The following is a 108405-nucleotide window of genomic DNA, read 5'->3' as shown; positions in this document are numbered from 1 at the left end:
AAGAGATTTACAGGCGCCGGCAGGAGACAGTTGAACGCAGCTTCGCTGATGCTAAACAACTACACGGTTATCGATATGCTCGCTACACCAGGCTTAATAGAGTGGCTGGTCAGTGTCTGATGGCTGCAACTGCCCAAAACATCAAGAAAATTGCTCAGATGGCGGCCTGAGCCTCTATTGAGCCCTCTCTACACTCCAAACCCCTTGCTTAGCCTCTGTAAATGCCCCAGTACGGTGTTTGCGAGGCTCAACCTAGATTCGAGAGACTCTCCGGCTTTTGGGTTAGCAATGCCCAGAAACAACAAACCCCAGCAAAAATGCCAGGGTTTGTCAGCGATCTGGGCCCCTGGAAGGGGCTGGATGATGTGGAGCGGGCCACGCTAACCTGGGTGGAATGGTTCAATAACCGGAGGCTGCTACAGCCCATCGGCGATGTGCCGCCCGCTGAATACGAAATGCTGTATTATCAAACCGAGTCGAGCGAAGCTGCATGACTCAAATTAAACTGCCTCCGACAAACCCGGGGCGATTCATGGTGAGTGGGGGCAGCCTTTAACACAGGAGCAATATCTTGCTAGAGCAAAGCAATTTCTCTCTGGTGCGGCAGGTAAAGGTACTCTCCAGTATCAACGGTTTGATGGCTCTATAGTGCGTTACAGTAAGCGCACAGGGGAATATGGGGTGGTAGGGGCTGATGGCATAATTAGCACCCTTTTTAGACCAGCTATGTCGAAACGTGGTGGAGATGGATTGGAGTATTTTTTAAATGACCGCTTGCGAAATGTAGGTTATTAACATGGGGAAATTATATGCATGCCCAGTCTGTGGATGGACAGGCCTGGACGAAAAGCCAAAGTATCCATACAGCTCTCATGAAATATGCTCGTGCTGTGGTACACAATTTGGGCTGGATGTAGTGAGTGATAGTGGTATAAAAAAAGTTAGGGAAGAGTGGCTTGCTGAGGGTGCAAACTGGTTTGATGATGAAACTGTACCCACTGAATGGAATGTGGCTGCTGCTATAAGGCAAATTAAAGAATATTTAGGATCAGAGTAACAACACAAAAAAAACGCCCCGGCAGTTACTCTGCCGGGGCGTTATTTGTTTGGCTGAGTGGGTTACTCCCTGATCTGCTTTAGCTGCTCCCTGAGCCCCAGCTCTCGTTGCCGAATCAAACTGAGAAATTGCCCCAGCCCGACCAGGCTGTGGTGTGGCTGTTCAAGCCGGTCAACCACCTCAGCCATGATGCCCTCAATGGCGTCGTACAGAAACCAGTTGAGGGCGAAGACCTCGTAAAACTCATCGGTGAGCTGGGTGAGTTGGGGTGTTGATAGGTGAATTTTATCCGTAGTGGACTTATCATTGCTTCCAGCCATTGTTGACTCCTGTTTAGTCATCGGTGGTTAGCTGGCCCTGGGTGCTCCAACACTCAGGGCCAGTGCTTTGTGAACTTTATCTTTTAGCGGCTTGTCTCCCGGAATCCCAGCGCCGGGACTGATACTTGATAATCAGGCTCTCCAGAACCTCCCGAATCACCATCTGCTCGTCATCTGGCATCTGGTTGACCGCTTCGAGCTGCAAAGCGAGATCATCACTAGGGACACGTTCGTGTTCATCAAACAGCAAGAAGTCGGTACTGACGTGCAGTGCCAGAGCGATCTTCTTCAAGACATCCAGGGAAGGCTGTGCTTGCCCGGCTTCGTACTTTTTTAGGCTGTTGACGTGAATGCCGATGATATCGGCCATCTTCTGTTGGCTAAGATCCATATCGTTGCGCAAGGCAATCAGGCGTGCTGGTAGGCTCATCATCATGGATATGGCGCATCAATTCTATGCAATTACGCAGATTCCCAGCTTGTGCTAGAATTCGCGCCCCTTGATTTGTGGGCCTGCTTCCATGTCAGCGACTGAACGACTCAAAATTGCCGAGAACACCGAACACCGTGCCGTGGTGCAGGAGTATCTGGAGCACTTGCACGACAAGCCCAAATACAGTGCCGATGAGGTGACCCGCTACAGGGAGCGAATTGTTGAGCTGCTGGCGTCCAAGGATGCAGTGATTGTGGCGCATTACTACACCGACCCTGAGATTCAGTCATTGGCTGAAGAAACTGGCGGCATTGTCTCTGACTCTCTGGAAATGGCCCGCTTTGGCAGCCAGCACAAGGCATCCACACTGCTGGTCGCGGGGGTGAAGTTTATGGGGGAGACCGCCAAGATTCTTACCCCGGAAAAGCGCGTGCTGATGCCCACCCTGGAAGCCACTTGTTCTCTGGATATCGGTTGCCCGGCGGATGATTTCAGCGCTTTTTGCGATCAGCACCCGGATCGCACCGTGGTGGTGTACGCCAATACTTCAGCGGCGGTAAAAGCCCGCGCCGATTGGGTGGTGACGTCCAGTATTGCTCTGGATGTGGTGGATTATCTGGATGGGGAAGGGGAGAAAATACTCTGGGCACCAGATAAACATCTGGGCAGCTACGTTCAGAAGAAAACCGGCGCCGATATGTTGCTGTGGGACGGCAGCTGTATTGTTCACGAGGAATTCAAGGCCCGCGGCCTTCAGGACATAAAAGAAGTCTACCCGGACGCCGCCATTCTGGTGCACCCGGAATCCCCCGACAATGTAGTGCAGATGGCCGACGCCGTAGGCTCTACTTCGCAACTGATCGCCGCCGCCAGGGATTTACCCCACAAGCAGGTGATTGTTGCCACCGATGAGGGCATCTTCTTCAAAATGCAGCAGGCAGCGCCCCATAAAGAGTTGATTATTGCCCCCACGGCGGGCCGTGGTGCTACTTGTCGCAGCTGCGCCAACTGCCCCTGGATGGGCATGAACCACCTGCAGAATATGGTAGAAACCCTGGAACAGGGCAGCAATGAGGTGTTTGTTGATGCCGAGCTAGGGCGCCGCGCCATGCTGCCATTGCAACGGATGCTGGATTTTAAAAATCGGTAATTTCCGCTTTGGGCGGCGAGCTGCTAGCTACGGGCAGATCACGCCAGGCCGTTGTTGCGAAGCCTGAAACCCCTGTATTCCCTCTTTCTCACAATTTTTTCCCGCCAAAGGTAGGAAAAACGTTTTCTGATGCGTGGTCTAACATAGGGAAGTGGTGGAGTTACCTTAATTGCCCATAGCCATGAAAAAAAGCAACGTTGTCGGCTTTAATCGATCTCGAGAAACCAAAGAGCAAGCGCTTGAGCGCCTGTTCCAGGATCATGCGCCTGCGTTGCGCGGGTTTTTGCGCTTGAGAATGGCGGCAGCTAACGCCACTGAACATGAAGATATCCTCCAGGATGTGTTTATGCGCCTGGCAAAGATGGATGGATTGTCCTCCCGTTTGCCTGCTGGGCGCAGCGACAATCAATCGTTTGTGATTAAGGTGGCTAATAACCTGATTCTGGATATTGAAAGACGCCGTAAGGTCCGCAGTAATTACCTGGAAAACCAGGGTGAACAGTTGAAAGAGCAGATTGTGAGCACGATATCCCCGGATGTGGAAGTCCAGAGCCGGCGCGAGCTGGAGCAGACCAAAAAAGTATTGATGGCCATGAAGCCGCGCTGGCGTGACTCGTTTATCCTGCACCGCTTTGGCAACAAAAGTTACCTGGAAATTGCTCAGCACATGGGGGTATCCAGCAGTCAGATCGAAAAATACATTCGCCAGGCCGTCAAGCGTTTGAGAAGCGCCGCCGTGGAAATCAGAGGTGTAAAATGAAGTGGAGTGACATGGACAAGACACGCACAGTTGCCGACCGGGCCAGGGAAGATGCTATCAATCTGCTCTCTGGCACACTAACCGCAGAATCCGAGGGCCAAATAGAGCAGCGCTGTCGGGAAGTGCCCGGCTATCAGGAGGAATTTCTGGAAACAACCCGGCTGATGGCCAGCCTGGAATCTCTGGCGGAAGACTCTGATGTGGAACAGGTGTTGGGCCATTACCAGTCCACACACAGCCAAAAGCGGTCACCTGCAGCCAGCAAGTGGCGCTGGTCGGTTGCTGGCATGGCGGCAGGTTTATTGTTGGCGGTCACGGTTTTTCTGACCTTTGAAACAACTGAGCAAAAACCATTGGTGAAGATCGACCGCTATATCACCCAGATAGGCGAACAGAAAGACGTCACCCTGGATGACGGCTCAGTACTCAGTATGAACACCGGCACATTGATGTTGGTGGAAATGACCGGCACTTCCCGTCGGGTGATTCTGGAACGGGGTGAGGTGTATTTCGATGTAGCCAAAGACCCTGAGCGCCCGTTTACGGTGGCTATGGGGGAGCGTTCCGTCAGCGTGCTGGGCACCGAATTCAATATCCATAAATCTCCGGATCAATTTACCCTTGCGGTTGTGGAAGGCACCGTATCCATACACAAGCCGGAAGCGGTAGTGGATTCCAGTGCGCCATTGCTTGCTCCCCCGCAGGGTGAATCGCTGACGCTGACCTCCAGCGTGCCCCGCAAAGTGAACGCGCAAACCGTTGTGGAATACCAGAACGACGGCGATCGCATGACGGCTTCTGTGGATCACAATGTATCCCGATATCAACAGTGGCGCACGGGCATCCTGAGCTTTCGCAATGAGCCGCTGGGTAAAGTGGTGCAGCAATTAAATCGTTACACCGCCAAGAAAATTCTGGTGGAAAGTGTGGATCTTCTCGATACCAGAATTTACGCCACCATTCGTACCGACCAGATATCCATGGCCCTGGAAGGCCTGGAAAAATCTTTGCCAATCAAAGTGGTGGTGCACTTTGATCGCATTGTTGTCAGTGAAAAGCCCTGATTAGTGCTGTTGCATAACAGTAAAACGCTTTGTTTTAGCGGTTCTCCGTCATCCCCACGCAGGCGCACTACTGTCCGGAATAAACTCCCGGGCCGTCATTGCGAGGAGCGTAGCGACGCGGCAATCTAGCGACTATTAAAAGACGCTGGATCGCCGCGCTGCGCTCGCGATGACGAAATTTTTAAGTCTTACTGCCATCTTGAAAAATCGCCAGAGTCGAATTAACACAAAAAAACCTGCCTTTTTTTAAAAAAAGGTAGGTTTTTTTGTTTCTGAGACGTGGTCGGTATTAGCAGCTGATAGTCCAAGTCAGTAGCAAAGCAACTAGTCAAAGAAGTAATAACGTCAAATACTATATTTACAGCAGAGGTGGGATAAATGAATCAAGGCGGTCACAGTACGCGACGCAAACGCATGGTAGTCAACATGGCATCAGCCATTGCCCTTATGGCAGCCATGTCCGTTCAGGCGGACGACTCCAAATTTGACTTAAACATCAAGGGCCAAACAGCAGGCTCAGCGCTGGTTGAATTGGGCGAAACCTCCGGTGTGCAAATTATTTTCCCAGGTGGTACGGGCAACGGCGTTCAGTTAAACGCCGTGAACGGCAACTATACCGTTGCCGAAGCACTGACCATGATGCTGGAAGGATCTGGCCTGACCTTTGAATTTACCTCGGAAAGTACCGTGGTTGTCAGCGAGAAATCATCCGATGCATCTTCCGAGGAAGAGCCAGATGAAGAACTAGTGATCACTGGCACTCGTTTGAAGAACGGCGTGCAAACCGGCTCCAACGTCATTTCGCTGACCCGTGATGATATTGAACGTCGCGGCTTTGGCAGCGTGGAAGATGTAATCCGCTCTCTGCCGCAGAATTTCAGTAACGTCAATGCAGCAACAACCCTGGACAACAGTCTTTCAGCGACGGGTGATCAGGGTCAGTCCGCGGCCAATTTACGCGGTCTGGGCAGTGGTAATACCCTGATTCTGGTCAATGGCCGCCGCTGGGCCGGCTCCGTTACCTTTGGCGATGGCACAGTCAACCTCAATGGCATTCCATTCAACGCCATTAAGCAGGTAAATATTTTGCTTGACGGCGCTTCCGCGGTATACGGTGCCGATGCCCAGGGCGGTGTGATTGACTTTATTCTGGTGGATGATTACGTCGGTGCCGAAGTGTCGGCGCGCTACGATATGGGCCGCAACGAAGGGGACGAAAACGAAATTTCAGCGCTGTTTGGTTTTGGTTGGGGTTCGGGCAATATGAATGCCAGTATCAGTGCCAAATCCACCGACCCCGTAGACCGATTTAAAGCCGGCGGCACTACCTTTGATTTGAGCCCCTTGGGCGGTACGGATAACCGCATCTCCTCTACTTTTGCAGCTGGCCAACCTGGCCGCGTATTTGATGGCTTTGCTTTTTTGGGCACCTTGCCCGCCGGTGATGATGGTACCAACGGCCTGACGGGGCTGGATCCTGCGAATTTGACTCCCTTCGATCTTGGCGCAGTGCCGGTGGGAGGTAGTACAACAGAGTCAGATGACCTCTCTGTGTTTGTTCGCGCTGAGCAGGAACTGTTCGATGGTTTCCAGGTGTTTGGTGAGCTGTCTTACAGTGACAACGAATCAGAAACGGCACCAGGTATACCTACGCTCTCAGCTTTTCCTTCTTTTGGATCCGATCTTGGCGTTGTACCCACAACCAACCCCTACAATGACACCGGCAATGAACTGGGTGTGTACTATTCATTTGCTGCGGAAGCGGTGGCGGGTTTGCTGGATGGTGTGATTTCGCCAACCGTGAGTGAGCGAGAGAATACAACCCTGGTATTGGGGTTTGATGCACAGCTCAGTGATGATTGGGATATGAACTTTTCCGCCTCCCGTGCCGAGGAAGAGGCGTTGTTTTTATTTTCCCTTGGGTTTGACGACGACTTGTTGGCGCAGCGCCTGGCCGGTGTCGATGCCAATGGCAACCCGTTGCCCATTGAACAGGTGATTAACCCCTTTGGTGACGGCAGCGCCAATACTGCGGCCGCTTTTGAGGGCCTGGGTGGTGGCAATGGTGTTGTTGGTCCCTTAGGTACTGTTCTTCCCGATAGTGTGCCCAGTGTGTCTGAACAGGATAGCTACCTGCTGACGGTAACAGGAAACCTGTTGGAGCTGCCTGCAGGCGATCTGGGTGTTGTGTTTGGCGCCGAATACCGCACTGAAACCTTTAATAATGCTCCCGGTACTACATTGACCATTGTCGAAGATCCTGAGCGGGATGTAACGTCATTCTTTGCGGAAGTGGGTATTCCCCTGGTCGGCGACAACAACCGGGTCCCTGGTATACACGCTTTGGATCTGACCCTGGCGGCTCGTCACGATGACTATTCCCTGGAAGGGCCGTTTGACAGTGCCAACCCCAATGCTATTGAGAGCCGTTCCTTTAGCAGCACCTCCCCGAAAGTGGATCTGGCCTGGTACCCCATTGAGGAACTGAAAATTCGCGCCTCCTGGGGCGAATCCTTTAAAGCGCCTTCATTAAGAAGCATATTTGACGATCAATTGCTGCTTCAGTTCCTTCTTATCACTGACCCCAATAATCCCAGCGCAGGCCCGCAAGAACCAATACTGGTCTTTGGGGGCAACCCTGACCTGGGCCCGGAGCTGTCGGACAATAAGTCTTTTGGTTTTGACTGGACGCCCAGTGGCGCACTGCAAGGGCTAACGGTCAGTGCCACCATCGCTGAAATTGATATTACTGACCGCATCGATGGTCTGTTTAGCGTGGCATCGCGCACCCCGAACTTGCTGTTTGACGTACCCGGTGCGGTTGAATTTGACCCCACCACCGGTTTGATCAGCCGGATTAACGTCAACGATATCAATGTGGCCAACGAGCTGAGTGAATTTGCCGACTTTAATATCAGCTACGACTTTGATACCGACTTTGGCGCCTTTACTGCGGCTCTGGGCGGCACCTATACCAGCCTCAAGCGTCAGCAATTGACGCCGGGCTCCGCACCGGATGCGAATGATGGTCGCCAGGATGGCCCGGAAAGACTCAAGGCCGTGGGATCATTAGGCTGGGCCGGCGAAAACCTGTCCGCCAACTGGTTTGTCAACTACTCCAGCAGCTATACCCAGCAAGAGTCGTTTGGTACTACTTTCAGTAACCCCCTGCGTATTCACCACTACGTTACCCACGACCTCACTATGTCTTACGATATGGATGAATACGACGTGACCATTAAAGGTGGTGTACGCAATGTATTTAATCGCAGCTTTCCGTTCTTTGATGGCTTCGGTGTGCCCTGGGATCCACGCCGCGTTGATGTGCGTGGCCGCATAATTACCTTCGATGTTACCAAGCGGTTTGATATCTAGTGAAATAACATGGTTGTAACTTGTTGGGCGCGCAATTGCGCGCCCCTTTTTTAGGAGGAGAAAATGAAAAAGCTGTTAATTGTTGCGTTGATGGCACTGGGCCTGGCGGCTTGCAGTGACAGCGGTAAGCTGAACGCTGAGGCCCTTCAGGCTAAAAAAGCCCAACCAATAATGACCATACGCGGTCGCTACACCCTGACACCGCAATCCGAACAAGCCGGAGCAACTCCCGGCACACTGGAAGCGATGGTGTGGGTACCCAAGCCCCCTGGCTCAGCCATCAAAGGGCTTGTGAAAGAAGTGCAGAAAGTCGCCATCGTGGACGGCCAGTTTGAACTCAGCTTTCCTGTTACCGAAATACTGACTGGTGGCGTTGTGGTGAGTGCCGATGGCGGCAAGTTGACTGTGGCCAAGCAGAGTATTGTTTTGGAACCTGGTTCGATTAGTGTCGATATGAATGCAGAGACAATGGTTGGTGGCCCTTTGTATGAGCAGGTGTATGGCGTCTGGAAAAACGACCCGGAATATAAGCGGCTGGTGGCGGAGCGTCTGGCGTTGTATGGCAAATACAACGACACGCTGCCGGAATCTGAACTGCAAGCCATTAGCAATGAAATTGGTCAGCTCGGATCAACCATGGGGGCAATGGCTGAGAAGCATCTGATGTCTGTTATCGATAATGCGCCCAACCCGGTTGCCCGCTTTCTGGCGTTGACGGTGTATGAAAATGGTCTGGATGCCAGCCAGCGGCTGCAATACATGCAGGCACTGAAAGCGGAGATGCCCAACTCACTGGCTCTAGAGCACGAAATTGTCAGGCTCAAGGACAGAGTGGCAGCCGCTGAAATCAAAGACAGCATTAAAGTGGGTAGCATTATCAAAGATTTTGAAGCCCAGGATTTGCAGGGCAATAACTTCAAAGTCAGTGAGGTGATGAATAACAATAAATACGTACTGGTGGAATTCTGGGCGTCATGGTGTGCCCCGTGTCGGGCGGAAATTCCCCACATGAAACAAGCCTATAAGCACTTCAACAGTAAAGGCTTTGAAATCGTTTCCTTCTCTCTGGATCACGAACAGGAAAGCTGGGAAGAAGCCTCGGAAGAAGACGGCATACCCTGGGTGGATGTCAGCGATCTGGAGGCCTACGACAGCCCGGTTGTGAAACTGTACGGCGTCAACGGAATACCCGCCAACTACCTGGTAGAAGCTGCCACTGGAAAAATTGTCGGCATCAACTTGCGCAAGGAAAAGCTGGATAACAAACTGGCGGAGTTGTTTGATTAAGTTAAGCCGCGGGCTGTGCGCTGCGGGCTGCGAGCAGGGTGGTGCCAGATATCCGTCATCCCCGCGCAGGCGCACTGCTGTCCGGAATAAACTCCCAGGCCGTCATTGCGAGCGCAGCGAAGCAATCCAGTGTCTTTTAACACGCTGATTTATAAGCAAAGCCACTGGATCGCCGCGCTTCGCTCGCGATGACGAAATTTTTAAGTCTCTCTGCCATCCATTTGGCAATAGAGCTTACGCAACAAGGCTTTACAGTAAGCCTTTAATTTATTCCGGACAGTAGTGCGCGCAGGCGGGGATCCATTTTGACAGTGGCACAAAAGTCTTGAGTTGTAGCGGGACTCAAAAATACGTCATCTCCGCGAAGGCGGAGATCCATGTGAGTATGGCACTAAAGCTGGAAAATACGGTGGTCTATGGATGCCCGCCTTCGCGGGCATGACGGTAGAAAAAGTACCTCGGGCAGTAGTGCGCTTTCGCAGGAATGACGGGTTCGGAGATTTGCCAAACTGGATTGTCGATGTTGCGAGCGGCTCGTAGCCAGTAGCCCGCAGCTTTTTTTACAACTTCTCAATCTGCTTTTCCAACGCCGCCAGCTGAATTAACTTCTCGTTAATAATCGCGCTTTGCTGAAAGTCGTGGCGACTGAGTTTGGCGGCGTGGTTGAGTTGATCGCGAGCCATGTTGAAGGCGCCTACCAAAATAAAATATTCCGCCCTTGCTCGGTGCAGGCCGACGATATCCCCGGCCAGGCCGCGTACTTCCGCCAGTTGATACCACACTTGCGGGTCGGTGGGGCGCTGCCGTGACAGTTGTGTGAGTTGCTGATTGGCCAGCTGAAACTTTTTCGCCTTGGTGTAGGCGGTGGCCAGTTTGATTTTCAGGGCGTGGTTATTGGGGTAGAGCAGCAGCTGTTTCCTCGCCAGGCGAATCACTTCTTCGTTATTGCCCTGGGCAAGCAGCAAATCCAGCTCTGCTAGTTTATAGAGTTGGTTGCTGCCTTGTTTTTGCAGCTTGTTCAGTTCCTGGCGGGCTTCCGTCAGTTTTTCGCCGGCGATCAGTGCCAGTACCAGGCCGTACTGGGCAGCCTGTGGCGGCGTGCCGTCGGTGCCTTTCAATTGGCTGCGAAAGCGCTTGGCGGCGCGACTGGCGTTGCCTTCAAAATGGAGCAAGATTCTGGCGCGAATCAGGTGGTAATCCAGATTGTCCTCATACTCTTTTGGGTCGTAGTCGTTGGCTCGTAACTGGGTATCCGATATGCGTTTTTCGGTAAGCGGGTGGGTGCGCAAAAACTCTGGTACTCGCTGCCCGGAAAAACGGCTGGCGTGTTGCATGCGCTCAAACATACGCGGCGCACCATTAGGATCCAGCCCCGCTTTGTGCAAGGTTTCAATGCCGATGCGGTCGGCTTCCTGTTCGTTCTGGCGGCTGTAGCGCAACTGTTGATCTTGCGACAGCGCCTGTGAAGCGGTGAGTGCGGCAATTCCCGCATCGCCTTTGCTGGTAGCTGCCAGCACCAGCCCCGCCAGTAATCCGGCCATGGCGGTGACTGAATTTTTCTTGCGCTCCTGCAGGCCACGGGCAAAGTGCCGTTGGCTCAGGTGGGCCAGTTCGTGAGCAAGAACCGACGCCAGCTGATGTTCGCTTTCGGCAAAATTGAACAGGCCATTGTGTACACCGACCACGCCACCGGGCACCGCAAAGGCATTCATTGTGGGGTTGTCCACTACAGCGATTTCCAGGCGGCGATCTTTGAGTTCGCTGTGCACCAGCAGGCGGTAGATCAGTTGCTCTACGTATTGCTGCGTTTCCGGATCCGGGTATTCCTGGGTGCGGCTGCGAAAGGCTTTTAACCACAGGCGCCCCAGCTCGTGTTCCTTTTCCAGAGTGGCGCCGGCAGAACTGGCATCGCTGAGTTCAGGCAGGTTTGCGTCCTGAGCCTGAGCAGCAGATACCAGCAGTGTGGCTAGCAAAATTGCGCGTAAACCGTTTAGGGAAAATAAATAATTCAAGATGGCCTCTGTTTGGCTCGCCAGTGGGGTTGAGATGCCATAGACTTCGTTTGTACCTATCCTAATGTACACGGCAACGATTCGACAGCGGAATCTTGCCTGTGTTGCCAGTCAGGAGATTCAATGCCGGCAAAACCACAAAAAAACAGCGTAAAGGGTCGCTTTGACGGCTGGTTGAATCGCTACTTTGGTGACAGCGAAGCCATCCTGTTAACGCTGATGTTAGCGGGTGGTTTAGTCATTATTTTGACAATGGGCAAAGTAGTGGCCCCGGTGCTGGCTGCTCTTATCTTCGCATTCTTGCTGCAGAGCCCAGTGGAGCGATTGCAGAAGTGGCGAGTGCCACCGCTGGCATCGGTCATCACAGTATTTGTGCTGTTTGTCAGCTTGCTGCTGGCAGCACTGATATTTATGGCGCCGCTGGTGGTACGCCAGGCCAGCAATCTGCTGTCAGAAGTGCCGCGTATGCTGTCGCAATTGCACACGGCGCTGATGACTCTGCCGGAAAAGTACCCACAGCTGATTTCTGAGGAACAACTCACTTCCCTGATGGGGCAGCTGTCTGGCCAACTGGCGGTTGGTGCAGAAAATATGTTGGCGGGGCTCTTTAACACCGTGCCCAATCTGGTGGCGGTGATTGTTTACCTGGTGGTAGTGCCCTTTATGGTGTTCTTTATGCTCAAGGATCGCGAGTCGTTGCTGCAGTCGCTCAGCGGCATGCTGCCGGAACACCGCCCGGTGATGAGCCGCATTTGGGCAGAAATGAACGACCAGATGGCCAACTACGTGCGCGGCAAGGCGGTGGAGATTGTTATTGTCGGCGTTGCCACCTATATCGTGTTTTTGGTGTTGGGGGTCAACTACGCGGCTTTGCTCGGCTTGTTGGTGGGCTTTTCGGTGGTGATTCCCTACATCGGCGCGGCACTGGTGACTATCCCGGTGGCCATGGTGGGCTACTTCCAGTGGGGCTGGGGTGGCGAGTTTATGTGGCTGATGCTGGCCTACGGGGTGATACAGTTTCTCGACGGCAATGTGCTGGTGCCACTGTTGTTTTCCGAAGCGGTGAATCTGCATCCGGTGGCGATTATTCTCGCGGTGTTGGTGTTTGGCGGCTTCTGGGGCGTATGGGGTGTATTCTTTGCCATCCCCCTGGCGACTCTGGTGAAAGCGCTCTACAACGCATGGCCCCGCACTGAAGTAACCTCCTCGGGGTAGAATTTGTAACTATATTAGTTGTAGGCAGTTGCTTAAATTTTTATGGAAGTTTATAAAAATCAAGTATTTACCCCTTTCGGGTGAGCGTGCTTGGCACCTTCGGGCAATGGACGCAAAAGGGCAATTTTTGTAGAATGCGGCGGTTTTGTAATTTGGCTACATAATAATCGGCAGGCGTCCGCAGATGGCGCCTGTTTGCTAAATTCAGCTGTGTGGGTGTTGCGGCTGTAATAAAGAGAGGCAGATAAAAATATGCAGAATGATATCGATCCCATCGAAACTCAGGAATGGCTGGACGCCCTTCAGTCAGTCATTGACAACGAAGGCGAGGAACGCGCCGCCTACCTTATCCAACAATTGATGGACCGAGCCAACGACAAAAGCATTCCGCTGCCCGCCGCCATCACCACCCCATTCCGCAATACCATTTCCGTCGTCAACCAAAAGCCCATGCCCGGTGATTTGTTTATGGAACGCAAGCTGCGCTCCATGATTCGCTGGAACGCCATGGCCATGGTGATGCGCGCCAATCAGCGCGAAGACGGCATCGGTGGCCACATCGCTTCATTTGCCTCCTCTGCCACCTTGTACGACGTGGGCTACAACTACTTTTTCCGGGGCCGCAACGACAAGCACCTGGACGATTTGATTTTCTTCCAGGGCCATATTGCGCCGGGCATCTACGCCCGCTCTTATCTGGAAGGCCGCCTCAGCGAAGATCAGATGGACAAATTCCGCTGTGAGGTAGACGGCGATGGTTTGTCTTCCTATCCACACCCCTGGCTGATGCCCAACTACTGGCAGTTCCCCACCGTATCCATGGGTCTGGGGCCGCTGCAGGCTATTTACCAGGCACACATCATGCGCTACATGTCTGCCCGCGGTCTGGTGGAGCGCGGCGATCGTCAGGTGTGGGCCTTCCTCGGTGACGGTGAGTGTGACGAGCCAGAAACCCTGGGCGCCATTTCCCTGGCCGGTCGCGAAGGCCTGGAAAACCTCACCTTTGTGATTAACTGTAACCTGCAGCGTCTGGATGGCCCGGTGCGCGGCAACGGCAAAATCATTCAGGAGCTGGAAGGGGTATTCCGCGGCGCTGGCTGGAACGTGATCAAAGTGATCTGGGGCCGCCACTGGGACGCGCTGCTGGAAAAAGACACCACCGGCCTGCTGCAAAAACGCATGGACGAAGTCTGTGACGGCGAGCTGCAGAACTACAAGTTCAACGGTGGCGCCTATACCCGCGAACACTTCTTCGGTAAATACCCAGAGTTGTTGGAGCTGGTCAAAGACCTCAGCGACGACGACATCATGAAACTCAACCGCGGTGGCCACGACCCCTACAAGGTGTACGCTGCCTATGCTGAAGCCGCTGCTCACAAAGGCCAGCCTTCCGTGATTTTGGCCATGACCGTAAAAGGTTACGGTATGGGTGACGCCGGTGAATCCGCCAACATCACCCACTCGGTGAAGAAGCTGGATATTGAAAGCCTGAAGGGCTTCCGCGACAAGTTCGGCATTCCCATCGGCGACGAAGACTTGCCCAACCTGCCGTACTATCGTCCGGCAGAAGACAGTGCCGAAATGGCCTACCTGAAAAACTGCCGTGACGAATTGGGCGGTGCTGTACCTGCCCGTCAGGCAGATTTTGAAGCGCTCAATGTGCCTGCACTGGATGTGTTCAGCAAGCAACTGGAAAGCACAGGTGAGCGGGAAATTTCCTCCACCATGGCGTTTGTGCGGGTTCTTTCCAATCTGGTGAAAGACAAAGAGATCGGCAAGCGCATCGTGCCCATCGTGCCGGATGAAGCCCGTACCTTTGGTATGGAAGGCATGTTCCGCCAATTGGGTATCTACTCATCGGCGGGCCAGAAATACGTGCCTCAGGATCGCGACCAGATCATGTTCTACAAAGAGGACAAGAAAGGCCAGATTCTGGAAGAAGGTATTAACGAAGCCGGTGCCATGGCCGCCTGGACGGCGTTGGCCACTGCCTACAGCAACTACGATTGCCCCATGGTGCCGTTCTACGTGTACTACTCCATGTTCGGCTTCCAGCGCATTGGCGACCTGGCCTGGGCAGCGGGTGATTCCCAGGCTCGCGGTTTCCTGATTGGCGCCACTGCCGGTCGCACCACCCTGAATGGTGAAGGCTTGCAACACCAGGATGGCCACAGCCACATTCTGGCCAACACCATCCCCAATTGCCGCAGCTACGACCCGGCCTACAGCTATGAGCTGGCGGTGGTCATTCAGGATGGCCTCAAGCGCATGTACGGTGACAAGGAGAACTGCTTCTACTACATCACCACCATGAACGAAAACTACGTTCACCCGGCCATGCCGGAAGGTGCCGAAGAGGGCATCGTCAAAGGTGCCTACCTGTTGGAAGAAGGTGGCAAGGGCAAGCTGAAAGTGCAATTGCTGGGCGGTGGTACCATCCTCAACGAAGTGCGCGAGGCGGCTGCGATTCTCAAGCAGAACTACAAGGTGGATGCGGACATCTGGAGCCTCACCAGCGTCAACGAACTGACCCGCGACGGTCAGGCCTGCGAGCGCTGGAACATGCTCAACCCGGAAGCCGAGCCTCAGGTGCCTTATATCACCAGCCAGCTGACTGGTCGAAGTGGCCCGATCATCGCTGCCACCGATTACATGAAAAACTACGCCGAGCAGCTGCGCCCGTTTATCCCGGCCCGCTACAAAGTGTTGGGTACCGATGGCTACGGCCGCAGCGACAGCCGCGAGGCACTGCGCCACTTCTTTGAAGTGGATCGCAACTACGTGGTAGTGGCTGCACTGAAAACCCTGGCGGATGAAGGGGCCATCAAGATGAGCGTGGTTACTCAGGCCATTAAAGACCTTGGTCTGGATTCAGACAAAGCCAACCCGCTGTATTGTTAATACTGTAGGGTGGATTAGTCGCGAAGCGACGTAATCCACCATTGCCCTTGCGGTGGATTACGCCTGCGGCTAATCCACCCTACAGGAAAAACAGATTTGCCAGATGCCAATAGGCGGAAAAATAAGGTAGAAAAATATGTCCATAGAAAAAGTTCTGGTTCCCGATTTGGGCGGCGCAGACTCTGTTGAAGTGATTGAAATCAGTGTTGCCGTTGGCGACAGCGTTGAGGTGGAACAGTCCCTGGTAGTGTTGGAGTCCGACAAAGCCACCATGGATGTGCCCAGCAGCCACGCCGGGGTGGTGAAAGCCATTCTGGTGAAAGAGGGCGACAACGTCGGCGAAGGTTCTGCCATTGTCGAACTGGAATTGGCCGGTGGCGTTGCTGTGGAGGAGCCTTCAGCGCAACAGGAGCCCTCAGCGCAACAAGAGTCCCCGGCACCCGCTGCAGAACCGGAACCAGTGGCTGCTGAACCTGCGCCAACCCCTGCCGCCGCCAACGCCGAGCCGCAACTGGTGACCGTGCCGGACATCGGTAGCGATGGCCAGGTGGATGTTATCGAAATGAGCGTCGCCGTTGGCGATACGGTGGAAGAAGGCGACACCTTGATGGTGTTGGAATCCGACAAAGCCACCATGGACGTTCCCGCTCCCTTTGGTGGGGAAATTACCGAGCTGAAAGTGGCCGAAGGTGGCAAAGTGGCTACCGGTGACGCCATTGCCATGATGAAACCCAGCGGCGATGCAGCGGCTCCGGCTGAGGCACCTGCCGCAGCCCCGGCACCCGCACCTGCTGAAGCTCCGGCGGCGAAACCTGCGCCTGCGGCCCCTGCTGCAGCACCAACCCCGGAAGTGACCGCAGCGCCAGGTTCATCGGTACATGCCGGCCCGGCAGTGCGTCATCTGGCCAGAGAACTGGGCGTAGACCTGTCCAAGGTGGCGGCTACTGGCCCCCGCGGTCGCATCCTCAAAGACGACGTACACGCCTATGTGAAAACTGCGGTTAAAGCGGCAGAGAGTGGTGCCGGTGCAGGTGGCGGCGCGGCGATACCGCAAGTGCCAGAAATCGACTTCAGCCAGTTTGGTGAAATCGAACTGATTAAGATGGCCAAGATTGCCAAGGTTACTGCCGCCAATATGCAGCGCAGCTGGCTCAATGTACCCCACGTTACCCAGTTCGATGATGCCGACATCACCGAACTGGAAGCCTTCCGCAAATCCATGAAGGCGGAAGCGGAAAAACGTGGCACCAAATTGACACCAGTGCCGTTCCTGCTGAAAGCGGTGGCTGCAGCCATTGAGCAGAACCCGGCGTTCAATCGCTCTCTGCACGCCGATGGCGAACACATTGTGCAGAAGAAATACATTCACGTGGGCATGGCGGTGGATACCCCCCGTGGCCTGGTGGTGCCAGTGATTCGCGATGTGGACAAAAAAGGCATCTGGCAACTCACCGAAGAAGTGCTGGAAATGGCGGGCAAGGCCCGCGACGGCAAACTGAAGCCCGCAGAAATGCAGGGTGGCTGTTTTACCATCTCCAGCCTTGGCGCCATTGGTGGCAAGGGCTTTACCCCCATTGTGAACACTCCGGAAGTGGGTATTCTGGGTATTTCCAAAGCGGAGATGAAACCGGTGTGGAACGGCAGCGAATTCGTACCGCGCAATATGCTGCCCCTGTGCCTGAGCTACGACCACCGCGCCATCAACGGCGGCGATGCGGGGCGTTTTTTAACCACTCTGGTGAGTTTGATCGGCGATATTCGTCGTTTGATTTTGTAGTATCCAGAAGCGGTTTTAGATGTACTCTGAAAACACCCGGTTGCCTGCAGCCGGGTGTTTTTTTATGCTGGTATCTGGCCAAACACTGGAAGTTGCCCATGAACAGTAAAAATTCTGTCTTTCGCAGCGCTTCAAATAACGGCTTTACTCTGATCGAGTTAATTTTGGTCGTGGTTATTATTGGTATTCTTGCGACCGTCGCTGCGTCACGCTATGTGGACTTGCGGGAAGCGGTTTTGCAAACTCATGTGAAAACCGTAATGAGTAGCCTGCAAACAGGGCACCAAATGGCCAGAATACAGTGGATCCTGGCCGGTAGTCCTGGTGCTGGTTCCCCTGGTACCCTCCATGATATCGACGTTGATGGCATTACAGTGCGGTTTCGCAACGGCCAGCCCCACACCATTCGTGGCAATCTGGTGCCAGCGGGAACCCCTGCTCGCAATGCCGCTTCAACCCGCCTGTTTTTTCTCTATCTGTCTGTTCGACCCGGTGACATAGTCGCTCGTAGTGACAGCGACGGTACTGGTTGGGTAATGGATCGCAACGCCAACTGCGCCAATGTGGCTCCTCAAAATCGGCGTCGTTGCTGGCTTTATCAGGATGGTGGTGAGGATTTTGCACGCATCACTTACTCGGTAAACAGTGGCCAGTTTTCAACGGAGTTTTTGTGATTGCCTTTACCAGGGCGTTGCAAAAACTGTCAAAGGTAGCACCAGCGGAGGTCGCCGCAACAAGCGCCTCATTTTTCCTGGGGCTAATCTTGATGGTGTCTTACTATCTGCTGCGGCCGGTTCGCGATGCCATGTCCAGCCAGTGGAGCGATGCTGAACTCAGTACCCTCTGGACCATCAATTTCTTTTTCAGCTTTATTGTTATTGCCGTCTACAGTTTTTTTGCTTCCAGAGCTCCCCTGAAAAAAGTGGCTCCCGGTGTTTATGTGTTTTTTTCGGCCACATTTTTCCTGTTTTACCTAGCCGCTACCCTGTTTCCGGAATCCGGACTTACGGATAAAAGTTTTTATGTGTGGGTCAGTGTTTACAGTCTGTTGCAGATGTCGGTGCTGTGGGCGTTTCTGGCAACCATTTTTACCACTGAGCAATCGAAGCGGCTGTTTGGCGTAATTACCTCTGGCGCCAGTGTTGGGGCAATAGTGGGGCCATCTGTTCCACTGCTTTTTTCCGACATCGGTGTACAACATCTCATGTTGCTGGCAAGCGTCTGCCTGCTGTTTGCCTTGCCTCTGGTTGCCTACTTAAATCGAACCTATGAGAGCACGGCATCAACCAGCAACCCTGCATCGCTGAAAACAATCGTTGGCGGCAATGTGCTCTCTGGTTTCAAGGTTTTTCTGCGCAGTCGTTTTTTGCTGGCTATTGGTTTTTTTCTGTTTCTGTATACCGGCATCAGTTCATTTGTGTACTTTGAGCTGAAAAATTTAATGGTTGATATGGATTTTCAGCGGCGTACTGAAATTTGGGCGTTTATTGATCTGACAACGAATACCCTGACGGTTTTGGCGGGGCTGTTGTTGACCTCCCGTATCGCTACCCGGTTTGGCATAGGCGTGACTCTGGCGATTATTCCTTTGGTAGTGGTGATTGCCCTGTTATCGATTGTGGTGTTTCCAATGCTGGCGGTGGTGGTGGGGCTGCAAGTTGTACGTCGCAGCGGCAATTACGCCATTACCCGGCCAGCGCGGGAAATGCTGTTTACCTGCGTCGACCGGGAAGCCCGCTACAAAGCCAAGCAAGTGGTGGATGTAGTGGTGTACCGGGGAGGTGATGTATTCTGGGCGTGGAGCTTCACTTTGTTAACCGCCGGGTTCGGCCTGGGTGTGGCAGGGGTTGCCGGTGCCGGTGCGGCAATTGCGTTTGTCTGGGCAATACTGGGATTTTATTTGGGTAAAGAAGCGGATAAAAAACGGCAAGTCAGGAGGAGAGATTAATGAATCGTCGGAATTTTTTGAAAAACGCCAGCCTGGTGGCTGCCGCAGGGGCGTTGCCTTTGTCGAGTTTGCTGCGAGCAGGGGATAAAAAGCTCAATATTCTGGTATTGGGGGGCACTGGTTTTTTGGGGCCGCACACGGTGAATGCAGCACTGGCGCAAGGCCATAATGTGACGTTGTTTAATCGCGGCAAAACCAATCCCGAGCTGTTTAAACACCTTGAAACCGTAAAGGGCGATCGCAACACCGATGCCATCAAAAAGCTGGCTGGCAGGAAGTTTGACGCGGTTATTGATACCTCTGCCTATTACCCTCGCTCTGTGGATATGGCGATGGATGTGATGAAAGATAACATTGGCCAATATTTGATTGTGTCCACTATATCGGTCTATGCCAACTGGGCTCAGGTGGGTATGGATGAGTCGGGTGAGGTTGGCAAACTGGACGACCCCACTACAGAGGAGGTCACCGGAGAAACCTATGGCCCATTGAAAGCGCTCTGCGAACAGGCGGCTGAAAAACATATGCCGGGTCGAGTGACGGTTATTCGTCCCGGCCTGATTGTTGGCCCTCGAGATAAAACCGATCGTTTTACCTATTGGCCAATGAGAGTTCACAAAGGTGGCGAAGTGCTGGCGCCGGGGGACGGTAGCGATCACATACAGTACATCGATGTGCGCGACCTGGGAGAGTGGATGATTTACTGCCTGGAAAACAGCGTGCTGGGCACTTACAACGCACAAACCAATGGCAACGATATCACCATCAAACAATTACTCGATACCTGTGTCGAGACTATAAACCCCAGTGCCAAATTGGTGTGGGTGCCCACAGATTTTTTGCAAAAGCACGAGGTTGCCCCTTGGCAGGAAATGCCGGTGTGGATTCCGCCGGAAAGTGATTATGCCGGTGCTGGCAGTATGAGTTCTGAAAAAGCCTACCAAAATGGCTTGAAGGAAAGGCCAATGAAAGCGGTAGTGAAAGACTGCTTCGATTGGTTCACCAGCCTGCCTGAAGAACGCCAGCAAACACTTCGCGCTGGTATCAGTGCTGAAAAAGAAGCTGGGGTATTGGCTGCCTGGAAGGCATCGCAGGCGGGGTAGAAAAGTCTGTAGTCGAGCGTTTAGCCACGAGAATTAAAAAACTGTCATCGCGAGCGACAAATTGGCAGGACAGCCAATTTGGGCGCCGTAGGCGGGCCGAAGGGCAGAGCACCATGGATGGTGCGAGACAATCGCGGCGATCCAGTGGCTTTGCTTATAAATCAGCGTGTTAAAAGACACTGGATTGCCGCGCTGCGCTCGCAATGACGACTTGGGAGTTTATCTTGAACAACAGTGCGCAAAGGCGGGAGTCTATATCCTTTAAAAATCGTCGGTAGAAGTAAACAAGCCCACCCGCAAATCCTTGGCGGTATATATTTCCTTACCATCTACCAGCATGCGGCCATCGGCAATGCCCAGTACCAGTTTGCGCTCAATCACGCGCTTAAAATCAATTTCATAAGTGACTTTTTTGGAACTGGGTAATACCTGGCCAGTAAATTTCAACTCGCCACAGCCCAGTGCGCGACCACTGCCATGATTGCCGCGCCACAACAGGAAGAACCCTGTCAGTTGCCACAAGGCATCCAAACCCAGGCAACCGGGCATAACCGGGTCGTCTTTGAAGTGACAACCGAAAAACCACAGATCCGGATTGATATCCAGTTCGGCTACCAGCCGCCCTTTGCCAAATTCACCCCCGTCTGAGGTGATGCTTGTAATGCGATCCAGCATCAACATATTACCCTGGGGCAGCTTGCCATCTTCCGGGTTAAACAAGCGGCCTTCGCCGCAGGCGATCAATTCTTCTTTGCTGTAACTGTTTTGGCTTTGAGGCTGGAAAGACATAGTCACTCTCTCTGGCTAGGCACAATTGCTGTGGCAACACCAGAGGTGGTTCTATCTGGGGTGGCCGGTTTTGCGATGACCGATTTGGCAACATCGCAAACCAATCCTGAGGTTCAGCAGTCTATACGAAAAACAGGGTGAACAGGAGATTAAACGGTGTTGATGCGTCAGGGATATGTGGCTTGGGAAAAAGCCGTCAGCAGTTGGTCGTACTCACTGGTGACCAGTATCTCCGGGTGTTGGCAGGCAATGCTTTCTGGCGGGCGAAAGAAAAATCCCTGGTCGGCGGCTTGCAACATGGTTAAGTCGTTGTAGGAGTCCCCGGCCGCCAGTACCCGCAAGGCCATCTGCTGGAAGGCTTCCACCGCCACTCGCTTTGGGTCTTTTTGGCGCAGCTGGTAATTGACGATGCGTTGTTGGTCATCTATCACCAAGTGGTGGCAAAACAGGCTAGGCCGCCTCAATTGCGCCATTAATGGCTCAGCAAATTCGTAGAAAGTGTCGGACAGAATGACCACTTGATAGCGCTGTCGCAGTTGGTCGAGAAATTCTCGCGCTCCCGGTAGAGGCTTTAATTTGGCAATAACAGCTTGAATATCCGGCAGGGTCAGCCGATGTTGATTTAACAACTTGATGCGGTGCTGCATAAGGCTGTCGTAATCCGCCAGATCGCGGGTGGTCAGGCCAAAATCCGCGATACCGGTGTGCCGGGCAACACCATGCCATATCTCCGGAACCAGCACTCCTTCCAGGTCGAGGCAAATAACAGTGGCTTTGCGCGGCTTCAAGGGCGGTAACAAGAGTGAAATATTTGCATTGCGCCGATGCTAATGGAGATTTAGAATCCATTCCACTGTAACAGGTGCCTGCTGACTGTTGTGCAAGTTGTCCCCACAGTTGGGCAGGGTAAACGGGAAGTGTGGTGCGTACAGACCGGCGAGCGATCGCCAACAGGGACTCTGTACAAAGCCACCGCTGCCCCCGCAACGGTAATCTGGTCATCTCACGAGACATCGAGAGTGATCGAGTAAGCCCGGAACCGGCCTGAATTTATCCAGTTTGCCTGGGTAAATACGCAGTTTGATAACAATGAAGCGGAGGGCTTTCATTGCCGGTTGTCACCGTGCCCGAATTTTTTCGGGTGCACGCCACCTCGGTTCCCCCTCCCTCATTGCCATTTTTCCATTTTGGAAAACGTGACTTCTAAAAGCGTTTTCAGGCATGAGGTTAGTTATGAATTTTCAAAAACGCATTTTGGCAGCTGCTATTGCGGCACTGCCGGTTTCCTTTGGGGCATTTGCCGACGACACAAGCGACCGCGAAGTCGATAACGAAGTCGTCATTACCGGCAGCCGTATAGAAACACCGTTGCGCCAGGTTGGTACTTCAATTTCAGTGCTCGATGCGCAGGATATTCGAGATCGTGGTCACGCCACCTTGGTGGATGTATTGCGCACTTTGCCCGGTATCAGTGCCACCAGTAATGGAGGCTTGGGTAAAGCGACATCCTTGCGAATTCGCGGTGAAGCCGGTTATCGCACGGTTGTATTGATTGATGGTGTTGATGTATCTGACCCCACCGGCACACAGGTAGGCCCGCAGATTCAGCATATTCTGGCGGCGGACATTCAGCGTGTAGAAGTACTGCGCGGCCCTCAAGGCACCATTTATGGTGCCGATGCCGGTGGTGTAATTAATGTGATTACTCGCCGTGGTGAGCAGGGCATTAGCGCCAATGCCAATGTGGAGTACGGTCGCTTTGGTACTCAACGCGCCAATGCTGGTGTTCACGGAAAGACAGGCAGTTTTGATTACTCGTTATCTGTGGCCGATGTGCAGAGCGATGGCTTTAGCGCACGAGATACTTCTATCGATGCGGCGCAAGAAACTGATGGCTATGACAATACCACCATTAATCTTCAGTTGGGCGCGCAGCTCAACGAGGAATGGCGTGTAGAACTTGCTACACGGGATGTGAGTTCCGAGGCAGGTTTTGATGGTTTTAGCAGTGCCAGCAACCATGACAACATCGCTAACACTGATCAGTCTAATTACAAACTGACCGCCAAATACAGTGGTCAATTTGGCAGCCATCAGCTGTCTTACGGTGCCACTGATGTTGAGCGGGAAAACTTTACCGGAGGCGTATCGAGCTTTGCCACCGATGGCACAATCGATCAGTTTCAATATTTGGGAACGGTTAATGTTAACGACACTGGCACTCTGGTATTCGGCAGTGATTGGGAAGAAGAGGATATTACCTCCAGTGGTGGCCAGCAGCTGGACCGAACTCAACTCGGTGTCTATGCGGAATGGCAGGGCTCTGTCGGTGAGCAATTTTTCTACACGGCCGGTGTGCGCAGTGATGACAACGATGATTTTGGTCGCAATACCAGTATTCGCCTGACGTCTGCTTACCTGATTCCCTTGAGTGAAGGTGAACTGAAACTGAAAGCCAGCTATGGCAATGGATTCCGTGCTCCAGCCCTATCTGAAATTGCTTACAACAATGGCCCATTTGCTTTTGGCGAGGCAGCAGCCACCGAACTGAGACAGGAAGAAAGTGAAGGCTTTGAAGTTGGCGCCGAGTACCGAGCGACCAATGGCTTGTATGCGGAGCTGGTCTATTTTGACCAGGATATTACCGATGAAATATTTTTTGATTTGGTGAACTTTAGCGGCTATTTGCAAGATACAGGTCTGACTCGTTCCAAAGGCATTGAACTGAGCAGTCTTTACCCTCTGACAGACACATTTTCTGCCACTGGCAGCTATACCTACACGGACAGCATCAATGCCGATGGTAACCAACGCCGCCGGGTACCTACCCATTCCTATAACCTGGGTATTACCGGCCAATGGCTTGAGCAGGCGCTTCGGGTATCTGCCAATATCCGCTGGGTGCGCGATGTGGAAGATGGCGCGGTGCAGCTTGAGGATTATCAGGTGCTTGATTTTACCGCTAACTACCAGGTGTCCGACAAACTGAGCTTTTATGTACGCGCTGAAAATGCTCTGGATGAAACCTATCAGGAAATCGCCACGTACAACGCCAGCGGTGCGGCGTACTACGGCGGAGTGCGTTTCAATTTCTAAATTCGTACATAAATGGGGGTGGCGTTTGCTACCCCTTTGCATTTCTGAAGAACTCAATTCGGAGAGTCGGGCATGACTGAAAAAGACGACAAAAAATCCGCTGCTCACAAACGCAAAATGCAAAAGCAAAAGGAAAAGGTGGACGCCCATATTGCTGCCGCCAACGAGGAGCGCGGCTTGGTGTTGTTGCTTACCGGCGATGGCAAAGGCAAAAGCAGTTCCGCGTTTGGCATGGTAATGCGCAGCCTCGGTTATGGCTACAAGGTGGGGATCACGCAATTTATCAAAGGCGTTCAGAAATCCGGTGAGGAGTTGTTTATTCGCGACAAACACCCGGAAGTGGATTTCTACCAAATGGGCACCGGTTTCACCTGGAACACCCAGGATCGCGACGGCGATATCGCTGCCGCTGAAACAACCTGGCAGCAGGCGGCGCGAATGCTCAGCGACGACAGCCTGCATCTGGTAGTGCTGGACGAGCTGACCTATATGCTCGGCTACAAATACCTGGATGAAACCATGGTGCTGGATGCCATCCGCAACCGTCCGCCGGAGCAAACTGTTGTGGTCACCGGCCGCGGCGGCGGCTCCGCATTGCAAGAGCTGGCGGATACGGTGTCGGAAGTTAAGGACACCAAGCATGCCTACGCCTCCGGTTTGAAAGCGCGTAAGGGTGTGGACTTTTAATGGCCGCTACCCTGATGGTACAGGGCACCACCTCTGACGCCGGCAAAAGCGTACTGGTGGCGGGCCTGTGTCGTCTGTTGGCTCGCCAAGGCATTAAAGTCGCACCCTTTAAACCGCAAAATATGGCCCTGAATAGCGCCGTCACCGACGATGGTGGCGAGATCGGTCGCGCTCAGGCTCTGCAGGCGCAAGCCTGTTTTCTTGCCTCTCACACGGATATGAATCCGGTACTGCTCAAGCCATCCAGCGATACTGGCGCCCAGGTAATTATTCACGGCAAAGCGCTCAGCAATATGGACGCGGTTGGCTTTCACGATTACAAAAAAGTCGCCCTCAATGCAGTGCTGGAATCCCATCAACGGTTGAGCGATCAATACCCGGTGATTGTGGTGGAAGGCGCTGGCAGCCCTGCGGAAATCAATTTGCGGGAAGGGGATATCGCCAATATGGGGTTTGCCGAGGCGGTGGATTGCCCGGTTATTCTGGTTGCCGATATCGACCGTGGTGGCGTGTTCGCCCACTTGGTCGGCACCCTGGAATTACTGTCGGAATCCGAGCGCAACCGGGTAGTGGGTTTCGTGATCAACAAATTTCGCGGCGATATTTCCCTGTTGCAATCCGGCCTCGATTGGCTGGAAGAAAAAACCGCTGTACCAGTACTGGGGGTGTTGCCCTACCTGCAGAACTTCCACCTGGACGCGGAAGATGCCATTGCCGCCGAACAAATCATTGACGCCGAAAAACCATTAAAAGTTGTTGTTCCGGTGTTTTCCCGAATCAGCAATCACACTGATTTCGATGCACTGCGGCTGCACCCACAGGTGGATTTGCACTACGTGGGCCCGGGTCAGCCGCTGCCGGCGGCGGACCTGATTATTTTGCCGGGCAGTAAAAACGTGCGCGGCGACTTGCAGTGGTTGCGGGACAATGGCTGGCACCTGGATATCGAACGCCACCTGCGTTACGGCGGCAAAGTGCTGGGCATTTGTGGTGGCTACCAGATGTTGGGGCGACGCATTAACGATCTCTACGGTGTTGAGAGCACCGCCGGGGCCAGCGATGGTTTGGGCTGGCTGGACATTGAAACCGATCTGGCGGAACACAAACAATTGCAGCAGGTCAGCGGCCAATTGAAGCTGGGGGATGCGGCAGTTTGTGGCTATGAAATTCACTGCGGCATTAGCCGTGGAGAGGGCTTGCAAACCCCGCTGGTGCAGCTGGATGATGGCCGTTGCGATGGCGCAGTATCCGCTGATGGGCAGGTCGCCGGTACCTATTTGCACGGTCTGTTCGACCGCCCTGAAGCCACCCAGGGGGTTTTGCAGTGGGCCGGGTTGCACAGTGCCAATGCCGTGGATGTTAGCGCATTGCGGGAACAACAGTTGGAACGTTTGGCGGACACTCTGGATCAGCATCTCGACTTTTCCAAGCTCAATGTCCAAGTGGCAGGACTCAATCAATGACCGCCATTGCCCACGAACAAAAACTGTTTGCCGGCGCTTATTTGCAGCACAGCGAGAACTTTGTTCGCTTGCGGTTTGAACAACCTCGCCAATCACTCAGTTCGGCGGTGCTCAATGGCGGCAGCGTACTGGCGCAGCAGTTTATCAATTTGAAGGTGAGCTCCGAATACGCGCTGCCTGACGAAGACCCTGCAGATACCCTGCAAAAGTTTTGCGCCGCTAACCACTGGCCGGGTACTACCGTGGGCATGATGACCGCGGCCTCCATGAATTCCCTGCGGGTGCGCTGTGAGCACATTGATGATGTGCCACTGGCGATACTGGTAACCACTGGCCTGGGTAACGCCCGCCGCGCCGGTGACCGGGCCGAATATCGGCAGCTGGCCTGCCAGCCGCAAAAAGTGGGCACCATCAATCTGGCCATTTGTTTGGAAGCGCCGCTGCGACCAGAGGCCATGGTGGAATTGATCACCGTAGCAACGGAAGCCAAGGCTGCGGCATTGCAGCAGGCTGAAGTGATCAGCCCGGTATCCAGAGCACTGGCCACTGGCACCGGTACCGACGCGGTGGCGCTGTTTTGCTCACTGCAGTCAGACCAGAGCAATCCAATACGCTTTGCCGGCAAGCACACCTTATTGGGTGAGCGAGTTGGCTGCCTGGTAATCGATGCCATTGTGGATTCGCTGCAATTCACCGACAGCGAAAAGCGGGAGTACTGAGATGCGCCCACTGACCAGCACCCAATTACTGAACGTTTTGGCACTGTTACTGCCCGTTGCAGTTGTCGCCGGCTGCTTGGTGGGGCCCACGGTTATTCCTGCTGCCGCGTTGGGGGAGGGGCTGAGCCATCTGGTTGGCCTGTCCAGCGACCCTCTCAGTCAATCCGGCCTGATCGTTTCTGGCATTCGCCTTCCCAGAGTGCTGCTGTCGGCGCTGACTGGCGCAACCCTGGCCTGTTGTGGCGCGGTGTTACAGGGGCTGTTTCGCAACCCGTTGGCAGACCCCACGGTGATCGGTGTGGCGGCGGGTGCCTCGGCGGGCGCCAGTGCCGCCATTGTGTTTGGCAGTCTTTTTCTGGCGGCAGGTACGGTTGGCCTGCCAGTGGTAGGGCTTGGGGCTTTTGTGGGCGGCCTGCTGGCCTCTATCGTGGTTTACCGGTTGGCGACCTCCAGTACCGGCACCTCTGTGGCCACCATGTTGTTGGCGGGCATTGCTATCAGTTCCCTGGCGGCGGCAATTAGCAACCTGCTCAGCTATCTGGCGGACAACGATATGTTGCGCCGCATCAGCCTGTGGCAAATGGGCAACCTCAATGGTGCCGATTGGGCACGAGTTGCGGTAGGGGCCGGGCTGCTGGCCATGTTGTTGCCGTTGTTTTGCCGCGACAGCCGTGCTCTCAACGCCATGTTGTTGGGAGAGTCGGAAGCCCGCCATTTGGGCATTGGTGTGGAGTGGTTAAAACGGCGGCAGATTTTGCTGTGCTCCATGGGTATTGGTGTTTCCATTTCCATTGCCGGCTTGATTGCCTTTGTGGGGTTGATCATTCCCCATCTGGTGCGCCTGTTGATCGGCCCGGATCATCGCTACTTGCTGCCGGCGGCCGCCATGGCCGGAGCCATTTTACTGGTGCTGGCGGATGTGGTGGCGCGAGTGGTGTTGGCCCCGGCGGAGCTGCCCACCGGTATTCTCACGGCGCTGCTTGGCGTGCCCTTTTTCGTCTCCCTGCTGATTCAGCAGCGGCGTCATACGGTGTGAGGTGGGGCGATGCTAACGGCACATGATTTGAAAATGTCCTTGTCTGGCACGCCGGTATTGGATCAGGTGTCACTGCAATTGGCCGCTGGCCAGGTGATGGTGATATTGGGCCCCAACGGCACCGGCAAAACCACTTTGCTGAAAGTGCTCACTGGCGAACTGACCCCTGACGATGGCGCCGTGCAGTTTCAGCAACAGCCGCTCAAACAATGGTCGGCGGCAGCCCGCGCCCAGAGATTGGCGGTGCTGCCCCAGCACTCCACCTTGAACTTCCCATTTACTGCCCGCGAAGTGGTATTGCTGGGTCGCAGTGCCCACAGCAGCGGGCAGGTGCGCGACCGGGCCATTGTCGACAGTGCTTTGGCGCTGGTGGATGGCAGTTATCTGGCCGAGCGTTTTTACACGCAACTCTCTGGCGGGGAAAAACAGCGGGTGCAACTGGCGCGGGTACTGGCGCAAATCTGGGAACCACCCAGCGATGGGCTGCCGGGAGATGAGCGCTTTCTGGTTCTCGATGAACCCACCTCGTCCTTTGACCTGTCCCACCGCCAACTGATGCTGGACGTGATCAAGCATTTCGCCAAACAGGGCGTCGGTGTGTTGATGGTGTCCCACGATCTGAATTTGGCCGCCCAGTGTGCCGACCAGGTGATGTTGCTCAGCTGTGGCCATGTGGCGGCCTGTGGCGATTGCGATACGGTGTTGCGCGAGCCGCTGTTGCGGGATGTGTTTATGGCGGATATTGAGGTGGTGCCTCATCCGAGCACCGGGCAATCGTTGATTATCTACTGAGGCAACACAAATGCACCAATTGATACTGGGTGGGGCCCGCTCCGGCAAAAGCCGTTTGGCAGAGCAGCGTGCACTGCAATTGGCGGAGCACAGCGGTGGGCCGCTGTTTTACCTGGCCACTGCCACCGCCGGTGATGACGAAATGGCCGAGCGCATCGCTCACCATCGCCAGCGTCGCAGCGATCAGTGGCAGTTGCTGGAAGAGCCGCTGACGCTCATCGACACCCTGCGCGCCAACGATGGCAGCGGCCATGTGATTTTGGTGGATTGCCTGACTCTGTGGCTCAGCAACTGCCTGCACCACCAGTGTTGGCAGGCACAACGGGATAGCCTGTTGCAAGGGCTGGCGAATTTGCGCAGCCAGGTGATTTTTGTCAGCAACGAAGTGGGCTCCGGGGTGGTGCCGTTGGGGCAGTTGTCGCGTCAGTTTGTGGACGAAAGCGGCTTTTTACATCAGGCCCTGGCGCAGCAGTGCCAGCAAGTGACATTGACTGTGGCGGGGCTGCCACTGGAGTTAAAACAGCCATGACACAAGAAAAACCAACTCCTGCCTGGTGGCAAATAGAAATCGCCAAACCCACTGATGCTGCCATGAACAAGGCGCGGCAACGTCAGGAGCAATTGACCAAGCCCCCCGGTTCTCTTGGGCAATTGGAAAATCTGGCGGTGCAATTTGCCGGTTGGCAAAACAGCGAACAGCCCGCTGTCGAGCGGGTGGCGGTGCGAATTTTTGCTGCGGATCATGGTGTTGTCAGCGAAGGCGTATCGGCGTTTCCGCAAGTGGTTACCGCCGAAATGGTACGCAACTTTGCCCGCGGCGGTGCTGCTATTTGTGTACTGTCCCGGCAAATGGACGCGGATTTTGCGGTGCTCAACATGGGCACAGTTACCGAGCTGGAGCCTTTGCCGGGGGTGACCAATGTGCAACTGGCAGCAGGTACCGAGAACTTTTGTCAGACGGCGGCAATGAGTGAATCGGTGGTTGCCGAAGCACTGCAAGCGGGAGCTGACAGTGTGGTTGACGCCGATCTGTTTATCGGCGGTGAAATGGGCATTGGCAACACCACCGCAGCCGCCGCACTGACCAGCCAGTTGCTCGGCTTGCCGCCACTGGTGACGGTAGGGCGTGGCACTGGCGTGGATGACCAGGGCTGGGCGCGTAAGCGCAATGCGGTACAGCGGGCCTTGGACTTGCATAGTGAGCATTTGCATAGTGAACACTGCCAGCAACCGCTTGAAATACTGCGGCGTTTGGGTGGGCTGGAGATCGCCGCTCTTGTGGGAGCCTATATCAGTGCAGCACAACGGAGCATACCCAGTCTGGTAGATGGCTACATCTGCTCTGCTGCGGCACTGGTGGCTTGCCGCCTTAAGCCCGCAGTGCGTGACTGGCTGCTGTTTGCCCATCGTTCTGCAGAGCCGGGCCACCGCCATATTCTCGAACACCTGCAAGCTGAACCACTATTGGACTTTGGTATGCGCTTGGGTGAGGGCAGCGGCGCGGCGGTGGCGGTACCGCTGTTGCGTTCCGCCTGTCAGTTACACAATCAGATGGCCACGTTTGCCGAGGCGAGTGTTAGCGATGGCCAGCAATGAATGCCTGATAACCCGAGTCGATTTGCTGCGCCATGGTCACTGCCGTGATGGCGAGATATTACGCGGTACCACCGACAGCCTGCTTAGCGATAACGGCTGGCAACAAATGCATCAGACAGTGGAACCACACAATGATTGGCAGCAGATTATTTGTTCCCCGCTAAAACGCTGCCATCAATTTGGTCAACAATTGGCACAACAGTTGGATATAGAGTGCAGCCAGGTGAAAGGTTTTCGAGAAATTGATTTCGGTAAATGGGAGGGCCGCCTGATCAGCGATCTGTGGCAGCAGGAAGCGGAATTGGTCGGCCGCTATTTTGCCGAACCGGGGTCAGTGACTCCGCAGGGTGGTGAATCACTGAGTACGGCCAACCAGCGTGTCGCCAATGCCTGGCAGAACATGTTGCAGCAGCACCGAGGCCAGCGGCTTTTGATCGTTACTCACGGCGGCACCATTCGCTTGCTGTTGGCTCAATTGTTATCGATGCCTTTGGCTGCTCTGGCCCGCTTGACCGTGCCTTATGGCAGTTGTACCCGCGTGGAAATCTATCACCAGCCGGATGGTGATTACCCGTCGCTGGTCAGCCATAACCCCGCTGGTTTGGCGACGCCGGGCCAGGATACGTATGGAGTGAGTACAGGGTGAATATTGCTCAGGAATGGCTGGCACTGCGGGTGGCGTTGCAGTTTCTCAGCTGTCTGCCCGTGACCGTCCGTGAGGAAATAACTCCTGCCCTGTGGGCTCGTTCACTGCTGTGGTATCCGGCAGTGGGGCTGATTATCGGGCTGCTGTTGTGGTTGGCTTGTGCTCTGTTGCCAGAACAATTGCCGGCGCTGCTCGGCGCGGCTCTGTTGGTGGCATTGTGGGTCGGGTTAACCGGGGCACTGCATCTGGATGGCTGGGCGGATTGCGTGGATGCCTGGGTAGGCGGTATCGGCGACCGGGAACGCACCCTGGCCATTATGAAAGACCCACGTTGTGGGCCCATGGCGGTGGTGGCACTGGTCTGTCTGCTGTTGCTGAAAGTATCTGCCCTGATGGCGTTGTTGCTGGTCGGGGCAGGGTACTGGTGGTTGATTCCACTGTTGGCGCGGACGTTGATATTACCCGCCTTTTTGCAGCTGCCCTATGTGCGCAGCGAGGGTCTGGGCAGCGCCCTGGCGGAACACTTGCCGCGCCGCGCCGCCGTTATCTCATTGTTGTTATCGCTGGCCCTGTTGTTTCTGCTACTGCCATTTATGGTGTGGCTGAGCTGGTTGTTGGCAGCGGGATTGCTGTTTGTGGGCTGGCGGCAGGTGGTGATGGCGCGCTTGCAGGGGTTTACCGGCGACTGTGTCGGTGCCCTGGTGGCAGTTGCTGAAGTGGCGTTGTTAGTGGTGACGGCATTGGGTGTCTATCAATGACAGCCATCCTGGTTAGCTTTGCATTGTTGCTCGATAGCTGGCTTGGGGAAGTGCGGCGTTTTCATCCACTGGTGGGCTTTGGCCACTGCGCTCGTATGGCTGAAAAGCTATTAATTCGCCAGGGCGGATTGCTGCGGCTGATGGGTTTTATCGGCTGGGCAATATTAGTCATTCCCTTGCCGTTGGTGCTGTGGTGGTTACTGGACCAGTTGCCACTTTGGCTGAACGGATTGTTGCAGGCGGTGGTTTTGTATTTCTGTGTTGGTGGGCGCAGTCTGGTGGAGCATGCCCGTCGGGTCAGCACACCGCTGTTGGCCGGTGACCTGCCCGCAGCGCGGCAGGCGGTGGCGATGATTGTCAGCCGCGATACTCAGAATATGGATCAACCAGCCGTCGTGCGCGCTACCGTCGAGTCAGTGTTGGAAAACGGCAGTGATGCCCAATTGGCGCCGCTGTTCTGGTTTGTACTGGCGGGGGCTCCGGGTGCGTTGCTTTATCGCCTTGCCAACACCCTGGATGCCATGTGGGGTTATCGCAATTCGCGCTACTGGGATTACGGGTTTGCCGCCGCCAAACTTGATGATGGGCTTAACTGGTTGCCAGCTCGCCTGTGTGCTTTCAGCTATGGGTTGATGGGCAACCTGCAGTTGGCGCTGCACTGTTGGCGCCAACAGGCACCGCAGATGGACAGCCCCAATGGTGGCCCGGTAATGGCGGCTGGTGCCGGCGCGTTGGATATTCAGCTCGGTGGCAATGCGGTTTACGGGGATCAGCTCAAACGGCGCCCTCAACTGGGCAGCGACCGTGTTGCCGATGTTAGCGATATCGAGCGCGCCATCCAGTTGTTTATCAACACCTGCCTGCTGTGGTGGGCAGTGGTTGTTGTTGGGGTTGTTATCTGGTGAAAGGTTGAAACAGACGGTGAAGAAACTGAAACACGGTGGTGATCTGGCTCGCGCTGAGGCGGAATTCGGCGTGCCGGCAGCGGATTGGCTGGATTTGTCTACCGGTATCAGCCCCTGGTGCTGGCCGGTGCCGGAACTGCCAGAGTCTGTTTGGCGAACACTGCCAGGGGATGGGGCAGGGTTAAAAACGGCTGCAGCCGAATACTACGGCCTGAGCACAGAGGCTGTGCTGCCAGTGCCTGGTTCGCAATTGGCGATACAGACCATTCCCACTCTGTTTGAACCGGCGGCAGTGGCGATTCCCCGCTGGGGTTACGGGGAGCATCGCCTGGGTTGGCAACGCGCTGGTCACCATATCGTGCATTACCGAAATGCCGCTGAGCTTTGCCAACTGGTGGCCGCCGGACAAGTGCAACACGTGGTAGTGATCAACCCCAATAACCCCAGTGCGGAGCGGTTTTCGACTGAGGATTTACTGGGTTTGCAGCGTCAACTAAAGCACAAAGACGGTTGGCTGGTAGTGGATGAGGCGTTTATAGACAGCAGCCCGGAACACAGTCTGGCTAGCCATTGCCCGTTGCCGGGGCTGGTGGTGTTGCGCTCGCCGGGGAAGTTTTTTGGCTTGGCCGGATTGCGGCTCGGCTTTGCTATTGCCCCAGCCGCGCTGTTGACTCAGTTGGCGCAGTTACTGCCGCCCTGGATAGTCAGCCATCCCGCATTGTGGGTTGGTGAGCGGGCATTGGCTGATTGCCAGTGGCAACAACAACAGCGTGAACGACTGGCACAAGCATCCAGCCAGTGGCTACAGCAATTGCGTCAGGCACTGCCGACGCTGGATTGGGTGGCCACGCCACTGTTTGTTTCTGGCAGTGGCGATGACAACTATTGCCAGCAGATTTATCAGCAGTTGGGCCAGCAAGGAATTTTGGTGCGTATTTTTGATGCGGTGGATGGCGTAAATCGGCTGCGCTTTGGGATACCTGCCAATAAGGCCGAGGGGCAGCGGGCATTAAATGCTTTGAGTGAGGAGGTGAGTGCATGAGTCGGGTATGGATAGCCATGGCTTTTGTTTTGGCAAACACGGTCGCGCAGGCCGAGATTCGCATGAACGACGACCTTGGCCATGAGCTGGTGCTGACCAAACCCGCCCAACGGGTGATCAGCCTGGCCCCCCACATCACCGAGGCGCTGTTTGAAGTTGGTGCCGGGGATCTGATTGTCGGTGCCGTGGATTACAGCGACTACCCGGAGGCTGCCAAACAGATTCCCCGAGTGGGTTCCAATAAAGATGTGAGCTATGAAACAGTGGTCAGCCTGAAGCCGGATCTGGTGCTTGCCTGGAACAGCAACGGCGGTGACAAGATCATCAGGCGGTTAAAAGCGTTGGGTATCCCCGTGTTTGTGGACGACCCAAAAACCCTCGATGACGTGGGCGATATTTTAGGGCAATTTGGCGAGCTCACCGGGCGAAAAACACAGGGTAGAGTGGCCCAACAGCGTTACCGACAGCGCCTGGGCGAACTGCGCAATGCCAACAGTAACAAGCCGCCACTGACAGTGTTTTACCAGGTTTGGCACCAGCCGCTGATGACCTTGAACGGCGATACGCTGATCTCGGACATCATCGAAATGTGTGGCGGGGTAAATTCTTTTGCCGATGCTATTCCCATTGTGCCGCGTTTGAATGTGGAGTCGGTGATCACTGCCGATCCACAGGTGATCGTCGCCAGCGGCATGGGCAAAGCGCGACCGGAGTGGCTCGACGATTGGTTGGAATGGCCCATTATGCAAGCGGTTCAAAACGACCAACTGTATTTTGTCGAGCCAGATATTTTGCACCGCCACTCCCCCCGTATTTTGTTGGGGGCGGCGCAGATGTGTGAGCATTTGGACAAGGCCAGAGCCGCCTTGTTGACGGAGGCTAAATGATGAATTCACCCACAAGCCCACAGGAAGTTCATGAGTGCGACCGCCTGGGGTTTTATAACGTACTCTACAGCCGTCGCGACGTGCGCGCGGAATTTCTGCCCGATAAAATTCCCCATGATGTACTGATGCGAGTACTGGACGCTGCTCATCACGCCCCTTCCGTAGGCTTGTCGCAGCCCTGGAATTTTGTGGTGGTGGACGATCAACTCGTCAAAAAACAGGTTCACCGGGCTTTTCTCGGTGCCAATGCCGAAGCCGCAGAAATGTTTCCTGAAGAGCGCCGCGATCATTACCGGCAGTTGAAGCTTCAGGGCATACTGGAGGCGCCGATTAACCTTGTTATTACCTGTGACCACAGCCGCGGCGGCCAAGTAGTATTGGGCAAAACCCACCAGCCGGAAACGGACCTCTACAGCACCGTTTGTGCGGTGCAAAACCTGTGGTTGGCGGCCCGTGCCGAACAATTGGGGGTGGGCTGGGTGTCGATCATCAAGCCCCAGGCGCTGCGAAGCATATTCGGATTGCCCGACCACATTACTCCGGTGGCTTATCTGTGTATCGGCTATGTCGAATTCTTTCGCGGTGAACCGGAATTGCAGGAAAAAAACTGGGCCAAGAGAGCGCCGCTGGATTCGTTGGTGTTTCGCAATGGCTGGGGGTTGAAAGGCAGTTAATTGACCGGGCAATCAAATACTTCGTCTTGGACTATTTGATTGTCTACGAGCTTTGTGACCACTTTCTGTTGGTCGGTCATTATTTTGTTTGAGGTAACAATAACAATAATCGTCCTACCTACGTGATGCGGTAAATTACACTTGCCGATTGGTAACAGGGATTGCCGGGCCGAATAGGCTGGTAGTCAAATCCAACCAAATCATAGGGTGATAGGACATTGTTGGGCAATCTACTTTGTATTTATGGTGACCTTTCAAGAGTGGGCTTTGTTCAGAGCACACTCGTTCTATCAGATAACATAGTTACATCCTCTTGCTATTACCAAAACACCCCGCAATAGACTTTATTGCGGGGTGTTTTGTATTGGGCGTTCAGGTTTATCGCCCAATTATGAGGTTACAAGGAGTTTATTATGCGTACATTGCTTTCCTTAGTTTTGCTTCTCTGCACAAATATAGTTTGTGCAAGTGGTCTGCAAGTCCAGATTCCAGAAGATTTGAAAGACGAGGCCGCCAAGCAAGCCTATAAAGATGCTGTATTGGATGGTGCACTCGATGCAGTGAATGAGCTTTCCTCGCGAAGACGCTCAAATATCTTGTTTCCGAACGAACAAAGCCCTTTTTACGGCGTTCAGATGAACTACGTAAATGTATCCAAGGGAAATTTAACGTTTCTGACACGTGACAAGGTAGTGGTTGATCGAATGCCGCTTGTAGTGGGGCGGGTTTATGATTCAAGCAAGACCACATCAGAAGACTTCGGGCCGGGGTGGAAGCTCTCATTTGTAGAACAGCTAGAGAAAGTTGGCGAAACGTTTTTCTATCGAGACAGTACAAACTCTGAGTACAAGCTGCTTAAAAATGGCAGGAAATTATATTCTGAATATCCCCACCTGACGGGTATTGAAGGTGGGTTGAAGAATGGCCCATCAATAACTCTAACGGTAAATGGCCTGCAGAAGTTATTTACCAAGTATAAGAGTAAGTTTTTACTGACTAGAGTTTCACACGAAAATGGCTCTTATCTCGAACTCTCGTATAAAAATAGTTTGCTGCATCGAGTTGTAAGTGGTTCTGGTCGAGTGGTTACGATCAAACGCAATGAAAAAGGCCTGATCAAAAAAATCAAAATTGATGGTGGTCAGGAAGTTAAATATAACTACAACGAACAAGGGCTGCTCTCTGAATTAACGGATCTGAGCGGTTCTAAGTGGGTGTTCAAATATAGCGATACAGATATTTTAGCGAAGATCGTCGACCCAAGAAATATAGCAATTCTAAAAGTTTCTTCGAACGGCGATGGAAAAATATCCCGCGTCAAAAGTCAGTCTGACAACTCAGTGTTTGAATATAAGAAGCGATCTACCAAAGTAACTAATAGCCTTTCTCAAACTGCCAAACTTTGGCACCACGAAACCGGCTTAACATCCGCTGCCAGAGATTGGTCAGGTACTGTGAGTCAGCTCAATATCGACAGAGATCTAACAGTTTCCTCGCTTTCTTATAACGAAAAGGCATTTGCCAATCTGCACTACAACAAGGCGGGAAATATTGCCAAGATAGTCTCGCCCAATAATCCGGCTACAAACCAAGTATTTGAATATGACACTAATGGTAATCTGATTGCCACTACTAAAAACGGCGAGGCGTTTAAAAAGTATCAATATGATCACTATGATCGTGTCATCAGCGCTCTGGACGAAAAGGGAGTAAGGGGCTATGGATATAATGAAGATGGCGATTTAAACGCTCTTTCTTTTAACGGAAAAGAGATTGGTTTTAAAACGGATGATATCGGGCAAATTATCAGACTAGAAGCAGATGGTCACACTCTGGCTCTTGGCTATGATAACAATAGCAAAGTCATAGAGATTTCCAATGCAGAAGATGGGGTCAGTTCAAAGGGAGAATTTAATTACAGCCCTAATGGCTTGAGAAGTTATGGTCGCTACGCTTTGGCCAAAGAAGATCAGCAAGTAACCGCTGACTACCATATGAATTATGATGATGCGGCCAACTTTACTGAAATAACGATTGTGGCGGCAGATGGCGGCGAGGGCAGTATCAAGCAAAAACTAAAGATCGGTGCTCGCAATGAACTTTTGAAAGTCACTGGAAGCGATGGGGAAACGCTATTCTCTTATGACAAATTGGGCCGGCCTAAAAGCATCGACACGCCAGGCAGAAATGTACAGTTTCAATACGATACTTTAGGGCGGTTAAGTGATGTCTATATGGATTCTGAGCATATAGTATCGTCCAACTACAAAGCCAATGATCCTGACCCTGCCATAGGCAGTGATGAGCGTACCCCCTACACCTATATAAACTCACCGTTAGCGTCTTACATTTACGGGGACTTGGAATCTATAGCTTATACACGTATTAAAGGTACGCCATACGGCGCTATTCGCTTTGATGCAGATATGGCAAGGTTTCTTATCTCTGATAATGGAGTTCCCAGTCCAGATGCCGTCACTTATGACAGCTTGCGCAGAAGAAACCTGATTTTGAAGGAATCGGCAGAAGCAATGAAGCTGGTGCCGATGCTGGGTTTCGATAAGCCATCGAACGTGTTGTTTATTTCGCCTGAGTACTTTGGCGTTAATTGCTTGTTTGGCTGCCTTGGTTCGGTCTCAGGCTATGTTATCAATCCTATTGCAAATACCACTGTAGGGCAGCCTGTGACCATTACCAGTAGCGCCAGCACCAGTACTTGTGTGGATATTAGCCACCCCATGATTCCTTTTATACCCAGGAATTTTGTCCATAATCTTAGCTTTGGTGATGGACAGTCATCTTTAATACAGTCATCCAATGCCAGTTTTTCGCTTAGCAAAACATACAGTAGTGCTGGGAATTATACGGTTTCAGATGTGGTGAGGTGTACGTGTAATCCACTATTGACTTTAGCGTCAGCTTCAAGAACAGCGAGTGTCGTGACGCCATCAATTTCAATAACAGTTCCTTCTAGCTTGACTTTGCTAGATAATTATTCAGTAAGCACAAATTTGACACCAAGTTCAGTTTCGGCATCTAACTATCATTTCGAAATTAAGAGAAATGGATCTTCTACGTGGTATACGCTTCAAAATGGACAAACAGATACTTTTTCAGACTATGCTAAAGTGGCAGGGAACTTTAAGGTGAGAGCGACAGTTACAATTGACAATGCTACATATACGTCATCTGAAAGTTCATTGACTATGAATTTCCCAGATTTTAATCGAATATCTGCGGATTCATCAGTTGCAAGCGCAGTAAGTAATTCATGGTCAAGTATATTGAATGCTACAACGTCAACAAGTAGGAGAGAGGAGGGGTTCTGGATTCAATTAAACACCAATACTAGAAGCTATGAAATAGGAAGTACCATTCTAGGGGCAGTAGTCCCAAATAACACCACAGCAACATTAACACCAGGCCCTAAGCCATCCGATAGCAATTCTTCACCAACCCCTTTGGATACAGTTACGTACACTGTTGCTTTTTTTCATGGGCATACACCGACTAGATACAGAAATGGCACAAGACCCATAGGGCCTTCTTCAGCCGATAATACTTTCCATTCATCTCCAACTGTTGGTGTTGTCGGGCTTGTCGCTGATTATATTGAGTCTCCTTCTGGTAGTGGGTCTATCCCACCATTTTATAATTTAAATGGGCCATGGATGATTTATCATTCCGGTCCTCAGCGTAGGAGTACTCCGCAATGAAGAAATGGCCGATTTATATTTTGTTATTTTCTGCTTTAGTTTTTTTTATTACTATTTTTGGTTCGAAAATGTATGAGAGTAATGAAGAAAAAAATAAAAATCCAAGTTTTGCGAATGAAAGGGTGATTGATTTGCATAAGTCTGAACAAAAAAATCTAGATTCGGTGAAAGAGTTTAAGAAAGATATAACTGAGTTTTCTTTAAGCTCACTGTTCGTAAAAAATGGAGCTGTTTCTATTGATTCAGATGTAAGTTCTTACGATGATGCTGGTGAAAGAAGGTTGCACCATGCTGATCAGGCCTACAATGCAATAAAGGATCAAATATTTGTCCCTAATGGAGCCAAAATAATTGTAAGGGAAAATGATAATCAGATATTGGTGATGTTTGATAGTCAGCTTCCAGAAGGAAGTTTAGGGTCACATTATGCTGCAAAAGTATTTCTTGATTCTAAAACCGGAGAAGTTATCAATGTGATTTCCGCGCCGTAGCATTGTCCTAAGTAGGCCTATCGAATTGAAATAGAACGGCCTGAATAATCGTGGACGTAGCGCGGTGAATTGCATAGTCAACGCGGCAATCTCCCGGTTTTGACACGTTGTAGATGGAGATAACCGCAGTCACTTTGCTGTTGACTCGCACCATCCATGGCGCTTCGGCCTAAGGCCGCCTGCGGCGTCAAATTGGCTTTCCAGCCAATTTGACGCGATGACGATTAGTTACAGTTGTTATTCGCTACCGTCGGGAAACTCAGACTTGCGCTGTTTTACATAGGCAAGCAGAGCTTCATCGATAGCCGGGTCCAGCTCCGGCATCTGGTATTCCGACAGCATGGTTTTGTACAGCTGGTTGGCCCGTTGGGTGGCGTCGAGTTCGCCTTCTTCATGCCATTGTTCAAAACTGTTGTTATCGGCGATGGACGATCGATAAAACGCCGTTTCAAAGTTCTTCTGGGTGTGTTCACAGCCCAGGAAGTGTTTGCCGGGGCCCACTTCGCGGATGGCATCCAGGGCCTGTCCGTTTTCGGAAAGATCAACGCCCTGGGCAAACTTCTGCAGCATGCCGAGCTGATCAATATCCATCACAAACTTTTCGTAGCCCATGGTCAGGCCGCCTTCCAACCAGCCCGCTGAGTGCAGGGCAAAGTTGACGCCGGCCAGCAGGGTAGGTTGCAAGGTGTTGGCGGTTTCGTAGGCGGCCTGGGCGTCGGAGATTTTCGACGCGGGCAGCGCACCACCGGAACGGAAGGGCAGGCCCAGTCTGCGTGCCAGTTGAGCGGCGCCGTAGAGCACCAGAGCGGGCTCCGGTGAACCAAAGGTCGGGGCGCCGGACTGCATGGAAATAGAGCTGGCAAAGGTGCCGAATACACAAGGTGCACCCGGCGCGTACAGCTGTATGAAGGTAACCCCGGCCAATACCTCGGCGAGAATTTGCGACAGCGTGCCGGCCACGGTTACTGGAGACATGGCGCCGGCAAGAATGAACGGAGACACCACACAGGCCTGGTTGTTGCGCGCGTAAACTTTTGCCGCCCCCAGCATGGTGTCGTCGAAGGTCATGGGGGAGTTGGCGTTGATCAGATTGACGGTCACGGTGTTTTGCTGGACGAATTCCTCGCCGAACAAAATGTTACACATCGCTATCGTATCTTCCGCCCGTGACGGGTGAGTGACAGAGCCCATAAATGGCTTGTCGCTGTAGCGCATGTGGGTATACACCATATCCAGGTGACGCTTGTTAACGGGAACATCCACCGGCTCACAAATGGTGCCGCCAGAGTGATGAAGGTAGGGCGTCATGTAAGCGAGTTTTACAAAATTCTTGAAATCTTCCAGGGTGGCGTAACGGCGGCCATTGTCCAGATCGCGAACAAAGGGAGAACCGTAGCCCGGAACAAACACGGTATTTTTGCCGCCAATAACCACATTTTTTTCAGGGTTACGTGCGCACTGGGTAAATTGCGAAGGGGCGTTTTCTGAAATGATTTTTCGACACATTCCGCGGGGGAAACGCACCAGCTCCCCTTCCACGGTACAGCCCGCTTGTTTTAATACGTCCAGTGCTTCCGGGTCATCGCGAAATTCAATGCCGATTTCTTCCAGAATGGTGTCGGCGTTATTTTCGATAATGCTGATGGCTTCTTCATCCAGCACTTCGAAAGGGGAAATTTTTCGTGTAATGAAAGGGGGTGTGGAAACCGTATTATCCTGCCGTGCTTTCATTCTTGCGGCGCGACCACCGCCTGCGCGTCTACGAGTGCTCATGGGAAGCTGCCTGAAAAGTGAATGTTACTAAGAGTATGGTGGTGCATAAAAAAACTGCTATTTAATATGCGACAAAGGTATATCTCATCACGGCATAAACCGCGATTCAGGGTGTTTTATGCCTCGTTTTTTGGTCAATTGCAAATGCCAATAATTGGCTGACTATTGTGGGTGAATCCGTTTACACTGCGGGTATTTTCTGACCTGAAATTCCGGATTTAATAATGGCTAATCAGTTAACTGAATTGTTAAACGAAAAAGGCTGCCTGCTGGCGGATGGCGCTACAGGAACCAACTATTTTCAGATGGGTTTGCAAACCGGTGATTCGCCTGAATTATGGAACAGGGAACACCGGGACAGAGTGGCCGAGAGCTATAAACGCTTTATTGATGCCGGTTCCGATATTGTTCTGACCAACAGCTTTGGCGGTACTTCCTGCCGCTTGAAATTGCACAAGCTGGATAATGCGGTGGACGAGCTCAACGAGCAGGCTGTGGTTATTGCCAGGGCGGAAGTGGAAAAATCCGGGCGCAAGGTGTTGGTGGCTGGCTCCATGGGGCCAACCGGAGAGATTCTTGAGCCGGTGGGTACCTTTCCCATCGCCGAGGCAGAACAGGCGTTTGCACAACAGGCATTGGCTCTGGAGCGAGGCGGCGCGGACCTTCTGTGGATTGAGACGCTGTCCTCCATGGAAGAAGTGCAAGCGGCCATAGCCGGGGCGTCGAAAACCAATCTGCCCATTGTCTGCACCATGAGCTTTGATACCAATGGCCGAACCATGATGGGTGTAATGCCTTCAGACCTGGCTCGATACGCCAACGAGGCGTCCACCCCGCTGACGGCCTACGGCTCCAACTGCGGTGTGGGCCCGGCGGAATTGGTGGCATCAGTGCTGAATATGAAAGATGCCTCCGGCAGCGAAGATATTATTATCGCCAAGGGCAATTGTGGCATTCCCGAATACGTCGATGGCGCCATTAAATACAATGGCACGCCAGAGTTAATGGCGGACTACGTGCGTCTGGTGGTGGCTGCCGGTGCGCGGATAGTGGGTGGATGCTGCGGCACCACACCGGAGCATATTGCCGTTATGCGCCAGGCGCTGGATTCCATTGACGGCGACGAAGCAGTGACTCTGGAAAATGTTGTGGCCAAGCTGGGTGAAATATCCACCGGCAGTCACGCTCAGAACCGCAAAGAATACGATATGGAAGCGGGGAGTGCTTCGGGGGCACCCAGAGTAAGGCGCAGCCGGCGGAAAGCCTCGAAATAACCGTGATCCCCGCGTGGTTGTCATTGCGAGGAGCCTTTCTCTTTTAAAGTAAAGGCGACGCGGCAATCTAGTGGTTTCGCAGTAGAGGCTCTGGATCGCCGCGCTGCGCTCGCGATGACGTTTTTTAAGTCTCACCGTCCCTGGATTTATGAGCCAATGCCCCCGCATTGGCCTCCCAGTTCTGGCCATCAAATGAATTCTCGGTGACATCCAGTGTTTGCCAATCGTCCAGGCAGCGCCAGGTGACGGCGACGCCATCCGGGTTGGAGCGGGGAATGTAATAGCTTTTTACCCCGCATATTTTGCAGAACAGATGGCGGGCCACACCGGTATTAAAACGATATTCCGTGAGCTGGTTTTCCCCTTTCAACAAGCGGAAACGAGAGGCTGGCACAATCACGTGGACATTGCCGGACATGGCACAGATGGAGCAGTTGCAATCTTCCGCTTCAAGCCTGTTGGGCACATTTACTTCGTACCTGACAGCACCACAGTGGCAGCCGCCAGGGTGCCATTTAAGATCACTCATCCAGTACCTCCGGTAACAATTGTCGCTGCTCGGCAATTCGCTGACGAATGTTGGCGGTCAATTCAGCATATTCCGGCAAGCCGGTTAGTTGCTGTAGTGCCGGGTGGTGCTGCAGTGACCACCAGTCCCTCACCCAGCCCTGGTCAAAGCCTTGTTTGAGTGACTGCAGGGCTTCCTGCTGGCGACCCTTGAGCGCCAAAAGCTGGGCTTCAACCGCCTGCCAGCGCAATAAGGCGGGGTAGGTGTTAATGGTTTCTTCAATGGCAGCGGTCAAGTTGATGGCGGACTTGTCTGCGGCCTGCAACAAATGACTCAGGGCCATGGCGGCGTCGACATTGTGTATACGAACGGTGGGGTTTTTCGCAGAGGTTAACCCCGGATATCTTTTTCGCAGCAGCTCAATACCCTGCTGATACTTTTCAGCATTGGCAAAAGCTGTGTGCAGTGTGGGTACCAGGGAATAGGGGGTTGCTTCCACCCGCCCTAGACGAGGGGCGAGGGCGACGACCGTTTCCGGGTGTTGGTTGGCGATTGCCCGCTCAGTAAGCCCTGCCCAAAACCGGGCTTCGTCACTGTTGCCGTGTAAAGCGGCGGCGCGCTCAAACCAGACCTGAGCCTGTTGATGTTCTTCCAGCTCCAGAAATAAAAAACCCAGATAGGCCGCATTCACCGGTGATGATGCGTCGACCTCTACGCAGGTTTGCATCGCTTTGATGGCCTGTGCAATGGCGCCGCGAGAGTGGGCAATAATGGCCCGCCAGGCCAGTGCCCAGGTGTTGTCCGGGTCGATGGCCAGCGCCTGATCAATCATGGTGTCGGCATCGTCTTTGCGATCCAGATGAAACAGCATCAGCGCCATATTGACGTTGATCCAGGGGGACAGCGGGTCGAGGCTGAGGGCTTTTTCGGCGGCGGCCAGGGCTCGCAGTGGCTGGTTGTTTTTCAGCCACATCTCCGATTCCAGAAAGCGAGCGGTGGAATCGTTGGGGTTCAGTTCAACTGCGCGCTGTAAATCCCGCTGCGCGGTGTCGAAGTCCGCTGCCCTCATGGCGAGCACCGCCCGCGCAATGTAGGCATTGACCGAGCTGTCGTCCAGGCTGAGGGCTTTTTCAATGGCCTGCCTGGCTTTTTCTTCGGTGACGGCTATGGGCTGGTAGTTGTTGTAGTAATTGGAACGCGCATAGATATAGGCGAGCCCGGCGTGGGCCGGCGCAAAGTCCGGGTCCAGGGTGACAGCGTGTTCGAAAGAATCTCTGGCCTGGTAATACCAGGCGCTGATGTCGCCGTTCATCCACCAGTACAGGCCCTGTAAATAAGCGTTGTAGGCCTGGATGTTCTCGGTGCGCGATATTTCAACGGATTGGCTGTTTGCCAACAATTTGCCCTGCAGCACACTGGCCACTTCGTTGGCAATTTCCTGCTGCACCGCAAATACACCATCCAGGTCGCGTTCGTACTGGCGTGACCACAGGTTGCTGTCGCTGCTGGCGTCAATCAACTGGGCGCTGATGCGCAGGGTGTTGCCAGAGCGGCGCACGCTGCCTTCGAGAATATGGCGCACCTGAAGGGCATCGGCTATTTCTGCCAGGGAAACGTCCTGCCCCTTAAATGCAAAAGATGAGCGCCGTGAAGGTACTCGCAACCCCGGAACACTGGCCAGGGCCGCCAGCAATTCTTCGCTCACCCCCTCGGCAAAATAACCACTTTGCGGGTCTGCACTCAGGTTTCTGAATGGCAATACCGCTAGCGACGGTCGCGCGCTTGCCACTGCCACCGGTTGCTTGGCTGTTGGTGTTTTTGGTGCCATTGGTGTAAGTGTGCTTGGCCAGAGTAGCCACAGTGCCGCAGCTAAAGCGGCCGCAATGGCAATGCCTGGCCACCAGCGTCGCCGGGTCGCTTCTGCAGTGGGGGGTGACGGCGGATCAACGGGTTTGGGTGTTGGCTCTGTCGCAACGCTCTTGGAGGCGGGCGCCAATGTGTTTACCTCGGCGACGAGGCGATAGCCCTGTTTGGGCACTGTGCGGATGTAGCTCGATTCTTTGGGGGAATCGCCCAGAGCATTTCGTAACTGGGATATGGCTCTGGTCAGGGTTTCTTCCACCACCACTCGCCCAGGCCATACCAGTTGCAGCAATTGCTCCCGACTGACTGTTTCCCCAGCGCGATACGCCAGCACGCAAAGAACGGCCATTGCCTTGGGTTCAACAACGCTGGTGTATTCGCCATTGGTGATGCGATTGGCGCCGGGATCAACCCGGTGTGGCCCGATACCAAAGGGTGAGCTCAGCCTGTTGTTATCTTCATCCATCAAACTTCTATCCATAAAAAAATGGCGTATCCGGAAATGGGTAAACAGGGCCGTTGTATAGGCTCATTCCTTTGAAATCAAGGAAAAATAAGCACTTGCAGCGACTAAATGTGGGTTCATCAGGAATTCATTAGGTTTTTTTTAGGGTTTTTATGGGATTTCATCAGGTCGAAAGCAGGGGGCAAACCTAGAATGCGCTCAACCGTATCGCAGTGATCGGCCAACAAAACCACAACTCGCTTAACCACAACAGTTTAAAGATAGAGAGGCAGATAAAATGGCTAAATTTACTTCAGTATCTACCGTACGCGCCCTGTCCCTGGTTGCAGGAACTTTCATTCTTGGTTTGGCCACTGTACAGCCTGTAAGTGCTGATCAGGATCTGGCTATGCAACTGCGCACCTCTGACCGCGAAGTGCATGGCACCCGCGAAGTTGAAGCTGGCAATTACGATGCCGGTATCGCCAAGCTGCACAAAGCACTGGAAAATACCGGAAGCAGCCTGCGTCGCGCGCCGATCCTCAACAACCTGTGCGTTGCTTATGTTGCCAGCGGCCAGCTGGAAAATGCACAAGCCTACTGCGACCTCGCTGTTGAATCTGGCTTTGAGCAGTCTGTAGCACACAACAACCGCGGTGTACTGAACTTTGTACTGGGCAACTTTGACGCCAGCGTGAAAGACCTGGAAACCGCCACCAAAGTAGGTAGCCAAAAGCTGTATGTTGAGCGCAACCTGGACCTGGCAAAAACCAACAAAGGCGCTTAATCGCTTCTGAACACTTATTTCAGGACAATAGTTTCTAAGTAAGTAGTCAGAGCAAACGCTGAAAAGCCCTTCTCCGAAAAGGAGAAGGGCTTTTTTAGTTTCTAGGGGCTGTTAACAATCATTTGGTCATTGCTGCTGGAGTTCATTTTTTGTTCCAGCAAGGCAGAAGGAGTGCCGTGTAGTTATTCTACATAAGCGACTGATAACGCAGCTGGAGCAAAAAATGGGCCCAGCCCTTCGGGTTGCCCCTGAAAAAGCGTCATGCTGTGTTATTCGTCGCTCATTTGGAGCAACCAAACCGCACTCCTCACGCCTTGCCTGACGCCTTTTCAGGAGCAACAGCAACGATCAAATGATTGTTAACAGCCCCTAGCCTTCTTTGACTTTACTAACCACTTCAGCCGTCACTGTTGCAGCCACCAGGCTGATGCTCTCGTCGAGGCCGGGGACATCAATTCGATCGACGGATATTTCTATTTCACCGGAGTGGCCACCCATCAGTTCTGATTCCGCCTGCGCCCGGTCGTGGGCCAGCTGGCGAGCCATGTCGATGGCTTTTGGCCCTGAGCTGCAGGCTACAGGTTCCTCGTGAGTGTGGATCAGGTACCCTCCGGCATCGGAACGCGTGATTTCCACTACGCTCTGAACCTTGATTGAACCGGTGGCGGCGCCAATGGCATTGGCCACCTCGGCGTCTTGAGGAATGATCACCTCGCACCCCAGGCGTTCGCCCACGGCCGGATAGAAAACCCCCGCAGGCCCGCCCACGGCAATAACATCTATGTTCGGTACCAGGGAAACCCTCAGGTTGCTGACCCGGTGAGTATTGTTTGCTACCGAAGACAGCAGCGGGTCATTGTCAGCAAATTTTTTGCCGGCCAATGTCTCCACCACCAGGCGGGTACTCTTACCCGCTACCGCGGCGTGTACCTTTTGCGCGAGCCGGTTAACGTCAGCTTCTACATCGGCGGAGATGAGCCCATTGGCGCGGCCCAATAATTCAAACGCCAGCTGCGCCCCTTTTGCCGACCACTGGGATTGCAGCCCCAGTATGTGAGCAGCATCGGAAGGGGTGCAGCCGGACTCCTGAATAATGCCGCGATTGACCAGGCGCGTAACCCGCGAGCGGTCAGCGGCGCCGTATATGGCGTCGTTATAAAGCGTTGGTTTATCCGGCTTGAGCCTCGCCAGAAAATCTTTTTCTGCTGCGCTCAGGTCGTTGGGGAATACGCCGGGTTCTGTGCCCTCCGGGAACAGCAGGTAGTGGGTAGCTCCTCGCATGCCCTTGTTCTTTGTCAGTGCGGCGGCTAATTCATCCACGATATGGGGCCAGCGATGCGCCAGCAGTGACATGGGCACAACGCGATTGTTGCCCAGGGAAACCACCCCTTCAAAATCCACTTCGGCCTTGCTGTCGCCACCCAAGCCGAAAGTTTGCATGTCGATGGCTCGCACCAGAGTGCGAAAGCCTCCCACTTCTGAGCCTTGCTCATTGAGTTTCGGCCAGCCGTTGATCACCGTGGCGATGTCCGATGTGGTGCCGCCAATATCGGACAGCACAAAGTCCGCTTTATTGGCCAGGAAACGCGCGCCAATAACACTGGCGGCAGGGCCAGAGAGAATGGTTTCAATGGGTTTGGCAATCACCGATTCTGCAGTGGCAATAGAACCGTCACCTTTTACGATCATCAATTGTGCGTCGATACCCTGTTTGGCCATGCTGCTGCGCACGGCCTGCTCAAGGGCGACAATCAGGGAAATAATTCGCGCATTAAAGGTTGCGGTAAGAGCGCGTTTGGGGCCATCGAGAGCTGCGGACAAATCGCAGGAGGCGGTAACCGGGCAGCCGGTTATCTGGTGAATCAGTTCTTCGGTGCGGCGCTCGTGGTTGGGGTTGCGCACGGAGTAGTGTGAGGCAACCGCAAAAGCATCCAGGTTTGCGCCCTCGTTAGCCAGTACAGTTTCTATGGCTTTGGTGTCCAGTGCGGCCTGTTCCTGCCCGGTGTATTTGTGCCCGCCCCGGATGCGGAAAACCTTGGCGCTGGGCACAGCTTTGGCAATTTGTGTGCGTGCCGCCATGCCGTCGTCAAAGCCGATCAGAAATACACCCACCGCCGAGCCGTGGCCTTCCACCAGAGCATTGGTTGCCAGTGTGGTTGACAGAGATACCAGGTTGATAGCGCTGCGGTCGATGGTTTCTCCGGCGGATACCAGTACTTTCTCCAGCGCTTCGCCGACGCCCAGCGCGAGATCGCCTTTGGTGGTCAAGGCTTTGGCTGAGGCCACCAGGCGGCGACTTTGGGCGTCCATGATAACGGCGTCGGTGTACGTGCCACCGGTATCGATGCCAATGGAGTAGGTTTTCATTTGTGTTCTTCTCACAACAATGTTTCGCTGAAGGCGGAGCATATAGGCGTCTATATGCCAGAACAAGAACAGAAAAGGGTTGGTGTTATTGTGTATGAAAGTGACGCTTTCAGGTAAGTTATGACTACCTATATGGGTTTCTATTTTTTGAATGTTTTTCGCATTATTCTCACCATCAAATTTTTAGACGCTTGACCATGTGTGTTACGGGTAACACGTGGTCGGTATTTGCTGTGTCTAAAAGTTACTTATGCCCGTTTAGCTTTTTGTTTTAACACAACATTGGTGTATGGTGGATTTTGTTTTTTCAGGAGTTCTGGGAGTTTTTGCAGTAATAATTATTTAATTACAACCGAGGGGTATCAGATGTTAGCCAAGAATAAATTGTCTGCGGCCATTATTGCAGCCACCTTTGTACCCGGAGTAAGTTATGCAACGCTGGAGGAAGTGGTTGTTACCGCAACCAAACGTTCCGAAAGCCTGCAAGACGTACCCATTGCCGTATCTGCTTTAGGTGAGTTGGCGCTTGAGCAGCTAGGGGTCGAAACTTTTACTGACTACCTCGTGCAATTGCCCGGTGTGACCGCCGGGGGCAGCGGCCCTGGACAAGCCACCATTTACATTCGAGGCCTTGCCTCCACCACACCCAATCTGACTACCGCCGGTGTTGCCGGTCTGGCTCCTAACGTTGCTTTATATCTTGATGAACAACCCGTATCGCAGCCCGGGCGTAACCTCGATGTGTACGCGGCTGACCTGGAGCGGGTAGAGGTATTGTCTGGTCCGCAGGGCACACTGTTCGGTGCAAGCTCTCAGGCCGGTACCGTACGCTTGATTACCAACAAGCCCAAACTGGATGTACTGGAAGGCAGCGTTAAGCTGGGTACTTCCTTTACCGCAGGTGGCGAGCAAAGCAATAGCGTTGAGGGTGTTATTAACATCCCGGTCAGCGATCAATTTGCTGTCCGTGCGGTTGTTTATGCGGACAACCAGGGTGGTTACATCGATAACGTACGTGGAACAAGAAGTGCCCGAGATGCGGGGCGTTTCCGCTCTGCAGACGTGGTGCGCTCCAATGGTGTGCCAGTAGGTACAGATCGTGATGGCTTCCAATCGCCCACACAAATACCTGGCATAAGTTTCGATGGTGTTAACTTCATTGAGGCTACCAATGATGCGTTAGTTGAAGAAGATTTCAACGATGCCAGCTACAATGGTTTCCGCTTAACCGGTCTTTATGAGTTTAATGAAGATTGGCGTTTGACCGTCTCACATTCCCAGCAGGATATTGATTCAGAAGGTGTGTTTTTTGAAGATCCAGATGTGGGCGATTTGCAAATTGAACGCTTCTCTAACGACGAGTTGGAAGACAACTACGAGAACACCAGCTGGACTCTGAACGGACGAATCGGCGCTCTGGACATGGTCTACACCGGTGCTTTCACCGATCGGGAGACTGAGCAGCAAGTTGACTATACCGACTATCTTTTTACAGCTCAGTATCTGCCCTACTACATCTGTGATGGTTCTGTGACATACCCTGGTGATGCGTTAGCGCCTACTGGAACCTGTCAAGCACCCAATCTATTGGTAGATAGTACCAGCGACACCCTGATCCGCACCCACGAAATCCGCTTCCTGACTTCTCAGGATGCTCCCCTTCGTGCCACCTTCGGTGCCTTCTACAGTAGTCTTTCCCTGCGCGAGCTAAACGACTTTATCTACCCTGGCTCTCAAGCGGCAATCGCATTTAACGGCAACGTCGGGTTCGGGCCCAACTTCTCGACACCTGGCTCATCCAGCAGTCCCACTCCTTTCCCAGCGGGTGGTATTTTCCGTAATGATGTACTGCGCACTGATGAACAGTTGGGTGCTTTCGGTGAAGTCTCCTACGATATCTCAGATCAGTTCACGGTTACCTTTGGAGCCCGTTGGTACGATATCGAAGTTGATTTGCGCGGTAGCGCCGATGGCTCATTCTTTAACTTCGGTGCAACGGTCGACCAGAATGGCTTTTCTAACAACCTCGATACCTTGTTTGATGGTATTGACGGTAACAACCTTGGTCGTGGGCCCGATGGTAGCAACCCTGGCCGCAGTGATGTTGGTGCTCCAGATGTGGCTGCTACTGACGGCACCATTTTCAAGTTTAATTTGAATTGGAAGCCAGTCGAGGATGTGCTGATTTACGGAACCTGGTCTGAAGGTTTCCGGCCAGGTTTGTTGAATAGGCCAGGTGGTAGCACCGCAACAATCAACGGTCAGGCATTTACTGTACCTTTCGCAATTGACACGGATGACGTAACCAACTGGGAGTTGGGCTGGAAGGCTGAACTGCTGGACAACAGCGTCCGCTTTAACGGTAATGTTTTCTTCCTGGATATCGAAAGGTTGCAAACCACTATTTTCGACCCCAACATTACCAACCTGCTGTTTTCAGATAACGCTGCCGATGCAGAAATTCTGGGCCTTGAGGGGGATATTACCTGGGCGGTTGAGTCGGTACCCGGCTTGACGGTAACCAGTGCGTTCTCTTTCCTGGATACGGAAATTACCGAGGTGATCACCCCGACCGGTGATGTATCCATTGGTGACTCTCTGGCCTTTGCGCCAGACTTCCAATTCAACGTTCGGGCTCGCTACGAGTGGGATCTGGATAGCGGCGCAACCGCGCACTTCCAGCCACAGATAGTTTATTCGGATTCATCCTTTAGTGACATTATCAGCATCAACCGGGATGAAATCGATGACTGGCTGACGGTTGCGGTATCCGCCGGTATTACCACTGATACCTGGACAGCCGAAGTCTATATCGACAACCTGACGGACGAGCGCGCCGAGCTGGCTCGCAACTTCAACTTTGACCGCCAGCGGGTCACCGTGAGTCGCCCCAGAACCATCGGTTTCCGGCTTGGTTTTAATTTCCAGTAACCCGCATTATTGACCCTGGAAATAAATTATCTTAGGGTCGTCTAACCCATTAAAGCGCTCCCTCGGGGGCGCTTTTTTATTTACAGCAACGTAAGTCATTCCTGACAGTTGTATGCCGCGAATTTAAGAGAGCCCTTTTGTGCAAGACACCAGCAGCCCCATAGCCCAGTCCATACAGCAAGCCCAAAAACAAATCTCGACAAAACAGTTCGCGGCGGCTCTGGCGACACTGAAGCCTATCCTGGAAAAATCACCGGATAACACCGATGCGCTTTATATGCTCGCTGTTTGTCAGCGCTACCAGTCAGATGCCAGCGCTGCGCATGCCACTCTAAACCGGCTCAAGCAGCTCGCTCCGGATTTTGGTCGGGCTTATCAGGAAGAAGGGCACCTGTTGTTCGGCCAGCAAAAAAATGAACAGGCACTGGCCTGTTATCGCAGGGCAACCGAATTTAATCCCGCTCTTGAGGCGAGCTGGCGCAGGCAAAGTGAGATTCTCCAGTCACTTGGGCGGCAGCAGGAAGCCGGACAGACCTACGCCCAGGCCCAGCGCTTAAGAGAACTGCCCAAAGAACTCTTTGCGGTCACCAACCATCTCTATGAAGGCAGGTTGCTGAAAGCCGAAAACCTTTGTCGCTATTTTCTGCAAAAAACACCACACCACCCGGAGGCCATGCGGCTACTCGCGGAGATAGGTGTACGCTTCGGTGTCTACGAGGACGCGGAATTTTTGCTCGAAAGTGCAGTGGAATTTAACCCGGACAATGTGCAATTGCGGCTGGACTACATCAAGGTGTTGCACAAGCGGCAGAAATTTGCCAAGTCTCGAGAGCAGGCCCAGCACCTGTTGGATAACGACCCCAACAGCCCTCTGTTCCAGTCCCATTTCGCCATAGAGAGTATGCAAACCGGGGACTATGAGGAGGCCTTTCACTATTTTGAAAAAGTGCTGGAAAAACTACCTGAAGACCCTGCCACGCTTACCTCCCAGGGCCATGCCCTGAAAACCTTTGGCCGCCACGAGGAAGCGGTTGCCTCCTACCAGGCCGCTTATCGCGCCAGGCCCAACCATGGCGATGCTTATTATTCCCTGGCCAATCTGAAGACCTATCGCTTCAGTGACGCAGAGCTGGCAGCCATGACTGAGCAGCAACAAAAAAGCGACCTGCCACACCAGCAGCGCGTGTACTTTTGTTTTGCACTGGGTAAGGCCCATGAAGACAAACAAGATTATGAGCAGGCCATGCATTACTACCGGGAAGGCAACGAACTGCAGCGCCGCCAAAGTCGCTACAGCGCTGACACCATGACCGAGGCGTTGGCGGATCAGGAAAAATACTGTACAGCGGAATTATTCGATGGCCGCAAAGGCTGCGAAGCACCTGACCCCATTTTTATTCTTGGCTTGCCCCGCGCCGGTTCCACCTTGCTTGAACAAATACTGGCCTCCCACAGCCAGGTAGATGGCACCCTCGAATTACCTCATATTCTGTCTTATGCGCACCGCTTGCGTGGCCGTGGCCGCACGGGCAAGGACGGGCTTTACCCGGCCATTCTCAAGGAGCTTGGCGAAGACAAATTGCAGGAGCTGGGCCAGCATTTTATTGATGATACTCGCATCCATCGCGAAGACGCGCCCTTTTTCATCGACAAAATGCCCAACAACTTCCGCCATATAGCGCTGATTAAACTGATTCTGCCCAATGCCAAAATCATCGACGCTCGCCGCCACCCCATGGCCTGTTGTTTCAGCGGTTTTAAACAGCTGTTTGCCGAGGGTCAGGAATTTACCTACGGCCTTCACGAGGTGGGCAGTTATTACCGCGATTACGTCAAACTCATGGATCACTGGGATCGGGTGTTACCCGGCCAGATTCTGCGGGTCGAATATGAGGATGTGGTTGCTGATACGGAAACTCAGGTGCGAAGAATGTTGGACTATCTGGGGCTGCCCTTTGAACAGGCCTGCCTGGAACATCACAAAACCAAGCGTTCGGTGCGCACCGCCAGTTCTGAGCAAGTACGCCAGCCTATCTACAAATCCGGGCTGGAGCAGTGGCGCCATTTTGAGCCCTGGCTGGAGCCATTAAAGTCGGCCTTGGGGCCGGAGATTCTTGAGCGCTATCCGATTTAGTGTGTCGGTAAAAGAAGGTCTGGGTTCTTGGTAGGCATGAATTGGCTATTGCTTGCTGTGACCGTGGCCAGCATGGATGCTGGCCTCGAGCCTCCAGGGAAGGCTTTCTTTTCATAGGAAAGGCGGCGTGTCACAGCAAGCAATACCCAATTCACTCTGTTCAGGTTGTGTGGAATCATAATGGTTGAATATCCAAATGTCGTTCACAGTTAAGAGGCCGGTGGCTCGATAAATTAGGCTTTTCCAGTTTGCCAGCATGTGGCTGTTTGCGGCCAAACCCAACTTAGAGGTGCCACCATCATGTCCAGTTTTCCCAAAAGTGCGAAGGTAGTCATTATCGGTCAAGGGGGCATCGTCGGCGCCTCTATTGCGCACCACCTGATTGAACGGGGCTGGGACGATATTGTCGGTATCGACAAGTCCGCGATTCCCACTGACATTGGCTCCACCGCACACGCATCTGATTTCTGCTTTACCACCGCACACGATCAGATGACCATGTTCACCACCAACTACAGCATCGATTTCTTCGAAAAAATGGGCCGCTATGAGCGCATCGGTGGAATTGAAGTAGCGCGCAAAGGCGACGATGAGCGCATGGACGAACTGCGCCGCCGGGTCACTTCCGGTAAAGCGTTTGGCAACCGCTGTGAGCTGATCAGTGCCGCTGAAGCCAAACAGAAATTTCCTCTGCTGGAAGAAGATCTGATTCAGGGCGCTCTGTGGGATCCGGACGCTGGTTTGGTGGTTCCCCGTTCTCAGACGGTTTGTGCTGACCTGGTAGAGGCCGGAGAGCAGACTGGCAAGTTAAAAACCTTTGCTAATACATCCTGTACCGGCCTGCGTATTGAAGACGGCCGCATCAAAGGGGTGGAAACAGAGCGTGGTTATATCGAAACCGATCACGTGGTGGTCTGCGCCGGACTCTGGGGGCGGCTGATTGCGGAAATGGCCGGTGAAGACTTGCCGATTATGCCAGTGGATCACCCGCTGACCTTCTTCAAACCGTTTGACGAATTTGCCAATACCAAAAAAGAGATTGGCTACCCGCTGCTGCGCGACCAGGGTAACTCCGCTTATCTGCGCGATACCGGCGACCCGAAAACCTCCGAAGGTGGGCAGTTGGAGTGGGGCTACTACGAAGAAAAAGAACCGCGCTTGTGCCACCCGCGGGATATTCTTGAAAAGGAAGAAGCACGCCTGTCGCCTTCTCAGCGTGATCTGGAACTGGAGGAGGTGATTGAGCCGCTGGAGCGCGCCATGGAACTCACACCTATCCTTGGAGAGCTGGGTTACGACGACAAGTACTCCTTTAATGGCCTGTTGCAGGTAACTTCGGACGGTGGCCCGTCCATGGGCGAATCGTCCAATGTTCGCGGTCTCTGGTACTGCGTATCCGTATGGGTAAAAGACGGCCCCGGTGCCGGCAAGGTGATTGCCGACTGGATGACCGATGGCCGCACCGAATTTGATCACAGCAGTATCGACGTGGCGCGCCACTATCCTTTCCAATGCGAAGAACAATACATTTACGATCGCTGCTACGAGTCGGCGTTTAAAATCTATAACCCGCCGGTTCACAACCGTGAGCCCTATACCAAAGGGCGTGGTAAATTCCACAGCCCGTTCTACGAGCGCGAGGTGGAATTGGGTGGTTACTTTATGGAATTAGCCGGTTGGGAGCGCGCCCACGGTTACGCCAGCAATGAACACCTGCTGGAAGAATACGGTGATCGGGTGCCGGTTCGCGAAGCCGAGTGGGACAGCCGCCACTTCTTCCGGGTGTCCAATGCGGAGCACCTGAAAATGTCCGACGACGTGGGCATGATCAACCTGTCCCACTTCGCCATTATCGATGTCACTGGTGCCGATGCCGAAGCGTTGATGGAATTTGCTTGTGTTGCCAAGGTGGGCGGCGACACGCCAGTGGGCAAGGGGGTGTATACCCACTTCCTCGACCACATCGGCGGCGTGCGTGCAGACCTGACCGTATTGCGTCTGGGGGAGACACATTACCGGGTTATCGACGGTGGCGATGCCGGTCACCGCGACCTGGTGTGGTTGCGGCGCATGGCTCAGGACAAGGGCTTTGAGGTCAATGTTGAAAACGCCACTCAGCAATACGGTTGTCTGGGGGTATGGGGTCCGAACGCTCGCGCCACACTGGAAAAAATCGTTGATGATCCTGCTGCACTGAGTCAGGAAAACTTCCCCTTCGCCGGGTTGCGCAATATCAGTATCGGTGGTCAAGAGTACCTGTTTTTCCGCATCTCTTACGTGGGCGAACAGGGTTGGGAGATTCATTTCGAGATCGACAAAGGACTGGCGCTTTGGGATGCGTTGTTTGAGTTGGGTGTTACTCCGGTGGGCATCGAAACCTATGCCAACAGTCGCCGCCTGGAAAAAAGCCTGCGCCTGCAGAACGCGGACATTCTTACTGAATACAATTTGCTGGAAGTGGATTTGGCGCGCCCGAAAGTCAAGGCGGCGGACTTCTTTGGCAAGGAAGCTCTGCTGGAACAACGCGCTCGCGAGCACCAGCCCGCTTACCTCTGCACACTCACCATGAACGACAACGTCGATTCCGATGGTGTGGCTCGTTATCCGGTGGGCAATTGCCCGATTCTGGATCCGGAAACCGGAGAAACCCTGATCGACTCAGAAGGTCGTCGCTCCTACACATCCAGCATCGTGTTTGGCCCCAGCATTGGCAAAAACATTGCGCTGGGGTTCCTGCCTTACGAACACTGTGAAAAAGGTCGCCAGCTGGCCATTGAATACTTTGGCGATACCTATGCGGTAACGGTAGAGGCGGTGGGCTATGGCCCGCTTTATGATCCGGAGAATAAAAAGCCCCGGTCGTGATGTTCACTTAATGCCTCGTCATCCCGAATGGTGTGAATTAAAAACACCGTCATCCTGAGGAGGCAAAGCCGACGTGAGGATCTCAGACTTTGATAGTTGTGAGATCCTTACGGTCGCTTCGCTCCCTCAGGATGACAAAATGTTGGTTTGGAGGCTTAAGTGAACAGCATTGCGGTCTTGATTACTGCTTTCTTGAATGACATGTAGCCCGGGTGGAGCGTAGCGAAACCCGGGTTTTTCTTTTTACGGAGTTGATCCCGGGTTCCGCTGCGCTTTACCCGGGCTACTGTATGGTTATCCTCTTTTACGCCGTCTGCGCCTGCCCTCACCGGCAGTACTGACTTTTGGCACAGGCAGTGTCATTACTTTTTCCAGGTTTTCATGGCTGTCGGTTTTGTGGGGAAAGGCCATGGCTTCCACAAAGTGTTGCTGAAACTCCGGAGCCAGGGCGGTTTCTACTTTCTCAATGTCTTTTACCTGGCTCTCAATCTGGCGGCGGCATTCACCGCTGAGCAGTGCGATACGTGCGCCGGTACCTGCGGCATTGCCTGCTGCTGATACGTTGCTGAGGTCGCAGTCGGGAATCAAACCCAGCACCATGGCGTAAGTGACATCGATATGAGCGCCAAATGCCCCTGCCAGACGAATGCGATCCACGTGATCAACACCGGCGCGAGACATCAACAGTTTGATGCCGGCGTAGAGAGCGGCTTTCGCCAGCTGAATAGCGCGGATGTCGTTCTGGGTAATGTACAGAGGGCGCTCGCCGTCGGTGAGGCGGTAGCGGCAGGTGCGGCCGTCTTGTTCAACGCGGTCATAGCGTTCCACAAGGCTGACGTCGAAAACCCCGTCCTGGTCGATGATTCCCGATAAATATAGCTCGGCGATGGCTTCGATAATGCCGCTGCCGCACAGGCCGGTGACGCCAGTACCTTCAAGAGTACTGGCAAAGCCGGTCTGATCCGACCACAGTTCACTGCCAATAATCTGGTAGCGGGGCTCCAGGGTTTCGCGGTCGATGCGAAAACGCTCGATGGCTCCCGGCGCGGCTCGTTGCCCGCAGGATATCTGGGCACCTTCAAAGGCCGGGCCGGTGGGGCTGGATGCCGCATAGAGCTTGCCGTGATTGCAAAGCACGATTTCGGCGTTGGTGCCCACATCTACCAACAGGCTGATGCAGTCGCGTTCCTGGGGCGCTTCCGATAGCACCATGCCGGCGGTATCAGCGCCCACGTGGCCTGCGATGCAGGGCAGCAGATACATGCGTGCGCCATCGGCCATGCCCAGGTTGAGAATGTAGGAGCCTATGGATACTCCGCCATCCACTGCCAGCGCAAAGGGAGCGCCACCCAGTTCTACCGGGTCAATGCCCAACAGCAGATGGTGCATGATGGGGTTGGCGACAAGGGCCACTTCAAGCAGGCTGTCTTTATCCACATTGGCCTGGGCCAACAGGTTATCAAACAGCCCGGCAATGGCGACTCTGACCGCCTTGGTCATGGCAGCCGCACCGCCAGGGTTCATCATGCTGTAGGAAACCCGGCTCATCAGGTCTTCGCCAAAGCGAATTTGCGGGTTCATGGTGCCCGCTGAAGCCAGCACTTCGCCGCTGCTCAGATCACACAGATGCGCGGCAATGGTGGTTGAACCCAGATCCACAGCAATGCCGGTGAGGCGTTCGTAGAAGCCGGGCCACATGGCCACCACCTCGCGGCCATCGCGCACCGCCACGGTTATTTTCCAGTCGCTCTTTCTCAAGGTTGGCTGTACTTTGGGCAGCAGCCAGGAGGTAATAAAGCAATCCGTCAGCTGCCATTGCTCTGCCAGCGCTTCCAATATGCGCTCGCTATCGCCGGAAACCAGCTCCATGGAGGGTTCTTTAACACTGATGTAATAGAGGTGGAGGACAGGATCGAGCTTGATGTCCACTGCCTCGGCATCTTTGCGCACCACCTGTCGGTGCACCTGGCTTTCCGGGGGAACATCGATGACCACGTCCCCTTGTAAGCGGGTGTGGCAGGAAAGGCGGCGCCCGTCGAGCAAAGTCTTTTTGCGGGCAAAACGCTGTTCCGGTTCTGACAGCGGGCTCAGGCTATCGGCACTGGAGCGAATCTTGTGCTTGGCGAATTCCCCTTCACCTACGTTGACCTGACAGCGGCCGCAAATACCGCGGCCACCGCACACCGAATCAATATCAACGCCCAGATCACGGGCTGCCTGCAATAATGGTGTGCCAACAGGAAACTCCCCGCGTTTACCGGAGGGGGTAAAAACAACCCAGGCGTTTTCGCTCATACAGCTACCTTAATTAGATGGATGGATTAACCCCGACGGCGATTTCCTCGGCGTGCCCGGCGACCTTCGCCTTCAGCGGGTGGTTCGCGGTAAGCCTTGATCCAGTTCATGCATTCCGGGTCGTGACCCATCATTACGTCGGCACCGCGAATGCCCGCCATGATTTCTCCGTGCATCGGGTTGGTAATGGCTGAGGTCATGCCGGCGCCGATGGCCATGGACATAAATGCCGCGTTCAGACCATTGCGGTTGGGCAGGCCGAAACTGACGTTGGAGGCACCGCAGGTGGTGTTCACTTTTAATTCAGTGCGCAAACGGTGAATCAAATCCATCACCTGTCGCCCGGCGGTGTTAATAGCACCTACCGGCATCACTAGAGGATCGACCACCACATCGGAGGCGGGAATACCGTAGTCGGCAGCGTGCTCAACAATTTTCTTGGCGACATCGTAGCGCACATTGATGTCCTGGCTAATGCCGGTTTCGTCATTGGAAATGGCGACAACCGCACAGCCGTATTTTTTCACCAGTGGCAATACCCGTTCAAGATTTTCTTCTTCACCGGTGACTGAGTTCAACAGGGCTTTGCCCTTGTACACCGCCAGGCCGGATTCCAGTGCTTCGATAATGGAGGAGTCGATACACAGGGGAACATCGGTAAGTGATTGCACCAGCTGAATAACATCGGCGAGTATTGCCGGTTCGTCCGCCAGAGGAATGCCGGCATTAACATCCAATACGTGGGCACCAGCGGCAATCTGTGCCATGGCATCCGCTTCCACCCGGCTGTAATCGCCGTTTTTCATTTCTTCCGCCAGTAGTTTGCGGCCTGTGGGGTTAATGCGTTCGCCGATCACCACGAACGGACGCTCAAAACCCAGTACAACTTCTTTAGTGGCGGAACTGATAACGGTATCGGTCATGGACTGTCTCTCTGTGTTTTGATTGTTTTTGGCAACTATTCAGCTCGTGCTGGATTTCTATAAATTATGGTTGTACTGCGTGTTTTGGTGGGGGTGCCAGGGCGTGCGCCCATCCAGCACGCCGGAGCGCTGCACCATATCTGCAACAAATTCTTCCTGCCGGTAGGCCATTACGTGTACCCCGGCAACGCCTTCAATCTCTTTGACTTTCTGCATCATTTCGACACAGATATTCTGCCCTTCCAATTTTTGTTTTTCGGCGCCTTCCAGACGTTTGATGATGTCGTCCGGAATATGCACGCCAGGCACATTGTTGCGGATCCACAGGGCACTTTTGGCGGAAGCCAGGGGGCCGACACCAATCAAAATAAATACTTTTTCATGGAGGCCGCGATCTCGAACCCGTTTCATGTATTCCTCTAAACGGGGCAAGTCGTAGCAATATTGGGTTTGAATAAATTGCGCACCAGCGTCAATTTTCTTGGCCAGGCGATCAACCCGAAAATCGAAGTCCGGCACAAAGGGGTTGGCGGCGGCGCCTAAAAACACCCTGGGTGGTGAGTCCAGTTGGCGGCCGCTCTCAAAGTGAGATTCATCCCGCATGGTGCGCACAATGTTCAAAAGAGACATGCAGTCGAGGTCGAATACCGGTTTGGCGCCGGGGTGATCGCCGGCTTGTACACCGTCCCCGGACAGGCACATGATATTGGTCACGCCCATGGCGGCAGCGCCGAGCACATCCCCCTGGATGGCAATGCGATTTTTGTCCCGGCAGGAGACCTGCATGATGGGGGAATAACCCTCCCTGGTTAGCAGTGCGCACACACCGACACTGGACATATGGCAGTTGGCGCCAGAGCCGTCGGTGGAGTTGATGCCGTCTACATAGCCGTCGAACAACGCGGCGCGTTTGTACACTTCCGCGGCGTCGGCGGAATCTGGCGGTGCCAGTTCAGCGGTGACAGCAAACTTGCCCGCCCGCAATACCCGTTCCAGTCGCCCCGGAGAGGAGTGCCCCGGCAGTATGGGTAGCGGATCACCGGGAAAGGCCGGTGCGTCATGAATTTCCATCTGAGCCCCCGGATGACTGTTGAGCGATTTTTTTGCGCGCCTCGCGCAGCCAGGATGATTTGCCTTCCCGGGATCGGTCGACGGGCAATTGCACCACCTGGATTTTTTGTTCGCCTTCCCGCATCTTGCGTGAGCCTCGGGCCGCTTCCACCCAGACACAGCGCATGTCCGGTTTTACTTCGCAGTTGCCGTTGCTGCGCACGCCGCCACAGGGGCCGTTGCGCAATGTCTTGGGGCAGTTCATCGGGCAGCTCATGCCCGTGGAGGAAAGCACACACTGGCCGCACATCTGGCAGTCAAACAGCAGCCCTTTAACGGCTTTTTCGACAGCGGCAACCGGGCGGTCGAGACGCTCGTAGCCGATGGCGCGCCACATAGGGTCAAGTTTTATCATCAGCCATTCAACGCCGTTGTAAATCCGCTCCATGGTTCGGGCCTGGCTGGTAGACCAATAACGTACAGCTCGCATCGTCAGGACTCTTCGGCAGGTGGGGTGTTGCTAGGTGGCGTGTCACCAGGTGAAGTATCACTGGCAACGCCTTTGGCGCGGATCAACTGCAAAAGCTGTTCGTCGTCAAAGGCGTTATCAAGTTTCTGCGCAGCCTCTCTTACGGCTTCCTGCATATCTCCCTGCAGCGGTTCACTGACTCTGCGCCACTCGCTCAGGTAGGCGTCAGAGGAGCCTTTGCCGGCGCGCATGGCGGCCCGGTCTATGGCTTCTGCAAAACGTTGAGGCAGTACTTCCTTGACGCTCTTGCGGCCTTGTTTGGCAATAATTTGCGCGGGGATATCGCGCCAGTAAACCGTGATCAGTTTTGCCATTGCAGAACCCTTTTGTCGTCTAGCGCTTTGTGCAGATGATCGTAGCCGGTGAATCGATATTCAAACTCAAGGCCCAGCCAGGCAGCCTGCTCTTCCGCTTGTTGGCGGAGTTCCTGGTCGTCGGTTTGTGCCAGGTAGACCAGGCGTTTGTAGTGGGCAAAGTACTGTTCTTTGAGTTGTGGATAGCGGTCGAGCCCCAAACTGGCAACGAACAGGCGTTTGAAGTGGCGCACCAGAAAATCGGTGAGGAAAAAGGTGCCGAGCTCTTGCTCCATCAGCGCCTCGAAATCTTGATTGCCGGCAAAGAACTCATAGCAGTGCGCTCCCGGCAGGCGGGTAACGCCACGTTCTTCTAGCAAGCTATCCAGCTGGCCGCCGGTGCCACAATCGGCGTAGGCTACAAAAAGCTGTTCGTATTGATCGCTCAATTCGTCCAGCTTTTCGCGGATGCGCCCGGTAATCAGTTGTGGGGTATTGTGCAGTTCGGCGGGCAGGCAGTGGAGTTTGAAGGCGTTTTCAATGCCACTGTAGCGAGCGATTGCCGTCAGCTCGCGAGCAATAGCGGCGCAGGCGATAACGCCTACAGGGGAGGGCGGCTGCGCCGGGCTGTGCTTAGCCAGCGGCGGCACGGCGTTCAGCCACCATTTGTTTGGCCACGTCTACGGCGGTTGCCGCGTCGCGACAGTAGGCGTCGGCACCAATGGCTTCGCCAAATTCTTCATTGAGCGGCGCGCCACCAACAAATACCAGGCAATCGTTGCGCATGCCTTTGGCTTCCAGCTCGTCAATCACCACTTTCATGTAGGGCATGGTGGTGGTGAGCAGGGCGGACATGCCAAGGATGTCTGGCTTGTGTTCTTCAAGGGCTTCCAGATAGGTCTCTACCGGAATGTTGATGCCAATATCAATCACTTCAAAACCGGCACCTTCCATCATCATGGAAACCAGGTTTTTGCCGATGTCGTGGATATCGCCTTTCACCGTGCCGATGACCATTTTGCCAATGGGCTTGGCGCCGGTTTCTGCCAGCAGTGGGCGCAGAATTTCCATGCCACCCTTCATGGCGTTAGCGGCCATCAGCACTTCCGGTACAAACAAAATGCCGTCGCGGAAATCCACACCGACGATGTTCATGCCGCCTACCAGGGCATCATTCAACACCTTTTCAGCCGTCCAGTCGCGATCCAGCAGAATCCGCGTTCCCTCTTCGATTTCCTCGGTCAGGCCGTCGTAGAGGTCGTCGTGCATCTGGGCAACAAGCTCCTCATCGTCCAGTTCAGCCAGGACAATATCTTCTTCATCGTCGTAATTGCTGTCTGTCATGGTTTATCTCCCGAATACTTAGCCTGCGGCACGCAGAAGTGGAGGCGCTGGCAAATGGCCATATAAAAAATCGCAGCCTCATAGTTCCACGTAGGTGCGGCTAATGGTTATTTATAACCGACCAAGATATGCCTGTTTTACCACATATTTCAGCAACCTCTGGGCAAATCCAGCATGCCTTGCGCCCTGCACCCCTTAACAGCCGATTATTTGTCCGCTGAAGGTGGTTTTGGGGGCTGAAAATGCCGCTGTCGCGAAGGTGGAATTGCCATCGTTTGCTGTTGTTAGAAGCCACTTTATTGAACATGGGAAAAGGGTTTTTCGCCAGGTTTTATTGGCTTGAATGTGCCGCACCGTAATTTCAGGTATTGCTTCTCTTTGATAAAAAGTTGGTGTACCGTGATTTCTTTCGCCCTCAAAACTGTTCAGTTTGTGGGGCACTCTGGATTGCCAAAAGGCTCTGAAAAATAAGGAATTTAAGAAGAAATTTGTGTTTTGATGCGCACTGATGCCGCACATTTTCTGGAGGCTCGGCAGCCATGTGGTCGCATCCGAATATCTAAAAAAACGACCAAAATATTCTTTGTTTTGCCTGCCAAGACAAGAAAATAATATTGAGGGGTTATGAATGTCTGACAGCCAAACCGAGCACTACGAGACGGACTATAAAGTCGGTCAGGACAATATTCAGCGATTTGGCATGGATATTCACAATCCGGTTTTTATGGTGTCCGCCTGTGCCATGTCTATCATGGTGGCGATCGTCCTGATTTTTAATCAGGAAGCCTCGGATATGTTTGGCAGTTTAAAGCCCTGGTTGACCAAGCAGTTCGACTGGGTATTTATGATTGGCGTCAATATTTTTGTGCTGTTTTGCCTGCTGTTGATCGTTAGCCCCATGGGCAAAATACGCATTGGCGGTAAAGACGCCAAACCGGAATTTTCCTACCTTGGCTGGTTTGCCATGCTGTTTGCTGCGGGCATGGGGATTGGCTTGGTGTTTTACGGTGTGCTGGAACCCATGAACCACACCCTCAAGCCACCGTTGGGCCAGCCTGGGCTGGTGGATGAGGCCGGTAATATTATTGCCGCCAATATCGATCAGGCCAAAAGTATTGGTATGGCGGGCACCTTTGTTCACTGGAATATTCACCCCTGGGCGATCTATTCGGTGGTTGCTCTGGCGCTGGCGATTTTTTGTTATAACAAGAAGCTACCCTTGTCCATCCGCTCCGCTTTTTATCCTTTGCTGGGTGAGCGCACCTGGGGCTGGCCGGGGCACCTGATTGATATTACTGCGGTATTTGCCACCCTGGCCGGCTTGGCGACGTCGCTTGGTATTGGCGCCGGGCAGGCCAGTGCCGGATTGAACTATCTGTTTGATACTGGTGACGGCTTGGACACCAAAATTATTGTCGTTTTGGTGATTACCGCCATCGCGTTGATATCGGTATTGCGGGGCCTCAATGCCGGGGTCAAGCTGCTGTCGGAAGTGAACATGATCATGGCGCTGCTGCTGATGTTGTTCGTGTTTGCCATTGGCCCGACGATGGAAATTTTGTCTGGCATTGGCAGCAATATCGTCACCTATGTTGAGAAACTACCGGCACTGAGCAATTGGGTAGGGCGGGAAGACAGTTATTTTCTTCACGACTGGAGCACCACCTACTGGGCCTGGTGGATTGCCTGGTCGCCCTTTGTCGGCATGTTTATCGCGCGCATTTCCAAAGGGCGCACAGTGCGGGAATTTATTGTTTGCGTGATTTTGATTCCCTCCCTGGTGAGCTCAATCTGGATGACGGTTTTCGGTACCACCGCCATCGAACAATTTATCAGCGATGGTTATACCGGTGTGGTCGATACGATAACAAACTGGGCCCCTGAGCTGGCGCTGTTCAAAATGCTCGACGAACTCCCCTTTACCACCGTTACCTCTGTGCTCGGTATTATTCTGGTGGTTGTGTTTTTTATCACCTCCCTGGATTCCGGTGCTCTGGTTATCGATATGATCACCTCTGGTGGCAAAACCGACGCCCCCACTCGCCAGCGGGTTTTCTGGTGCTGTTTTGAAGCCACCATTGCCATTACCCTGTTGGTTGGCGGCGGCCTGGTCGCATTGCAGGCGTTCTCTATTGCAATGGGCTTTCCGTTCTGCCTGGTATTGATGCTGATGTGTGTGAGTTTGTGGAAGGGTTTGTCGTCGGAGCTAACTCTTCTCAAGGGTCCGCCTCATCCATCGCCTCAGCAGTGATGTAGGCGGAGGTGGGCACGGTAACCTGCAGTGCGGCGCTTTGCTCTTCGACAACCATGGCGGGTTTAACATTGATGCGATAAAGCGCAAATAGAGCGTACATGGCACAGACCACGGCGACGAAAATATACAGCCCCTGAGCATCGAAAAAACGCATTACCTGGGCGCCGATGATGGGGCCAAGAACCCCTCCCAGGCCGTTAATCATGATCAAACCACTACTCACCGAAAGTGTCTGTTCGGCGCTGATTTGATCGTTAACGTGAGAGGCGGCGATGGAGTAGGTGGTATTAATTACACCACCGGCCACCAGCAACATGGCGGCCATTGTCCAACTGCCCACCTGACCTGCAAACAGAATAATTACGATGCAGGCGAGCAGTGCCAAAAAGGTCAGTAAAAACAGAGTATGGCGCCTGTCCTGTATGTCGGAAAGTTTCCCCACTGGCAGTTGAAAAAGCACTCCGCCGGTCATCAAGGCAGCCACCATCAAGGCACTTTCCGAGTAAGAAAACCCCATGCTGCGGGCGAAAATAGCGGTGAGCGACATCACCGCTCCGGCGTTTACGCCGTGCACAAAAACGCCTGTTACCCCAAGAGGTGCGCTGGAAAACAGCACTCGAAATTTTATTTTTTTGCTGCTTTTGGTTACCGGCACTTCCGATGGCGTCATTAACAGCGGCACCAGCGCCAGGGAAATTAACACCGATGACAGAATAAAAAGCTCATAGCCTTCCGGGGATGCCAGACCGATCAATGCCTGGCTGATCACGTAGCCAATGGAGACCGTAAATACGTAAAGGCTGATCAATGTGCCGCGGTTTTTGTTGTCGGATATGGCGTTCAGCCAGCTTTCTGACACCAAAAACATGCCGGCGAAACAAACCCCGGTGAGTGTTCGCAAAAGGAACCACACCGGCTCGTTAACAAACACTGCATGCATAAGAATACTGGTGGAACCCACCGAGGCCAGCGCCGCGAAAACCCGGATATGACCGACGCTTCTGATCCAGGCCGGGGCCAGCTTGGCACCGATAATAAAACCCAAGAAATAGGCCGCCATAATGGCGCCGATAATTTGCACATCAAAGCCAGCGGCATCGGCGCGAACACCCAGCAATGTGGTTTGCATACCGCCGCAAAGGGAGATAAAAAGAAGCCCGCACAACAGGCTCCAGAAGCGATAAATTGGCGTGCTCATGGGCTATTTCCGCCTACAATGATTGAACTTGCCTGCCTCACAGCGAGTCAATAATAACTGTTGCACTACCTCTTTACCGAAAGCGGGCCAGTCATTATATTGGCGTTGGCAATTTTATACGTTACACACAACAGGTGTTGATCTGTGCTTGAAAATAATACCAATAATCATCCCGCACATATCGGTTTTTTGTTGCTGCCCAATTACACCATGATCACTTTTACCAGTGCCGTGGCGGTGTTGCGTGCAGCCAATCGACAGGGAGAATCGGAATACTACAAGTGGTCTGCCATCACTCTGGATGGCAAGCCGGTGCTGTCCAGCGACGGTTTGAAGCTGGAGCCAGATGGCTCCATCGATCTCGCCGATGACGTGGATATTCTTTTTGTTTGCGGTGGCTACAATGTCGAACAAGAGTGCGACAAGCCACTGCTGGATGCCTTGCGGCGCTGCGCCAATAGAACCCCTCTGGGTGCTTTTTGCACGGGCAGTTATGCCCTGGCGGCCGCCGGCTTGCTGGATGACCACCGGTGCACCATCCACTGGGAAAATGAACACAGCTTGCGAGAGCAATTTCCCAACGTAACGGTTTTATCGAAAGTCTTTGTGATTGACGGGGACCGCCTCACTTGTGCAGGTGGTATCAGCTCTATCGACTTGATGCTCAACCTGGTTGCCAAGGCGCAAGGCAAGGAACTGGTACAGGAAATTACTGATCAGTTTACCTACGAGCGGGTTCGCACCGAAGACGACACCCAGCGCGTGCCATTGAGCTATTTGCTGGGCACCAGCCAGCCGAAACTGGCCAGCTCCATCGCCTTGATGGAAGCCAATATCGAGGAGCCTCTGGGCCTTGATGAAGTGGCTGAGTACGCCGGTGTTTCCCGCCGCCAGCTGGAGCGGTTGTTTCACAAACACTTGAATTGTGCGCCGTCCCGTTACTACATGGAATTGCGCTTGCGTCGCGCCCGATCCCTGCTGCTGCAAACCAATATGGCCATTATCGACATCGCCATCAGCTGCGGCTTTTCCACTGCACCGCACTTCAGTAAGTGCTACAGCGAAAACTACGGCCACCCGCCTCGGGATGAGCGCAAAGGGGCGCCCTAGTTGTCGCCAGCCGTCATTGTCGCTCAGATGACCACTGTTCGTGATAACCGCCTAAGCCGTCATTGCGAGCGTAGCGAAGCAATCTAGTGTCTTACAAAATCTTGCTTTTCTAACGAAAGCCACTGGATCGCCGCGCTTCGCTCGCGATGACAATTTTTTAAGTTTCTTTGCCAACGCCCTGGCGAATATCCAACGGTTTCTGATTAAAGCTGTTACGAAAGGCGCGGGAGAAGTGCGCGGTATCCGAGAATCCGCATTCCTGCGCGATATTGGTGACGCTGTGTTCCGAGTGGCGCAATAACCACAGCCCGTAATTGAGGCGCACGTTGCGGTATGTGCGCTGCAGGCTTTCTCCGGTTTCTGCCAGAAACAGTCGCTCAAGTTGGCGCTTGGAAAGGCTGACACGGTTGGCGATGGTGTCGCTGCACAGCGGGCGGCTCATGTTTTGTTCCATGATCAACAGTGCTTTGCGCACGTGTTTGTTTTCCACTTTGAGTTCGGCGGGGGGCTGCGGCTGTGGTGTGTTGGCGGGGCGCGGTTGTTCCATACCCAGGATTCGCAGGCTTTTGCAGGCCCAGCTACGACCGATGTGGCGCTCGATAAGAGCAGCGGCAAGGTCGGCAGCGGCGGTGCCACCAGCGCAGGTAATCAGGTCGCCATCGTCGATATAGAGCTGGTCGGCAACAGGAATCACATCGCTGCAGTGTTTTACCAAATCCTGGTAGTGAAACCAGCTGACGCAGCAGCGCCGGCCTTTCATCAAACCGGTGCGAATCAGGGCAAAGGAGCCGGTACAGAGGCCAACCAGAGTGACATGCTTGTGCGCGGCCCGTTGCAGGTAATCCACCACCGCGTCACTGACCACCGGGCCCTGGTGTAACAGGCCACCGACCACGACGATGTAGTCGAACTGCTCCGGGTCGCGCAGATTTTCCCAAGGTTCCACCGTAACCCCGCAACTGGAATCAATGGCACTCAGGCTGGTACCCATCAGTGTCCAGCGGCAATTGATCTGGCGGCTTTGGTCACCTTCGTCAGCGGCCAGCCGCAAGGTGTCGATAAAGGCCGCAAAGGGCGAAAGGGTAAAGTGGGGCAACAGCAAAAAGCCCACCGACAGCAGCGGCCGTTGGGGGTCTTCCTGAGTATCTACAAACGCGGGTTTCGGGGTTTTTGCCATAGGGTCATTCTAGGTGCTATGGCGTTTTTATTCCAACCAGTGGCGGTGATTGTTGTAAAACAGCGACAGAAAATGACGCTTCTGACGTTTTTTTACCCTGATCATGTCGCTTCTTTTCTATCTTGCAGATGCTTCGGCGCGGTTTAATGGTCAGCCCACTAGTCGGCTCAGGCGGTTTCTTCAATGAAGAAATATTCGGTCTTTAATCTGTTTACCAATGCACTCAGTTATCACGAGAACTGGCAGCGCGCCTGGCGCAGCCCAAAACCCAAGTCGGATTACGACGTGGTCATCGTTGGCGGCGGCGGTCATGGCCTGGCCACGGCCTACTACCTGGCTAAAGTGCACGGTGTTACCAATGTGGCGGTAGTGGAAAAGGGCTACCTGGGTGGCGGCAACACCGCGCGCAACACCACCATTGTGCGTTCCAATTACCTCTGGGACGAAGCCGCAGCGCTGTACGAGTTTGCCCTGAAGCTGTGGGAAGACCTGAGCCAGGAGCTGAACTTCAATGTGATGTTCAGCCAGCGCGGTGTGCTCAATCTGGGCCACACCTTGCAGGACATGCGCGATATTGAGCGGCGTGTGAATGCCAATCGCCTCAATGGCATTGACGGCGAAGTGCTGACGCCGCAGCAAATACAAGAGATCGTCCCACTGCTGAACTGCTCGCCAAGCAGCCGCTACCCGGTGCTGGGGGCATCCTGGCAGCCGCGCGGCGGTACTGCCCGCCACGATGCGGTGGCCTGGGGCTACGCCAGGGGCGCGGACAGCTATGGCGTGGATCTGATCCAGCAAACCGAAGTCACCGGCATTCGTCGGGAAAACGGCGCTGTGGTGGGAGTGGAAACCAATAAAGGTTTTATTGGCGCCCGCAAAGTGGCCTGCGTGACTGCCGGTAACTCCGGGGTGGTCGCGGCCATGGCGGGCTTGCGGCTGCCGGTGGAATCCCGGCCCTTGCAGGCGCTGGTGTCGGAGCCCCTGAAACCCTGTCTCGACACCGTGGTGATGTCCAACGCAGTGCACGGTTATATCAGCCAATCCGATAAAGGCGACTTGGTGATTGGCGCCGGGGTGGATGGCTACAACGGCTATGGCCAGCGCGGCTCATTCAATGTTGTTGAGCACACCGTGCAGGCCATCTGCGAACTGTTCCCGGCCTTTAGCCGCGTGCGCATGAATCGCCAGTGGGGGGGCATTGTGGATACCTGCCCTGACGCCTGCCCGATCATCAGTAAAACCTCCGTCGACGGGCTGTTCTTCAACTGTGGCTGGGGTACCGGCGGTTTTAAGGCGACGCCGGGGTCCGGCTACGTATTTGCCGACACAGTGGCCAATAACCGACCTCACCCATTGGCCAAACCCTTTGCCCTGGATCGTTTTTACAGCGGTGCACTGATTGATGAACACGGCGCGGCGGGCGTCGCTCACTAGCACTGGTAGCTTATTCGGAATTAAAACTATGTTGCATATCTACTGCCCATTTTGTCGGGAAGAGCGTGACGAAGAGGAATTCAGCTACGCTGGTGAAGCTCATATTCAGCGCCCTCTGGACCCGGAATCCCTGTCCGACGAAGAGTGGGGCGACTACCTGTTCTTCCGCACCAACGCCAAGGGTATTCACCACGAGATGTGGTACCACATCGCCGGTTGCCGCCGTTACTTTAACGTCACCCGGGATACCCTCAGTTACCAGATTCTGGAATCTTATTTGATATCCCAGCAGCCCGGCGTTCGGGCCAAACAGACAGCCAGCGCCGAACAGGGGGAGCAGCCGAATGCAAACTAATCGAGTTGCCTCTGGCGGGCGAATCAATCGCGGTAACGCGGTGAACTTCACCTTTAACGGCAAAGCCTACCAGGGCTTTGCGGGCGATACGCTGGCTGCCGCCCTGTTGGCCAACGGGGTGGATATTGTTGGTCGCAGCTTCAAGTACGGCCGCCCCCGCGGCATCGTTGGCCACGGTGCCGAAGAGCCCAATGCCATTGTGCAATTGGGTTCCGGTGCGCAAACCGTTCCCAACCTGCGTGCCACTCAGGTGGAATTGTACGAAGGGTTGGAAGCGCACAGTGTTGGCGGCTGGCCATCTGTAGACTTCGATGTTCGCGAAGTCCTTGGCTTTATGGGCAAGATGATGCCGCCGGGGTTTTACTACAAAACCTTTATGCGCCCGCAAAATCTGTGGCACTTCTACGAGCGCTGGATTCGCAAGGCGGCGGGTTTGGGCAAAGCGCCGCTGGAATCTGACCCGGACTGCTACGACAAACTCAACCAGAACTGCGATGTGCTGGTGGTGGGGGCAGGGCCCGCTGGGCTGGCCGCTGCCAGTGCCGCCGCCCGTGCCGGTGCGCGAGTAATTATCGCCGATGAGCAGCAAGAGTTCGGCGGCAGTTTGTTGGCCTCCCAACAACAGATCGACGGCCAACCAGCCATGAGCTGGGTGGATGAGCGGCTGGCTGAGCTGGGCAACAACGACAACGTTATGCTGCTGCCCCGCAGTACCGTCTTTGGTTACTACGACCACAACTTCCTCGGTATTCTGGAGCGCCGCACGGATCACTTGGGGATTTCCTCTCCCGGACAGGTACGCCAGCGTATGCACCGGGTGCGCGCCAAGCAGGTGGTATTGGCTACCGGAGCCATAGAGCGGCCGCTGGTGTTTGCCAACAACGACCTGCCCGGTGTGATGATGGCTTCGTCGGTATCGACGTACCTCAATCGCTACGGGGTGGCAGCGGGCAACAATCTGGTGCTGTTCACTACCAACGACAATGCCTACCAGACCGCCATTGACTGGCACAAGGCGGGCCGCAAGGTGGTGAAGATTGTCGATTCACGGCCAGAGCCAACCGGTGCTTTGGTGAATACGGCCCGTGAATTCGGCATTGACGTCATGGCCGGGCACGTGGTGGTGGAAGCCAAGGGGCGCAGACGAGTCAAAGGCGCTATGGTCGCCCCCTTAAATGACAATGCCAGCGCGGTGGCCGGTGCCGCTATCCGCCTGGACTGCGATTTGCTGGCTTGTTCCGGCGGCTGGAGCCCGGCTATTCACCTCAGTTCCCACACCGGCGCCAAGCCCCAGTGGAATGACGAACTGGTGGGCTTTGTGCCCGGCGAATCGAAACAGCAGGAACGTTCTGCGGGCAGCGCCAAGGGTGCCTACTCGCTGGCGGGTTGTTTGCAGCAGGGTGATGAAGCGGGCAGGGAAGCGGCGCGCAAGGCCGGGCTCGATGGCGAGTCGACCGCTGCCAGCTACCAGGTGGATGAGCAGCCGCAACAACCACAACAGGCCATGTTCCTGGTGCCTCACGCCAAGAGTACCAGCCGGGCGCCGGTGCAGTTTGTGGATTTTCAGCTGGACGTGACAGCCGCTGCCATCGAACTGGCTGCACGGGAAGGCTACGAATCTGTAGAGCACGTTAAACGCTACACCGCCATGGGTTTTGGTACCGACCAGGGCAAGCTCGGCAATATCAATGGCATGGCCATTCTCGCCCGTGCCCTGGGCCGGGGCATTCCGGAAACCGGCACCACCATTTTCCGGCCTTCCTATACACCTACCACTTTTGGTGCTATTGCCGGCCGCGATGTGGCCGATCTGTTTGACCCGGAACGCTACACCGCCATGCAGCGCTGGCATCAACAGCAGGGCGCGGAATTTGAGAATGTCGGCCAGTGGAAACGCCCCTGGTACTACCCCAAACCCGGCGAGACCATGCACGATGCGGTAAACCGGGAATGCCTGGCAGTGCGCAACAGCGTGGGTATGTTGGATGCCTCCACCCTGGGCAAGATCGATATTCAGGGGCCGGATGCCGGGGAATTTCTCAACCGCATGTACACCAACGCCTACGCCAAATTGGCACCGGGCAAATGCCGCTACGGGTTGATGCTGAAAGAAGACGGCATGATCTTCGACGACGGCGTAACCGCCTGCCTGGGGCCAAACCATTACCTGATGTTTACCACCACCGGTGGGGCGGCTGCGGTGCTGGCCTGGCTGGAATTGTGGCAGCAAACGGAATGGCCGGAGCTGCAGGTGTACTTTACTTCGGTGACCGACCACTGGGCCACAGCCACGGTCACCGGCCCCAATGCCCGCAAGGTGATTGAAAAAGTCTGCGACGACATCGACCTGAGCAACGAAGCCTTCCCGTTTATGGACTGGCGCGACGCCACCGTTGCCGGTGTGAGTGCGCGCATCTTCCGCATCAGTTTTACCGGTGAGCTGTCACTGGAAGTCAACGTGCCCGCCCACCATGGTCGCTATGTGTGGGAGAAACTGGTGGAGGCCGGTGAGGAATTTGGTATTACTCCCTACGGCACCGAAACCATGCACGTGTTGAGGGCGGAGAAGGGGTTCATTATTGTTGGCCAGGACACCGATGGCTCCATGACCCCGGCGGACATGGGTATGAACTGGGTGGTGTCCCAGAAGAAAGAGTTCAGCTTTATCGGCAAGCGTTCCCTGTCCCGTTCTGACATGTTGCGGGAAGATCGCAAACAACTTGTCGGCTTGAAAACCCGTGACCCGCAAGACGTATTGCCAGAAGGCGCGCAGATTGTGAATCAGCCAGAACACGCCCCACCGGTGCCGATGCAGGGGCACGTTACCTCCAGCTATTACAGCGCCAACCTCGGTCACTCCATTGCTCTGGCTGTGGTCAAGGGTGGCCACAAGCGTATGGGCGAAACCGTGTATTGTCCGCTGGCGGACGGACGCGTTATTGAAGCTGAAATTGTCAGCTCCATCTTCTATGACCCCAAAGGAGAGCGCCAGAATGTCTAGCTCTATTGAAACGCCTTTACACTATTTTCACGGGCAACAAACTGGCTCCGGCGATGCTCAGGTGACCATCTTCGAATCCCCTTTGTGTGGCCACCTGAACCTGAGAGGTAACCCACAGGACGAACAATTCCTGGAGGGGGTCGAAAGCGTCGTGGGTGTAAAACCGCCGACTACAGCGGGCAGCTGTGCCAGCTCAGGCGACATCAGCATCTATTGGCTCGGCCCGGATGAATGGCTGCTACTGCTACCAGAAAGCCGAAGAGCGGAAGTGGAAAGCGAACTGCGCAACAAACTCAGTGGCCACTTTTCGGTGGTTGACGTGAGTGGCGGGCAAACCCTGCTGAACGTGCGCGGTGATGGGGTGGCCGATATGCTGAAAAAATCTGCATCCTACGACTTCCACTCGAACAACTTCCCGGCAGGCCGCTGCGTGCAAACTCACTTTGCCAAAGCAACCGCTCTGGTAAGCAAAAAAGACGATGGTTCATTTGACCTGGTCATCCGCCGCAGCTTTGCGGATTACCTGGCGTCCTGGTTGCTGGATGCGGGGGAGGAGTTTGGGTGTCGGGTTGTTGGGGGTGGTGAGGTGTAGCTGTATGCCTGATCGTATTCCGAAACCCCTAAATGAAAAAAGGCCGATTTCATATTAATGAAATTCGGCCTTTTTTGAAGAAATTGTTATTAAAAACAATTTCTTATATTGGTGCCAGGAGAGGACTCAATGGGTGGGCTTATCTATCTGTTTTAGTTAGAGATTTAGGTTTTTCAATTATTATGATGTTACTTTCAGTGTTGTATGCATCCTGCACTGCACCCTGTGTTTGCGAAGGGGAACGCTTCTAATCTTCTCAAAAACTGGATTTATTGAGGGAAAACCGCCTTATATGTTTATATTTACAAAATATGTCGACATAATTGCTTGACGTGTCGATACTATCGACATATGCTCGAAACATGTCGAAAAAAGTAAATTTAGTGAACATATGAGCTGGCACCCCGAAAAGCCGTATAACGATCTTCCTGTATTGCCGCCAGGCATTGAGCTGGAAACCAAGGCGGTATTAAAGCAGTGTATTTCTGCACGGGCAGCCCTTGCTGAGCTTAAGCAAGCGGCTGAGCTTATTCCCAATCAGGCTATGTTGATTAACACCCTGCCCATATTGGAAGCCAAGGACAGCTCGGAAATCGAAAACATCGTCACTACCACCGATAAGCTCTTTCAGTACGCCGATAGTGATGAGGCGCATGCCGACCCGGCCACAAAAGAAGCGCTTCGCTATCGCAGGGCCTTGTACGAGGGCTGGCAAGCATTAGCACAGCGACCCATTAACACCAACATGGCCGAGTCTATCTGTAGCCAGATTAAAGGTGTTGAGATGACAGTACGCAAAGTGCCTGGTACAGCACTGGCCAACGACAAAACTGGCGAAATCATCAGTACTCCGCCAGCAGGTGAAAAGGTATTACGAGACCTGTTAAGCAATTGGGAGTGCTTTCTTCATGAGCAGCCGGAGTTAGATCCACTGGTTCGCATGGCAGTTATGCACTATCAGTTTGAGGCCATTCACCCATTTACTGACGGTAATGGTCGTACCGGCAGAATCCTCAATATCCTGTATTTGGTGCAAGAAGAGCTGCTGACCCTACCTATTTTGTACTTGAGTCGCTATATCATTGCTAATAAAGCTCAATACTATAGCGGTCTTCTGGCCGTGACCCGCGAGCAGGCCTGGGAGCCTTGGTTACTGTACATGCTTGAAGCGGTTGAAAGCACCGCACAGTGGACAACACAGAAAATACTCAGTATCCGCAGTCTGGCAGACCATACGGCGGATTATGTGCGTGAAAAACTCCCCAAAATTTATAGTCGCGAACTAATAGATGTTATTTTCGAGCAACCTTATTGTCGAATTACGAATCTAGTGGAAGCCGATATTGCTAAACGACAGACGGCTTCCGAGTATTTGAAAAAATTGGTGAGTATCGGCGTACTAGTGGAGCAACAAGCTGGTAGGGAAAGGCTGTTTATTCATCCCAGATTGATAGAGCTTATCTCCTACGATAACAATAGCCTTAAACAATACAGGTAAGCTGCGAAAGCTTTCGTAAAAGACGGCCATCGAATTATGGATAAAAAAGAGAAGCAGGAACTCAGCGAAATTGATATCTGCGATTTGTTTATCACTCCTGCGTTAAAAGATGCGGGGTGGGATCAAATGACGCAAGTTCGCCGTGAAGTCACGCTTACCCCGGGTCCGGTAATCGTGCGAGGAAACCTCTCGTCGCGCAATAAAAAGAAACGCAAGCGTGCCGATTACGTATTGCAATGGGAAAAAGGCGTACCCATTGCAGTGATCGAAGCTAAAGACAATAAGTGTACCGTTAGCTACGGTATGCAGCAGGCTCTAGGCTATGCAGAAATTCTAGAAGTCCCCAGCGCTTTCAGCTCTAATGGCGATGCTTTTGCATTCCATAACAAAGTGCCAGGTAATGGCGAAGACATAGAAACAGAATTTCCCTTGAATGAATTCCCAGCACCGCAGGTGCTGTGGCAGCGTTATAAGAGCTATCGCGGCATTGAAGATGAAGAAGAGCAGCTTGTTTTAGAGCCATATTTTGACGACGGTTCTGGTAAAGAACCGCGCTACTATCAAGCTGAAGCCATTAACCGTGTTGTCGAAAATGTCGCTAAAGGTCAAAGGCGCTTATTGCTAGTCATGGCAACAGGCACAGGAAAAACCTACACCACTTTCCAGATTATCTGGCGCCTCTGGAAGGCCAAGTCGGTCAAGCGTGTCCTGTTCCTGGTGGATAGAAATATTCTGGCTGACCAAACGTTGGTGAACGACTTCAAGCCGTTTGGTTCAGTGATGACCAAAATTAAAAATCGCAAAATTGACCCAGCTTACGAAATACACCTGGGTTTATATCAAGCGCTAACTGGCCCGGATGAAGAAGACAAAATATATAAACATATCTCGCCTGATTTTTTCGACCTGATCGTTATAGATGAGTGCCACCGAGGCAGCGCCAAAGATGATTCTGCCTGGCGAGAAATTCTCGATTATTTCAAAGGCGCAATTCAGTTGGGTTTAACGGCTACCCCGAAAGAAACCGAGTATGCGTCCAATATCACCTACTTTGGTGAACCGGTTTATACCTATACGCTTAAACAGGGCATAGAAGACGGTTTTCTGGCCCCCTATAAAGTGGTACGCATTGATATTGATAAAGACATCTATGGCTGGACGCCGCCCCCGGGCATGACAGATGATCTGGGTAACCAAGTAGAGCAGCGTGTTTATAACCAGCAGGACATGGACCGAATTTTGGTGCTTAACCAACGTACCAAACTCGTTGCCAAGCGGGTTATTCAGCTGCTTAATGCCACAGACCCCTTCTCCAAAACCATTATCTTTTGTGAAGATATAGACCACGCCGAACGTATGCGCAAAGCCATCGTCAATGCGGCAGGTAAAATAGCTATCGACAACCCTAAATACGTGATGCGTATTACCGGCGACAGTCCGGAGGGCAAAGCCGAGCTGGATAACTTTATTGACCCGGAAAGCAAATTCCCGGTGATTGCCACCACCTCAGAACTACTAACAACCGGTGTTGATGCCAAAACCTGCAAGTTAGTTGTGTTGGATAAAACCATTAACTCCATGACTACGTTTAAGCAGATTGTTGGTCGGGGCACACGAATAGAAGAAGACCACAACAAATATTTCTTCACCATTATGGACTTTAAAAAAGCTACCGAACTGTTTAAAGACCCAGATTTTGATGGTGAGCCTGTGGTGATTTATGAACCTAAGGGCGGCGATGATCCGGTGCCACCTGACCCTCCGTCAAGTGATGACGATGGGCCTGGCGGTGTAGAAGAGCCGCCGGGGGTTTATAAAGTACGTGTCAGTAATGTGGACGTTCGCATTATTGCCGAACGGGTGGAATACCTGGGCGAAGATGGTCAAATGGTGACAGAAAGCTATCGAGACTACAGCCGTAAAAATATTCGCAAGGAGTTCGCTTCACTGGATGAATTTCTAAGCAAATGGCATAGCAGCAAAAAGAAAATTGCCATTATTGATGCACTGAAAGAATACGGCATCGAACTCGATAAACTCGCTCAGGAAGTAGGCAAAGACTATGGCGATTTTGATCTTATTTGCCATATTGCCTACGACCAGCCGCCATTGGCCCGAAGGGAACGCGCCAACAACGTAAAAAAGCGCAACTACTTTACCAAGTACGGTGAGCAGGCCAGGGCGGTATTAGAAGCGCTATTAGACAAATACGCCGATGAAGGCATTGCCACCATCGAAAGCAATAATGTGCTCAAGCTTAAACCTTTCGACAGTATGGGCACCCCCGTTGAAATCGTCAGAGATGTATTCGGTGGCAAAACCCAATACGAAAATGCACTACAAGAATTAGAGCAGGCACTCTATGAACAGGACCAATCTGCATGAGTAATGTAAGCGGTATTATCAAATCCATTCAGGACATTATGCGCAAAGATGTCGGCGTCGACGGCGACGCCCAGCGCATCAGCCAACTGGTCTGGATGTTCTTTCTAAAAATCTATGATGACCGCGAAGAAGAGATAGAACTGCTTGAAGATAACTATCACTCGCCACTGCCAGAGCACCTGCGCTGGCGCAATTGGGCCGCAAACCCAGAAGGTAGAACCGGTGAAGAGTTAAATAGTTTTATCAATAACGAGCTGTTTCCCACCTTGAAAGATAAGTTGAGTCTGCAAGGCGATAGTGGCCAGCGTGCAGTTGTTATTCGCAATATTTTTGAAGATGCCTATAACTATATGAAATCAGGCACACTGATTCGTCAGGTCATTAATAAAATCTGCGAAATTGATTTTAATAACACCCAGGATCGCCACACCTTTGGCAGTATTTATGAGCAAATACTGAAAGACCTGCAAAGTGCAGGCAATGCCGGAGAGTTCTATACGCCACGCGCCGTTACCCAGTTTATTGTTAATCGCGTCGACCCTAAGCTAACGGAAACCGTGCTAGACCCCGCATGCGGAACTGGTGGGTTCTTGGCCTGCACCATCGATCATAAACGCGCCAGCTACGTTAAAGCCGCCAAAGATGAAAAAGCGCTACAGAAAACCATTAACGGAGTAGAGAAAAAGGCGTTGCCCCATATGCTCTGCACCACCAATATGATTCTGCATGGCATCGACACGCCCACACAAATTAAGCATGAGAATATGCTCAGTAGGCGGCCCTACAAGGATTACGGCAATAAAGACAGGGTTGATATTATCGTTACCAACCCGCCTTTTGGCGGCATGGAAGAAGACGGTATCGAAAACCAGTTTCCAGCTACCTATCGCACCCGTGAAACCGCCGACCTGTTTATGGCGCTGGTCATCAAGCTGCTTAAAAATCATGGCCGCGCTGCGGTGGTATTGCCCGATGGTTTTTTATTTGGCGAGGGCATGAAAACTCGCCTCAAACAAGAACTGTTAGAAAAATGCAACCTGCACACCATAGTGCGCCTGCCTAACGGCGTGTTTAACCCCTACACCGGCATTAAAACCAACATTCTGTTTTTTACTAAAAAGCCCGAAAGCGAACAGCCAGCCACCCAGCATATCTGGTATTACGAGCACCCCTACCCGGAGGGCGTAACCAGCTACAACAAAACCAAACCCATGCGCTTTGAAGAATTTCAAACCGAAATCGACTGGTGGGGGGCTGAGGAAGACGGCTTTTCCGTTCGGCAGGAAACCGAGCATGCCTGGAAGGTAGGCATAGAAGATATAGCCGCTCGCAACTACAACCTCGATATCAAGAACCCTCACATTGGCGAACAAGTAAGCTACGACCCGGAAGAACTGCTGGCTGAATACCAACAACAGCAGGGCGAAATTCAAGCGCTGCGTGATCAGTTGAAGAACATTCTATCTGATGCGCTGAGTGGGGCTAATTAATAAATGACGCAAGCAGAACAGTTAATTACCGATAACCTTGATGTCTGGACATCGGCCGTTCAGACAAAGTCCACTGCCGGACGCGGTAAAAGTAAAAAGCTTGAACTCTATGGCATCAAGAAGCTACGCGAGCTGATTCTGGAACTGGCGGTGCGGGGGTTGTTGGTACCTCAAGATCCGAATGACGAGCCAGCCAGCGAATTGCTTAAGAAGATTGCTGCTGAAAAAGCGCAATTGGTGAAAGAAGGAAAGATCAAGAAGCAGAAGGCACTGCCAGTGATTGAGGAGGATGAAAAGCCTTCCGATTTACCGGATATCTGGGAGGCCGTTCGATTGGGCGAAGTTAACCACTGGGCGATTGGGTCAGGATTTCCTAAGAAAGAGCAGGGTCTAGAAAACGAAGCAATCTTGTTCTCAAAAGTGAGTGACATGAATCTGCCGGGCAATGAGAAGTTTCTGCAAACGACCACTAATACTGTGTCTGAGGAAACGGCCACCAAGTTGAAGCTCAAAGTTCATCCGCCAGGAACCGTATTTTTCCCAAAGATCGGGGGCGCGATCTCGACAAACAAGCGTCGGATCATTGTCAAGCCAACTGCTATAGACAACAACTGCCTGGGCTTAACGCCGACTTCGGGCATAACTACCGAATATCTTTATCTGTATATGCTTTCGGTCGACTTAGCAGATTACCAAGCTGGTACCTCAGTCCCGGCACTTAGTCAGGCAGTCCTATCGAACATTGTTTTTGGTTTGCCACCACTCGCTGAGCAAACCCGCATAGTTGCCAAAGTCAACGAGCTCATGACTCTCTGCGACCAGCTGGAACAGCAGCAAGAAACCAGTATCACCGCACACCAAACGCTGGTAAAAACCCTGCTCGACGCACTTACCACCGCCAGCGAGCGCGATGGCTTCACCGCCGCCTGGGCGAGAATCGCCGATCACTTCGATACCCTCTTTACCACCGAATGGAGCATCGACCAGCTAAAACAAACCATCCTCCAACTCGCCGTTATGGGTAAACTCGCCCCGCAAGACCCTAACGACGAACCGGCCAGCGAGTTGCTTAAGAAGATTGCCGCTGAAAAAGCTCAGTTGGTGAAAGACGGCAAGATCAAGAAGCAAAAGCCATTACCGCCAATTGAGGAGAATGAAAAGCCGTTTGAGCTGTCGGATGGCTGGGAGTGGGCGCGACTAAATGAGATGGTCTCTCAGCTCGGTGATGGGTTACACGGAACCCCCCAGTATGACGATAGGGGTGAGTACTTCTTTGTTAATGGAAATAACCTAAGAGATGGTGAGATTGTAATAAAGCCTGAAACCAAAAGAGTTAATGAGCAAGAATTTCAGAAGTATCGAAAGAACCTAACTGATAGAACAGTTTTGGTATCCATAAATGGCACGCTTGGGAATGTCGGTTTTTACGACAACGAGCTAGTAGTGCTAGGAAAAAGTGCGTGTTACTTCAATCTCGGTGCAGGGGCCTCAAAGCGCTTTATAAAGATATTGATAGAATCTCCGTACTATCTCAGTTATGCGTTCGAAAATGCTACCGGAAGCACTATCAAAAACCTCGGTTTAAAAGCCATGAACAACTTTCCCGTTGCATTGCCGCCCAAAAAAGAACAGAACAGAATTATCGCGAAAGTTGATCAGTTGATGGCTCTCTGCGGTCAACTAAAAGCCAAACTTAATACGGCGCAAACCACGCAATTACAGCTAGCTGATGCCATAGCAGAACAGGCAATAAGTTAGGAATGCCGCACATGGAAGCAAATAATAAAACCTGGTGCGAGCGTGATGAACATCATGAGTTTGAATACTACTTGGATTTTAATCGATGGTTGGATTTAGCTGACGAAGAATCAGCTGGTGTTTTGCTGCAAAGTCATGGCTTGGAAAATATCCGCCAGCCCAGCAAAGCACTTTTCGCCAGCGATAAACCAGCTTACGATATGGCTTTTCGGGAATACCGCATTCAACGGCGTAACGAAGTGCTTTCTCGCGAGCTTCTTGAAGCTATAGGAGGTGACGATCATTGGTATAACCGCAACGAAGAGCGTTTTCTTCAACTGGTGGGGGAGTTGCGGCAAAAGACAGTGGTACCTTTTGTTGGTGCAGGTATTTCGGTAGCGGCGGGGTTTCCTACCTGGAAAGATCATCTTAGACAACAGGGAAAAACGGCGGGCATAGCTAATGGAAAAGTTGAAAATCTATTGGAAGCTGGCAAGTACGAGCAGGTAATTCATACCATTGAGGAAAAGTTAAATGCTGATGTATTCGCCCAGGAAATTCGTGATGTTTTTCAGAAAAAACTGGACCCTCCTGAGGTTGTTTACCTGCTAACCCAGCTATTTGGCGATACATTGATTACGACAAACTACGACCAGCTTATTGAAACGGCCTACCAGAATATCAACGCAAAGCCGGTTCAACTGATCAATGCAACTGTGGCAGAAGAAAGGCCTGATGGCCAATCATTGAGTGTGGTTAAACTACATGGTCATATCAATATTCCTCAGCGGTGTATTATCAGTGCCAATCAATACGACTTGGCTTACGGCCAAGGCGAGGTTGATCTTTCCTTGCCTATTCCAAAATTGTTGGGGCATCACTATAGAAACAGTAGTTTGTTGTTTCTTGGTTGCAGTTTAAATAATGATCGAACGATTCAAGTTTTCAGAAAAGTAAAGGGGCAGATGCCGGATGTGGATAGGCCGCAACACTTCTCTATAGAGCAGGCTCCTAATGATGTTAATGAGTTGACCCAGAGAAATGCCAGCTTGTTAGAGCTTGGCATAACTCCTATCTGGTATGAGCAAGGAAATTACGAGTCTGTCGAAGCGTTACTTCAACATGCGAAGCACGAGGTTGAATATCAAGGTGGATTTATAACGCCGAGGGCTTTGATAACAGATGCGAGCGGGTTTGACGAGAATGAGAGGGGAGAGATGGATAAGTCAAGGGCTGTAACCGAGTTGTTCAATAAAATAAAAACAATCCTCCTGTTTACCAAGAAGTGATAGCAAGGAAAAGTATTGATGGCAGTTCAACACGGTATTTGGAAAATTGGCAGTAAGCCACAAGCATTGAAGCCAATACAATTGGATTCAGAAGAGCTGCTTGAGCAACAAATTTTCGAAGATGTTTCTATTCTCAATGAAAGCTGGTTGTTGATTGGCCGCCAGGTATATACAGATTTTGGCAAGTATATTGATCTACTAGCGATTGATGCCTTCGGTTCCATTATTGTTATCGAATTAAAAAAACATAAAACGCCCCGCGATGTAGTGGCCCAGACAATCGATTATGCTGCATGGGTTGAAGGCTTACCGACTGAGCGTATTGCCCAGATTTATCAGGATTTTGCCGAGCAATTTCAGTTAGCCATTAAGGATTTTGACGAGGCATTTCAGGCGAAGTTTGGTAGCAAACCGGTAGAGGATGAGGTGAATAGCTCTCATCAAATGGTGGTCGTAGCCGCGGAGCTGGATGCCAGTACTGAACGCATTATCAACTACCTGAATGATAAAGCCAGTGTGGCGGTGAATGCCGTTTTCTTTTCGGCTTTCGAAGATGGGGATAACCAGTATCTGAGCCGTTCCTGGATGATTGACCCCGGTGAAACGGAAGATCATGCTATTAACGTAGGCCAGAAGAATGAATGGAACGGTGAATACTATGCCTCCTTTGGTGTATTTGAAGATGGTCGCTCGTGGGAAGATGCTCGAAAGCATGGGTTTATCTCTGCCGGTGGTGGTCGCTGGTATAGCAAAACGTTGTTTAAGTTAAACCTCGGCGACCGAGTTTGGGTCAATATCCCCAAGACCGGGTATGTTGGGGTAGGAGAGGTAATCAGCAAAGCAATAGTTGCTGATGATTTTATTACTCCTGATATGGAGTTGAGCGGAAATTACAAAAGCGCTGCGGATTATGGTGAGGATAACGCAGAATATTTTGTTCAGGTTAGATGGATAAAAGACTTTAGCCCAAGGGACGCAGTGAACGAGGTTGGTTTATTTGGTAATCAGAATTCTGTAGCCCAACCCAGAACCTCAAAGTGGGATCACACTATAGAACGTCTACAGACTATATGGGGAGTAAAGTAGACTGCTATCGGCCGAGATAGGTAGTTGTGATTTGCTCGCGTTTACGCCAGACCCGCAGTCTATACAAAAACGATAACAGTAGGGCGGTCTAGAACGAAAACAGCCCAACAAGAAAACTTGCTGGGCTGTAACGCACTGAATTAGCAGTGAAATTTTGGTGCCCAGGAGAGGACTTGAACCTCCACGCCCGTAAGAGCACTAGCACCTGAAGCTAGCGTGTCTACCAATTTCACCACCTGGGCAGCAGGGAAATCTGCTGGCTGTGCCAGCGAGGGCGCAACTTTACTGATCCCGGTTTCCCTTGTCAACGCCCTGTCTGGAAAAAATCCAAGGATTGTCACAGTCCATGGGCTACAATGGCTGCAAAGCCGCTGCTGCGGCGCAAACCAATAAAAAGCAGATACTTTTGAGCAAGAAAAGAAACCCCAAAGACCCCCATGCCGCCCGCGAGGCGCAGCGTTACGCCAACCCCATTCCCAGCCGCGAATTTATCCTCGATTTCCTGCGCGACAGCATTGGCCCCATGACTCATTCGGAGTTGTGCAAGGCGCTTAAGTTGCGTGATGAAGAGGCGGTGGAAGCGTTGCGTCGTCGCCTGATTGCCATGTGCCGCGACGGCCAGTTGGTGAGTAATCGCCGCGACGCTTTTGGCCCACTGGATAAGATGAATCTGGTGCGAGGCCGGGTGATCGGCCACCCAGAGGGCTTTGGTTTTGTGAAGCCGGATGCCGGGGGCGACGACTTATTTTTGTCCAGCCGCCAAATGCGCCGGGTGATGGACGGCGACCGCGTGCTGGTGCGCGCCGCCGGCCGCGATCGACGCGGCCGGGTGGAGGCTTCCATTGTCGAGGTGGTGGAGCGGGGCAACAGCCAGCTGGTAGGGCGGTTGTTTTCCGAGAGCGGAGTATTCTTTGTGCGCCCGGAAAACCCACGGGTGCCGCAAGATATTTTGGTGCCGCCCAAGGACATCGCCAATGCCGAAGAAGGGCAGGTTGTGGTGGTGGATATTGTCACCCCTCCGGATCGCCACACCATGCCCACCGGCAAAATTACCGAAGTACTGGGTAGCCATTTGGACCCTGGTATGGAGATCGATATCGCCATCCGCAACCACGGCATTCCCAACCAGTGGCCTGCGGCGGTTACCAAGCAGTGCGCAAAAATAGCGGACGAGGTGACGGAAGTGGACAAACAGCACCGGGTGGATTTGCGCCAACTGCCGTTTGTCACCATTGACGGCGAAGACGCTCGCGACTTTGACGATGCGGTGTACTGCAAGCCGGGCCGCATGGGCAGTCACACGCTGTATGTGGCCATCGCCGATGTGTCCCACTATGTGGATGTGGCCAGCCCGCTGGATCGGGAGGCTTGGGAGCGGGGCAACTCGGTATATTTTCCCGAGCAAGTGGTACCCATGCTGCCAGAGAAACTGTCCAACGGCCTCTGTTCCCTGAATCCACAGGTAGATCGCCTGGCGATGGTGTGCGAAATGAAAGTCACTGCCAATGGCGAGGTGAGCAAGTACCAGTTCTACGAGGCGGTGATTCACTCCCACGCCCGTCTGACCTACACCCAGGTGGCGCAGATGATCGCCCAGCGGGATGATCGCGACAGCCCAATGCGGCAGCGCTTTAAGTCCGTGGTCAAACACATCGACCACCTCTACAAACTGTTTCAGGTGTTACTGGCAGCTCGCAGCCAGCGCGGTGCTATCGACTTTGAAACCACTGAAACCCGCATCCTGTTTAATGCCGAACGCAAGATTGACCAGATTGTGCCCACCGAGCGCACCGATGCCCACCGCTTGATTGAGGAGTGCATGCTGTGCGCCAATGTGTGCGCCGCCCAGCTGTTGGAAAAAAGCAAACTGCCGGGCCTGTACCGCATTCACGATACTCCCAAAGAACAGAAACTCACTGCATTGCGGGAATTCCTTGGTGAGTTGGGCTTGGGCCTTGGTGGCGGTGAATCGCCATCGCCTCAGGATATGCAAAAAGTGTTGGGCAGTATTGTCGAACGCCCGGATCGCCATGTGATTCAAACGGTGATGCTGCGCTCCATGAACCAGGCGGTGTACGACCCGGAAAATATCGGCCACTTTGGCCTGAACTACCCGGCCTACACCCACTTTACCTCGCCCATTCGTCGCTACCCGGATTTGCTTACCCACCGCGCTATCCGTCATTTGTTGCGCAGCAAAAAGCGGGTTAGTGGTTTAAAACGGGTTAAGGGTGCGCCGCTGCTAACGGCGGACAAAATCTATCCCTACGATGTAGCTGCGATGATGGAGGCGGGTGAGCACTGCTCTATGACCGAACGCCGCGCCGATGAAGCTACCCGCGAAGTCGTCAGCTGGCTCAAGTGCGAATACCTGCAGGAGCACGTTGGCGATGAGATGGACGGTGTGGTCAGCGCGGTGACCAACTTCGGTTTATTTGTGGAGCTGCAGGATATTTACATCGAAGGTCTGGTGCATATCACCAACCTGCCCAAGGATTACTACAACCATGATCCCTCGCATCACCGTTTGGTGGGCGAGCGCACCCGGCGGGTGTACCGTTTGGGGGATCGTTTGCGGGTGAAAGTGATTCGTGTGGCTTTGGATGAGCGCAAGATCGATTTTGAGCTGGTTGATAAAGCACCGAAAGTGCAAACCAAAGCAGAGGCTAAAAAACAATCTGGCAAAGATAAATTTATGGCGCAGATGAAGGCCGAACAGGGGCGCGGTAAAAAAGGGCCGAGTAAAAGGCCGGTGCGGCGGAAGAAGAAATAACGAATTACGTCATCCTGAGGAGCGTAGCGACGTGAGGATCTCAGATTCAGGTAGTTGTGAGATCCTCACGGCCACTGCGTGGCCTCAGGATGACGGCATCGAAAAGGTAACCATGTGAAATCCCAAGAATGGCAATACGGCCTGCACGCGGTGCAAGCGCTGTTAAAAACCAATCCGGAAAAAGTCAAAGAGCTGCGCCTGCAACGGGGCCGCGACGACGAGCGCATTAAAAAAATTGTGCAGATGGCGGAGCGCCACGGCACGCCCATTACCTGGGTAAATCGCAAGGAGATGGACAAGTCCGCTGACGGTCGTCATCAAGGGGTGATGGCTTTGTGCGAAGGCGGTGAGGTGCGGGATGAGCACTATTTGATGCAGTTGGTGGAACAGTTGAATCATCCGCCGTTTTTACTGGTGCTGGATGGCGTCACCGATCCTCACAACCTGGGTGCCTGCCTGCGTTCCGCCGATGCCGCCGGAGTGGATGCGGTTATTGCCCCCAAAAATCGCTCGGTGGGTATTACCCCTACGGTGAGCAAAGTGGCCTGCGGCGCTGCGGAATCGGTGCCCTTTGTGGTGGTGACCAATTTGGCGCGCACTTTAAAACAGTTGCAGGAGGCAGGTGTGTGGGTGGTCGGTACTGCCGGTGAGGCGGAACAACTGGTCTACAACGCGGATTTAAAAGGCCCGTTAGCATTAGTGATGGGCGCGGAAGAAAAAGGCATGCGCCGCCTTACTCGGGAACAGTGTGATGCTTTGGTGAAACTGCCTATGGCCGGTGAGGTCAGCAGTTTGAATGTGTCGGTGGCCACCGGGGTTTGTTTATTTGAGGCGGTTAGGCAGAGAGGCTAGAAACGCTATAAGCGTAGGGCGGATTAGCGCAGCGTAATCCGCCATGTATGGTCAGGCTGTGTTTGGTGGATTACGCTGCGCTAATCCACCCTACGAAGTACGTGCTAGCTTTCTTTTATCCAAACCGTCATCTGCGCCAACGTATGCTGAAACTTGCGCCGGGTTTCGCGAATCACAAAAGGAATATCTTGCGGCTCGGCCAGCAATTTGAATTCCGGTTTTAACTGATCCTGCAAACCTTCCAAGGTATCGTAATTCTCACCGGTATTGGCTTTGTAACCACCGATCCATTTATCCCGCGGCGTAAATTCCTCCAGCCAGGTGTAAGGGGAGGTGAGTACCAGCAAGCCGCCGGGGCGGATGCGGTCTTTTATTTGTTGCAGGAATTTCGCCGGGTCGTAGAGGCGGTCCAGTAGATTGCCGGCAAATACCAGGTCGTAGTCGCGATATTTCTCCACCAGGTTGCAGGCATCTCCCTGCATAAAATCAATGTTGTCTTTTATGTCGTCGTAGCCGCCGAAGTCACTCAATTTTATTTCTTTGTAAGCGACCAGCTCTCCCTCATCCTGAATAATGTAGCGTTGCGAGCCATTTTTTTGCAGGTTGCTGGGGGCTTCAATCAGGCGTACAGAAAAATCGATAGCGTCCACATGGCCAAAATGTTTGGCCAGCTCGAAGGATGAACGTCCGGTGGCGCAACCAAGGTCCAGCGCTCTTTCGGTACTTCGGCCTGCCAGGTATGGCTCGACAGCGTTAATGCAGGCCACCGGAAAATTGGGCACGCCAAAGTGTTCGTCGCCGTAGTGAAATTCAATGTACTGAGCCACCATGGCGGAAGACTCGTAAGTGTTCAGAGTTGGGTCTGACAATTTTTCACCCTCCACATAGCGCAGGCCGGAGTATTGGAAAAAGTGGCGCCGAAAGGCGTAGCGGGAATCGCGGATGGCGTAGTTGCCGGTGGATACCCAGCAGCCGCCCTTAAAAATATTGTGCTTGCCATCGAAGGTGGGGGTGGAGAAGTCGTCGTAAATGGGGTGCACTTCAAAGCTGTCAAAACCATCGATGGGGGTTTCGGTCCACTGCCAGACATTGCCGATAATGTCGTAAAAACCGTCGGCAAACTCGTGGCGGTTAACCGGGCAGGGGGAAAATTCGCCCTCTAAATTGATATTGCCCGGCGCCCTTTGCCAGTCCGGTTGATCGCACTCGACCCGCTTGCGTAATTGGTACCATTCGGCCTCGGTGGGCATGCGAATTTGTTTGCCGGTTTGTTCAGATTTCCAATTGCAAAAGGCTTTCGCTTCCAGGTAATTGATATCTACCGGCCAATCCCAAGGCATATCGATCACTTCCAGCATGCTGCGGTAGCGATAGCCCTGCTCGTCGCCAACCCAATAAACCGGGTGCCTGGCGTTGCGAAATTGCGCCCATTGCCAGCCTTCTTGGCTCCAATAGCGTTCATTGGTGTAGCCGTCGGCTTGCACAAATTCCAGAAACTCCTGGTTGGATACTAGATACTTTGACGCACTGAATGGGGCCACTTCTTCCTGGCTGTGTCCGTATTCATTGTCCCAACCGTAAACCGGGTTGCTGCGGGGTTTGCCCATCGTCACGCTGCCACCGCTGACCGGCAGCAATTCATTGGCGGGAGCCTCGCCGCTTTGACGGCAGATATTGCTCCACAGGGGGTGGGGTTTTACGCATTCCAGAGGCAGTTCACGAATCAGAACGGCCGTGGTTTCCAGGTGAATGCGCTCGTGCTCGATGCCCATCACCACAATCCAAAGTGGGTCGTTCCACTGGATTGGCAAGCTGATGTCGCAGTTGCGAATAAACTGGTCAACTACCTGGCGGGTCTGGTCGCGGTGGGCCTTTACCTCTGCCGGTGTTGGCCAGTGGTAATTTTTCTCATTGAGGTCGTCCCAGGACATTTCATCCACGCCAATGGCCAGCATGGACTCAATGCGCTCGTTCACCCGCTGGTTAATCAGCTTGGCCACATTGAGCTTGTTGATAAAAAATACCGAGGTGTGGCCGTAGTAAAAAATCAGCGGGTGGCGCAGGGGGTTGGCGCGGGTATAAAACGCCTGGTCGTCTTTCAGGCATTCAAAAATGCTTTCGTACAGGGAAAAGGTGTCGTGGAAATATTGCAGAATTTCCTGGCGTTTTGCTTCCGGGTCGCCGCCATTGAGGAGGGGTGTTTTGGTAATCAGGTTGTATTCACTAATGCTGGCTGGTGGCGATAGTGGGGTTTCCACGGGCATGAACAATTCCTTACGGGTTTAGTGTGGGCTCACTGGTGCAGCTTGGACTCAATAACCTGGCAAAAATTCGCGATTTCATCGTCATTATTAAAATAGTGCAGCGACGCCCGTACCGCCGAGGGCACCTTGCGTTGCTGAAAATCCAAACGGGCATTGCGGCGAGCGGTTACCGAGGTGTTAATGCCTTCTGCACGCAGTTCCGCCACCAGTTTTTCTGCATCTTTGTTTTCGCAACTGAAGGTGACGATACCACAGCGTTGGCTGCCGGGGTCGTGCACTTTCACGCAATCGATGGTGCTCAATTCGGTGCGCAGGGTTTGTGCCAGCGAAAACACCCGTTGCTGGATCTGGCTCAGGCCAACTTCCATAGCGTAGTTGGCCGCCGCTGCCAGGCCAATCTTACCGGCGGCAAAGCATTCCCAGTTTTCAAAACGCCGGGCATTGGCCTGAAATTCGTAGTCGTGATCGGCAGTCCAGGCAGCGGAGTGAAGATCAATAAATGGCGGTTCCAGAGTATCCAGACGCTCTTTTCGCACGTACAGAAAGCCTGTGCCACGAGGGCCGCGCAGGAATTTGCGGCCGGTGCCAGAGAGAATATCGCAGCCGATTTGCTGCACATCAATGGGCATTTGCCCCGCCGCCTGGCAGGCATCGAGTACATAGAGCAGGTTGTTGTCCCGAGCGATGTCACCCACTTCACCAGCGGGGTTCACCAGGCCGCTTTGCGAAGGCACGTAAGTGAGGAAGATTGCCCGGGTCTGTGGGTGAATCATTTCCTGCAATTGCTCCAGATCGATGGCGCCATCACTGCCGGAGGGCACCTGATCAATCTGAATACGCTTCTCCCGAGCCAGTTGCAACAGGGCGAGATAGTTGGAGGAGTACTCCGATTGGTGCACCAATACCCGGTCGCCGGCTCGCCAGGGAATGGCGTACACCGCCATGTCCCAGGCGCGGGTGGCGTTTTCCACAAAGGCGATTTCATCCCGGCTGGCATTCAGCAGGTTGGCAAAGGCGCTGTAAAAGCTGTCGAGCTTGTCGGCATTCTCAGCGGCGGCTTCGTAGCCGCCGATAGTTTGTTCCAGCTGCAGATGATCAAGCACCGCCTGGTATACCGGTTGTGGCATCAGCGATGCCCCCGCGTTATTGAAATGAATCAGTTTTTCGCAGGCGGGGGTGTCGGCGCGGGCTTTTTGCAGGTCAAACAAATGGCTAACCTTATTCGTCGTCGCTACGGAAGATGCAGTGCTTGGCAAAGTCGGCAGCTTCATTGGCTGTCCAGTCGCCTTTGGGCTTTTCTTTCATGGCTTCGCACCAGGCTTTACTGCCCACTTCCGGGGCGCAGGCGGCAAGCATGATTGTGGCAATGGCGACAGAGGCTAACAGAGATAACTTTTTCATAATCACATTCCAGACTGAAAACAGTCGGTCATTGTGCGTGGGCAACTCTTTAACATCAATGGCCAAACGGTTACATTCCTTTTACTTGCATAAAGTGTGCTGCCAATGGAGTGAAGTATGAGTGAAGAAAATCCTTACCAGACCCCGGAAGCGGATGTTGTAGAGCCGCCCAGTAATGGCGAGCGCTCACTGGTGGCGCCACGAGCCTGTGCAGCGGGCAGTGGCTGGAGCTGGATCAGAGAGGCATTTTCCCTGTTTGCCCGCAGCCCAGGCATCTGGATTCTGGTATGCCTGGTATTGTTTGGTATGTCTATCGTTATTGCCTTTATTCCTTTGGGCAGCATCGCCCTCAGCCTGTTCACCTATGTGCTGGTGGCGGGCATGATGATGGGCTGCGCCGATTTGGAGAAAGGCAGCGAATTGTCAGTAGAGCACCTGTTCAGGGGCTTTAAACACGAGGGAATGGGCGCGCTGGTTATCTGCGGTGCAGTGGTGCTTGGCATCACCATTTTGCTGACGGTATTGATTATGGTCGGTATGTTTTTGTTTGCCGGTATGGCGGCCACTCTGGGCAGTATGGAACAAGACTTGTTGGCGGGCAGTATTGGTCTAGGCATTGTGCTGATGATACTCATCTTTATTGCCCTGACCCTGCCACTGGTGATGATGACCTGGTTCGCTCCGGCGTTGGTTGTGTTCCATAAACTCAGTGCCTGGGATGCCATGAAGCAGAGTTTTATGGGCTGCCTGAAAAATATTATTCCTTTCTTGATTTATGGTCTGGTGATGTTGGTACTCACGATAGTCGCCAGCATTCCCCTGGCATTGGGCTGGCTGGTGCTGGCGCCGGTGATGGTGATCACCATGTACAGTTCTTATAAGGAAATTTTTATCGAATAGCACTAACTGTCATCCTGAGCGCAGCGAAGGATCTCATAACCAGCCGAACCTGCGAGATCCTTCGCTGCGCTCAGGATGACAACAACCTCGATCTGCTCGTAGCCAGTAGCCCGCTGCCCGTAGCCTTAAAGCCTTCCCGCCCGTTTGATATCCAGATACTGATTCACCAGTTTCACCGGCAACTGTTCGGCGGTGGTGTCCATGCACAGGGCACCGCTGTGGCCCAGGGATTCGTGCAGGCTGCGGCGCCGTTGCAGGTAGTCGTAAACACTGTGGTATTGCAGGGCGCTGTCCAGGGTGTTGACGTCTTGTTCAATGGATTGCTGCAGGGCCGGTTCTTGCAAGTCCGCCAATACCACCAGGTGACGGCGGGACAACAGTTGCACCGCTGTTAGCAGCTCCTGCTGATCTTCATCACGGGTGTTGGTCATCAGAACAATCAGGCTGCGGCGACGCTGCAGTGACATCAGCCGCCGGGCGGTGCCGAGGTAATCCGCTGCATCCATGGTGGAGGGCAGGTCAAAGGTCTGGTTCAGCAGTTGATTGACCGCGCCCTGGCCTTTTTGTGGTGCACACCAGCGCTCGTCGCCAGCAAAGGAAATAAACCCCGCTGCATCCCCCTGGCGCACCGCCACGTAGGAGAGCAACAACATGGCGTTGAGTGCCTGATCCAGGTGCTCTTGGCCATTCTCTTTGTGGCGCATACGACGACCGCAATCCACCATAAACAGAATCTGCTGGTCGCGCTCGTCCTGGTATTCCCTGGAAATCACCTTGCGGTGGCGGGCGGTGGCTTTCCAGTCCACCTGCTTGAGGCTGTCACCGTCGCGGTATTCCCGCAGCTGGTGAAAGTCGTTGCCTTCGCCCCGGCGCTGGCGCCGTTTTACCCCCATCTGGCTGAGGCGATTGTCAGTGGCCAGCAGAGTGTAATGGCTGATTTCGGCAAAGTTGGGGTATACCCGCACGGTGCTTTCCAGTGGCAGCAGTAAGCGTCTGCGCCACAGGCCAAAGGGTGAAGTAATCAGCAAGTCCAGCGCGGCAAAGCGGGCATTGCCGCGCTGTTGCGGTTTTACCGGGTAGCTGATTTCCGCCATTTTATCGGTGGGCAGCGACAGCGGTTGTGGTTGTTGCCGGTACCGGAAGCTGTTGGGCACGTGGTCGTGCAGGGTCATGTGCAGCGTGCGGCGGTGGTGGTGACGCAGCCGCAGTTTGACGTCAGACCAGGAGTTAATAGGCAGGTTGTGGTTGACCTTGCGCTCTGCCTCAATCTGTTTGAGTTGGCGAACCCAGATTCCATCCAACACCAGTGCTGCGGCCAACAGGGCGGCGCAAATCACCCAGGTTTTTACCAGTGCCGGCACAAAGGCGGCGGCGACTGCCAGCAATAGCCAGGCGAGTAGCAGTATAACCAGGCGGGTGGTGGGGCGGATCACGCTGTTACCTCGCACTGCCCGCAGTCATTGCGAGTCGCGAAGCGGCGTGGCAATCCAGCGACTTTCTCAATATTAAAGACACTGGATCGCTTCGCTGCGCTCGCGATGACGGATAATCCCATGTGGCGGTCTTTAAACCCGCGGCGCATCAGTATTTTCCAGAATATCCGCCAGTACCCGGTCCGGGCTGTAGCCTTCAATTTCAAAATCCGCAGTGAGGCGAATGCGATGGCGCAGCACTGCCGGAGCCGCCTGTTTAACATCGTCTGGGGTCACAAAGTGATTGCCGCTCATCAGTGCCTGGGCGCGAGCGGCGCGCAGCAGGGAGATGCTGCCCCGTGGCCCGGCGCCAAATTCAATACCGCTCCACTCCCTGGTGGCGCGCACAATGCGCACGGCGTAATCGACTATTTGCTGATCCATTTCCAGTTCGGTGGCCAGCTGCTGAATTTCCACAACCCGCTGCGGGCTCAGCACGGTTTCGATATCGTCAATGTTGAGTGTGTCACCGGTGGCGCCCGTTGTAACCTGGCGGGCCAATGTACTTTCTTCTTCGGCGCTGGGGTAGTCAATCAGTACTTTCAGCAGGAAGCGATCCAGCTGTGCTTCCGGCAGCGGGTAGGTGCCTTCCTGTTCCACCGGGTTCTGAGTGGCCAGCACCAGGAACGGTTGTTCCAGCTTGTGGCTCTCGCCCTCGATGGTGACTTGCTGTTCCTGCATTACTTCCAGCAGTGATGACTGGGTTTTTGCCGGCGCCCGGTTGATCTCGTCCGCCAGCAGGAAGTTGCAAAATACCGGGCCGCGGCGAATACGGAATTGTTCGCTTTTCATGTCGTACATGGCGTGGCCGGTGACGTCGCTGGGCATCAGGTCGGGGGTGAACTGTACCCGACTGAATTCGCCGCCCACCGCTTTCGCCAGTGCCCGCACCAGCAGGGTTTTGCCAAGCCCCGGCACACCTTCTACCAGGGCGTGACCCGATGCCACCAGGCAAACCAGCGCCTGGTCGATCACCGCGCTCTGGCCAATGACGGCGCGGCCAATTTGCTCGCGCAGTTTGTTGAGATCGGCAATGGCATTGTTCAGCGCTTCAGCACTTATCTGACTAGAGTGGTCTTGGCTGGAACTGTTTTGGCCGGAATCGGGCTGGCTGTTTTCCGTTGCCGGGGAATGCTCTGCGGGCGACGTTTCCGTTGCTGTATCGGGCGTTTGGTCGTTCATAGCGTCTTCCGTATCTGTTGCAGTAAATGGGTCAGTTCAATAAATTCCCGCTCGCCTTGCCAGTCGTGATGCAGGGCGCGGGTGATTTGTTCGATGGTCAGGTGACATTTGTTCTCTGAACGAGAGTTGCCTGCCAGCAAGTCCGCCAGTTTGGCGCTGCGTTCCGCCACTGGCAGGTTGGCGATTTGCGGGTGCTTGCGACGCAGCAGCAGTTCGATGTCGTGGCGAGTATCGCTAAACAGTTTTTGGGCACGATCCTGACGCCAGGCGAATACAGCGCTCATTTGCAGGTGTTCGAGAATGTTGCGGCGCTCCGGGGTAACACTGGCGCGCAGCGGCCCAAAACGGTTGTACAGCCACCACAGCCAAAATAACAAAAGCACCAGCAGGGCAATAACGGCGTGGCGGCCGTGTTGCCAGATCAGTTTTGTGATTGGTTCGGCATCGACACCGCGCACCATCCACACCGTGTTCACCGACTCCACCAGCCAGCTCAACATAAAGGCGTGATCCCGCTGGTGGATGGAGGGTTCCGAGTTTTCCCAGTAGGTGTATTCTCTGGGGTTGCGCATAAATTCAAGGTCGGTGGTCATCATCACCCAGCCTTTACCGTGGGGCACTGCCAGCAGGTAGGTGCTTGTTTCGCTGGAAACGTGGTGGCTTTTGCGGTTCTCCCAATCCGGGTCGTACAGTGACAAGCCGTAATCGAATTCCGCCTCAAAGCGAGTGCCGTTTTGCAGGGTAGTGGTGACTACCTCGAAGTCTGGCCATTCCTCGCTGTCTTCCTGTTCATCGTAATCGTGCGCCCAGAGAGTCAGGCCCAGTTTGTTCAGCAGCTTGTCTGCGCCACCTGGGTCGTCATCTATCCAGGAGCGCTGCACGCTGGTGAGAATTTGGCCGCCCTGTTCCACCCAGGCGAGCAGCTCGTCCACCCGGTGATCCGGCAGGCGCCCGCCGAGGTACTCGCCAATAATAATGTCGTCAGTGGCTGGCAGTGCCTGAAAACGGTTCAGGCCGTTACTCAATTCCACCGGGTAGCCTTTGCGTTCCAGAAACAATTGGGCGGCATGGAAGGGGTTTTCCCGCACTTCTTTTGAAGGTCGTAAGCGAAACTCCTGCTCCACCAGCTCGTGGTTTTGCAGCCACCAGTAGATATAACCGCCAATGGCGACGGCAAACAGCAGTATCAATAGAACCAGGTTGCGTTTATCCGAGCTCACGAAACACTCCCGGATTCTGCTGACCTTTCATCGCGGTAGTGTTGCGCCCAGTTTTGGCACAGTTCGCGAGTGTGTTCCGCACTGGGGGGCTGGTGAGCGTAAGCCAGCAGTAGCCAGGTGTCAGTGAGTCGACGGAAGTAGCCCAACTCGCTGGCGGGGCGATGGCGCTCTGCCAGCCGCAGGCACTCGCCCTCGGTACTGCTGTCGCTGATGGGCAGCTCGCTGTGGTGCACCATATGGCTGAGGGCAGCTCGGAACAGCAGGCTGATGGCTTCGCGGATATGGTCGTTTTCCAGCAGTTTCAGGGCGCTGGCTGCAACGTCGTCCGGCAGCGATTCACGGCCCAGTTCAAGGCCGAACAAGCTGCTGGGGGGCGTTTGTTTACGGCGCTTGCCCTTGCCTGGCAGATTGAGCCAGTCCAACCAACTGGTAAAACGAATGATCAGCCAGACAATCAGTGCCACCAGCAACAGCACAATCACCACTTTCAGGAACAGCCCCAGCGCCGGCAGCACTTTTTCCAGCCATTCAAAAAAGCCGCGCAGTTTTTCAAACCAATTCCTTTCAGCTTTTGGTTTTTCTTTTTCGATGGGGCGCCATACTTCGCGGGTTTCCAATTCGCCGAATTCCGGCTGGGCGGCAATTTCTTCCGCCAGTGTTTTGTCCGCCTGCAAATCCGGGGTTTTGCTGTATTCACTGGCCGGTGCTGGCGGGGCCAGCAACGCGCCGCACAGGCAGAGTGTTAACGCCAGCGCGGCTCCGGCTTTGCCGCCATTAGCGGCGCGTTTTTGCTGGCGGTTGGCCATGCGCCGGAAGGCCAATTCAATATCCCAACCTTCCAGGCGAGTGCGGCGACTGAGGTAGAGGGCAAAACCACCGGCGATAAAAAACGGCGCCACCAGAGAGGTGGAAGTCAGCCATACCAGTGCCGCCAGCCAGTGCAGGTCTTCCCCCTGCTGCCAGGAAAGCAATCGGCTGGCGATGTTTTCCATAAACCACAGATTCAGTTCTTCCGGTAACAGCATGTAGAGCAGGGTAATTTGCGAGCCGTCCAGAGTGCGGCCAAACAGCCAACACAGCAAGCCAAACCAGATGGCGGTACCGCTGGTGCCGAGCCCCAGCACACTGAGCCGTTGGCTGCGGGCTTTGCCTTTTAAACCTTCCAGTAATGCAACTGGCTCGACAAAACTGCGGCCAGGGTGAAAGCGCCGCCACAGTATCGTCACCAGTAATTGTGGTTTTACCAGCTGCCAGTAATGGCGCAACTCTCGCCGCACTGATGGGTATTCACCAAACAGGGCGCGGCTGAGAAAGTGCAATAGCGGGCGTTCGTAAAGCGGCTGCAGCCACCAGGCGACCACCAGTGCCAGTAATACACTGTCGATCAAGCTCAGTGACAGGGCGGTGACGATGGTGGCGGGCACCAGCCATAATAGCCACAAGCGCAGAAACCACTGACGCGCCAGGCTGAAACCCAGGTCGATGGCTTCCCAATTGTTGCGCAGCCGCAGGCGGGCGGAGATTTTGTCAATTTGCACGGGCTGCCCTCGGAGTGGAACGCCCGCGCCCGGCACGCCACAGATACAGAATGGTGATTACCCACATCAAGGCAGAAAAACCGTATTTCACCGGGATGGGGATATTGGGGTTGGGCGACCAGAAGGCTTCGATAAAGGCAGCGGCAGTGGTCATTACCGCCGCACCGATCAGCAGTTGTATCGATTCCCCGGCAGCAATTTTTAAGGCGTCGATACGGCGGTAAGGGCCGGGAGATAACAGCGGTTGCCCAAGGCGCAAACCCGCGGCGGTGGCAATGGTGAGCGCGGTCAGCTCAAAGGGGCCGTGGCCGCTGACAAAGGGCCAGAACGTCTCTGTAAAACCCAGTTGGCTAAGGTGGCCGGCAACACCGCCGATGCTGAAACCGTTGAACAGGGTGATCAATACGGTGCCAATGGCCGCCAGTATGCCCAGGGCGAAGGAACGGAAGTCGATGGATACGTTATTCCATATATAGTGGCCGAGCATCATGATGTCACTGTCGGCCTTGCGTTCGGAATCCCGGCCAACCTGCTCGTTGGCCGGGTCGTACATGTATTCCATACGGGCCACAGAGCCGTCGGGCATCAGACTGTAGATCATGTCGCCGTCTTGGTAGCAGGCGATGCCAAAGAAAATCGCCGGCAAATAGAACAGTGCCGTGGCCAGCCAGAAGTGGCGGTGGTGGCGGCGCAGTTGGTTGGGGAAGGTAACCCACAAAAATTCCAGCAGGCGCCACAGCCCGGAGGATTTACTGCGGTAAAGGTGCTGGTGGCCGCGCATCACCCGCTGGTGCAATACCGCCACCAGATGGGGGCTGTAGTGACGTTGCTGGGCCAGGGCGTAGTGAGCACACAGACGCCGATAAAGGGCGGGTAACTGCTGGCGTTGTTCAAGGGGTAACTGGGGTCTGCGTTGATCCAGGTCGTCCAGCAACCGGTCGAATTGTTCCCAGCGTTCTTTATACAGTTGTTCAAAGGCCTGCTGTTTCATCTGGCGCCTTTCTTGGCAGAGGTTGTAGGGTGGATTAGCCGCAGGCGTAATCCACCAAATTTGGCGCGATAGCTCGGTGGATTACGCCTGCGGCTAATCCACCCTACGAAGTCCGTGCTAAAGATACTTTGTAGAAGCAATGCTAACCCCCTTTGCGCAACCACTGGGCATAGCCGTGCAGTGTGTTGGTGGCTTTTTCTGCAGGCGCCTGGGTCATGGGGGCAAGCAGACTCGCCAGCTCTCGGGCGCGGGCATCGGAAAAGCTGCTGCTGCGTTCGGCAAAGTTGGTAATGGCCTGCTGCTCGGTTAAATCCAGCGGGTAGGGTGGTGGTAGGGGCTTTTGCTCCGGTAAGGGTTTCTCGCTGTTTTTATCCGGTGCGTACACCACCACCGTGCCTGCTGCCAAATCCCCCAGGCGTTTGAAGTCGCGATTGAGCAGGGTGCTGAGCAGGCCAAAGCCGTAGAAAAACGGCAAGAAGTCCACCACCCGCAACAGGTTGCGCAGCAGCGAGGCGCTCCAGCTCAGCGGCGTGCCGTTGTCCTGACACACCAGCAGACCCATCACTTTTTTGCCCGGTGTGGCGCCGCGAATGGCTTCGAATACCACCGGATAAAACCATTCCAGCAAGAATGCCATCAGCAAAAAACCGCCACGACCCACCTTGCCCAGAAAAGAGAGTATCCACCAGGCAATCAGGTAGATCGCACTGCGAATCAATATGTCGATCAGCCAAGCACTGGCACGCACCGCCGGGCCGGCCAATGGTAGTTTGAGTTCGATACCTTCGGGGGTTTCGTAGTGGCGCAGAGTGTCGATCACTGACAGGGGGTTCCCAAAACAAATAGCGGCTTATTGTGTATTGGCTGGTGGATAAGGGCAAGAGGTGGTGGGTGACTTGGGATGGCTGGTGAAAAACTCGCCATCAAGTGTCGCTCAGCGCCTTCCAACGGCTCAGAAAGCCGTGGTATAACAACAACATGGACACTTTTAAAAAGGAAAGAATTTTTTCCATTCCCAATATTCTCAGCCTCAGCCGGCTATTTATGGTGCCGGTACTGTTGTGGCTGGCGTGGCTCGGTGACGGCAGTACGTTTTTGCTGTTGCTGGCGTTTTCCCTGCTCACGGATTGTTTCGATGGTTTTTTGGCCCGCAAACTGGGGCAGACCACCGAGCTGGGGGCCAAGCTGGATACCTGGGCGGACGTGCTCACCTATGGCGCTATGGCGTTTGGCCTGATGTGGGCATGGCCAGAGCAGTTCCAGAGCGAACGCTGGTTTGTGGCGCTGGCCATTGTTGCCAACCTGCCGCCGATTATTGTTTGCCTGGCGCGTTTTGGCTGCTTCCCCAGTTACCACACATGGGCCGCCAAAGGTGCGGCTTTGTTGCTGGCACCGGCGTTTTTCTGGCTGACTCTGTTTGAGGATTCCTCCTGGCCGTTTCGTGCTGTTGTGCTGCTGCACGTGTGGGTGGCCATTGAAGAAGTGCTTATTACCTTTATGCTCAAGGAGTGGCGTTGCAATATTCCCAGTGTGTTCCATCTGATGACCGAGAATCGTCGCAAGCCAGGGCCTATTCGAACCAATTGAGTCGCCACTGTTGTGTCTAAAAAAGCGCCAATCAAGGCGCGAGGAGAGTGGTTTGGTCATTCCAAATGAGCGACGAGCAACACCGAGTGGCGCTTTTTTAGCCGCAACCCGAAGGGCTGGGGCCATTTTCCCACCCAGCTGCGTTATCAGTCGCTTATGTAGAATGACTACACGGCACTCCTTCTGCCTTGCTGTGTGAAAAAATGGCTCCCAGCAGTGATGACTCAATTGGTTCGAATAGGCCCAGAGTAGGCCGTTTGCGGGAAGACTGATACCGCTCTTGGGTGCCTCTCTCTGGCGCTTGCATCTGCATTAGTACCTCACTATAATTCCGCGCCCCCAGCTTCCCAGAGGCTGGGCCTCCTTGCCGCACTACACGCCCTTTACCACGGTAAACAAGTATAGGCGGCTGTTTTAACCCGTAAGGAGTCACAATGAGACATTACGAAGTCGTGTTCATGGTCCACCCGGATCAGAGTGAACAAGTTCCGGCTATGATTGAGCGTTACACCAAGGCGATTAAAGACGCCGACGGCAGCGTTCACCGGCTGGAAGATTGGGGTCGTCGCCAACTGGCTTACCCCATCAACAAAATCCACAAAGCGCACTATGTTCTGATGAACATTGAATGCCCGCAGGAAGTGTTGGACGAAATGACCTTCAACTTCCGTTACAACGACGCGGTGCTGCGCAATTTGGTGATCAAGCGGGATCAGCCGATCACTGAAGACTCTTCCATCATGCAAGCCGAACGCGCCGAGAAAGCCGAGCGCGAGAGCCGTGAGCGTCGCCGCGAGGAGCGCCAGGCCCAGGAAGCTGCCAAGGCAGAAGCGGAAAAAGCCGCTGAGCCCGCAGCAGAAGCTGCTGAAGAAACCACCGGTGAGGGAGAGTAAGCCATGTCACGTTTTAGCCGTCGTCGCAAATTTTGCCGTTTCACCGCGGAAGGTGTTACCGAAATCGACTACAAAGATCTGGAAACCCTGAAGGCCTACGTTACTGAAACCGGTAAGATAGTACCGAGCCGTATTACCGGTACCAAGGCGAAGTACCAGCGTCAACTGGCCAGCGCTGTCAAGCGCGCCCGTTACCTGGCCCTGCTGCCTTACACAGACAGCCACAAATAAATAAGTAACTCGCAGTCGTGCGCGCCTTGGCGGAATTTGTAATGCGCGGGCGCGTACAGGCGATAGCCGCTGCGTTTGTACCTGTTATCGGCTTTTTTGTTATTGGGCTGGTAACACTGAGAAAAGGATTTCAAGAAGGCGGATTGATTCTGCTGGCTGCGTTGATTCCCTGGTTGTTTACCTTGGAATCAAAAGCCATCTTGGTATTTGTGGTTGGGTTGAGTGTGGAGATGCTGATAATTGCCAGCGCTTTACGTTTAACTCAATCCTGGCCAAAGACACTGCTGATAGCTACCGGCATCAGCTGTGTTTTTTGGTTGATGCCAAGTGCCGCAGAGGTTGTGGGGCAATACAAGCTCCATTTTGACAAAGCCTATCAAGAGATGTTGCAAGCGGAAGAGCCGGTTTTGCTCTTCACCATGCTCAGCCAATATACCTTGCTGGATCTACAGGCCGCTTTTGCGTCTGCCACCTTGGAACTGCTGGCTTTGTGTTTGTTGCTTGCGAGGTATTGTCAAGCCGCACTCTACAACCCCGGTGGGTTTCGACAGGAATTCCACCAGCTGCGATTCAGTCGCTATCAAGGGGTGTTGCTGGTAGCTGCTGTATTGCTGTGTACCTTGATGGGGCCGGGCTGGCAACTTTGGGTCAACGTGTTGGCACTGCCACTGTTGATCGCCGGTGCTGCACTGGTTCATTGGTGGGTGAGTAGCAAGCAACTGGGTGTGCAAACGCTGGTTATGTTTTACGTGGGACTGATTCTGGTGATGCCATTGTTTGTCCCCATGCTGGTGGTAATTGCTTTTACCGACAGCATTGTGGATTTGCGCCGTTACTTGGGCCGAAAGCCTTAAGGCGTGTTGAAGAGTTAATTTAAGAGGATACCGAGATGGAAGTAATCCTGCTGGAAAAAATCGGCAAACTGGGCTCCATTGGCGACAAGGTCAATGTGAAAGCCGGTTATGGTCGTAACTACCTGATCCCCAATGGCAAGGCGGTTTTCGCCACCGACGCCAACCTGGCGGAATTTGAAGCCCGTCGTGCCGAGCTGGAAAAAGCCGCTGCCGATGCACTGGCTGCCGCCGAAACGCGTGCTGCCAAGCTGGAAGATGCTGCAGTAACTATCGAAGCCAACGCTGGCGACGAAGGCAAGCTGTTTGGCTCTGTAGGCACCGACGCCATCGCCGACGCTCTGGAATCTACCGGCGCTGAAGTGGTGAAAAGCGAGGTTCGCCTGCCAGAAGGCGCTATCCGTGAAGTGGGTGAATACGAAGTAGATATTCAGCTGCACGCGGAAGTTACTGTTACCGTAAAACTGTCTGTTGTTGCCCAGGGCTAAACTGGCCTACATCGACGTTTTAATCCGTGTAACAATACGGCACTGCACAAACCACCGGGTTTGGGCAGTGCCGTTTTTGTTTTCAGGTGACCGACAAGCATGAACACAGTAGTCGATATCGAAGACGCCCGCGAAGTGCGGGGCCAGCCGCTACCGCATTCCATTGAGGCGGAGCAGGCGGTGCTTGGCGGTCTGATGATCGCCAACGAAGGCTTCGATACCGTGGCCGCGATCATTGTCGAAGAAGATTTTTACAGTCACGACCACCGGGTGATTTTCGCTGCCATGCGCCAGCTCAGCGAGCAGCAAAAGCCGCTGGACCCGGTCACCCTGTCGGAACTGCTGGATACCAACGAAGAACTCGACCAGGTAGGCGGCATGGCCTACCTGGCGGATATTGCCGCTAATACCCCAAGCTCCGCTAACCTCGCTGCCTACGCCCATATCGTTCAGGAGCGGGCCATTGTTCGCCAGCTGATCAAGGCGTCCAGCGACATCGTCAAGCGGGGTTACCAGCCCTCCGGTTGGGACAGCAGCCGCCTGCTGGCGGAAGCGGAACGCAAGCTCAACGAAATTATTGAAAATCGGCCCCGTGAGGGCGGTTTTGAAAACGTTGATAACTTGCTGAAAGAAGCCATCGGCAAGCTGGAAGAGCTGTTTAATAGCGAAGACGACATTACCGGCCTGGCTACGGGGTTTCGCAAGCTCAACGACATCACCTCCGGTTTCCAGACCTCCGACTTGATTATCGTTGCCGGGCGCCCCTCCATGGGTAAAACCACTGTCGCCATGAATATGGTGGAGCACGCCACCATGCACCAGGAACGGCCGGTACTGGTGTTCAGCCTGGAAATGCCCGCCAGCCACCTGATGACTCGTATTCTGTCGTCCATTGGCAAAATCGATTCCAAGAAAATGCGTGACGGCCAGCTGGCGGAAGACGACTGGCCGCGGCTCAATGGCGCGGTGCAGCGCATGCGCGGTCGGCCGTTGTTTATCGACGATACACCGGGCATCTCGCCCATGCAGATGAAAAACCGCATCCGCGACCAGGTGCGCAGCCAGCGGGAGTTGCTGAAAAAACAGCAACCGGACTGGGATACCGAAAAGCTCGATCGGGAAAGCATGCCCGCGCTGATTATGGTGGACTACATCCAGCTGATGAGTGGCAGCGTGCCCGCGGAAAGCCGAACTCAGGAAGTGTCGCAAATATCCCGGGAACTGAAAGGCATCGCCCGGGAATTCAAATGCCCACTGATTGCCCTTTCCCAGCTCAGCCGGAACGTGGAACAGCGTCCCAACAAACGCCCGGTAAACTCCGACCTGCGGGAATCCGGTGCCATCGAGCAAGACGCCGACATCATTATGTTTGTCTACCGGGACGAGGTGTACAACGAAGACTCCCCGGACAAAGGCATTGGCGAACTGATTATCGGCAAACACCGCAACGGCGAACTGGGTACCGTGCGCTTGGCCTTCCTGGGTAAATACACCCGCTTTGAAGATTTGGCGGAAGATTATTTTTCTGCTGAAGAATATTAACTGCTCGTCATCCTCGCGCAGGCGGGGATCCATACATCTGACGAAGTAGCAAGATGGATTCCCGTCTACGCGGGAATGACGCAAGCTCCGAACCAAAGCGTGCGACATCTGACGTCAGACGTGCGGCCGCTCAATAAACCCTAGATACTTCCAGTTAACCAACAAAACCCGTTATGAAACTATTCCACACCGTACAAGGCATCCGCGACGCGGTATCCGCCAGCCGCCGCGACGGCAAACGCATTGGCTTTGTGCCCACCATGGGCAACCTCCACGAGGGCCACCTGCAGTTGGTGCGTCTGGCGCGGGAAACCTGCGATGTGGTGGTGGTGAGTATTTTCGTTAATCCCCTGCAGTTTGGCCTTAACGAAGACTGGGAGACTTACCCCCGCACCCTGCAAAGCGATGCCGAAAAGCTGGAATCGGTAGGCTGTGACTACCTGTTCCATCCCACCGAAGGTGAAATTTACCCCAATGGCATGGCGGACCAAACACGCGTAGTGGTGCCCACCATGACCGATATACTCTGCGGTGCCAGCCGCCCCGGTCACTTTGAAGGGGTAACTACGGTGGTCTCGAAGCTGTTTCATATTGTTCAGCCGGACGAAGCGGTATTCGGCATCAAGGATTATCAGCAACTGGCGGTAATTCGCCGCATGACCGAAGACTTGTGCATTCCGGTGGAGGTGATTGCCGCGCCCATCGCCCGTGATCACGATGGCCTGGCATTGAGCTCCCGCAACAGCTTTATCAGCGAAGATGAACGCCCTAAAGCGGATGTGTTGTACCGCACCTTGTGCTGGGTAAAAGAGCAGATCACAGCTGGCGAGCGGGATTTTATGCGCTTGCAGGATGAGGCCAATCAACGCATTGAAGCCGAGGGCTTCAGGCCGGACTACCTGGAAATCTGCCACGCCAAAACCCTGGAGCCTGCTGCCTGTGACGATACGGAAATCGTGGTACTTGGCGCTATGTACGCTCGCAATGCACGGTTGATTGATAATGTGACAGTCAGCCTTTAATTAAAGGCTGACTGTCATCCTGAGGTCACGAAGTGACCGCGAGGATCTCACAACTATCACGCTCTGAGATCCTCACGCGGCTGCGCCGCTCAGGATGACAGGCTTCAATCGGGGTGGCGCTGTAAAATTACGACGCTATAATGTCGCCCCCTTGAGAACACCGGATACACCCAATGCAAAGCAAGATGTTGAAGTGCAAACTGCACATGGCCACAGTCACCCAGGCGGAACTCTGGTACGACGGCTCCTGTGCCATCGACCAGGAGCTGGTAAAGCTGGCTGGTCTGCGCGAGTTTGAATACATCGAAATCTACAACGTCAGCAATGGCGAGCGCTTTGCCACCTATGTGATTCTGGCAGAGCCGGGTTCCAAAACAATCTCCCTAAACGGCGCCGCCGCCCGCAAGGTACAGCTGGGTGACCGCATCATCATTGCCGCCTACGGCCACTACGAAGAAGCCGAGTTGGCCAACTTCAAGCCGCGCCTGATTTACCTGGATGAACTCAACAACGTCGAGCGTACCGCCAATACCATTCCGGTACAGGTGGCATAAGCTCGTCCGTCATTGCGATCCGTGTAGGTCGGGCTTTAGCCCGACAGATATACGCATTACTTGTCGGCCTGAAGGCCGACCTACAGAGCTTCGATCCTAATTCTTAGACATAGGTCGAAACAGCGGCAAATTCGTTTACTTGTCGTTCGTACCTGAGTATCTTGCTCCCTTTGTGATTGCCAATACAGGGAGCCACCATGCACGAATTCCCCACTCACCCGGTCAGTGAAACCTGGCAACAGCGCGCCCATATTGACGACGCTACCTACCAGGCCATGTACCGCCAATCTCTGGATGACCCAGACACTTTCTGGAGTGAACAGGCCAAACAATTTCTGCAGTGGCATCAGCCCTGGCAGACGGTAAGCCAGTACGATTTGCCGAAAGGGGAAGCTAAGTGGTTTGACGGTGGCAAGCTCAATGTGGCCAGCAATTGCATCGACCGTCATCTGAACGAGCGCGGCGACCAGACGGCGATTATCTGGGAAGGGGACGACCCGGCCGACAGCAAACACATCACCTATCTGGAACTGCACCAACAGGTGTGCCGCCTGGCCAATGTGCTCAAAGATCGTGGTGTGAAAAAAGGCGACCGGGTGTGCATCTATATGCCTATGATTCCAGAGGCCGCCTACGCCATGCTGGCTTGTGCCCGCATTGGTGCCGTGCACTCGGTGGTGTTTGGTGGCTTTTCGCCAGAGGCGCTGAAAGACCGTATTCTCGATTCCGACTGCCGCTTGGTGATCACCGCCGACGAAGGCGTGCGCGGTGGTAAAGCGATTCCCCTGAAAGCCAACACCGACGTAGCCCTGGCTAACTGTCCGAATGTACACAGCTGCGTGGTAGTGAAACGCACAGGTGGCGACATTGCCTGGAACGAAGACAGAGACATCTGGTACCACGAAGCCACCGAAAAGGTGGATGCCCACTGCCCGCCAGAAGTGATGGATTCCGAAGACCCGCTGTTTATCCTTTACACCTCCGGCTCCACCGGCAAACCCAAGGGCGTGCTGCACACCACCGGCGGCTATCTGCTGCAGGCCGCCATGACCCACAAATACGCATTCGACCACCAGGAGGGTGATGTTTACTGGTGCACTGCCGATGTGGGCTGGGTTACCGGCCACAGCTACATCGTTTACGGGCCGTTGTGTAACGGTGCCCAAACCCTGATGTTCGAAGGCGTACCCACCTACCCGGATGCCTCTCGCTTCTGGCAAGTGATCGACAAACATCAGGTCAATACTTTTTATACCGCACCCACCGCCATCCGCGCTCTGCAAGGTGCCGGTGATGACTTTGTCACCAAAACCAGCCGCAGCTCCTTGAAACTGCTGGGCACTGTGGGTGAGCCCATCAACCCGGAAGCCTGGGAGTGGTACCACAAGGTGGTGGGTGACGAGCGCTGCCCCATTGTTGATACCTGGTGGCAGACCGAAACCGGCGCCCATATGCTCACCCCGCTGCCCGGTGCTACCCCGTTAAAACCGGGTTCAGCCACCCGGCCATTCTTTGGTGTAGAGCCGGTAATACTGGATGAAAATGGCAACGAGTTGGAAGGTGCTGCCGAGGGCATTCTCGCCATTAAACGTTCCTGGCCCAGCCAGATTCGCACCGTCTATGGCGATCACCAGCGCCTGATCGACACTTACTTCTCCACCTTCCCCGGCTATTACTTTACCGGCGACGGCGCCCGCCGCGACGAAGACGGCTACTACTGGATTACCGGCCGGGTCGACGATGTACTCAACGTATCCGGCCACCGCATGGGCACCGCCGAAGTGGAAAGTGCTCTGGTACTGCACGACGATATCGCCGAAGCCGCTGTGGTGGGCTACAACCACGACATTAAAGGGCAGGGAATTTATGCTTATGTAACGCCAATGACTGGCGTAGAACCCAGCGAAGAACTGCGCAAACAATTAACAGCGTTGTGCGTGCAAGAAATCGGCCCCATCGCTAAACCAGATATTATCCAGTGGGCGCCGGGCCTGCCAAAAACCCGCTCCGGCAAAATCATGCGCCGGATATTGCGCAAGATCGCCGGTAATGAAATTGACAGTTTGGGAGATACCTCAACCCTGGCTGATCCGTCGGTGGTGGAGCAGCTGATTGAGAATCGGCATAACCGGTAGCGTTTTTGTAAGGCGTGGAGGCCAATTCAAAGTGCTGAGTGTTTTGCTGACAGGTCGCACGTCGCATGTCTGACGTCGCACGCTAAAACCTGGAACTTCGTCATCCCCGCGAAAGCGGGGATCCATGCATCTGACGAGGCGTTCCATGGATTCCCGCATTTGCGAAAATGGCGATGATTCGAGATAAAACTTGTTATCTAGGGCAGTCCCTAACTTATTTAACAAACGTTAGGGATCATTCTCTTTAAACTCAGCAATGATCTCGCCAGTTGATAAATCTTTTATCCAAACACTTGATTCTTCCTTGCTAAGTGAGCCATTGATCTCATAGGTGCGTCCCGCTTCTGGTTTGAATTTTATATCCCCTTCGATTCTTAGGTCTGCTTCTATAATGCCACGGCCATCCATAGCCCAGACATGTGAGCCAACTATTGTATAAATATGCTCTTCAGCGGCGATAGAATATGGCGAATCAATGATGGTTAGATTATTTCCCTTTCCATATGAAGCTCCAAATGATTTGGATGCGGAGACATTAACCGTCAGCTAACGACCGCTCAAGATGTGGTTTATTGAGCGCTTACTTCTCAACACCAACTTCTAGCACGCATCAAACTCCTTTCTACTGTTAACGCCTTTAGCATGGGTCGGAGCTGCGAAGCAGCGGAGGTCCAGCCTGAGGGGCGAACATGCCTAAACTTGTATGATTGAAATTCCATTATTTCGTTATTGATTCTCAAGCGATAAGGTGAGGCCCAAGCCTGCGCACCAGGCTTTCAGCGTGGCAGCTCGATGCCGACTTGGTGCAGACAATGTCTAGCCC

87 protein-coding genes, 1 tRNA gene, 1 pseudogene and 1 riboswitch are annotated in these 108405 nt (G+C 53.7%); of the genes and pseudogenes, 59 read left to right on the top strand and 30 right to left on the bottom strand.

Annotated elements, in window-relative coordinates; genetic code table 11:
* From QSV34_RS08735 to QSV34_RS08725, 3 genes and pseudogenes are all read left to right on the top strand, one after another.
* A partial coding sequence (locus QSV34_RS08735; protein ID WP_289151995.1) for a transposase occupies positions 1–170 on the top strand: 170 nt, incomplete at its 5' end.
* Between the two features lie 171 nt (positions 171–341).
* A pseudogene (locus QSV34_RS08730) lies at positions 342–494 on the top strand (IS3 family transposase); the annotation flags it as partial.
* A 302-nt stretch (positions 495–796) separates the two neighbouring features.
* Positions 797–1057, top strand: coding sequence for a hypothetical protein (locus tag QSV34_RS08725; protein ID WP_289153843.1), 261 nt, complete (start codon positions 797–799; stop codon positions 1055–1057).
* Positions 1058–1119: 62 nt separating this feature from the next.
* Here QSV34_RS08725 and QSV34_RS08720 read toward each other — a convergent pair whose 3' ends face one another.
* Positions 1120–1377, bottom strand: a complete 258-nt coding sequence (locus tag QSV34_RS08720) for a hypothetical protein (RefSeq protein ID WP_289153842.1) — start codon at positions 1375–1377, stop codon at positions 1120–1122.
* A gap of 76 nt (positions 1378–1453) precedes the next feature.
* A complete protein-coding gene (locus tag QSV34_RS08715) occupies positions 1454–1813 on the bottom strand; it encodes a helix-turn-helix domain-containing protein (protein ID WP_289153840.1) in 360 nt (119 codons plus the stop codon).
* Positions 1814–1898: 85 nt separating this feature from the next.
* Here QSV34_RS08715 and nadA point away from each other — a divergent pair, with 85 nt between their 5' ends.
* The 5 genes from nadA to QSV34_RS08690 all read left to right on the top strand — a co-directional run bounded on the left by nadA (position 1899) and on the right by QSV34_RS08690 (position 9446).
* A complete protein-coding gene (gene nadA / locus QSV34_RS08710) occupies positions 1899–2960 on the top strand; it encodes a quinolinate synthase NadA (protein WP_289153838.1) in 1062 nt (353 codons plus the stop codon).
* Positions 2961–3141: 181 nt separating this feature from the next.
* Entirely contained in the window at positions 3142–3720 is a 579-nt protein-coding gene (locus tag QSV34_RS08705; RefSeq protein WP_289153837.1) for an RNA polymerase sigma factor, read from the top strand.
* An 11-nt stretch (positions 3721–3731) separates the two neighbouring features.
* The gene (locus QSV34_RS08700) at positions 3732–4784 is read left to right on the top strand and encodes a FecR family protein (RefSeq protein ID WP_289153818.1); all 1053 of its coding nucleotides are present in this window, start codon (positions 3732–3734) and stop codon (positions 4782–4784) included.
* A 378-nt stretch (positions 4785–5162) separates the two neighbouring features.
* Positions 5163–8159, top strand: coding sequence for a TonB-dependent receptor (locus QSV34_RS08695; RefSeq protein WP_289153816.1), 2997 nt, complete (start codon positions 5163–5165; stop codon positions 8157–8159).
* A 63-nt stretch (positions 8160–8222) separates the two neighbouring features.
* A complete protein-coding gene (locus QSV34_RS08690; protein WP_289153814.1) occupies positions 8223–9446 on the top strand; it encodes a peroxiredoxin family protein in 1224 nt (407 codons plus the stop codon).
* A 560-nt stretch (positions 9447–10006) separates the two neighbouring features.
* Here the strand turns inward: QSV34_RS08690 and QSV34_RS08685 are convergent.
* The gene (locus QSV34_RS08685) at positions 10007–11419 is read right to left on the bottom strand and encodes a M48 family metalloprotease (protein ID WP_289153812.1); all 1413 of its coding nucleotides are present in this window, start codon (positions 11417–11419) and stop codon (positions 10007–10009) included.
* 162 nt (positions 11420–11581) lie between these two features.
* Between QSV34_RS08685 and QSV34_RS08680 the strand changes: the two genes are divergently transcribed.
* From QSV34_RS08680 to QSV34_RS08655, 6 genes are all read left to right on the top strand, one after another.
* A complete protein-coding gene (locus QSV34_RS08680) occupies positions 11582–12673 on the top strand; it encodes an AI-2E family transporter (protein ID WP_289153809.1) in 1092 nt (363 codons plus the stop codon).
* A 252-nt stretch (positions 12674–12925) separates the two neighbouring features.
* The gene (gene aceE, locus QSV34_RS08675; RefSeq protein WP_289153806.1) at positions 12926–15574 is read left to right on the top strand and encodes a pyruvate dehydrogenase (acetyl-transferring), homodimeric type; all 2649 of its coding nucleotides are present in this window, start codon (positions 12926–12928) and stop codon (positions 15572–15574) included.
* Between the two features lie 136 nt (positions 15575–15710).
* Positions 15711–17351 carry a dihydrolipoyllysine-residue acetyltransferase gene (gene aceF / locus QSV34_RS08670; protein WP_289153803.1) on the top strand — a complete coding sequence of 547 codons (1641 nt, stop codon included), beginning with the start codon at positions 15711–15713 and terminating at the stop codon, positions 17349–17351.
* Between the two features lie 98 nt (positions 17352–17449).
* Positions 17450–18025: a type II secretion system protein gene (locus tag QSV34_RS08665; protein WP_289153801.1), complete on the top strand. Its 576-nt coding sequence runs from the start codon at positions 17450–17452 to the stop codon at positions 18023–18025.
* Positions 18022–19299, top strand: coding sequence for an NTP/NDP exchange transporter (locus QSV34_RS08660; protein ID WP_289153800.1), 1278 nt, complete (start codon positions 18022–18024; stop codon positions 19297–19299). Before QSV34_RS08665 ends, QSV34_RS08660 begins: the two co-directional genes overlap by 4 nt.
* Positions 19299–20402, top strand: a complete 1104-nt coding sequence (locus QSV34_RS08655; RefSeq protein WP_289153798.1) for an NAD-dependent epimerase/dehydratase family protein — start codon at positions 19299–19301, stop codon at positions 20400–20402. The genes QSV34_RS08660 and QSV34_RS08655 overlap by 1 nt, the downstream gene beginning before the upstream one ends.
* Before the next feature lie 261 nt (positions 20403–20663).
* On the opposite strand, the gene fabA is transcribed toward QSV34_RS08655, so the two are convergent.
* Both fabA and thrH read right to left on the bottom strand, forming a co-directional pair.
* The gene (gene fabA, locus QSV34_RS08650; protein WP_289153796.1) at positions 20664–21191 is read right to left on the bottom strand and encodes a bifunctional 3-hydroxydecanoyl-ACP dehydratase/trans-2-decenoyl-ACP isomerase; all 528 of its coding nucleotides are present in this window, start codon (positions 21189–21191) and stop codon (positions 20664–20666) included.
* Between the two features lie 167 nt (positions 21192–21358).
* Positions 21359–21979 (bottom strand): bifunctional phosphoserine phosphatase/homoserine phosphotransferase ThrH, encoded by a 621-nt coding sequence (gene thrH / locus QSV34_RS08645; RefSeq protein ID WP_289153793.1) that lies wholly within the window; start codon positions 21977–21979, stop codon positions 21359–21361.
* 58 nt (positions 21980–22037) lie between these two features.
* A riboswitch (cobalamin riboswitch) is annotated at positions 22038–22253 on the top strand.
* A gap of 171 nt (positions 22254–22424) precedes the next feature.
* Between thrH and QSV34_RS08640 the strand changes: the two genes are divergently transcribed.
* The 16 genes from QSV34_RS08640 to QSV34_RS08565 all read left to right on the top strand — a co-directional run bounded on the left by QSV34_RS08640 (position 22425) and on the right by QSV34_RS08565 (position 39699).
* Complete coding sequence (locus tag QSV34_RS08640; RefSeq protein ID WP_289153791.1) at positions 22425–24287, top strand: TonB-dependent receptor plug domain-containing protein; 1863 nt, start codon at positions 22425–22427, stop codon at positions 24285–24287.
* Between the two features lie 72 nt (positions 24288–24359).
* A complete protein-coding gene (gene cobO / locus QSV34_RS08635; RefSeq protein WP_289153789.1) occupies positions 24360–24974 on the top strand; it encodes a cob(I)yrinic acid a,c-diamide adenosyltransferase in 615 nt (204 codons plus the stop codon).
* A complete protein-coding gene (locus QSV34_RS08630; RefSeq protein ID WP_289153787.1) occupies positions 24974–26437 on the top strand; it encodes a cobyric acid synthase in 1464 nt (487 codons plus the stop codon). Before cobO ends, QSV34_RS08630 begins: the two co-directional genes overlap by 1 nt.
* Positions 26434–27156, top strand: a complete 723-nt coding sequence (locus QSV34_RS08625; protein ID WP_289153786.1) for an adenosylcobinamide amidohydrolase — start codon at positions 26434–26436, stop codon at positions 27154–27156. The genes QSV34_RS08630 and QSV34_RS08625 overlap by 4 nt, the downstream gene beginning before the upstream one ends.
* Position 27157: 1 nt before the next feature.
* Positions 27158–28192 (top strand): FecCD family ABC transporter permease, encoded by a 1035-nt coding sequence (locus tag QSV34_RS08620; protein WP_289153785.1) that lies wholly within the window; start codon positions 27158–27160, stop codon positions 28190–28192.
* 9 nt (positions 28193–28201) lie between these two features.
* Positions 28202–28984: a heme ABC transporter ATP-binding protein gene (locus tag QSV34_RS08615; RefSeq protein ID WP_289153782.1), complete on the top strand. Its 783-nt coding sequence runs from the start codon at positions 28202–28204 to the stop codon at positions 28982–28984.
* A gap of 10 nt (positions 28985–28994) precedes the next feature.
* Positions 28995–29513, top strand: coding sequence for a bifunctional adenosylcobinamide kinase/adenosylcobinamide-phosphate guanylyltransferase (gene cobU, locus QSV34_RS08610; protein WP_289153780.1), 519 nt, complete (start codon positions 28995–28997; stop codon positions 29511–29513).
* A complete protein-coding gene (gene cobT / locus QSV34_RS08605) occupies positions 29510–30580 on the top strand; it encodes a nicotinate-nucleotide--dimethylbenzimidazole phosphoribosyltransferase (protein WP_289153779.1) in 1071 nt (356 codons plus the stop codon). Before cobU ends, cobT begins: the two co-directional genes overlap by 4 nt.
* The gene (locus QSV34_RS08600; RefSeq protein ID WP_289153778.1) at positions 30567–31226 is read left to right on the top strand and encodes a histidine phosphatase family protein; all 660 of its coding nucleotides are present in this window, start codon (positions 30567–30569) and stop codon (positions 31224–31226) included. The genes cobT and QSV34_RS08600 overlap by 14 nt, the downstream gene beginning before the upstream one ends.
* Positions 31223–31984, top strand: coding sequence for an adenosylcobinamide-GDP ribazoletransferase (locus QSV34_RS08595; RefSeq protein ID WP_289153777.1), 762 nt, complete (start codon positions 31223–31225; stop codon positions 31982–31984). Before QSV34_RS08600 ends, QSV34_RS08595 begins: the two co-directional genes overlap by 4 nt.
* On the top strand, positions 31981–32889 hold the full coding sequence (gene cbiB, locus QSV34_RS08590; protein WP_289153775.1) for an adenosylcobinamide-phosphate synthase CbiB: 909 nt from the start codon (positions 31981–31983) through the stop codon (positions 32887–32889). Before QSV34_RS08595 ends, cbiB begins: the two co-directional genes overlap by 4 nt.
* A 16-nt stretch (positions 32890–32905) precedes the next feature.
* Positions 32906–33931 carry a threonine-phosphate decarboxylase CobD gene (gene cobD, locus QSV34_RS08585; RefSeq protein ID WP_289153773.1) on the top strand — a complete coding sequence of 342 codons (1026 nt, stop codon included), beginning with the start codon at positions 32906–32908 and terminating at the stop codon, positions 33929–33931.
* Entirely contained in the window at positions 33928–34818 is an 891-nt protein-coding gene (locus QSV34_RS08580; RefSeq protein ID WP_289153771.1) for a cobalamin-binding protein, read from the top strand. Before cobD ends, QSV34_RS08580 begins: the two co-directional genes overlap by 4 nt.
* Complete coding sequence (gene bluB, locus QSV34_RS08575) at positions 34815–35492, top strand: 5,6-dimethylbenzimidazole synthase (protein ID WP_289153769.1); 678 nt, start codon at positions 34815–34817, stop codon at positions 35490–35492. The genes QSV34_RS08580 and bluB overlap by 4 nt, the downstream gene beginning before the upstream one ends.
* A 413-nt stretch (positions 35493–35905) precedes the next feature.
* Positions 35906–39208, top strand: coding sequence for a DUF6531 domain-containing protein (locus QSV34_RS08570; RefSeq protein ID WP_289153768.1), 3303 nt, complete (start codon positions 35906–35908; stop codon positions 39206–39208).
* Complete coding sequence (locus tag QSV34_RS08565) at positions 39205–39699, top strand: hypothetical protein (protein WP_289153767.1); 495 nt, start codon at positions 39205–39207, stop codon at positions 39697–39699. The genes QSV34_RS08570 and QSV34_RS08565 overlap by 4 nt, the downstream gene beginning before the upstream one ends.
* 237 nt (positions 39700–39936) lie before the next feature.
* Here QSV34_RS08565 and QSV34_RS08560 read toward each other — a convergent pair whose 3' ends face one another.
* Positions 39937–41472 carry a trimethylamine methyltransferase family protein gene (locus QSV34_RS08560; RefSeq protein ID WP_289153764.1) on the bottom strand — a complete coding sequence of 512 codons (1536 nt, stop codon included), beginning with the start codon at positions 41470–41472 and terminating at the stop codon, positions 39937–39939.
* 224 nt (positions 41473–41696) lie between these two features.
* On the opposite strand from QSV34_RS08560, the gene bmt reads away from it, so the two are divergent.
* A complete protein-coding gene (bmt, locus tag QSV34_RS08555) occupies positions 41697–42746 on the top strand; it encodes a betaine--homocysteine S-methyltransferase (protein WP_289153762.1) in 1050 nt (349 codons plus the stop codon).
* A gap of 124 nt (positions 42747–42870) precedes the next feature.
* Here bmt and QSV34_RS08550 read toward each other — a convergent pair whose 3' ends face one another.
* Together QSV34_RS08550 and QSV34_RS08545 are read right to left on the bottom strand one after the other, a co-directional pair.
* Complete coding sequence (locus QSV34_RS08550; protein ID WP_289153760.1) at positions 42871–43275, bottom strand: GFA family protein; 405 nt, start codon at positions 43273–43275, stop codon at positions 42871–42873.
* On the bottom strand, positions 43268–45598 hold the full coding sequence (locus QSV34_RS08545) for a winged helix-turn-helix domain-containing protein (protein ID WP_289153757.1): 2331 nt from the start codon (positions 45596–45598) through the stop codon (positions 43268–43270). Before QSV34_RS08545 ends, QSV34_RS08550 begins: the two co-directional genes overlap by 8 nt.
* A gap of 262 nt (positions 45599–45860) precedes the next feature.
* Between QSV34_RS08545 and QSV34_RS08540 the strand changes: the two genes are divergently transcribed.
* Positions 45861–46349 (top strand): tetratricopeptide repeat protein, encoded by a 489-nt coding sequence (locus tag QSV34_RS08540; RefSeq protein ID WP_289153755.1) that lies wholly within the window; start codon positions 45861–45863, stop codon positions 46347–46349.
* 369 nt (positions 46350–46718) lie between these two features.
* On the opposite strand, the gene QSV34_RS08535 is transcribed toward QSV34_RS08540, so the two are convergent.
* Positions 46719–48716 (bottom strand): hydantoinase/oxoprolinase family protein, encoded by a 1998-nt coding sequence (locus QSV34_RS08535; protein WP_289153753.1) that lies wholly within the window; start codon positions 48714–48716, stop codon positions 46719–46721.
* A 366-nt stretch (positions 48717–49082) separates the two neighbouring features.
* Here QSV34_RS08535 and QSV34_RS08530 point away from each other — a divergent pair, with 366 nt between their 5' ends.
* The 3 genes from QSV34_RS08530 (at position 49083) to QSV34_RS08520 (ending at position 56646) form a co-directional block, all read left to right on the top strand.
* Positions 49083–51647 carry a TonB-dependent receptor gene (locus QSV34_RS08530; protein WP_289153751.1) on the top strand — a complete coding sequence of 855 codons (2565 nt, stop codon included), beginning with the start codon at positions 49083–49085 and terminating at the stop codon, positions 51645–51647.
* A gap of 139 nt (positions 51648–51786) precedes the next feature.
* The gene (locus QSV34_RS08525) at positions 51787–53781 is read left to right on the top strand and encodes a tetratricopeptide repeat-containing sulfotransferase family protein (RefSeq protein WP_289153749.1); all 1995 of its coding nucleotides are present in this window, start codon (positions 51787–51789) and stop codon (positions 53779–53781) included.
* Between the two features lie 300 nt (positions 53782–54081).
* Positions 54082–56646, top strand: a complete 2565-nt coding sequence (locus QSV34_RS08520; RefSeq protein WP_289153747.1) for an FAD-dependent oxidoreductase — start codon at positions 54082–54084, stop codon at positions 56644–56646.
* Positions 56647–56940: 294 nt separating this feature from the next.
* On the opposite strand, the gene QSV34_RS08515 is transcribed toward QSV34_RS08520, so the two are convergent.
* From QSV34_RS08515 to QSV34_RS08480, 8 genes are all read right to left on the bottom strand, one after another.
* Positions 56941–58941 (bottom strand): ASKHA domain-containing protein, encoded by a 2001-nt coding sequence (locus QSV34_RS08515; RefSeq protein ID WP_289153746.1) that lies wholly within the window; start codon positions 58939–58941, stop codon positions 56941–56943.
* Positions 58942–58967: 26 nt separating this feature from the next.
* The gene (locus QSV34_RS08510; RefSeq protein WP_289153744.1) at positions 58968–59864 is read right to left on the bottom strand and encodes a methyltetrahydrofolate cobalamin methyltransferase; all 897 of its coding nucleotides are present in this window, start codon (positions 59862–59864) and stop codon (positions 58968–58970) included.
* 57 nt (positions 59865–59921) lie between these two features.
* Positions 59922–60935: a methylenetetrahydrofolate reductase gene (locus tag QSV34_RS08505; RefSeq protein ID WP_289153741.1), complete on the bottom strand. Its 1014-nt coding sequence runs from the start codon at positions 60933–60935 to the stop codon at positions 59922–59924.
* Positions 60922–61404, bottom strand: coding sequence for a methylenetetrahydrofolate reductase C-terminal domain-containing protein (locus tag QSV34_RS08500; protein WP_289153739.1), 483 nt, complete (start codon positions 61402–61404; stop codon positions 60922–60924). Before QSV34_RS08500 ends, QSV34_RS08505 begins: the two co-directional genes overlap by 14 nt.
* Before the next feature lie 2 nt (positions 61405–61406).
* Positions 61407–61757: a virulence factor gene (locus tag QSV34_RS08495; RefSeq protein WP_289153737.1), complete on the bottom strand. Its 351-nt coding sequence runs from the start codon at positions 61755–61757 to the stop codon at positions 61407–61409.
* Entirely contained in the window at positions 61745–62386 is a 642-nt protein-coding gene (locus QSV34_RS08490; protein ID WP_289153734.1) for a DUF1638 domain-containing protein, read from the bottom strand. Before QSV34_RS08490 ends, QSV34_RS08495 begins: the two co-directional genes overlap by 13 nt.
* Positions 62370–63080 carry a cobalamin B12-binding domain-containing protein gene (locus tag QSV34_RS08485; protein ID WP_289153732.1) on the bottom strand — a complete coding sequence of 237 codons (711 nt, stop codon included), beginning with the start codon at positions 63078–63080 and terminating at the stop codon, positions 62370–62372. The genes QSV34_RS08490 and QSV34_RS08485 overlap by 17 nt, the downstream gene beginning before the upstream one ends.
* 195 nt (positions 63081–63275) lie before the next feature.
* Positions 63276–63521 carry a hypothetical protein gene (locus QSV34_RS08480; protein WP_289153730.1) on the bottom strand — a complete coding sequence of 82 codons (246 nt, stop codon included), beginning with the start codon at positions 63519–63521 and terminating at the stop codon, positions 63276–63278.
* A gap of 187 nt (positions 63522–63708) precedes the next feature.
* Here QSV34_RS08480 and QSV34_RS08475 point away from each other — a divergent pair, with 187 nt between their 5' ends.
* A complete protein-coding gene (locus tag QSV34_RS08475; RefSeq protein ID WP_289153729.1) occupies positions 63709–65331 on the top strand; it encodes a BCCT family transporter in 1623 nt (540 codons plus the stop codon).
* On the opposite strand, the gene QSV34_RS08470 is transcribed toward QSV34_RS08475, so the two are convergent.
* Complete coding sequence (locus tag QSV34_RS08470) at positions 65297–66532, bottom strand: MFS transporter (RefSeq protein ID WP_289153726.1); 1236 nt, start codon at positions 66530–66532, stop codon at positions 65297–65299. The two genes, QSV34_RS08475 and QSV34_RS08470, sit on opposite strands and share 35 nt — an antisense overlap.
* A gap of 144 nt (positions 66533–66676) precedes the next feature.
* On the opposite strand from QSV34_RS08470, the gene QSV34_RS08465 reads away from it, so the two are divergent.
* The gene (locus QSV34_RS08465; RefSeq protein WP_289153722.1) at positions 66677–67642 is read left to right on the top strand and encodes a GlxA family transcriptional regulator; all 966 of its coding nucleotides are present in this window, start codon (positions 66677–66679) and stop codon (positions 67640–67642) included.
* Positions 67643–67799: 157 nt separating this feature from the next.
* Here the strand turns inward: QSV34_RS08465 and QSV34_RS08460 are convergent, their stop codons facing one another.
* Positions 67800–68819 (bottom strand): GlxA family transcriptional regulator, encoded by a 1020-nt coding sequence (locus QSV34_RS08460; RefSeq protein ID WP_289153719.1) that lies wholly within the window; start codon positions 68817–68819, stop codon positions 67800–67802.
* A gap of 183 nt (positions 68820–69002) precedes the next feature.
* Between QSV34_RS08460 and QSV34_RS08455 the strand changes: the two genes are divergently transcribed.
* The 10 genes from QSV34_RS08455 to QSV34_RS08410 all read left to right on the top strand — a co-directional run bounded on the left by QSV34_RS08455 (position 69003) and on the right by QSV34_RS08410 (position 83686).
* Positions 69003–70253 carry a sarcosine oxidase subunit beta family protein gene (locus tag QSV34_RS08455; protein WP_289153717.1) on the top strand — a complete coding sequence of 417 codons (1251 nt, stop codon included), beginning with the start codon at positions 69003–69005 and terminating at the stop codon, positions 70251–70253.
* A gap of 28 nt (positions 70254–70281) precedes the next feature.
* Positions 70282–70608, top strand: coding sequence for a sarcosine oxidase subunit delta (locus QSV34_RS08450; protein ID WP_289153715.1), 327 nt, complete (start codon positions 70282–70284; stop codon positions 70606–70608).
* Entirely contained in the window at positions 70598–73609 is a 3012-nt protein-coding gene (locus tag QSV34_RS08445) for a sarcosine oxidase subunit alpha (RefSeq protein WP_289153714.1), read from the top strand. Before QSV34_RS08450 ends, QSV34_RS08445 begins: the two co-directional genes overlap by 11 nt.
* A complete protein-coding gene (locus tag QSV34_RS08440) occupies positions 73602–74201 on the top strand; it encodes a sarcosine oxidase subunit gamma (RefSeq protein WP_289153712.1) in 600 nt (199 codons plus the stop codon). The genes QSV34_RS08445 and QSV34_RS08440 overlap by 8 nt, the downstream gene beginning before the upstream one ends.
* A gap of 391 nt (positions 74202–74592) precedes the next feature.
* Positions 74593–75699, top strand: a complete 1107-nt coding sequence (gene fic / locus QSV34_RS08435) for a protein adenylyltransferase Fic (RefSeq protein WP_289153709.1) — start codon at positions 74593–74595, stop codon at positions 75697–75699.
* Between the two features lie 36 nt (positions 75700–75735).
* The gene (gene hsdR, locus QSV34_RS08430) at positions 75736–78084 is read left to right on the top strand and encodes an EcoAI/FtnUII family type I restriction enzme subunit R (RefSeq protein ID WP_289153706.1); all 2349 of its coding nucleotides are present in this window, start codon (positions 75736–75738) and stop codon (positions 78082–78084) included.
* A complete protein-coding gene (locus QSV34_RS08425) occupies positions 78081–79574 on the top strand; it encodes a type I restriction-modification system subunit M (RefSeq protein ID WP_289153705.1) in 1494 nt (497 codons plus the stop codon). The genes hsdR and QSV34_RS08425 overlap by 4 nt, the downstream gene beginning before the upstream one ends.
* A gap of 3 nt (positions 79575–79577) precedes the next feature.
* The gene (locus tag QSV34_RS08420) at positions 79578–81332 is read left to right on the top strand and encodes a restriction endonuclease subunit S (protein ID WP_289153703.1); all 1755 of its coding nucleotides are present in this window, start codon (positions 79578–79580) and stop codon (positions 81330–81332) included.
* Positions 81333–81343: 11 nt separating this feature from the next.
* On the top strand, positions 81344–82600 hold the full coding sequence (locus QSV34_RS08415) for an SIR2 family NAD-dependent protein deacylase (RefSeq protein ID WP_289153702.1): 1257 nt from the start codon (positions 81344–81346) through the stop codon (positions 82598–82600).
* 18 nt (positions 82601–82618) lie between these two features.
* Positions 82619–83686 carry a DUF8606 domain-containing protein gene (locus QSV34_RS08410; protein ID WP_289153700.1) on the top strand — a complete coding sequence of 356 codons (1068 nt, stop codon included), beginning with the start codon at positions 82619–82621 and terminating at the stop codon, positions 83684–83686.
* Positions 83687–83841: 155 nt separating this feature from the next.
* Here QSV34_RS08410 and QSV34_RS08405 read toward each other — a convergent pair.
* Positions 83842–83928, bottom strand: a tRNA-Leu gene (locus QSV34_RS08405).
* A 164-nt stretch (positions 83929–84092) separates the two neighbouring features.
* Here QSV34_RS08405 and rnr point away from each other — a divergent pair.
* Both rnr and rlmB read left to right on the top strand, forming a co-directional pair.
* Positions 84093–86459: a ribonuclease R gene (rnr, locus tag QSV34_RS08400; RefSeq protein WP_289153698.1), complete on the top strand. Its 2367-nt coding sequence runs from the start codon at positions 84093–84095 to the stop codon at positions 86457–86459.
* 114 nt (positions 86460–86573) lie between these two features.
* Positions 86574–87311 carry a 23S rRNA (guanosine(2251)-2'-O)-methyltransferase RlmB gene (gene rlmB / locus QSV34_RS08395; protein WP_289153697.1) on the top strand — a complete coding sequence of 246 codons (738 nt, stop codon included), beginning with the start codon at positions 86574–86576 and terminating at the stop codon, positions 87309–87311.
* A gap of 104 nt (positions 87312–87415) precedes the next feature.
* Here rlmB and ovoA read toward each other — a convergent pair whose 3' ends face one another.
* The 3 genes from ovoA to QSV34_RS08380 are packed head-to-tail and all read right to left on the bottom strand — an operon-like array spanning position 87416 to position 90976.
* A complete protein-coding gene (gene ovoA / locus QSV34_RS08390; RefSeq protein WP_289153695.1) occupies positions 87416–89575 on the bottom strand; it encodes a 5-histidylcysteine sulfoxide synthase in 2160 nt (719 codons plus the stop codon).
* A gap of 29 nt (positions 89576–89604) precedes the next feature.
* Complete coding sequence (locus QSV34_RS08385) at positions 89605–90846, bottom strand: aminotransferase class V-fold PLP-dependent enzyme (protein WP_289153693.1); 1242 nt, start codon at positions 90844–90846, stop codon at positions 89605–89607.
* Positions 90794–90976: a DUF3012 domain-containing protein gene (locus QSV34_RS08380; RefSeq protein ID WP_289153692.1), complete on the bottom strand. Its 183-nt coding sequence runs from the start codon at positions 90974–90976 to the stop codon at positions 90794–90796. The genes QSV34_RS08385 and QSV34_RS08380 overlap by 53 nt, the downstream gene beginning before the upstream one ends.
* 117 nt (positions 90977–91093) lie before the next feature.
* On the opposite strand from QSV34_RS08380, the gene QSV34_RS08375 reads away from it, so the two are divergent.
* Positions 91094–91876, top strand: coding sequence for a BPSS1780 family membrane protein (locus tag QSV34_RS08375; RefSeq protein WP_289153690.1), 783 nt, complete (start codon positions 91094–91096; stop codon positions 91874–91876).
* 125 nt (positions 91877–92001) lie between these two features.
* Here the strand turns inward: QSV34_RS08375 and QSV34_RS08370 are convergent, their stop codons facing one another.
* The 6 genes from QSV34_RS08370 to QSV34_RS08345 form a co-directional block, all read right to left on the bottom strand.
* A complete protein-coding gene (locus QSV34_RS08370; protein WP_289153688.1) occupies positions 92002–93309 on the bottom strand; it encodes a DUF58 domain-containing protein in 1308 nt (435 codons plus the stop codon).
* A gap of 132 nt (positions 93310–93441) precedes the next feature.
* Positions 93442–94530 (bottom strand): AAA family ATPase, encoded by a 1089-nt coding sequence (locus QSV34_RS08365; RefSeq protein WP_289153686.1) that lies wholly within the window; start codon positions 94528–94530, stop codon positions 93442–93444.
* Positions 94527–95750, bottom strand: coding sequence for a DUF4350 domain-containing protein (locus QSV34_RS08360; protein ID WP_289153684.1), 1224 nt, complete (start codon positions 95748–95750; stop codon positions 94527–94529). Before QSV34_RS08360 ends, QSV34_RS08365 begins: the two co-directional genes overlap by 4 nt.
* Positions 95747–97288 carry a DUF4129 domain-containing protein gene (locus tag QSV34_RS08355; protein ID WP_289153682.1) on the bottom strand — a complete coding sequence of 514 codons (1542 nt, stop codon included), beginning with the start codon at positions 97286–97288 and terminating at the stop codon, positions 95747–95749. The genes QSV34_RS08360 and QSV34_RS08355 overlap by 4 nt, the downstream gene beginning before the upstream one ends.
* Positions 97278–98279, bottom strand: coding sequence for a stage II sporulation protein M (locus QSV34_RS08350; RefSeq protein WP_289153680.1), 1002 nt, complete (start codon positions 98277–98279; stop codon positions 97278–97280). The genes QSV34_RS08355 and QSV34_RS08350 overlap by 11 nt, the downstream gene beginning before the upstream one ends.
* Before the next feature lie 142 nt (positions 98280–98421).
* Positions 98422–99099, bottom strand: a complete 678-nt coding sequence (locus tag QSV34_RS08345) for an RDD family protein (RefSeq protein WP_289153679.1) — start codon at positions 99097–99099, stop codon at positions 98422–98424.
* Positions 99100–99257: 158 nt separating this feature from the next.
* Between QSV34_RS08345 and QSV34_RS08340 the strand changes: the two genes are divergently transcribed.
* From QSV34_RS08340 to acs, 9 genes are all read left to right on the top strand, one after another.
* The gene (locus QSV34_RS08340; RefSeq protein ID WP_289153677.1) at positions 99258–99866 is read left to right on the top strand and encodes a CDP-alcohol phosphatidyltransferase family protein; all 609 of its coding nucleotides are present in this window, start codon (positions 99258–99260) and stop codon (positions 99864–99866) included.
* Between the two features lie 434 nt (positions 99867–100300).
* Complete coding sequence (gene rpsF, locus QSV34_RS08335) at positions 100301–100759, top strand: 30S ribosomal protein S6 (protein ID WP_289153675.1); 459 nt, start codon at positions 100301–100303, stop codon at positions 100757–100759.
* A gap of 3 nt (positions 100760–100762) precedes the next feature.
* Complete coding sequence (gene rpsR, locus QSV34_RS08330) at positions 100763–100990, top strand: 30S ribosomal protein S18 (RefSeq protein ID WP_289153673.1); 228 nt, start codon at positions 100763–100765, stop codon at positions 100988–100990.
* Between the two features lie 41 nt (positions 100991–101031).
* Positions 101032–101844 (top strand): YybS family protein, encoded by an 813-nt coding sequence (locus QSV34_RS08325; RefSeq protein WP_289153670.1) that lies wholly within the window; start codon positions 101032–101034, stop codon positions 101842–101844.
* Positions 101845–101879: 35 nt separating this feature from the next.
* Positions 101880–102329, top strand: a complete 450-nt coding sequence (rplI, locus tag QSV34_RS08320) for a 50S ribosomal protein L9 (protein ID WP_289153668.1) — start codon at positions 101880–101882, stop codon at positions 102327–102329.
* A 99-nt stretch (positions 102330–102428) separates the two neighbouring features.
* Positions 102429–103871 carry a replicative DNA helicase gene (dnaB, locus tag QSV34_RS08315; RefSeq protein WP_289153667.1) on the top strand — a complete coding sequence of 481 codons (1443 nt, stop codon included), beginning with the start codon at positions 102429–102431 and terminating at the stop codon, positions 103869–103871.
* A 173-nt stretch (positions 103872–104044) separates the two neighbouring features.
* Entirely contained in the window at positions 104045–104893 is an 849-nt protein-coding gene (gene panC / locus QSV34_RS08310; RefSeq protein WP_289153666.1) for a pantoate--beta-alanine ligase, read from the top strand.
* Between the two features lie 173 nt (positions 104894–105066).
* Positions 105067–105447, top strand: a complete 381-nt coding sequence (gene panD / locus QSV34_RS08305; protein WP_289153664.1) for an aspartate 1-decarboxylase — start codon at positions 105067–105069, stop codon at positions 105445–105447.
* A gap of 197 nt (positions 105448–105644) precedes the next feature.
* The gene (gene acs, locus QSV34_RS08300) at positions 105645–107582 is read left to right on the top strand and encodes an acetate--CoA ligase (protein WP_289153662.1); all 1938 of its coding nucleotides are present in this window, start codon (positions 105645–105647) and stop codon (positions 107580–107582) included.
* Positions 107583–107810: 228 nt separating this feature from the next.
* On the opposite strand, the gene QSV34_RS08295 is transcribed toward acs, so the two are convergent.
* Positions 107811–107990 (bottom strand): hypothetical protein, encoded by a 180-nt coding sequence (locus tag QSV34_RS08295; RefSeq protein ID WP_289153661.1) that lies wholly within the window; start codon positions 107988–107990, stop codon positions 107811–107813.
* Between the last annotated feature and the right edge of the window lie 415 nt (positions 107991–108405).

The sequence above is a fragment of the Porticoccus sp. W117 genome (assembly GCF_030341905.1).
Lineage (GTDB): Bacteria > Pseudomonadota > Gammaproteobacteria > Pseudomonadales > Porticoccaceae > SCSIO-12696.
This window is presented reverse-complemented; position numbering and strand designations above follow the sequence as displayed.

What these genes read in the sequence shown, in the direction of transcription:
- QSV34_RS08725 (WP_289153843.1), top strand. Translation starts at nt 797, where the DNA reads ATGGGGAAATTATATGCATGCCCAGTCTGTGGATGGACAGGCCTGGAC.
- QSV34_RS08720 (WP_289153842.1), bottom strand. Translation starts at nt 1,377, where the DNA reads ATGGCTGGAAGCAATGATAAGTCCACTACGGATAAAATTCACCTATCA.
- QSV34_RS08715 (WP_289153840.1), bottom strand. Translation starts at nt 1,813, where the DNA reads ATGATGATGAGCCTACCAGCACGCCTGATTGCCTTGCGCAACGATATG.
- nadA (WP_289153838.1), top strand. Translation starts at nt 1,899, where the DNA reads ATGTCAGCGACTGAACGACTCAAAATTGCCGAGAACACCGAACACCGT.
- QSV34_RS08705 (WP_289153837.1), top strand. Translation starts at nt 3,142, where the DNA reads ATGAAAAAAAGCAACGTTGTCGGCTTTAATCGATCTCGAGAAACCAAA.
- QSV34_RS08700 (WP_289153818.1), top strand. Translation starts at nt 3,732, where the DNA reads ATGGACAAGACACGCACAGTTGCCGACCGGGCCAGGGAAGATGCTATC.
- QSV34_RS08695 (WP_289153816.1), top strand. Translation starts at nt 5,163, where the DNA reads ATGAATCAAGGCGGTCACAGTACGCGACGCAAACGCATGGTAGTCAAC.
- QSV34_RS08690 (WP_289153814.1), top strand. Translation starts at nt 8,223, where the DNA reads ATGAAAAAGCTGTTAATTGTTGCGTTGATGGCACTGGGCCTGGCGGCT.
- QSV34_RS08680 (WP_289153809.1), top strand. Translation starts at nt 11,582, where the DNA reads ATGCCGGCAAAACCACAAAAAAACAGCGTAAAGGGTCGCTTTGACGGC.
- aceE (WP_289153806.1), top strand. Translation starts at nt 12,926, where the DNA reads ATGCAGAATGATATCGATCCCATCGAAACTCAGGAATGGCTGGACGCC.
- aceF (WP_289153803.1), top strand. Translation starts at nt 15,711, where the DNA reads ATGTCCATAGAAAAAGTTCTGGTTCCCGATTTGGGCGGCGCAGACTCT.
- QSV34_RS08665 (WP_289153801.1), top strand. Translation starts at nt 17,450, where the DNA reads ATGAACAGTAAAAATTCTGTCTTTCGCAGCGCTTCAAATAACGGCTTT.
- QSV34_RS08655 (WP_289153798.1), top strand. Translation starts at nt 19,299, where the DNA reads ATGAATCGTCGGAATTTTTTGAAAAACGCCAGCCTGGTGGCTGCCGCA.
- fabA (WP_289153796.1), bottom strand. Translation starts at nt 21,191, where the DNA reads ATGTCTTTCCAGCCTCAAAGCCAAAACAGTTACAGCAAAGAAGAATTG.
- QSV34_RS08640 (WP_289153791.1), top strand. Translation starts at nt 22,425, where the DNA reads ATGAATTTTCAAAAACGCATTTTGGCAGCTGCTATTGCGGCACTGCCG.
- cobO (WP_289153789.1), top strand. Translation starts at nt 24,360, where the DNA reads ATGACTGAAAAAGACGACAAAAAATCCGCTGCTCACAAACGCAAAATG.
- QSV34_RS08630 (WP_289153787.1), top strand. Translation starts at nt 24,974, where the DNA reads ATGGCCGCTACCCTGATGGTACAGGGCACCACCTCTGACGCCGGCAAA.
- QSV34_RS08625 (WP_289153786.1), top strand. Translation starts at nt 26,434, where the DNA reads ATGACCGCCATTGCCCACGAACAAAAACTGTTTGCCGGCGCTTATTTG.
- QSV34_RS08620 (WP_289153785.1), top strand. Translation starts at nt 27,158, where the DNA reads ATGCGCCCACTGACCAGCACCCAATTACTGAACGTTTTGGCACTGTTA.
- QSV34_RS08615 (WP_289153782.1), top strand. Translation starts at nt 28,202, where the DNA reads ATGCTAACGGCACATGATTTGAAAATGTCCTTGTCTGGCACGCCGGTA.
- cobU (WP_289153780.1), top strand. Translation starts at nt 28,995, where the DNA reads ATGCACCAATTGATACTGGGTGGGGCCCGCTCCGGCAAAAGCCGTTTG.
- cobT (WP_289153779.1), top strand. Translation starts at nt 29,510, where the DNA reads ATGACACAAGAAAAACCAACTCCTGCCTGGTGGCAAATAGAAATCGCC.
- QSV34_RS08600 (WP_289153778.1), top strand. Translation starts at nt 30,567, where the DNA reads ATGGCCAGCAATGAATGCCTGATAACCCGAGTCGATTTGCTGCGCCAT.
- cbiB (WP_289153775.1), top strand. Translation starts at nt 31,981, where the DNA reads ATGACAGCCATCCTGGTTAGCTTTGCATTGTTGCTCGATAGCTGGCTT.
- QSV34_RS08580 (WP_289153771.1), top strand. Translation starts at nt 33,928, where the DNA reads ATGAGTCGGGTATGGATAGCCATGGCTTTTGTTTTGGCAAACACGGTC.
- bluB (WP_289153769.1), top strand. Translation starts at nt 34,815, where the DNA reads ATGATGAATTCACCCACAAGCCCACAGGAAGTTCATGAGTGCGACCGC.
- QSV34_RS08570 (WP_289153768.1), top strand. Translation starts at nt 35,906, where the DNA reads ATGCGTACATTGCTTTCCTTAGTTTTGCTTCTCTGCACAAATATAGTT.
- QSV34_RS08565 (WP_289153767.1), top strand. Translation starts at nt 39,205, where the DNA reads ATGAAGAAATGGCCGATTTATATTTTGTTATTTTCTGCTTTAGTTTTT.
- QSV34_RS08560 (WP_289153764.1), bottom strand. Translation starts at nt 41,472, where the DNA reads ATGAGCACTCGTAGACGCGCAGGCGGTGGTCGCGCCGCAAGAATGAAA.
- bmt (WP_289153762.1), top strand. Translation starts at nt 41,697, where the DNA reads ATGGCTAATCAGTTAACTGAATTGTTAAACGAAAAAGGCTGCCTGCTG.
- QSV34_RS08550 (WP_289153760.1), bottom strand. Translation starts at nt 43,275, where the DNA reads ATGAGTGATCTTAAATGGCACCCTGGCGGCTGCCACTGTGGTGCTGTC.
- QSV34_RS08545 (WP_289153757.1), bottom strand. Translation starts at nt 45,598, where the DNA reads ATGGATAGAAGTTTGATGGATGAAGATAACAACAGGCTGAGCTCACCC.
- QSV34_RS08540 (WP_289153755.1), top strand. Translation starts at nt 45,861, where the DNA reads ATGGCTAAATTTACTTCAGTATCTACCGTACGCGCCCTGTCCCTGGTT.
- QSV34_RS08535 (WP_289153753.1), bottom strand. Translation starts at nt 48,716, where the DNA reads ATGAAAACCTACTCCATTGGCATCGATACCGGTGGCACGTACACCGAC.
- QSV34_RS08530 (WP_289153751.1), top strand. Translation starts at nt 49,083, where the DNA reads ATGTTAGCCAAGAATAAATTGTCTGCGGCCATTATTGCAGCCACCTTT.
- QSV34_RS08520 (WP_289153747.1), top strand. Translation starts at nt 54,082, where the DNA reads ATGTCCAGTTTTCCCAAAAGTGCGAAGGTAGTCATTATCGGTCAAGGG.
- QSV34_RS08515 (WP_289153746.1), bottom strand. Translation starts at nt 58,941, where the DNA reads ATGAGCGAAAACGCCTGGGTTGTTTTTACCCCCTCCGGTAAACGCGGG.
- QSV34_RS08510 (WP_289153744.1), bottom strand. Translation starts at nt 59,864, where the DNA reads ATGACCGATACCGTTATCAGTTCCGCCACTAAAGAAGTTGTACTGGGT.
- QSV34_RS08505 (WP_289153741.1), bottom strand. Translation starts at nt 60,935, where the DNA reads ATGGAAATTCATGACGCACCGGCCTTTCCCGGTGATCCGCTACCCATA.
- QSV34_RS08500 (WP_289153739.1), bottom strand. Translation starts at nt 61,404, where the DNA reads ATGCGAGCTGTACGTTATTGGTCTACCAGCCAGGCCCGAACCATGGAG.
- QSV34_RS08495 (WP_289153737.1), bottom strand. Translation starts at nt 61,757, where the DNA reads ATGGCAAAACTGATCACGGTTTACTGGCGCGATATCCCCGCGCAAATT.
- QSV34_RS08485 (WP_289153732.1), bottom strand. Translation starts at nt 63,080, where the DNA reads ATGACAGACAGCAATTACGACGATGAAGAAGATATTGTCCTGGCTGAA.
- QSV34_RS08475 (WP_289153729.1), top strand. Translation starts at nt 63,709, where the DNA reads ATGTCTGACAGCCAAACCGAGCACTACGAGACGGACTATAAAGTCGGT.
- QSV34_RS08470 (WP_289153726.1), bottom strand. Translation starts at nt 66,532, where the DNA reads ATGAGCACGCCAATTTATCGCTTCTGGAGCCTGTTGTGCGGGCTTCTT.
- QSV34_RS08460 (WP_289153719.1), bottom strand. Translation starts at nt 68,819, where the DNA reads ATGGCAAAAACCCCGAAACCCGCGTTTGTAGATACTCAGGAAGACCCC.
- QSV34_RS08455 (WP_289153717.1), top strand. Translation starts at nt 69,003, where the DNA reads ATGAAGAAATATTCGGTCTTTAATCTGTTTACCAATGCACTCAGTTAT.
- QSV34_RS08450 (WP_289153715.1), top strand. Translation starts at nt 70,282, where the DNA reads ATGTTGCATATCTACTGCCCATTTTGTCGGGAAGAGCGTGACGAAGAG.
- QSV34_RS08445 (WP_289153714.1), top strand. Translation starts at nt 70,598, where the DNA reads ATGCAAACTAATCGAGTTGCCTCTGGCGGGCGAATCAATCGCGGTAAC.
- QSV34_RS08440 (WP_289153712.1), top strand. Translation starts at nt 73,602, where the DNA reads ATGTCTAGCTCTATTGAAACGCCTTTACACTATTTTCACGGGCAACAA.
- fic (WP_289153709.1), top strand. Translation starts at nt 74,593, where the DNA reads ATGAGCTGGCACCCCGAAAAGCCGTATAACGATCTTCCTGTATTGCCG.
- hsdR (WP_289153706.1), top strand. Translation starts at nt 75,736, where the DNA reads ATGGATAAAAAAGAGAAGCAGGAACTCAGCGAAATTGATATCTGCGAT.
- QSV34_RS08425 (WP_289153705.1), top strand. Translation starts at nt 78,081, where the DNA reads ATGAGTAATGTAAGCGGTATTATCAAATCCATTCAGGACATTATGCGC.
- QSV34_RS08420 (WP_289153703.1), top strand. Translation starts at nt 79,578, where the DNA reads ATGACGCAAGCAGAACAGTTAATTACCGATAACCTTGATGTCTGGACA.
- QSV34_RS08415 (WP_289153702.1), top strand. Translation starts at nt 81,344, where the DNA reads ATGGAAGCAAATAATAAAACCTGGTGCGAGCGTGATGAACATCATGAG.
- QSV34_RS08410 (WP_289153700.1), top strand. Translation starts at nt 82,619, where the DNA reads ATGGCAGTTCAACACGGTATTTGGAAAATTGGCAGTAAGCCACAAGCA.
- ovoA (WP_289153695.1), bottom strand. Translation starts at nt 89,575, where the DNA reads ATGCCCGTGGAAACCCCACTATCGCCACCAGCCAGCATTAGTGAATAC.
- QSV34_RS08385 (WP_289153693.1), bottom strand. Translation starts at nt 90,846, where the DNA reads ATGAAGCTGCCGACTTTGCCAAGCACTGCATCTTCCGTAGCGACGACG.
- QSV34_RS08380 (WP_289153692.1), bottom strand. Translation starts at nt 90,976, where the DNA reads ATGAAAAAGTTATCTCTGTTAGCCTCTGTCGCCATTGCCACAATCATG.
- QSV34_RS08375 (WP_289153690.1), top strand. Translation starts at nt 91,094, where the DNA reads ATGAGTGAAGAAAATCCTTACCAGACCCCGGAAGCGGATGTTGTAGAG.
- QSV34_RS08365 (WP_289153686.1), bottom strand. Translation starts at nt 94,530, where the DNA reads ATGAACGACCAAACGCCCGATACAGCAACGGAAACGTCGCCCGCAGAG.
- QSV34_RS08350 (WP_289153680.1), bottom strand. Translation starts at nt 98,279, where the DNA reads ATGAAACAGCAGGCCTTTGAACAACTGTATAAAGAACGCTGGGAACAA.
- QSV34_RS08340 (WP_289153677.1), top strand. Translation starts at nt 99,258, where the DNA reads ATGGACACTTTTAAAAAGGAAAGAATTTTTTCCATTCCCAATATTCTC.
- rpsF (WP_289153675.1), top strand. Translation starts at nt 100,301, where the DNA reads ATGAGACATTACGAAGTCGTGTTCATGGTCCACCCGGATCAGAGTGAA.
- rpsR (WP_289153673.1), top strand. Translation starts at nt 100,763, where the DNA reads ATGTCACGTTTTAGCCGTCGTCGCAAATTTTGCCGTTTCACCGCGGAA.
- QSV34_RS08325 (WP_289153670.1), top strand. Translation starts at nt 101,032, where the DNA reads ATGCGCGGGCGCGTACAGGCGATAGCCGCTGCGTTTGTACCTGTTATC.
- rplI (WP_289153668.1), top strand. Translation starts at nt 101,880, where the DNA reads ATGGAAGTAATCCTGCTGGAAAAAATCGGCAAACTGGGCTCCATTGGC.
- dnaB (WP_289153667.1), top strand. Translation starts at nt 102,429, where the DNA reads ATGAACACAGTAGTCGATATCGAAGACGCCCGCGAAGTGCGGGGCCAG.
- panC (WP_289153666.1), top strand. Translation starts at nt 104,045, where the DNA reads ATGAAACTATTCCACACCGTACAAGGCATCCGCGACGCGGTATCCGCC.
- panD (WP_289153664.1), top strand. Translation starts at nt 105,067, where the DNA reads ATGCAAAGCAAGATGTTGAAGTGCAAACTGCACATGGCCACAGTCACC.
- acs (WP_289153662.1), top strand. Translation starts at nt 105,645, where the DNA reads ATGCACGAATTCCCCACTCACCCGGTCAGTGAAACCTGGCAACAGCGC.
- QSV34_RS08295 (WP_289153661.1), bottom strand. Translation starts at nt 107,990, where the DNA reads ATGGATGGCCGTGGCATTATAGAAGCAGACCTAAGAATCGAAGGGGAT.